Below are 115,343 nucleotides of genomic sequence, written 5' to 3' on the forward strand. Positions count from 1 at the left end.
GTGAAAAACTGTTTGCCACCGGTGGCAAATTGGCGGGCAAGCTGAATTTCCAGACGGGCGCACAGAAAGGTGAAGGTCTGACGCTCGATGTGTCGACACAAATTGGTGGCCTGATTGACAGTGTGACCAAAGAAGTGAAAGCCGACGCAGCAGGTACTGCACTGGAAAAAGCTTTAGACGCAGCGCAAAAAGACGTAACCACAAAAACCACGGAAGAAACAGCGAAAAAGACCGCTTATGATAACGCGGTAGCTGCCGCTGCCGCCCCTGGTGCAGCACCTACTACTGCTGCTGCTGTTACCAGCGCTAAAACTGATTGGGATTCGGCCATTGCCGCAACCAAAACAGCGAATGAAGCGCTGGACGCTGTTTTTGAGCGTGATGATTATGAAGCCGGTGTGGCCAATATGACTATTCGTAGCGCTAAAACGGCAATGAATTCGGTGACATTGCTAGAAAAAGCGGTGGCGACTTACGGTGAAATGCGCTCCACACTGGGGGCTAGCATCAACCGTCTGGATTCCAGTGCCGCTAACCTGTCGAACATGAAAGACAATACCGAACTGGCAATGAGTAGCATTATGGATACCGACTTTGCGGTAGAAATGACTAACTCTTCCCGTAACCAAATGCTGATGCAGACCAGCTCAATGATGCTCAAGCAGTCTAACGGCATGGTGAACATGATTGGCAATCTGTTGGGCTAATTCAAGTGTTCGCGGGAAGGACCGCTGATTAAAACCAGATACCGCTTTCGGGCGGTATTTTTTCCCCTATTGTTTTATTCCGCCCCTTTCCACGGAGAAGAGTTATTTCCCCTAGATAAAACATTCATTAAATATCAGTGGCTTAAAATTGGCATGGTAATTGCTATTTTAAATAGCTGAATAACGCAGATTATACCGGGAGTAATAGCATGCTTGATTTTGATCCCAGCCAGATGGCGCAAAGTGCAGCAAATAGTTTGTTCGGGGTGCGTGTAAATCGATTAAAAGGCCAACAGACACAATTTAAGAAAGAGCAAGATGCGTTAAGCAAAATACAAAGTGGCCTAAATGATTTTCGTACCGCCCTGAGTGGTATGAATAAAAAAGATGAAGGGGTCTTAAAGATTAAAACGACCTCCAGTGATGACGACATTGTCACTGTGACGGCGAATCACAAAGCAGTGAAAGGCAGCTACACCCTTTTTGTTAAACAGTTGGCAAGTTCTCATCAGTTGGCACTGGAAGATCTGAAAGACAGCGATGTGACGAGTGCTACGGGTACTTTTACGCTGGAGATTGCGGGTAAAACTTTAAGCATTGATACCCGCTCATTGAACAGTGTTACCGAGCTGGCTGAGGCGATTAATAAAAATAAAGATAACAAAGACAGTGATAACAAAGAGCTAGTGACGGCTTCACTTATCCGCAATGGCGGCAAGGTTGTACTGACCTTAAGCAGCAATAACAGTGGTGCCGCCAATGAAATCACGTTGCCGGGTATGGGAACGACGGTTTTTGCTGGGGTACAGCAGAAGACGCTGTCGGCCGCTGCCGATGCCGAGGTTTGGTTAGGGGAAGAGAATCGCGGCATTAAAATTAACCACGCGAGCAATGTGCTGGATTCCGTGGTGGAAGGCGTCACCATCAACCTGACGAAAGTGCAGAAAACGGGCGATGTGCCGTTGCATATCGGTGTTGAGATGGATACTTCCGCAACACAAGAGCAAGTTAAGAAATTTGTTGATGCATTTAATAGTGTTAAGAAACTGGTGATGCCAACACGGGATAAACCGGATGAGAGTAAAGATAAAGAGGTTTCACCAACCTATAGCAGTCACTCGAATAATGGCATTAGTGCCTTAAACAGTGTTCTTAATAGCCTGGTTCGTCAGCGTATTGATGGCAAAAGTATTCTCGATTTTGGGATTAAAACCAACCGTGATGGTGGGTTGGAGATCGACAGCAAAAAGTTTGAACAGGCCATAAAAGATGCTCCTAAAGCATTAGTAACTTTGCTCAATGACGACACGGGATTATTGAAAAAACTGGATAACGCTATCGAGCCTTATGTCAATAAAAACAACGGATTGCTTAAAGGACGAACGGAGTCGATTGAACGTAAGAGTGCTAGCACTCGCAAGCAGCTTGATATGTTGGAAGAACAATATAACAGAGCACTTGAGCGCTACCTGTTGCAGTTTAGCAAGATAAAAGATGCTTCAGCACAGATGGCATTGAACATGCAGGCTTGGGGTTTTAACCGATGATTGGGCAGGAATAGATAATGTATATCAATCAGGAGCGCAGCTCTTATCAGGGGGCTGATATTGCCATCCAGGCGGCGGCTGCGACACCACATCAATTAGTGCTGATGCTGTTTGATGGCCTGCAAGACGAGTTGGTTCGGGCCAAAAGCCATATTGTTGCTAAACGCTATGAACACAAGGCGCAGAGCATCAATAAGTGCATTGATATTTTAAATGCACTGACCAGCTCACTGAACTTTGAACGTGGTGGCGAATTAGTTGTTAATCTCGGCAAAATTTATGACTTCTGTGTTTATCGGCTGTACGACGCCAGTAATCAGTTATCCGTTGATTTAGTCACTGAAGTAGAACAAATATTGGCCACCTTACGCAGTGGCTGGGAAGCCATAAAGGATACTGAATGAATGGTTTAGTATTAATTGAGCAATTGCAGTCAGATTTGCTTGATGTGGTACAGCAAGATAATTGGGACCATATGCCACTGATAAATAAACGTATTGACCAACTCGTCACCATTTTGCGACAGCGGGATCCCATGTCGCAGGTTGTTGAGCAGGCAATGCAGCAATTGCAAAGCCGCTATCAGTGGGTTTATCAGCAGTCTTTGCTGTATCAGACACATTTAAAAAGCGGTATGGCGCAATTACGGCAAGCTCAACCCGGCATTACCGCCTACGCGGCGATGGCCATCACGGCATACCAAAATATGTCTACGGAAGAGGGCCTGCGGTGATGACATTAAGTGGCTTTACTCAGGTGAGTAGCCCGCTGACATCTGAGCTGGGGGCGGAAAACACACCGATCGCCGGTAATGCACAAGAAGCAGGGGCTAACAATTTGGCGGCATTTGATGAGGCGCTTTCACAAGCGTGGAAGCCGCATCAACCCATTTCGTTAAGACCTTCCGTGGTGATGGATTTGATAGCACAGGTGGAGGGGGAGGGAAGTGGAGAGAATGCGGCTCCCGCGGCACAAATGAATGAGCAGAATCAGCAATTGCTTGATGTGTTACTTCAGACTCCAGTGCAAAACAAACCAGTGTCAGGCTTATCGCCAGTTGAGACTTTCTCGCGCAGCAGTGTCGAGCCAATCCAGTTGAAAGAATCATCACCCTTGATAGGGTTGTTGGCCTCGATGGGGCCACGGCTGGATATCACACCACCGGTGGTTGCTGTCAGCGAGAGTGCTTCAGTGGGGCGCATGCTGCCAGAGGGTGTGAGTCCTTTAATGCCGTCAATCATCAATATTGTCACTCACGGACATGTCGCGAACAGTCAGTATGATGCCGCCACTCCGCGCATGGAAAACCCGTTAACACTGGCGAAAAATCAACCGGAATGGTCGCAGCAATTGCGGACTGTGTTGGGCGAGCGCCTGCAATTGCAGGTCGAAAATAAAGTACAGCATGCCACTATCCGCCTTGATCCCCCTGAGATGGGCAAAATTGATATCTCAGTGCATATGGAAGGAGGGAAACTACAAGTTCATATCAATGCGAGTCAGGGGGATGTCTATCGGGCATTGCAGCACAGTAGTGGTGAATTGCGACAGACATTAATCGGGCAAAACAGTGCTGCTGTCGATGTACAGATATCGGCAAATAGTCAGCAACAGCAACGACAACCGCAGCATCAGAAACCACATGACGATATTTTGGCTGCCCGTCATATTGAGACGCAAGTGGATATGAGTGCCGACGACGGTACACTCCTCATCACCGTATAAAGGACTATAAATGAATAGCAAGAAAAAAACATTTTCAATGAAAGTGTGGGTACTCCTATTGTTAATTATATTGGCCGCGGTCGCAGCCAATTATCATGATGCTATTTTGGCAAAGTTTAAGAGTACACCCGCTGCCATCAATCAGTCATTTGTGCGAGGAAATAAAGCGGTTCAGTTTGTTGAAATTAAGAACATTATTATTACGCTAAAAGACAATAAATCCGAACGCTACTTACAGCTTGAATTGGGTCTTGCAACGGGTGATGATAATGATGTTAAAAAAGTGATTGCAATGGTTCCAGCTATTCAATCCGCTACCGTAAATTTACTTTCTAATATGGATTATCAGGTTGTACGAAATACCTCTATTGTCGATTTACGTCGCCAATTAATGGGCGAATATAAAAAGGATTTTGAAAAATTAAATGCGCCAATGCCATTTGATGATGTGGTGATTAGCCGAATGGTCTTCCAGTAATCGCTATGTCAATAATGGAAATTAACGATAATTTAGCACTGACGCCTGTCGATGAGAGGAAATATCTGGAAGCGTATTTGCCGCTGGTAAAACGTATTGTCAGGCAACTTTCATTTCAGGCAGACAGTGTTATCGGCAAGGAGGATATGCAGCAAGTTGCACTGATGGGGTTATTAGAGGCATTGCGCCGCTATGGTCATCCTGACGGGCAATTTGCTGCCTATGCTGTTCATCGAATTCGTGGTGCGGTACTTGATCAATTGCGCGAGCATGACTGGCGTCCGCGCAGGTTAAGGCAAAAAACGCATAAAACCAATGAGGCAATTCGTAAAGTGGCGCGGCAATTGGGCCATGAACCCAGTTTTGAGGAAATTACCGCAGAGCTACAACTGACGATGGAGGAGTATCAAGAATATTTATTGCTAGAGAGTGCCGGAGCAATGGAAAGTCTGGATGATATTCTCTCATTGGAAACCCCCACCGATGCTTTACAAAGCAGGCAGTTGGAAGAGAGCATTATTATTGAAGACAATCTTCATCAGGCTATTGCTTCACTTGAAGAGCGAGAGCAAATGATTCTGCATCTTTATTACCAAAAAGAATTGAGTATGAAAGAGATTGCCCAAGTTTTAGATCTCACGGAAGCCAGAATCTGTCAGCTTAATAAGAAATTAGTGCAAAAAATTAAATCATTTTTTTAAAATGTCGAGGGTGTTATGCAGAAGTTATTTGGCCTGCTGGTCATTATGGTATGTGTGATTGGCGGCTATATTATGTCAGGCGGAATATTATCTTCCTTCTGGCAGCCCGGGGAAATAATTATTATTTTAGGTTCTGGTGTCGGGGCCATGATATTGGCAAATCCTGGCTATGTATTAAAAGAAATGTGGCACCAGATTCTAGCGGTGACACGTAAAAGTGAATATACCGCTGAATTCCAGCAGCAATTATTAATGCTGTTATATGAATTATTAGAGATGGTTGATGAAGGGGGATTAAAACGCTTGGATGAGCATATTGAAATTCCGGCGAATAGCCCGTTATTTCAACGCTATCCTCTGATTTTACAAGACCAGCATCTGGTGACATTTATCTCAGATAATTTCCGTTTAATGGCGATGGGGAAAATCAATCAGCATGAGCTGGAAGGGATACTGGAGCAGGAGTTATCCGCAGTCGAAGAAGAGCTTCTGGTTCCCTCTCGCTCTTTTCATCGCACTGCTGAAGCCATGCCCGGTTTTGGTATTTGTGCCGCTGTCTTGGGCATTATTATCACCATGCAATCTATTGACGGTTCGATAGCGCTTATCGGTGTTAAAGTTGCCGCCGCTTTGATCGGGACTTTCCTCGGGGTCTTTATCTGCTATTGCCTGATGGATCCGTTGGCGAACGCCATGGAACAAGCCATGAAGAAGAAACTGACGTTCTTTGAATGTGTGCGCATGGTGCTGGTTAATCATGTGGCAGGTAAACCTTCGCTGCTGGCGGTCGATGCCGGCCGCAAAATGCTGCCGTTGGACAGTAAACCCACGTTTGCCACATTGGACTCTTGGATTAACAAGTTGATGATGGTAGGCGCGTAATGAGAAGTCATGCCAGAGGCGGACAAACTACCATCATCAAACGGGCCGCCAGAAAAAAACATGAAGGGGGACATTCCGGCGCATGGAAAGTGGCTTTTGCCGATTTTACGCTCGCGATGATGGCGCTGTTCATGGTGTTGTGGATTGTGGGGGTGGTCCCAGAATATGAGCGACAAGAAATTGTCGCGCAACTGAATGGCAAGACCATTTTCTCACAGCAATCCTTTATTTCCATTCCCTCTCAAAGCCGGAGCGGCGGAGGGAAATTCTCTGACAGTATTGATGGTTTGGAACAAGCGAAAGAAACGAAAAGCAACTTGGCGGTGGAAGTGCCGGAACCGGAATTGTCTTTGGAAGAGGTGGTGGATAAGTCCCGTCAGGAGATGGAAGAGTTATCACGCATAATCATGCAAATAACGTCCGCTTATGACGCACAATCTAATCTACAAATGGAAGTGGTTCCTCAAGGGCTGCGTATTCTGATTCAAGATGATAAACAGCGAGATATGTTCCAGCGCAGTAGCGCGGTATTGACACCTTTTTTCAGTCGTTTACTGGCTGAGTTAGCTCCGGCGTTTAATGAAATGGACAATAAAATCATTATTACCGGGCACACCGATGCTTCCCGCTATCGTGACCAAGTACGTTACAACAACTGGAACTTATCGGGGGAAAGGGCGTTGATGGCGCATAAGGCGCTAGTCAAAGGGGGGCTAGGCAATGAGCGAGTATTGCAAATTAATGCGATGGCAGATCAGATGTTATTGGATTCCACTGACCCATTAGCGGCAAAAAATCGTCGAATTGAGATTATGGTGTTAACCAAAACAGCTTCTGACACCCTTTATCAATTCTTCGGTAATCACGGAGAGAATGTAGTGAAATCGGCAGCGAAGAAAGCCGAGTAATTACATTTATATTTTTCACCGCCCAACCTTCCCTCGAATACCCCGGGCTGGGCGGTGTTTTTTATTGATGACAACCACATATCCGCATCACGAATATGTGGCTGCCAAAATTAGCGTGGAGTGATGGTGACAGTATTGCCATGAGTGGCGATAGTGACGCGCTGACCAGCATGGAACTGTGTCACCCCTTGAGCCTGAACCACTAGGAAGGTGGTGCCATTATCCCGACGTACTTCCAGTTCAACACCGCTATTGCGGTTCATCATGCTCTGAACTTGTTGACCCACAACACCACCGGCTACGGCCCCAGCTGCAGTACCAAGACGACGTCCAGTCCCGCCACCGAGAGTATTACCCAAGAAACCCCCGACTACCGCACCGCCAATTGCGCCTGCAACATTATTTCCGTCGCCACCCTGTATTGTCACCGGGCGCACAGAAACCAGAGTACCGTAAGTTACCGCTTGGGCTTGACCCGCCTGAGAGCTGCTGAAAGTATCGCCCGAAAGGGTATTGTTATTGACGCAACCACTGAGTGTGGCGACGGCGATAGTAGCAATAATGAATGGTTTTATCATAGAGACCCTTCCTACTTGAAGTTGCAGCGTAAACGATGCCTAGCGCATAACCGGTTGAATATTGACCGGTGAATTTATAATAGCATGACTTATTTACCAATAAATTGATTCATATACAAAATATATAAATAGCGGTGATAAGGGCGGTTGCCATGTTGTGCGCCGGATGGAGCAGCGCAGCGTAAGTCAGGGAGGCGTAGCTTTGTACTGATTGTGCCAATGACCACCAAGAAGTACCTCCTATTTAGCACGGTTTAAAGTTCAATCCGCGATCAAATATACCTATAACGAGTTATGTCTGTGTTTGGTATTATCCAGCGACGTCCTACACCGATCCGTTTTGTAACAATAAGATTTATCATTAAAAAATAGCAAAATAGTACGTTGAAATCCTCAAAGCTAATCAAATTGCTAAGAATCCGAGTGCTTTTCTGATTTAACAATTCATATTTTGGATAGGGAATTAATTAATAATTAATCACGTCATGTGATTTATATTCTCCACTTTTTTCTGTTTTGTTTTTTTATAAAATGACAAAAAATGAGGGATATTGTTAACAGAGTTTAGAAAAAATTGGGGTTAAGTTAAATGTTAAAAGAATCAGTTTTGGTTAATCATCAGCACAATGAGAACGGATTCTTGCCGATTTTCTGCGCAGCATTTTGCGACTCATGGAGAAGAACGCTAAAAGTGCATTCTGACAAGGTGGCAGTGGTGTCTGTGAGGATTTTTAGAACGCAATATTTCAACGTTTTCAAGGTGAAAATATCTATTTTCTATTAATTAGATTAACTTCATTGAGTCAAGTTGTACATTTCATCTCTAGGTCCGATAGAATTTTCATTTTCAGTTAAATAACTAAAGTCAGTAATTTATAATTAAAGTCATTTCATTAATTAGCTATACTCAGTTAATGATATTCAATTCCATCTAACACCTCACCTGACAGATTTTCTATTCTCAGGCAAATGAAATATTTTGCTGAAACGGTTTTAGTTCACAGATATTCCCCTCGCCTTAACTCAATCAATTATCCATTGACAAAGATCAACTTATTTAAATTTCTAAGGTTACAAAATATTAACACAAAACCATGTTTAATCTAAGGGTATACTCGTCATCTTTCAAATCACAGGTGTGCTTGCTGTTTTCCTGAAATTTGAAATTTAGTGGGTATAAGTAGAATAATAAAAATAGGGGAAAAAACATGCTTTCCCAGCATGGCGTTAACCGTCGTGATTTTATGAAGCTTTGTGCAGCGTTAGCTGCCACCATGGGTCTCAGCAGCAAGGCCGCTGCTGAAATCGCCGCTACAGTGAGTTCACCTCAGCGCCCTCCGGTTATCTGGATTGGTGCGCAGGAGTGTACCGGTTGTACCGAAGCACTGTTACGTTCAACTCATCCAACCATTGAGAATTTGCTGCTAAGTGTTATCTCGATGGAGTATCACGAGGTGCTTTCGGCTGCCTTTGGTGACCAGGCCGAAGAGAATAAACACCACGCGATTGAAAAATACAAAGGGCAATATGTCCTTGTGGTGGATGGCTCTATCCCACTGAAAGACGGTGGGATTTATTGCATGGTCGCTGGAAAACCTATTGTCGAGCATATCCGTGAAGCTGCGGAACATGCGGCAGCGATTATTGCCATTGGCTCGTGTTCTGCTTGGGGCGGTGTACCTGCCACGGGGGGGAACCCGACAGGCGCAGTCAGCTTGCAAGAGGTGTTGCCGGGCAAAACCGTTATTAATATTCCCGGTTGTCCGCCAAATCCCCACAACTTTCTGGCGACAGTCGCCCATATCATCACTTTCCAACGACCACCGGCACTGGATACCAAGAACCGTCCAACTTTTGCGTATGGCCGCTTGATCCATGAAAACTGCGAACGGCGTCCACATTTTGATGCTGGTCGTTTTGCCCGCCAGTTTGGTGATGAAGGTCATCGGCAGGGCTGGTGTCTTTACCATCTTGGCTGTAAAGGGCCGGAAACCTACGGCAACTGCCCGACACTGGAGTTTTGCGATATCGGTGGCGGTATCTGGCCGGTTGGGATTGGGCATCCTTGCTACGGCTGTAATGAAGAGGGGATCGGTTTCACCAAAGGCATCGCACAGTTGTCCAGTGTGGAACTCCCGACACCACGTGCCGAGTTACCGCGGATCAATAACACCGAAGGCGGCAAGGTCTCGACGACGGCGACGGCATTGTTGGGTGGCGTTGTGGGATTGGTCGCCGGTGTCAGCCTGATGACGGTACGTGAACTGGGGCGGCAACAGAAACAGCGCCGTAAAGATGACGATCACTCATCGCGGGAGGAGTAGCCGTGAATCGACGTCACTTTTTCAAATTAGCCTCTGGCGGTGTGTTGTTGGCGGGATTGTCGCCCAGCACCAAGGCTGAGGTACAGAACCGGCCACCGATTCCCGGTGCGTTGGGGATGTTATACGACTCGACATTATGTGTTGGCTGCCAAGCATGCGTAAGCAAATGTCAGCAGGTCAATCATAGCGAAATATACGCCAGCGGTGACGCCCTTTGGTCAGAGAACGACAAACTTAGCCCCTTTACCAACAATATTATTCAAGTCTGGACCAGTGGCGCGGGAATTAATAAAGACCAATTGGAAGATGGCTACGCCTATATCAAAAAGCAATGTATGCATTGCGTTGATCCCAATTGTGTCTCTGTCTGTCCGGTTAGCGCCCTGCGTAAAGATGCCAAAACCGGCATCGTTCACTATGACCCTGATGTCTGTACCGGTTGCCGTTATTGCATGGTCGGTTGTCCGTTCAATGTGCCGAAATATGATTACGACAATCCCTTCGGCATGATTCATAAATGCGAATTGTGTAACCAAAAAGGGGTCGAGCGTCTGGATAACGGCGGCTTACCCGGCTGTGTTGAAGTGTGTCCGACCGGGGCGGTGATATTCGGTACTCGTGAAGAGCTGCTGTCAGAGGCCCAACGGCGACTGACATTGACGCCGGGTGAAAACTACCGTTTCCCACGCCAGACGTTGAGTGCCAATGACACCTATGAACATCCGGTCGCTCACTATGAGAAGCATATTTATGGTGAGAAAGAGGGCGGCGGTACGCAGGTTCTGGTGTTGACGGGGATACCGGCGGAGAAACTCGATTTGCCGCCACTGGCGGAACTGGCAACCGGCGCTCGCTCTGAGCACGTCCAGCACACTCTGTATAAAGGCATGATTTTGCCGCTGGCGGTATTGGCGGGTGTCACCGCGTTGGTGCACCGCAATACACGCGATGAGCGCAAAGACAACCATCATGAAGTCGATGATGATCATCATGACAAGCCGCAGACGCAGGATAAAAAGGAAGGTCGCGATGACGATGCATAAATCTAGCCCACTGGGTGGGCGGCTGGTCAGTTGGCCCGTCATGCTGTTAGCGCCTTTTGTGGTGCTATGTGCACTGTTGATTGTCAAACGTTTAGTGCTGGGGCTAGGGTCAGTCAGTGACTTGAATGGCGGTTTCCCATGGGGGATCTGGATTGCCTTTGACTTACTGGTCGGCACCGGTTTAGCGTGCGGTGGCTGGGCATTGGCTTGGGCCGTTTATGTATTTAACCGTGGCGAATATCACCCGCTGGTACGCCCGGCACTGCTTGCCAGTTTGTTTGGTTACGCACTCGGTGGTTTGTCGATAACCATTGATGTGGGCCGCTACTGGAATCTGCCTTACTTCTTTATCCCCGGTCACTTCAACGTGAACTCGGTGCTGTTTGAAACTGCGGTCTGTATGACGATTTACATCGGCGTCATGGCCGTGGAATTTGCTCCGGCGCTGTTTGAACGGCTTGGCTGGAAAGTGTCACTCAAGCGGCTCAACAAAATCATGTTTTTTGTCATTGCCCTCGGTGCGCTATTACCAACTATGCACCAATCTTCAATGGGGTCATTGATGATTGCTGCCGGTGCCAAGATTCATCCACTGTGGCAAAGCTATGAAATGTTGCCGTTGTTCTCTCTACTTACGGCGGTCATTCTTGGCTTCTCCATTGTTATCTTTGAAGGTTCATTGGTTCAGGCCGGATTGCGGGGGCGAGGGGCAAATGAAGCACCGTTGTTCACGCGGCTAACGACCATTATTGATGTCTTCCTACTGCTGTTTATTGTGCTACGCCTCGGTGAGATTATTGTGCGCGATAAGACCGATTATCTGTGGCACTTTGACCGCTATGCCATCGCCTTCTGGGCTGAAATCGTACTGATGGCCTTGCCATTACTGATCTTCCGCATTCCTAAAGCCAGACAAGACAGCCGCTTACTGTTTATCGGTGCGCTGTGCATGATTGGCGGTGGGGCACTTTGGCGGCTTAATTACTCGCTATTGGCCTTTAACCCCGGCGGCGGCTACAACTATTTCCCAACCACCAGTGAAATCCTGATCTCCATTGGCTTCGTTGCCATAGAGGTCTGTGCCTACATTTTATTGATTCGACTGTTGCCGGTGCTTCCTGCTCACGGGCAGTTACATAAGAATAATCAGACAGAGGTAAAGCATGAGCCAACGCATCACCATTGATCCCGTAACCCGAATTGAGGGACACCTGCGGATCGACTGCGAAATTGAGGACGGTAAGGTCATTAAAGCCTGGTCCTCCGGCACCATGTGGCGCGGCATGGAAGAAATCTTACAAGGCAATGATCCGCGTGATGCCTGGATGATTGTGCAGCGCATTTGTGGCGTGTGTACCACCATCCATGCCATTGCCTCGGTGCGAGCGGTAGAGAATGCATTGGGAATGGAAGTACCGGTTAACGCCCAACACATCCGTAACCTGATTCTGGCTGCGCACAGTATCCATGACCATATTGTTCATTTCTATCAGTTGTCAGCACTGGACTGGGTGGATGTGACCTCGGCGCTGCAAGCGTCTCCGCGAAAAGCGGCAGAAATGCTAAGAGGGTTGTCCAGTTGGCCGCTTAACAGTGAGCAAGAGTTCACCCGCGTACAGCAGAAAATCAAGGATTTGGTTGCCAGTGGGCAGCTCGGTATTTTCGCTAACGGTTATTGGGGTCATCCGGCAATGGCTCTGCCGCCAGAAGTCAATTTGATCGCCGTGGCGCATTACCTGCAAGCACTGGAATGCCAGCGTGACGCTAACCGCATCGTGGCAGTTCTGGGGGGGAAAACGCCACACATCCAGAATCTGGCGGTCGGTGGGGTGGCTAACCCGATCAATCTGGATATGCCGAGCGTGCTGAATCTGGAACGTTTGATGTTGGTGAAATCCTTCATCGATCGTTTGGGCAGCTTTATTGAGCAAGTTTACAAAGTGGATACCGCGGTGATCGCCGCTCATTACCCGGGCTGGCTCAATTTAGGCAAAGGGGCTGATTACTACCTGAGCGTGCCGGAGCTACCGGTTGATCGCAAAGGAGAAACCTTCCTGTTACCGGGGGGGTATTTGGAGAACGGCACCTTCCGTCCTATTGCCAATCATAACGATCCTTACTTGATCGGCGGCATTGCCGAAAGTGGCAAACATGCTTGGTATAAAGATGACGAACCGCTGGCACCGTGGGAGGGTAAAACCAACCCGAACTACACGGGTTGGCAGGAAGATGGCAAATATTCTTGGGTTAAAGCGCCAACATTCTATGGCAAAACTGTTGAAGTTGGGCCACTGGCTTGGCTGATGTGCGGTATGGCAGCAGGGCATGAGCCAACCAAGCAGCACTTTAACGACATTGGCGCGGCATACCAAACATTGAGTGGGCAGAGCATCACGCCTGAACAATTGCCTTCAACATTAGGTCGTATTATTGGCCGTGCGGTGCACTGCTGCGTGTTGCATGAAACGCTGGCCCAGCAATGGACTGCGCTGGTGACCAACATCGGTACTGGTGATGTCGAGACCTTTATTAAACCTGATATTCCGCTGACCGGTGAAATCCGTGGTGTGGGCTTTGAAGAAGCGCCGCGCGGCATGCTGTCGCACTGGGTGGTTATCAAAGATGGCAAGATTGCCAATTATCAGGCGGTGGTGCCCTCGACCTGGAATGCCGGGCCACGCAATTATAATGGTGAACCGGGGCCTTACGAACAAGCGCTGGTGGGGACACCCGTTGCTGATCCTGCCAAACCGCTGGAGGTGGTGCGGACCATTCACTCATTCGACCCTTGTATGTCTTGTGCTGTACATATTGTTGATACAACGGGCAACGAAGTGACCAAAGTCAAGGTGCTGTGATGGGGATTTTGGTATTAGGTATAGGTAACTTATTACTCAGTGATGAAGCTGTCGGTGTACGGATTGTCGAAGCGCTAGAGCAGCGCTTTCACATCCCGCCCGGGGTTGAGGTGCTTGATGGTGGCACTGCCGGTTTGGAGTTGATGGAAGCCATGGCGAATCGCGCGCATTTGATTATTGCCGATGCGGTGATAACCGGCCAGCCACCGGGAACGGTGGCTGTGCTGCGGGATAAAGAAATCCCAGCCATGTTTAGCCGCAAAGTGTCACCGCATCAGTTGGGGCTATGCGACGTGTTAATGGCATTGCAACTGACTGACGAATTCCCGGACAAACTCACCCTTGTGGGGGTGGTGCCCGAGTCTCTGGAACCGAAGATTGGCCTGACCCCTACGGTCTCACGGGCCATTGAACCGGCACTGGAACAGATTATTGCGGCATTGCACGTCAGCGGCATTACGCTTAAAGCACGGGAAGAAAGCCATGTCTGATGTCGTTGTGGGCCATCCAGCAAATCCTGCGCCATTATTGGAACAGGTGTTTAGTCAAATAGCCGCTGATGAAATGTGTCACTTACCTTTTTACCGTGACCACATTCCATTACGGGCCTGTGGATTTCAGTTATTTGAACAGCAATGGATTGGCGCGTTATTGACTCCATGGATGTTGAGTTTGGTGGTCTTACCGGGGCCGCAGCAACGTTGGGATCGCCGTATTGTGGGTGAGCGCCTGATGTTGGCACTGCCTTGTGGCAACATTGGTTTTACCGTCAGTGAGGTTGCCGGTTGTGGCCAATATCTAAGCCGCTCGCTGATGTCACCACTGGAAACGTCACTTGGTGCAGAACAAGCAGTGCAACTGGCTGAACAGAGTGCGCGGATGGCATTGTCACTGCCAGTAGTTGATGCTGATGCACCTGCAAATCCACGGCGACGAGCGCTGTTTAACAAAGTCAGTCAGATGAAAAATCAGCATGCATGAAATCAGCTTATGCCTCAGCACGCTGGAGCTTATTGAAAAACAGGCGCAGTCACACGGTGCTAAACGGATAACGGCAGTATGGCTGGAAATTGGCGCACTCTCTTGTATTGAAGAGAGTGCTTTGCGTTTTAGTTTTGACAGCGCCAGCCGCCAGACATTGGCCGCGGGTTGCCAATTACATTTGAGTTATTTACCGGCCAAAGCCTGGTGTTGGGAGTGTAGCGCCAGTGTTGCTATTGAACGGCATGATGCCGGGTGCCCGCATTGTGGCAGCCATGCTCTGCAAGTCGAGAGCGGCAGCAATTTGCAGGTAAAACAGATAGAAGTGGAATAATCTTGAAGGAGTGAATTCCTATGTGTACGACTTGTGGTTGCGCCAGCGGCGAGAAAAAGATCGAAGGCGACGATAATCATCGTCATGATGATCACCACCACCATGATGATCATCACGATCATCACCACGATAACGACCATCATCATGATCACCACGAAAGTGCTGCCTGTGCGCAAAAAACTCAGCATAAACATAAAAACAAATATGTCGCTAAAGGCACACAGCCCGTCATTGTTCATCACCACTATTATTATCATCAGGGCGATGTTCACCATCACTATCACGGAAAGGGGCCAGAGCCAGCCGTAGGGGGGGAACCGGAGGACTCTGACGCACCGGCGGCCGAACCTTTCGCTCCGCAGGTTCATGATGACCAACAAGGGCTGCATTATGGGCAGGGTGAGGCCGGTAGCCATGCGCCGGGGATGGGACAGCGCCGTTTACTGCAAATTGAGCAAGATGTTCTAAGCAAAAATAACCACTTAGCCAGTCACAACCGTGAGCATTTTGTTGAACAACATATTCTGGCACTGAATTTGGTCTCCAGCCCCGGTTCCGGTAAAACCACGTTGTTGACGACCACTTTGCAACTGTTGGCCGGGCAAGTACCTTGTGCCGTCATTGAGGGGGATCAGCAAACAACCCATGATGCCGAGCGTATCCGAGCCACTGGCGTACCTGCTATTCAGGTCAATACTGGCAAAGGTTGTCATCTGGATGCGCAGATGGTGCATGATGCCGCACATCGTTTAGGGCTGACCAATGGCAGCCTGCTGTTTATTGAAAACGTTGGTAATTTGGTCTGCCCGGCTAGTTTTGATCTGGGCGAGCGCCATAAAGTGGCGGTGCTCTCGGTTACCGAGGGTGAAGATAAACCGCTGAAATATCCCCATATGTTTGCCGCGTCCACCTTGATGATCATCAATAAAATCGATCTGTTGCCGTATCTGGATTTTGATGTTGAACAATGCATTGCCTATGCTCGTCAGGTGAACCCTGAGATTCAGGTAATTGCCCTGTCGGCCAGTAGCGGCGAAGGGATGGACTTGTGGCTGGAATGGCTGGAGGCGCAGCGATGTGCTTAGGCGTACCCGGTAAAATTGTGGCAGTAGGTGAAGATATCCACCAATTGGCTTGGGTGGAAGTCAATGGCGTGAAACGCGAAATCAATATTGCGTTGGTATGTGATGAGACACCGGCTGACTTGCTCGGCCAATGGGTCTTGGTGCATGTCGGGTTCGCCATGAGCTTACTTGATGAAGATGAAGCCCAACAGACACTGGCGGCGTTAGCGCACATGCAAGCAGTTGGGTTAGATCTAGATGATCACGCCAGCGAGGCCAATGATGCGCTACGTTGATGAATTCCGCTCTCCGGCATTAGTGGCGGCGTTACTGACGCGCATCGAAAACTTGCTGCCGCAGATCCCGGATCAACAGCGCTTACCGTTGCAGATCATGGAGGTCTGTGGCGGTCATACACACGCCATTTTTAAATTTGGTCTTGATCAATTGCTACCGGAGGGGTTGGAGTTTGTCCATGGGCCGGGTTGTCCGGTTTGTGTCCTACCGATGGGACGTATTGACAGTTGTCTGGAGATTGCCGCCCACCCAGAAGTGATTTTCTGCACTTACGGGGATGCCATGCGGGTGCCGGGGCGTCATGGTTCTATGCTGGATGCCAAGCGGCGCGGGGCAGATATTCGCGTTGTTTACTCGCCATTGGATGCCCTGACGCTGGCGCAGAATAACCCTTCACGCGAAGTGGTGTTTTTCGGCTTGGGTTTTGAAACGACCATGCCCGCCAGTGCCTTAACGCTACAACAAGCCAAGCGGCTTGGGCTGACCAATTTCAGTCTGTTCTGCCAGCACATCACCATCATTCCTACCCTGCGCAGTCTGCTGCAACAGCCGGATGTGCGGATCGACGGTTTTCTGGCTCCCGGCCATGTCAGCATGGTGATCGGCACCACGCCGTACAGCTTTATTTGTGATCAATTTCATAAACCGCTGGTAGTCACCGGTTTTGAGCCGTTGGATATTTTACAAGGGTTGGCGATGCTGTTGGAGCAGATGGTCAATGGCTGCTGCGCAGTAGAGAATCAATACCGGCGCATTGTGCCAGACCGCGGTAATGTATTAGCGCAGCAGGCGCTGGATGAAGTGTTTGCTGCTAAAGTCAGTAGTGAGTGGCGCGGATTGGGTGAGATAGCCGATTCTGGTGTACAACTTAGCCCAGCCTATCAAACTTTTGATGCTGAATTGCGTTTCAAACCGCAGCAGCAGCAAGTGGCAGACGATCCGCGATCCCGTTGCGGTGATGTGCTGACCGGGCGCTGTAAGCCAGATCAATGCCCGCTATTTGGTGGTGAATGTACACCAGACAATGCCTTTGGGGCGCTGATGGTTTCCTCTGAAGGGGCGTGTTCCGCCTACTATCAATATCGATAGTTATCAAACACGATAGCTATCAAAATCAATAATCAGGCCATAATCGAATGAACAACACAGAAATCACCCTAGCCCACGGCAGTGGTGGGCGGGCAATGCAAAGCTTGATTGAGTCACTGTTCTTGGCGGCATTTTCGAACCCGGCGCTAAATGAGCGTGAAGATCAGGCGCGTATTGCGCTGGCGGACTTGACCACCTTTGGCGATCGACTGGCAATATCGACAGACAGCTATGTCATTGATCCTATTTTTTTCCCCGGCGGTGATATTGGCAAGTTGGCTGTATGTGGTACGGCTAATGATGTGGCGGTCAGCGGGGCGACACCGCGTTATCTTTCGTGCGGTTTTATTCTGGAAGAAGGGTTGGCGATGGCTGATCTTGAACGCATTGTGCAGTCAATGGCGGCTACCGCACAACAGGCGGGGATTCAGATAGTCACTGGTGATACTAAAGTGGTGCAGCGCGGTGCGGCGGATAAGATCTTTATTAACACCACCGGTATCGGTGTGATCCCAGCGGATCTGCACTGGGGGACTGCGATGATCCGTGCCGGTGATCGAATTATTGTCAGCGGCACCTTAGGGGATCATGGCGCGACGATTTTGAATCTGCGTGAAGGATTGGGGTTGGAGGCAGAACTCAGCAGTGATTGTGCTTTGCTAGCACCGCTTATTGCCCCCCTACACCATATTGCAGGGGTGCGGGCATTGCGTGATGCTACGCGCGGCGGAGTCACCGCTATTTTGCATGAGTTCGCTGCCGCCAGTGGGTGCGGTATGGAAATCAACGAAGTGGATCTACCATTGAAACCAGCGGTGCGTGGTATTTGCGAATTATTGGGGCTGGATGCGCTCAACTTCGCTAACGAAGGTAAGTTGGTACTGGTGGTCTCCCCAGAGGCACAAGAGGCTGTTTTGGCAGAGTTGCATCGCCACCCACTAGGTCAGGATGCGGCGGTTATCGGGCATGTGACTGAACGCAAGCAAGTACGTTTGTGTGGTGCATTTGGTGTCTCGCGCCGGCTGGATTTGCCTCTTGATGAGCCGTTACCGCGAATTTGTTAACCCTCTCACGCATCCTTGACGCTGCCACGCAACGTCAAGGACTTGGGGATAGATACACTGCTGTAGTGCTCAAGGCTTGGGGCTAGGAGTTTTTTTGTGGATGACAACGGTCTTCGCCTGCGGGTAAAAGGCAAGGTACAAGGGGTGGGTTTTCGTCCCTATGTCTGGCAACTTGCCCATCGTTTTGGTCTGCGTGGCGATGTCAGTAACGACAGTGCCGGTGTGACGATTCATTTATGGCAATCACCCGCAGTAGACGATTTTTTACAGGCACTCCCACTCGATTGCCCACCACTGGCTCACATCGACAGCATCGTCAGTGCACCTTACCACTGGGGGCGGCCGCCGCAGGATTTTGTGATTCACCATAGCGGGGCCGGGCAGATGGACACTCAAATCGTGCCGGATGCTGCAACCTGTGATGCTTGCCTGCGTGAAATGAATGACTCCACCAATCGCCGCTATCATTATCCTTTTATCAACTGCACCCATTGTGGCCCGCGTTTTACTATTATCCACCGCATGCCTTATGACCGGCCCTACACGGCTATGGGCAAGTTCCCGCTGTGTACTGCCTGTCAGGCGGAATATGACCACCCGGCAGATCGCCGTTTTCATGCACAACCCAATGCTTGCGCCGATTGTGGCCCGCAATTGTGGCTGAGTGATGCCAGTGGTCAAACCGTCGCACAAGATTTCGCGGCGGTACAGCAGGCTGCCACGGCACTATTGGCCGGAGAGATTGTTGCCATCAAAGGGCTGGGCGGTTTTCATCTCGCCGTTGATGCGACCAATAGCCGTGCAGTGGCGCGCTTACGCACGCGTAAACATCGCCCATCGAAACCACTGGCGGTTATGTTGCCAGATGCACGTTGGCTGAAAACGTGTGTGCAAAATACCGATAGCGAGGCTTTGCTTCGGCTATTGCGCAGCCCCGCAGCCCCAATAGTGTTAGTCGCAAAGCCGCTGATTAGCCCACTCAGTACATTAGTTGCCCCCATGCTGCCAGAAATTGGTGTGATGTTACCCGCTAATCCACTACAACATTTGTTGCTGCAACAAGCCGCTCGTCCATTGGTCATGACCTCCGGCAATGGTAGCGGCAAACCCCCGGCACTCAGTAATGAGCAAGCTCTAAGTGCGTTAAGTGATATTGCCGACCATTGGTTGCTGCACGACAGAGAAATTGTGCAGCGTGCTGACGATTCGCTGGTGCGCTTCACACCCAGTGGCGCTGAAATGCTGCGCCGTGCCAGAGGTTTTGTGCCGGATGCTTTCGAGCTACCCCCAGGCTTTAGCCGGCAACCCGCTATTCTGGCGCTAGGCGCCGACATGAAAAATACTTTTTGCCTGCTGCGTGACCGCAATGCTGTGTTGAGTCAGCATTTGGGCGACTTGGCTGATAGTGATATCGCACAACAACAGCAGCAGTTATTAACGTTATTTTGCGACATTTATCATTTCACACCACAGGCGGTGGTGGTGGATGCACACCCCGGGTATGTCAGCCATCAATTGGGTAACGCGTTGGCCTCACAGCAGAATATTCCTTGCATGGAGGTGTTGCATCATCACGCACATTTGGTGACATGTCTGGCAGAGCATGGCTGGCCGCGCGAGGGGGGAGCAGTGATTGGTCTCGCACTGGATGGGTTGGGATATGGTGCAAATGGTCAATTGTGGGGTGGTGAATGTTTACGCGTAGATTATGTGAATTGTGAATATATTGGTGGTCTGCCTGCGGTGGCATTGCCCGGAGGAGATCTGGCTTCTCGTCAGCCGTGGCGCAATTTATTGGCGCAGTTACAGCGTTTTGTTCCGGCGGGGCAAAACGTACCCGAAGCCGCCGCTATTCCACAACCGCAGGGTGAGATCCTTGCGCGGGCCATTGAGCGAGGAATTAATACTCCACTGGCTTCTTCGGCCGGTCGACTCTTTGATGCAGTAGCGGCGGCACTGAATATTGTGCCACACACCATCAGTTGGGAGGGGGAGGCGGCTTGTCAGTTAGAGGCACTGGCATGGCAAAGTACCAGAAGCGTTCCTCCTGTCACACTGCCGCTGCACGGTAATCAACTGGATTTAGCCACGTTCTGGCAGCAATGGTTGGCTTACGATGCGGCACCGGCAGAGCGCGCTTATGCTTTCCACTTTGCCTTAGCACAGGGCTTTGCCTCCTTGGCTCGTCAGGCTGCGCAAGGCTCTGGTATTGATACCATTGCTTTCTCGGGGGGGGTATTACATAACCAACTACTGCGCGAATTATTATGTGAACAACTGCATGATTTCCAGCTCTTGATGCCACAGCGTTTACCTGCGGGTGATGGAGGGCTATCGCTAGGGCAGGCTCTGATTGCTGCCGCCCGTGGAATAACATAAGGTTGCTTATTATATTTGTCTCATTTATGGGCGGGAGACCACATGCATACCCTTCACTCTGACCATTCTCGTGCTCCGGCGTTATTCCCTGATGCGTTGGCGACGGCCTGTTTACAACAATTTCATACTACGCCGCCCTTGGTTCACTGCCTGACCAATGAAGTGGTGCAGTCTTTTACGGCCAATGTGCTGCTGGCGTTAGGGGCCTTTCCTGCGATGGTAGTGGAACCTGAAGAAGCAGGGCAATTCAGCACAATGGCCAATGCGTTGTTGATCAATATTGGTACTCTGCATCAATCGCGAGCAGAATCCATGTTGGCTGCTATTGCGGCGGCCAATCACGCAACCACGCCATGGGTGCTGGATCCGGTTGCCGTCGGTGGGCTGAGGTATCGTACCGATTTCGCCCGTCATTTATTGACGCTTAAACCGGCCGCCATACGCGGCAATGCATCCGAAATCATGGCATTGAGTGGCATGGCGACCATGGGGCGCGGCGTTGACAGTCTGGACACGTCATTGGCTGCTTTGCCCGCCGCTCGTCAGTTGGCGCAGCAGATTCAGACGGTGGTTGCGGTGACCGGAGAGGTGGATTACATCACCGATGGTCAACGAGATTTTGCCGTGGAGGGGGGCGATCAACTGATGACCCGCGTGGTTGGCACCGGTTGTGCTCTGTCTGCGGTAGTGGCGGCGTTTTGTGCTCTGGAGGGAGATCGATTGCATCATGTCGCGACAGCGTGCCGAATAATGTCTCATGTTGGTGGGCAGGTTTCTCAGCATGTCGCCGGGCCGGGGAGTTTTATTCCGGCATTTCTTGATGGTCTTTATCAATTGAAAACGATCGGTATTTAGTTTTTTCCTGATTTAATCCCCTTTCTGCTACGTTTTGACTCTCAGATTAAATTTAATTTATGGCCTCTGCGGAGGCTTAAATTATATCCAGCAAATAATTTGCCATGGTTTAGAATTGAAATGGAGAGCACTCTCATTCTTTGGTCTTCCCGGTCTTTTTCTGCATTCCTGTTTTTTAGGTCCCTAATAAACATAAAGGAAAAAAACAATGAATCTTCTGAAAGGTTATAAAATAGCGGTGCTTTTTGCCGTCGGGATATTAGTGGCAGGATGCGCCTCAAAAGTAACAACCAGTGCACAGTTTTCTGGTTTCTTAGCTGATTACAGTAAGTTACAAGAAACGGAATCCGCCAGTGGTCAAAAAGTACTGCGCTGGGTTGCACCTGATTTTAATGTGAATAACTATACTGGTGTTTATTATACACCGTTAGTCTATTACCCTCGTTCGACACCAACTCAGCGTGTAAGTCAGAAAACATTAGATCAAGTTTTAGCTTACGCGAATAAAAAACTTGAAGCGGCTTTTAGCCAACAATTACCTCTGGTTAATTCACCGAAAAGGCCGAATACATTAATTGTTCGTGCGGCAATTACGGCTGTTTCTGCTGAGACTAAAGATATTCAAGTGTATGAAGTGGTTCCTATCGCCGCTGTTATCGCTGGCACTATGGCGGCCACGGGGAATCGTACTCAGCATACTGCGCTCTATCTAGAAGTGCAGGTGATTGACTCGAATACGGGTAAACCGGTCATCGTGGTCGTGCGTAAAGCGTATGGTAAAGATATCAGTAACAGTAATACGCCAATTACAGCGGATGACGTGAAGAGTACCGTCGATGGATTGGTCTATGACATTGTTAACTTTAGAGCCAAGAGCTAATTAACTCGTCAATATCTTGCTACCGCTGCGCCTCTCACCGTTATTGTTCCAGAGGCGTGGCGGTATTTTGTTGTGTTATTCACCGTAATGGGCATTTCGGATAAGCACCGATAATTCATTTAATCTCATAGGTTTGCCTAAGAAATAACCTTGAACTTCATCACACATGAGCGTTTGCAACTGCCCAAGTTGTTCTGCGGTTTCTACCCCTTCGGCCGTGACCGTCATTGATAATGCATGGCCGAGGTTGATAATACCCTCCACAATCGATTGGCCCTCATGTGACTCTGCCAGTTCGTCAGTAAAACTCTTATCAATTTTCAGGCCATCGAACGGGAAGCGACGCAGATAATTCAGTGATGAATATCCCGTACCAAAATCATCCATCGACAAGCGCACTCCAAGGGTTTTCAATGCCATCATGGTTTTAAATGCGCCGTCAGCGTCTTCAATCATTATCCGTTCAGTGATTTCCAATTCCAGCCGATGGCTGGGTAACCCGGTAAGCAGCAGAACTTGTCGCACTCGCTCGATCAAACGCTGGCTGCGAAATTCAATGGCAGAAATATTGACAGAAACAATCAGCGACGGAGGCCATGTCGATGCATCTTGGCAGGCTTGTAACATGGTCCAGTCACTTATCGAGGTGATAAGCCCAGTTTCTTCAGCCAAGGCAATAAACTGATCGGGCATGAGTAACCCTAGAACGGGGTGATTCCAACGTACCAAAGCCTCGGCTCCAGTCAGTTGCGTCCCCTCGATACGATAACGCGGCTGATAATAAAGACTAAATTCATTATGTTTGACGGCTTGGCGTAAAAATCGCTCCAGTTCGCTGCGTTGCATCAAACGGTCATTCATTTCACTGGAGTAGAAGCTCCAGCGGTTGCGACCGCTATTTTTAGCGTCATACATCGCAATATCTGCGAAGCGGAGTAGCTCCTCGGCATGCATGGAATCTTGTGGTGCCAGAGCAATACCGATGCTGGCACCGATATAAATATCCTGACCATTAATAACATAAGGGCTTTCAATTCGGGCAATAACACGGGCGCAGAGCTGTTCAATTTCTTTGATTGAAGCCAGTCCGGTAATAATCAGAATGAATTCATCGCCCCCCTGACGGGCCACTAAGTCTTGGTCACGCAAGCAACTTCTCAAACGTTCAGAGACCTGATGTAGCACCAAATCGCCTGTAACATGCCCATAGGTATCATTGACTGGCTTAAACTTATCCAAGTCAACATTAAGAATAACCAATGGGTGTGGAGATGCGGCCAGATTGCGTAATTTACTTTCCAAAAACTCCTTCATTCGTAGGCGGTTAGGTAAACCTGTCAACACATCATGCAAAGAAAGATGCTGAATACGTTCCTGTGCTTCTATTTCTCGGGTGATGTCGGATGCCGTGCCGCGAAAACCAATAATTTTGTCATCTTTGATAATCGGTTTGGCATAGATACGGCAGATGTGTTTATCCCCCTTGGCGGAGAAATAAGTGCATTGCAGTTCATTGCGGGATTCGGTCTGATGGGTGTACTGCAACCAAGAACGCAGAGGAATAACGTCACAATTCAACAAAATATCCAGGTTGCGCCCTAACCACTGCTCCACGCTTAGCCCGGTGATGGTTAAAAATCGTTGGGATAAATAAGTAATACGCAGGTCAGCATCAGTTTCCCATAACCAGTCGGTTGCAGCTTCCGCAACATGGCGAAAGCGTTCTTCACTGGCAATTAATGCTGACCTGTTTTCATCGGCCACTCGAGCCCCAGACATGGCTCGCCGCAGTACTAACCAGCCACTTAATCCCAGAATCATGGCAACCAGTGCCAAGAGCGGGAGTAATATGTTGAGAAGCTGTGCCCCCGGCATATCTTGGCTCCAATGTAAGGTTAACTTACTGTTATCACTGGAAGATAAAGGGAATGAGGGACTGGAAGAAAAATCTTTTTTGTCTCGTGGGGTGCGTAGTTGATGAATACCGTAATCTTCACCCAGAGCATTCAGCTCGGCCTGTGTCAGAAGATCGACAAACACCAAGACTGACGGCGCGCCTGACACGGATTTAACGCGCGGATCACTTCCCGTCGTTAATGCTGCCGCTGCAATGATGGCTGGTCGCCCGGCAACTTCGATAGTTTCAGTGGCGATAAACTCTGTTGCGGCTTGAGTACGCGCGGTATCAATTAAGGGCGTAATATCCTCGCTAAGCCAATCGGGTAGTGTGGTTTGTGTCAGCCGCCCATTGATGACGGAATAACGGGTTTTGTTCTGCCCATCAACGACAAACACGCCTTCGTAATTAAAATCATTATAAAGTGATGGCCCCAGATTTTGGCTGACATAAGCCCACTCAGGGTCGACTTTTACATGCAAATGTTCATACGCATCGCCCCAAAAAGCATTGTCTTTTATTCTGCTCTTGATTGCGCTTTGGCGCATTTCCCATGCTTTCTCAACGAGAAAACGGCTTTGGGAGATTGCTCGTTCGTTGAGTTGTGAGGCGATGTAGATAATACCGACCGCCGCAATAATGATGGTCGCCCCAACTAACAGGGCCATGGCTTGCAAAGTTTGCTTTGCAAAGAAAACATTTTCCCCTCTTGTCCGCGATTCTTGCGGCTTGGAGTCTGTCATAGTGAATTCCCTTAGACCTTTTGCATTTGGGTCAACTTGCAACGCCAATCACATGGGGTGTCGTTCTTACAAAATTCGGGCTGATATTAAGTATTATAGAAATATTTATTTAATCAGCAGGAAGTGAAGACTCTGAGGCAATCTAAACTAACATAACTCCGTCAAATTATAATTTGAGCTTAGGATAATTTAATGTTTTGTTGCGATTTTTTCATCAAAACAAAAAGAATAGGAATAAATTTAGCCAATGCCTACCCTATTATTGCCAATATGTGATGGATCTATTCTTGTGGTGAAACAGAGATGAGAAGTTAAGCGGAGAAATGATCGTGGGGAATGATTACCTGCCATTGCTCTGATCGGGCAATGACAGGTGAGGTGTTAGATAACTAAAGGCATCCAAATTAATCCGGTTAATAGCAGCAATACCAAGAACAGCACGCCAAATATTGCGCCTAAACGCCAATAATCGGCAGTCGGCAAATAGCCACTACCATAATAGATAGGGCTAGGACCTGTTGCATATGGTGTGGTAATACTGCTCAACCCGATGGCAGCGCCAATCATAAGACTAAATGTCAATAACGGTATTTCGGGGATCACTAATGCAGCAGCCAACATCATGGGCGCTAATGCTGAAGTATAAGCTGTTGCACTGGCAAAGAAATAACGTAAACCATAAAAGATAGTGACCAGCAAAATCATAATGGCGGTGGGTGAGAACCCTGATAGGCTGCCAGCAATGTGATGTCCAAACCAAGAGATAAAGCCGGTTTGGTTTAACCCTGTAGCCAGAGCAATCAAGGATGCCAGCCAGAAGAAGACACTCCAGGCTGATTTATTGCTAATAATATCGTCCCAAGTAATCACTTTGGTCAGTAGCATCACCGCGACAACGGAATATCCCACCATGGCGGCATCAATAAAGTCAGAGCCGAAGATCCATAACACCAGTGCCGTAATCATCAGCCCCAGCATTATTTTTTCACGCCGACACAGTGGCCCCATGATTTCTAGTTCTTTTGTGGCCCATTCAGGTACTTGATTACCTTGCTTTATTTCCGGTGGATAAAGTACATAGGTGAGCCACGGCACGAGAATAACCAATAAGATGCTCAATGGCAGCATACCGATAAACCACGTCCCCCAAGATAGCGCCACATCTGACGAGGACTTGAGTAAACCGACTAATAGCAAGTTTGGGGCCATAGCCGTTAAAAATATGGAGCTGGTGACACAATCTGCACTGATCCCCATCCACATAATATACGACCCAATTTTTCGTATTCCGGGAGTATTGGGCTGTGAATCATAAAGTGGCGGTAAGTTACGGATAATCGGGTAGATTATCCCCGCACCTCGCGCCGAGTTAGACGGTGTAACGGGGGCCAAGAGTAGTTCTGAGAACATAATGGCATACCCTAGAAACAGGGTTTTATGTCCCATTTTCTTGACTAACAACAGAGCGATACGGCGGCCTAATCCTGTTTTTTCATAACCCGTTCCAAACATAAATGCCGCGAATATCAGCCAGATAACCGAGTTTGAAAAACCGGAAACCACCCAAGAGAGTGCTTTCGACGTATATTTGAAACCGGGTTCAGCTAGTTGTTCAGGGCTGTAAAGCAACCAAGGAGAGAGCACGCCGATAATAGCCAAGCCGGTCATTGCCACAACCGCACCCGGCACAGGTTCTAAAATTAAGCCAACAATAACACCAAAGAAAATAGCGAAATAAAGCCATGCGTGTTCAGGTAATCCACTGGGTGAAGGAAATAAAGCGATAATAATCGCCACTGCTATGGGCGTTAATAATCGCCATGACAAATTTAACTTTGCCATAGTCAGATCCTTTTATGAATAAAGGAGGGGTAGCCCCTCCGGTTATCATTATTATTTAATATAATGAACATGTTCACAGATTTCATCGACAATAGCGTCGCGTTTTTCAGCAAACAATTTTTTATTGGCTTCAATAAGATTATTACCATGGGTGTCGATAGACACGATTAGTGGCCCAAAATCTTTCACTCGGCAGACCCACAGTGATTCCGGCATACCTAATTCCGTCCAATGGACTTCTTCTATTTCCTCGACTTGTGTTGCAGCTAATACTGCACATCCTGCCGGGAAAATAGCATGCAACGCTTTATGTGTTTTACAGCCTTCTTCAGTATTTGGTCCCATGCCACCTTTACCGACAATTAATTTAACCCCCGTCTGCTCAATAAACTCTTTTTCAAAACTTTCCATTCGCATACTGGTGGTTGGGCCAATTGAGATCATTTCCCATTTATCACCATTCTTTTTGACAATTGGCCCAGCATGGAAAATAGCTTTACCTCGTAAATCAAATGGGATCTCACGTTTTAATTCGATAAGGCGGCGATGACAAACATCGCGACATGTCACCAATGTGCCATTGAGATAAATAACATCGCCGGCTTTAATATCCACCAGATCTTCATCTTTAATTGGTGTTGTTAATACTTTTTTCATAATTGGTCACCTCGGGTATGGGAGATGCTCTCGAACGTTAAATCTTGCTGAACCAACAGGGTTCCGCGGCGGTGTGCCCAGCAACCAGTGGAGACGGCAACACCAATTGTCGATGGGTGACGCGCTGCTGACTCAATATGAACCCCCATAACGGAGGCCTTCCCAGTTAATCCCTGTGGCCCAATACCAAGTTTATTCAGCCCTTCTTCCAGACGGCGCTCTAAATCAGCAGCAATAGGATTTGGATGATGGCTCCCAATTGGGCGTAATACAGCTTTACGTGATAATACGGCGGCGGTTTCTACCGAGGTGGCAATACCGACGCCAACCAGCACCGGCGGGCAGGCATTGACAGCCAGTGTTGAAATATTTTCAAAGACAAATTTCACCACTCCTTCGTATCCTTCGGATGGCATAAGCACTTTAGAGCGACCGGGTAAAGTGCAGCCTCCTCCAGCCATATACACTTCGATTTCTGCGTGGGTAGCATTGGGGAGAATATCCCAGGTCACCCAAGGAACACCGCTACCGGTATTATTACCGGTATTGATCTCATCAAATATTTCGACCGCATTATGTCGCAATGGCGCTTTTATTGTGGCTTGCTGTACAGCGGCCTTTAAAATATTTTGTAATTCACTCAATAATGGGAAGTTAGTACCAACTTTGACATAAAACATTATCTCGCCTGTGTCCTGACAGGCTGGGCGATTCAGTTTTATGGCCTTTTCCATATTATCGAACATGGTATGGTAAATAATCTTTGCCATGCCCTCATTTTCTAATTCTCGAAGCTGTTTTAATTTATCAACAACATCGTCTGGCATGCGAGTAGATATCATTGCGGTAAAATCGGCAATAATATCGGTAAGTTTGGTGACTGCATCGCTTTGCTCAATTATGCTCATGAATACTCTCCAGCATAAATAATGGCTGATACGCCATTAAATGATGACTAAATAAAGGTGTGCTTTATTTATTTTTTATCGCGCTACCGGCAGTGAAAATAAACTACCACAAAAATTGTGGATTATTTCGTTTTTGAAGTGTGATTGTTCAATTAACAAAACGTGAATTCTCTTTTTTTCTTTATAAAGCTGGGGTTAGCAAAATATGTCATTTCCGTCAAAAATAAATAAATGACATAATGGCATCGTTGAGCAACAAATAAATAACAGAAAAACAACCAAAAGTTGCCAATCACAATAATTACGGTTATAGACATCAAAACTTTGTTGTTATTCATTGGTTGCATCAGGTCAGAAAGCGTTAAAGTAGCAATATCAATATTTCAATTCAGGAATAGCGTAATGAGTCTCGATCACTATCCCTTACCTAAAGATTTGCAGGTATTAATCGCCGTGGTTAATAGTGGTAGTTTTCAGCTTGCGGCTGAAAGTTTGGGACAAACGCCGGCATTCGTGACCAAGCGTATTCAGCAGTTGGAATTACAGCTCGGCGTCAAGTTATTGCACCGCTCCTCTCGTGGAGTGGTACTGACAGAAACCGGTACACTGACCTACCAATCCGCTCTCGATATACTGGAGCGATTAACGGCACTGAAAAATGAAGTATCCCAGATAAAGGAGCAACCCTCCGGGAAAGTGCGCATTGGGTGTAGTTTTGGTTTTGGCCGTAACTATATTGCTCCCGCTATTATTGAGTTAATGGCCCGTTATCCTGACCTGCAAATTCATTTTGAGTTATTTGATAAACAGATCGATTTGATTAAAGACCAGATTGATCTCGATATTCGGATAAACGACGATATTTCGGAGAGTTATATCAGCCGGATGCTAACCAAAAATCAGCGAATTATTTGCGCATCACCTGAGTATTTAGCGCGGCAGGGTACTCCTACCACGCTTCATGAATTGCAGCAGCATGATTGTTTGTTTACTCAGGAGCGAGATCAGACAGTCGGCGTGTGGGAATTAGAAAGTAAGGAGGGCAAAAAGTCAGTCAAGATATCGGGACACCTCTCTTCTAACAGTGGCGAGATTGTTTTGCAGTGGGCGCTAAATGGCCGTGGCATTATGTTGCGCTCATTGTGGGATGTTGCTCCCCTATTACAGAATGGGACTTTGGTGCGAGTGATGCCTGAATATGCGCAAAGTGCCAATATCTGGGCGGTCTACCATACCCCCCTCTATTTCTCGGCCAAGCTGAGAGTTTGTGTTGAATTTTTTTCCAGTTACTTCCAGCGGGTATCATTTTAAATTAGCCATAATCTCTTGCTGTATCGACGACATTCAGTGCAATAGGAATTTTTGTCGCAAGACGTTAAAGTGACGCCAAAATATGACTAATCCCGCTAAACTTATTAATGCCATACCCAACTTATTACCCCGCCGAGAGTAAGGAACAAATGATCATGTCTACACTGAAATGGGTTCGCCGCCGGATAACCCTTAGTTTGCAGCGAATCTTAAGCACTCGGCGACCTTCTTTGACCGCCTATGCCATTATTTTATTACTGGGTATTGGGGCAAATAATGCAATGGCGGAAGCGCCACTGCCAGCGGTGACTGTAGCCGTTGTAACTTCGACGATACCAGACAGTGCGTTGCAATATCTTGGTCGGGTGGAAGCTATTCAGGCAGTGGATGTTACGACACGAACTGAGGGGTTTATTGCCGCTAGGCTATTTACCGAAGGGCAGATGGTCACACAGGGCGAGCTTTTGTATGAAATTGATCCCGCGTTACATCAGGCCTCAGTCACTCAGGCGCAGGCGCAGTTAGACAGCGCAACCGCCAGTGCTAACCATGCACAGGTGAATCTCACCCGTTTACAACGCTTGGGCAGTAACCGCTCAGTGAGCCAAGCGGAAGTCGATGAGGCACAAGCACAGCGGGATATCAACCGGGCTGCGGTGGCTCAGGCACAAGCAAACCTACAAATTCAGCAACTCCAACTCAGCTTTACGCGCATTACTGCGCCGATCTCCGGCCAGATTGGCCACAGCCGCTTTAATGTTGGTAGCTTGATTAACCCGGCCAGTGGCACGTTGGTGAGTATCGTGCAGCTCGATCCTATTCGGGTGGCAATCGCCGTTAATGAACGAGATTACATTACGGCTACCTATCAATTGTCAGCGAAAAATCCATCAACCAGCGATAATAGCGCACTGCCGTTTGGGCATTTCACTCCGCGCATCCAATTGGCAAATGGCAAGCAATACCCGGAAACTGGTGTTTTTGAATCTGTTGATAACCAAATTGATAAACAGACCGGCACAGTGATAATTCGCACCCGCTTTGCTAATCCACTGCATTTACTCTTACCCGGTGGGGTGGTGAATGTCTCGCTGGCAACAGAAACGGCAAAAGCGGTGACGGCTATACCGATCGCTGCGTTACAGCAAAATAAGCAGGGCCATTTTGTCTTGGTGGTGACGGATAACGATCAGGTTGAAGTGCGGCCAGTGACTCTTGGCGCGCAGTTTGAACAGCAATATGAAGTGAAAGAAGGTCTGAATGTCGGCGAGCGCGTTATTGTGTCTGGGCTGCAACATGTCCGGCCCGGCATGACAGTGAGCGCCAGTATTGCTGCGCCACTGACGGCGAACTAAGGGGAAGGCCAGATGCTACATTTCTTTATCCGTCGTCCCAAATTTGCCATTGTTATTGCGCTGGTGATAACCATCGTTGGCTGGGTGTCATTGCACGTTATTCCCGTGGAGCAATATCCTGATATCACACCGCCAGTGGTATCTGTCAGTGCGGTTTATCCGGGAGCGAGTGCTCGCGATGTGGCGCAAGCTATTGCCTCACCGCTAGAAGCACAGGTCAATGGCGTCAGCAATATGCTGTATATGGAGTCCACCAGCGGTAACAACGGCAGCTATCAGTTGAGCATCACGTTCGCCAGTGGGACTGATCCGGATATGGCCGCCGTTGAAGTACAAAACCGTATTTCTCAGGTGAGCGCTCAACTGCCTGCCGAGGTGAATGAAAACGGTATTTCAGTGCGCAAACGGGCATCGAACCTGTTGTTAGGGGTGAGTGTCTTTTCGCCGAAACAGACTCATAACGCGCTATTTGTCAGCAACTACACCAGCATTCAGTTGCGTGATGCTATCGCACGTATCAATGGTGTCGGTGATGTGCAGGTGTTTGGTGCGCGTGATTACAGTATGCGGGTGTGGCTGAATCCACAACGTATGGAGTCACTGAATGTCAGCGTGCAAGATATCATCGCAGCATTACAACAACAGAACGTGCAAGCCGCTGCCGGGCAGATTGGTTCGTCACCGTCGACGCCAGACCAGCAGCAAACCCTGACTATCAGTGGGCAAGGGCGGCTTGCCGATCCACAACAATTCGCCAATGTGATTATTCGCAGCAACCCGCAGGGCGGGATGATTCGGCTGGGTGATATTGCGCGTGTCGCGCTGGGGGCGCAGAACTATCAGGTTAGCGCAGCACAAAATCAAACTGAATCTGCATTCTTAGTGGTCTATCCGGTTCCGGGAGCCAATGCGTTAAATGTGGCTAATGGGGTGCGCGATGAGATGGCTCGTTTGTCGGCGGCTTTCCCACCGGATCTAACGTATGAAATCAACTACGACTCCACGTTACCTGTCACCGCAACCTTGCATGAAATTGCTCTCTCACTGACATTGACTCTCATTGTGGTATTGGCGGTGGTGTATCTGTTTTTACAAAGTATGCGGGCGACGTTTATTGTCGCGCTCACCATTCCAGTATCGCTGCTGGGCACGTTTGCAGTGCTTTATGTCTTTGGTTATTCGGCGAATACACTCAGTTTGTTCGCCATTATTCTGGCGCTGACTATTGTGGTGGATGATGCCATTGTGGTAGTCGAAAACGTTGAGCGCTTGTTATCCAATGATCCTAATCTGACACCCGCGCAAGCCACTAAGCAGGCGATGAGCCAGATTGCAGGGCCGATTATTGCCACCACGCTGGTGCTAATGGCGGTATTTGTTCCTATTGCCATTTTACCGGGCATTGTGGGCGAGCTATACCGTCAATTTGCCGTCACCCTTTCGGCGGCAGTGATCTTATCCAGTATTAATGCGTTGACTCTCAGTCCAGCGCTGTGTGCGGTCTTGCTAAAGCGGCGTACTTTGTCGAATACCGGCGTGTTTGGCGCTATTAACCGTGGATTAGACCGCGCACGTGATGGGTATGTGGGATTAACAGGCCGTATTAGTCGCCGTGCTGTGTTCAGTATTGCCGCTCTGTTACTGGTAGGGTTGGCAACTTGGTGGGGTTATACCCGTCTGCCAACTTCATTCCTGCCAGAGGAAGATCAGGGCTATTTCTTCGTCAGTTTGCAACTGCCGGATGGCGCTTCGTTGAATCGTACTCAGACGGTCATGGATCAGATGTATCAGCAGGTGACGGCCAATGACGCCGTTGAAGATGTGATAAAAATCACCGGCTTTAGTTTGCTCAGTGGTAATAACTCGCCCAATGCCGGTTTTGCCATTGTCATGCTGAAACCTTGGGGGCAACGACCTCATATTGATCAGGTGCTGGCCAATATTCAGGCCAATTTAGCCACTATTCCTTCGGCGACGATTATGGCGGTGAATCCGCCAGCCATTGCTGGGTTGGGGAATGCTTCAGGTTTTGATTTGCGTATTCAGGCTCTGTTGGGGCAATCACCACAGGAGCTGGCACAGGTGAGTCAGGGGATTATATTTGCCGCCAACCAAGACCCGAAACTCAGCCGAGTATTTACCACCTTCAGTGCCTCAGTACCTGAAGTCAATCTGAGCATTGATAGGGATCGCGCCGCATTATTACAAGTGCCTGTCAGCCGCATTTTCCAGACGTTGCAAACATCACTGGGTGGGATGAATGCGGGTGATTTCACACTGAATAACCGTATGTTCCGAGTGCAATTACAAAATGATATGGATTTCCGCCAGCGTACTGCGCAGATAAATAGTATGAATGTGCGCAGTGATAATGGAGCATTGGTCAGTTTGGCCAACTTGGTCACGCTAACACCTTCTGTTGGCGCTCCCTTTATCAGCCATTTTAACCAGTTCCCTTCGGTGACGGTTAACGGTTCTGCGGCTGATGGAGCCAGCTCCGGTCAGGCCATGGCGGCGATGGAGGCACTATTAGCACAGAATTTACCGCAGGGTTACAGCTACAGCTGGAGTGGCATGTCATGGCAAGAGCAGCAAACGGGCGGGCAGGTGGTCTTTATTTATCTGGCGGCGTTGGTGTTCGCCTACCTGTTCTTGGTGGCCCAATATGAAAGCTGGAGTATCCCGCTGGTGGTCATTCTCTCGGTCGTCTTTGCTGTGGGAGGGGCGGTTGCGGGGTTATCAGCCATGGGCTTTGCTAACGATGTCTATGCACAGATAGGCTTAGTGCTACTCATAGGGCTGGCGGCTAAGAATGCGATATTAATTGTCGAATTCGCCAAAGCACGGCGAGAAGAGGGCGCGACGATTGCACAAGCGGCCCAAGACGGCGCCAAGCAGCGTTTTCGTGCGGTAATGATGACGGCAATCTCCTTTATCCTCGGTGTGATGCCACTGGTCTTTGCCAGTGGTGCGGGGGCGATGAGCCGTCAGATCATTGGTATCACGGTGTTTGGTGGCATGTTAATGGCTACTGCCGTGGGGATTTTGTTTATTCCTGCGCTCTATTTACATGTTCAGCGGCTACGGGAATGGACCAAAACACGCAAGCCCCCTTCGGATGAAGGGCCGCAAGCGTAAATATTGGCCTACTGAGATGTCACCTCGTGATGGGGTGACATTGCTGCCGCATCTTCGTGCATTTGCCTCTAAAAAGGGCGTACTGTCAGTGCCTCCCTCTTACCACATGCTCATTTCTCATTACACAAAGTACGGCTATTACTGCCAATTTGTGGGTGCCTGCTATTTGGTACAAACCTTGCTTTAGCCATAGACCGTACTATTACTGGCAAATGGCAGGGATAAGGTATGTCACAGGCGAAACAGGCTCCGGAATTAAAACGTACATTAGGTAGTTTTCAGTTGTGGGGGATTGCTGTCGGATTGGTTATTTCCGGCGAGTATTTTGGCTGGAGTTATGGTTGGGCGCAGGCGGGAACTTTAGGATTCCTGTTTACGGCATTGGGTGTTGCGGCCATGTATACCGCGTTTATTTTTAGTTTTACCGAGTTAACCACTTCTATTCCCCATGCCGGGGGGCCATTTGCTTATGCCCACCGTGCTTTTGGCCCTACTGGTGGCTTTATTGCGGGCCTCGCAACATTGATTGAGTTTGTATTTGCACCGCCTGCTATTGCGATGGCTATTGGTGCCTATATTAATGTGCAATTCCCCGCCATTGATCCCAAATGGGTCGCTGTTGGGGCTTATCTGGTGTTTATGTCACTGAATATTTTGGGCGTCAGTATTGCCGCCACATTTGAACTCTTGGTCACAATATTAGCGATTTTTGAATTACTGGTATTTATGGGCGTGGTGGCGCCGGGATTTGAGGCCAGCCATTTTGTGAAAGGGGGCTGGGCTGGTGCGGATACCTTTAGTCTGGGGGCTATGTCGGGGATTTTTGCCGCAATTCCTTTTGCTATCTGGTTTTTCCTGGCAATTGAAGGTGCGTCGATGGCGGCTGAAGAAGCTAAAGACCCACAGCGCACGATCCCGCGTGCTTTTATCTGCGGTATTCTGACATTAGTGGTACTGGCTCTCGGTGTGATGGTTTTTGCCGGCGGCGTGGGGGACTGGACGAAGTTATCCAATATTAATGACCCTCTACCACAAGCGATGAAAATTATAGTGGGCAGTGACAGTGGTTGGCTGCATATGCTGGTATGGCTTGGGTTATTTGGCCTAATAGCCTCTTTCCACGGCATAATTATGGGATATTCACGTCAGATTTTTGCTTTGGCTCGTGCTGGATATTTACCTAAACCTCTGGCAACCGTTAATCGGCGTTTCCGTACCCCGCATCTGGCGATATTAGCCGGTGGAGTGGTGGGGATTGCGGCAATTTTCTCCGATTCGCTGATTGTCATTGGTGGCATGCCGCTGACAGCCAATATCGTGACAATGTCCGTTTTTGGTGCCATCGTGATGTATATCACCTCGATGTTGTCGTTATTTAAACTCAGGCAAACCGAACCTCGGCTCACTCGTCCATTCTCGGCTCCCTTCTATCCGTTTGCCCCTGCATTAGCATTGGTTCTGGCAGTCGTCTGCTTGGTGGCAATGATCTATTACAACCCATTGTTGGCGCTGATATTCGCCGGAATGATGTTGGTTGGTTATATTTACTTCCGTCTGACCCACCGTTCACGGGCGGCGGCTGCATTCGATCCGCAACTGAGTGGTGCTGAGTGATATTGCATTCGTAATGTAGACGTCATGATGATTATTCAGGCTGCTTCGGCGGCCTGCTAAGTTAAGGGACGCGTTATGTACCAGACAACGTTGAGCCATCGTCGCTATCATTTTGGTGATTTGCGCGATTTGATGGCGAAAGCTTCACCCGCACGTTCAGGGGATTATTTGGCGGGTGTTGCGGCGGAAACGGCTGAAGAGCGCATAGCGGCACGTATGGCATTGGCCGATGTGCCGTTAAAAAACTTTCTACAGCAAATGCTGATTCCTTATGAGCAGGATGAAGTCACGCGCTTGATCATTGATACGCACTCCCAGTTGGCTTTTGCCCCGATAGCACACCTGACGGTGGGGGATTTTCGTGATTGGTTGCTCAGTGAGCAAACAGACAGTGCGACGTTGGCACAAGTCAGTGCGGGTATTACCCCGGAAATGGCAGCCGCAGTGAGCAAAATCATGCGCAACCAAGATTTGATTCTGGTAGCGAAGAAATGCTGTGTTATCACTCGGTTTCGTAACACCATTGGCCTACCGGGCCATTTAAGTGTGCGACTACAACCTAATCACCCTACGGACAGCTTGCAGGGGATTGCGGCCAGCATGCTCGATGGCCTGCTGTATGGCAGTGGCGATGCCGTGATTGGCATTAATCCTGCCAGTGACAGTTTGCCGTTGCTGGAGAAACTGAATTATATGCTGGATGATGTGATCCACCGCTTTGAGATCCCAACCCAATCTTGCGTGTTAACCCATGTTACTAACACCCTTAAACTGATAGAGCGCGGCACGCCGGTTGATCTGGTTTTTCAGTCAATTGCAGGCAGTGAAGCCGCCAATGCCGGTTTTGGTATCAATCTCGCTTTAATTGAGGAAGCGCAACTGGCGGCCCTGAGCCTTAAGCGCGGCACGGTGGGCGAAAATGTGATGTATTTTGAGACCGGGCAGGGGAGTTGCTTGTCGGCAAATGCCCATTTTGGTGTAGATCAGCAAACCTGCGAAGCCCGCGCCTACGCCATTGCCCGCCGGTTCTCTCCATTGTTGACCAATACCGTGGTCGGTTTTATCGGGCCAGAATATCTCTATGATGGAAAGCAGATTATCCGTGCGGGCTTAGAAGACCATTTTTGCGGCAAGCTGCTGGGAGTCCCGCTTGGTTGTGATGTTTGCTACACCAATCATGCCGAAGCGGATCAGGATGATATGGATACCCTCTTGACCTTACTGGGGGCGGCGGGATTGACCTTTATGATGGGGATCCCGGGTGCTGATGACATTATGCTGAATTATCAAAGTACCTCCTTCCATGATGCGCTCTATATTCGCCAATTGCTCGGTTTAAAACATGCTCCTGAGTTTGGTTTATGGTTGGAAAAAATGAATATTATGGATGCACATGGGCAGTTGCGTGACACCGCGATGAATCATCCACTATTGGCTCAGTTGCCTCAATTGGAGGTCGCCCCATGAGTCCTAAGCATGATTTACTGCATCGTAACCCTTGGGCAGGTTTGCGGCAATTTACGGCAGCCCGTATCGCTCTAGGTCGCACCGGTGCCAGTTTACCGACCAGTGAGTTGCTCAAATTCGGTTTGGCGCATGCGCAAGCACGCGATGCGGTGCATCAGCCCTTTCTCAGCGAAGATCTTGCCAGTCAATTAGCTGGCTTAGGGTTAACCACCATTACCGTGAACAGTGCTGCACCAGAACGTTCCACTTATCTGTGTCGCCCGGATCTGGGGCGACAACTGTCGCAGCCAAGTCGTGAACAGTTGTGCGCATGGCCTGATAAGCAAGCGGATGTTTTGCTGGTAATTGGTGATGGCTTATCATCCAAGGCGGTACACCGACAGGCAATTCCTCTGGTTGAAGCCTTACTGCCTTATTTGCAGACACTTGGCTTATCACTAGCTCCGGTGGTATTGGCTCATCAATCCAGAGTGGCATTGGGCGATGATGCCGGGGAGTGTTTGCAGGCCAAAGCGGTGGTTATTTTGATTGGTGAAAGACCGGGTCTCTCTTCCCCTGATAGCTTAGGTGTCTATATGACTTGGGGGCCTAATACCCAACGGTTGGAATCGGAGCGTAACTGTATTTCGAATATTCGACCAGAGGGGCTGGATTATCCTCAAGCGGCATTTAGGTTGGCATGGTTGTTAGAGCAATCTTTCCAGCGGCGTCTATCTGGTGTGCAGCTTAAAGATGAAAGTGATAACCCTGCATTATACGGGGGCGTAAGGCCCGCTTATATAACGGGCGACTCAACTAGTATATCTAACTGATTAATCAAACTAAAATGGCGGAAAAATTCACTTTCGCCCTCTTTTGTCGCTTATCAAACATGCATTTTAGATAATATTACGTTAACATATCTAATGATTGCAGGTTGAACCATCCTACACATCTCCTCGTTTACAACTATTCTTATAAATACCTCACAAAATTTGAATTTTCATCAAAATGACTGCGCGTCACTCTTTTCATGCTTTATGCAGTGGAGTTATTGGGAACATAAAGGAAGAAAAAATGGGACTACGAAGAAAAAGCGTTAAACCGATGCAAATCAATGATATTACGATCATTGATGATGCCAAACTAAAGAAAGCTATCACTGCCGCGGCGTTGGGTAACGCCATGGAGTGGTTCGATTTTGGTGTGTATGGTTTTGTCGCATTCGCACTTGGACAAGTATTTTTCCCTGGTGCTGACCCTGGTATTCAAATGATCGCGGCATTGGCGACCTTTTCTGTGCCTTTCTTGGTGCGGCCTTTGGGCGGCATATTCTTTGGGGCGCTGGGCGATAAATATGGGCGGCAGAAAGTCCTGTCAGTTACCATTATTATTATGTCGGTCAGTACCTTCTGTATTGGTCTGATTCCCTCCTATGCCTCGATAGGGATATGGGCGCCGATATTGCTGTTACTGGCGAAATTGGCGCAGGGCTTCTCTGTTGGGGGGGAATATACCGGCGCCGCGATTTTTGTTGCTGAATATTCGCCGGACAGAAAACGGGGTTTTCTCGGCAGTTGGCTGGATTTTGGTTCCATCGCCGGTTTTGTGCTTGGCGCGGGGGTCGTGCTGCTGATTTCCAGTATTGTGGGAGAAGCCAGCTTCCTTGAATGGGGATGGCGTATTCCGTTCTTTGTTGCGGCTCCATTGGGGTTAATTGGTATTTACCTGCGTCATGCACTGGAAGAGACACCTACTTTCCAGCAGCACGTAGATAAAATGGACAATGACTCGCGACACAGCATTGCCCAGCCCCCGAAAGTCTCTTTTCGTGAAATTCTCACGAAGCAATGGAAGAATCTGGCTATTTGCGTGGGTATGGTGATGGCAACGAATGTCACTTATTACATGCTGTTGACCTATATGCCAAGCTACCTGTCGCACAGCCTGCATTATTCGGAAGATCACGGTGTATTGATCATTATTGCCATTATGTTGGGGATGCTATTTGTTCAGCCGGTAATGGGATTAATGAGCGACAGAATTGGTCGCAAACCTTTTGTTATTTTCGGCAGTATCGGGTTATTTATTCTTGCCATTCCTAGCTTTATTCTGATTAACAGCGGAATTATTGGCTTGATATTTTGTGGCTTGCTGATTCTGGCCATTTTACTTAACTGCTTTACCGGTGTGGCGGCGTCGACATTGCCAGCGATGTTCCCAACGCATATTCGCTATAGCGCATTAGCCATTGCTTTTAATATCTCCGTACTGGTTGCGGGCCTGACACCTACGGCTGCGGCTTGGTTGGTGGAAACGACGCAAAACCTGTTTATGCCTGCTTATTATTTGATGATTGTGGCCATTATTGGTTTGGTGACGGGGATCTTTATGAAAGAGACAGCGAATAAACCACTGAAAGGAGCGACTCCCGCTGCATCAGACAGGGCAGAGGCAAAAGAGATATTGCAGGAACACCATGACAATATCGAACAGAATATTGAAGACATTGACCAGCAAATTGCTGAACTTGAGAAAAAGAGAAAGAACCTGATTGCCCAGCACCCAGATATTAATTAAGGCGTACTGTGGGTTACATCACGGTTTCAATTTGACTCAGATCAATAAAAGTCAATTCTATACAGTGACTTACCTTTCTTTTCAAATCTGTCTTTGACCCTCCCCTTGGGGGAGGGTTTATCTTACTTGTCATTATTTCTACTTCTCTTTATACCCTTAAAGGAATCCATGACAGTGAAAAAGACATTTGCTTCAACTGCCCGACTGGCTATTGTTGCTCTAGCCGCAGTCACTTTCAGCCATTTCGCCTTGGCGCAGCCCGCATCCCCCGCAGAAACAGCGTTTTTGACTCAGCATGGTTTATCAGGAAAAACCACTGAGCAGATGATTGAAACAATTGACCAATCTAAGCAGGAGCGGCCTTTAGCCTATTCAGCTTCAGTTACCGGTACTGAATTAATGTTATCTGATGGGCAGCAACAGTATGTTTTCCCATTGGGTGATAAGTTTTACCTCTCTTTTGCACCTTATATAACCCAAACTCACCCCTGCTTTAATCACAGTTTATCGGGTTGTCGTGGGGAGCTGGCAAATACCCCGTTTGATGTGAAAATCACCGATAAAACAGGGAAAGTTATCCTGCAAGATAAACTCACCAGTTACCAAAATGGTTTTGTCGGTGTGTGGTTACCACGTAATACCGAAGGGACAATTGAAGTCAGTTATCAGGGGATGACGGCAATCTCACCGTTTACGACTCAAGCCGAAAGCCAAACTTGCATGACGACATTGCAACTGAAAAAATAAGCCGGAGATTTTGTGTTAATTTAAGCGGGGATTTTACATAAATAGCAGAGGTTGGCGTGGCCATAGAAAAGGTTGTTGTTGTCATTGATATGCAAAACGGCGTTTTTGCCCACCCCCGCTTTGATCGCCAAGGCCGTATCACGCGTATTAACCAGCTAATAGACCGGGCTGACCACGTTATTTTCATTCAGCATATTGAAAATGAAATGGCTGAAGGAAGTGAATTGTGGCAACTATTACCAGAATTGCACCGCCCGGAAAGTGCAATTTCGGTCAATAAAACCGCCTGTGACGCATTTTATCGTACTCAACTCGACAACGTGATTGCCGAGTTGAGTGCACCTCATCTAACAATCTGCGGCTGTGCCACAGATTATTGCGTTGATACCACTATCAAAATTGCTGCTAGCAAAGGTTATGCCCTAACCATCGCAGCAGATGCCCATACCACGGCAAATCGCCGACATGTGACTGCTGAACAGCTTATTGCGCATCATAATGAGGTTTGGGCTGATCTGACTGTTCCCGACAATCGCATCAGAGTAAAAACCACACAGCAAATCCTCGACGATTGGGCAAGATAAGCGGGCCACGAGCTGATTTTCTTGTCTATGGCGCAGCCCCTTTATCGGCTCAATCCAATGCTTCTTCTTGCACTTCCAACACATGATAAGCCGTTGAGCAAAATAGTGAGTTCAGGCGCTTCATATCACCCAATAGCCCCATATGCAGGCTGCTGGTTTCAATGCTCAGGACGTTTTGCTGGTGTAAGCGTTCAACGTGAGCATGAGAATAACGACGGTTCAGTAAGCGAAAGCGGTGCTTGGCGCGACGCAGGCGCTTGGCGTTATTGATATCCCGCGATAAAAACACCGACATGCCTAAATCCAGATTTGCCACTAGTCGGGCATGAAGAGTACTCAGTTCCTCAAATCCTTCAGCTGAAAACGGCTTACGTGCATTAAGCGACTTGGCGGCAACATCGGATGTCATGCGGCCAATAATATCGCCCGCCTGCTGGAGATTGACCGCCGTATCAATAATCTCAGCCCAGCGGCGCGAATCAATTTCACCTAATTCATCTTGCTGAATCTGCGCTAAATACAGTTTTATTGCGCTATAAAGCATGTCGACTTCATCTTCCAGCAAACTGACTTCATGCTTTTGCTGCTTATTACCCTCTAGCACTTCTTTAAAGCGCAAGAGCATTTGCTCCAACACATCCCCCATACGCAGGGTTTCTCGCACAGCGTTAGCCAACGCCAGTGATGGAGTATCAATCGCCGTAATATCAAGATAGCGTGGCGCGACAGGCTGTACGACACTTTGGTCATCACTGACTAACCGGCTACAGATCCGCGCCATCACGCCCACTAATGGCAGCATCAGTAAACAACGAAGTAGGTTATAGAAAACATGGAAATAAATGACCACTTCGGCTGCCGGTAAGTTATGCCCGTACAGCCACTTCCCTAGCATATTGACCCACGGGACGACCAAAATGCAGCCGATGACCTTGAACAGCAAGCTCCCCAGCACGACTTGCCGGGAAACGGCATTCTGCCCACGGCTGCTGATCAGCGCTAGCAGACCACTGCCCAGATTCGAGCCTATCACGATGCAAAGGGCGATATTCAGAGGCACCAAACCGGTAGCGGCCAGAGTTGCCGTCAACAGCACGGCAGCCAGACTGGAATAACTGATCATGGCGAACAGTGCACCAATCAAGAGTGCCAGAATGGTATCCCCAGTCAGGGAGGAGAAAATCGCTTGAACAGCGGTTGCCTGCGTAATTGGCTCGGCAGCAGTGACAATTAATTGCAGCGCCAAAATGATCAACCCAAGGCCAATACACACCCGCCCCATTTGGCCAATACGCGCTTTACGCTGCCCAAGGAAGACAATCACCCCGCCTAAAATCAGCATCGGTGACAGCCAAGAGAGATCAAAGGTGAGCACCCGTGCCATCAGCGCCGTCCCGACATCAGCACCCAGCATAATCACTAATGCGGGTGACAAGGAAATCAGCCCTTGCGACACAAACGAAATGACCAGTAGCGCCGTGGCATTACTGCTTTGTACCAGAGCTGTAACACCAATCCCGGCGATAAACGCCGTCGGTTTTTTCTGGATACTGGCACTCAGTACCCGGCGCAAATCGGCACCATAAACACGCATGATACCCGTGCGGACGATGTGTGTTCCCCACACCAGTAGGGCAACAGAGGAAAGCAGATGAAGCAGTGTCAACATATGAGTTTGGGGATCTCCTTATTATTTAAAGGTAAAAGTGGGGGGGGGTTGCCCTCCGATGTTTGACCTCATCGATAGCGGTGAGAAGAAACCGACTTAGCCAGCAACGCGTAACCAGGCAAACAAGACCGCCACTGCAATGACAATAATGGCGGTAGCAATCACCAGCCGTTCAGCAAATAAACGCCGCATCTGTGTCCTCCTCAGGCAAAACTGTAGCGCTCAGAATGGTATTTCGACATAGGAACACCAATTTCAGCCAATGCTTTCTCAATAGCATCCATCATGATATTCGGGCCACAGATAAAATACTCATGGCTGGCATAGGGGGGCGGCAAGTACCGCTTAAAAATCTCAGCATCAATGAAGCCTTTCTCTCCCGTCCAGTCTGGCGATGGGTTGGATAAGACATGCACCACTTGCAGATTTAGCCGTGATTGTAAGGCATCCAATTCTTCACGAAATGTAATGGACTCCCAATCTTTACTACCGTAAAGCAGAAGTGCAGGGCGCTGATCACCTTGGTCAGCCAATGTCCGTAGCATGCTCATCATCGGGGTTATTCCAACACCACCGGCGACCAAAACATGCATGTCAGCTGGATTGCCCAAGGTGAATGCGCCATAGGGGCCATCCAGATAAACGCGTTGTCCGACAGGGATGTTATCAATATTACGGGTGAAATCCCCTAAGTTACGGATCGACATTTCAACACGCCCATCACTCACTTCGGCACTGGAGGAGAAGGAAAAAGGGTGTCCAGTGATATTGAATGGGCTGCCCCAGACGGTGAGCCAACCAAATTGACCGGGGGTAAAACGAAAACCTTCGTGGCCTTGTGGTGCCATCACCAGTGTCGTGGTGTCTCCGCGCTCTTGGCGAACGTCCACCACCTGATAGGGGCGGCGTAAGATAAAGAGTGGTTTAACGATACGGACATACAGCAGCAAGCCAAACCAAAAAAGAATCAGTCCAATCCACAGCGCTTTTTTTAATGGATCGTCGAGGTAAAAGCCCCAACCCACCATATGCGCAATTCCCGCAATAACGGCAACTACAGCCAGAATGATATGAGATAAGTGCCAGATTTCATAACGGATTTTTAATTGCACTCGCCACAATGCGGTAATAACTAAAGCAATTAGCGAATAAGTAGAGAGTGCTGCAAAACGGGCGCGCCACGGAGCTTCAAAGGAGTTGAGCAAAGCCAGTAATTCCGGACGAACAACAAATAGGATAATGGGGTGCGCAATAACCAATCCAACGGCGATCAGCGAAATGCGTCGGTGGAAGTGGTAAATAATATCCTCGCCCCAAGGCTCAGTGACGTATCGAAAACGCGCCGTCAGGCCAAATTGCAACCCCATAATGGCTAAACCGGCATAACCGAGTGCGATAGAAAGTTCAGTCCAGAAATCTCGGGCTGGGGGCAATGTCCCTGTCAATAACGCCAACAGCGGAGCCAAAATAAAAAATAGGTATACCGCAATCCAAACGGTACTACGCCATGCATAGGTCGACATACTTTTCACGCCAGAATAATGAATTACATATCGATAAGTATACTAAGTGAAATCACAGATAACCATTCATTAACATATGATTAATAAATGACTTAACGCGGGTCATTCTTCACCAGAATAGCTTTTCCATCGCAAATGTCACTTCTCCATCGCGACTAAACCCATGATTGAGTTACTTAGCTTAACTATCGATTGCATTATGCAGTTTTTTAGTATGATTTTTTTGATCAACATATTCTATTTAATCATTTTTTTATTTTTACACTTTAATACTATTAGAATTTAAATGATATTCTATTTATTTAAATATATGTTTAATGTTATTTAAGATTACGCGAATTTACTGTCCGCTATTTTTAATGTGAAATGAATTCTATCACCAACAATATCAATGTCTTTAGTGTTTTTTTATGTAATCCAAAAAATAAATAATTTATTTTTTAAATAAAATCAAATAGATAAAAAGTGACATAATTATTTTTTTATTGGCGTAAATATTAATTCCCACATGTAAATAAAAAAACACATACGCTATTAAATATATTTAATACTAATGGGTAGCGCATTTGTTTTTTACAACCATTATATATCCGAGCTAACTCTCTACCTTAAATTAGATAGAAAGTTTGTTTAGTTGTCTCGATTATCAATCCTATTGAATATTATATTAGAGGCATTATAAGCATGAAAACTAATAAGACATTTACACCTGAAAGTGAAAAAGCGGCATTATTCTTAATAGATCAAATCATGAGCTATAGCTATCAGGCGGCACTTCGAGCCGCAGCACTTGTCGGGGTTGCCGACCATCTTTTAGACAAGCCAAAAACAACCAAAGAGCTTGCGCAAGAAATGGGGGTTGAGGAGCAACCTTTACATCGTGTGATGCGGTTACTGGCGACTCGTGATGTCTTTAAAGAAGTTGACGGACAACGATTTGAGTTGACTCCCGCAGCAGAGCTTCTCTGTAAATCTTCGCCTCATTCACTGCGTGGTGCTGTTTTAATGCTGACGGATGAAACCTTTTGGCGTCCTTTAGGCATCATTGCCGAAAGTGTTCAGGGTCATTCTGCCTTTAAGAAAATCTTCGGTACTTCTTTCTTCGAGTATTGGTCAAACCCAGAGAATCACACCCCTGACAGAGATTTCCACGCGGGTATGTCTTCGATGTCCTGGGTGGAAAACCCGTGTTTGGTGCGTAGTTACGATTTCCCGAAAAATGCGACGGTGGTGGATGTGGCTGGGGGGATGGGGGGCCTACTGTTGAGCGTGTTGCAAGCGAATCCCACTCTCCACGGTATTTTATTCGATCGCGAACCCGTTGTGGCAAGAACCCGTCTGGGTGAATTAGGGGATGACTCACGCTGGAAACTCCAATCGGGTAGTTTCTTCGAGTCATGCCCGCCAGCCGATATTTATATGCTGAAATATATCGTCCATGACTGGCCAGATGAAAAGTCAGCCGAGATATTGCACAACTGCCGCAAGGCCATGCAACCGAATGGCAAAGTGCTCATTATGGATACCATCATTCCAGAAGGTAACCGTCCACACTTCGGTAAAACTATGGATATTCTCATGTTGGCCAGTTTTGATGGTGGGAGAGAGCGCACTGAGACTGAATTAAAAGCGCTGCTTGCCAAGGCTGATCTGAAAATCAATCGCATCATAGAGACCGGGAGTTATCTGTCTATTATTGAAGCTGTTGCGCGTTAACGATATCACTCTCCTCGCCCCTAATAGAAAAAGGGGGCGGGGATTTAATACGGTGATGTTTTAGCCAGCACCATGATATGCCCCCCTCTTTACCGCTAACGGCGTCTTATTATTCTATTTTCCTACAGCTTGTGGGAAAAATCGTTATCTCTCCACAATAGCGCTGCCCGTGTTTTTTTTTGAAATGATTTTTTATTTATCAATGAAATACAATGAGTTAATTTTTTTGGGGGTCAATATAAAAATCTACTCAATGTGTCATGGCGGCGACTTACTCCACAGATTAATCAGAAGACTGACAATGTAATCTGTTCATCACAAGAATAGATCGGTATCATCCCATCACTAGTAATGCAAATCATTAGCGTTAGCACTCAAGGATATTTACATCCCCACTTTTCAGGAGAGAAAATGCGATTACGTTTAGCTTTATTTTCATCATTACTGGCAGTTACTGCTGTCATTACCGGATGTGATGATTCATCGAAGACCTCTGAAGAAACATCAAAAATAAGTATTGAACATGCGCAGGGAACCACTCAGGTTCCACTAAATCCGCAAAAAGTTATCATACTGAATCCATCAGTCTTGGATACCGCTGACGCTCTGCACATTAAAGTTGCTGGTGTCCCGCAGACGAGTACTCATCTCCCCGAATTCTTATCCAAGTACAGTGGCTCAGAGTATCTGAATGCCGGGACATTATTTGAACCGGATTATGAAGCATTGAGTCAGGCTAAACCTGATTTGATCATTGCTGGTGGTCGTGCTCAAGATGCTTATGACAAACTTAGCGCTATTGCACCGACTATCGCTCTTGATGTTGATACTCAGCATTTCACCCAAAGCTTGACGCATCGCACTGAGCAATTGGCGTCCATCTTTGGTAAAGAAGCAGAGGCAAAAACGCTGCTGGATAACTTCACCTCTCAGATAAATACCATCAAGCAAAAATCCGCCAACGCAGGTTCAGCTATGGTCTTAATGATCAGTGGTGGCAAGATGTCGGCTTACACGCCCGGCTCCCGTTTCGGTTTTGTTTTTGACGAATTAGGGTTTACGCCAGCGGCAACCTTCACTGAAACAGGCCGTCACGGGAATGTCGTGACCTCTGAATTTATCCTCAATGCTAACCCTGAATGGCTATTTGTTCTGGATCGCGATAATGCCATTGGACGTGCTGAAGGCCAATCTGCACAGCAGATTCTGGATAATCCGCTGATTCGTAAAACCAAAGCATGGCAAAACAATCACATTATTTATCTCGACTCAGCCTCGCTTTATATTGCCGGTGGTGTGCAGAGCTATACGCAACTGATGGATAAAATTAACACAGTGCTGGATAAACAAACCGCGGCGCAGTAATTCTCACTAATGAAAAATCTTAGCTTTATTACCGGCCTGGTTATTTTACTGGGCCTGATGGTATGCAGCCTGTTTATTGGTGCTGGGAATGTCACATTTTCCGAGGTTTGGTCTGACCCGGAGATGCGCGATATCTTTGTGATAAGCCGTGTACCGCGAACTCTGGCATTGGTTTTGGCGGGCAGCGCAATGAGTGTTGCCGGGCTTATCATGCAGATGCTGACTCAAAACCGTTTTGTCGAACCCTCTATCGCGGGGACAACGCAGTCCGCCAGCCTAGGTCTATTGTTGGTGATGGTGTTTAGCCCTGCGGCACCGGTGATGGTTAAGATGCTGGTGGCTACGGTATTTGCGATGGGTGGAACCGCACTTTTCATGCTGTTGCTCGCACGAATGAGAATGAAATCGGCGCTGATGGTACCGCTGACCGGCATTATGCTGGGCGCGGTATTCAGTGCCGTGACAACTTTCTTGGCAATGGAGTTTGATCTGCTGCAATCGCTGGGGAGTTGGGAATCGGGTGATTTCTCCGGAGTATTACAGGGTCGCTATGAACTGTTATGGATAGTCGGCGCATTAACCCTGATTGCCTGTCTCATTGCCGATCGCTTTACCGTTGCTGGGATGGGGCGTGACTTTTCTGTCAATGTTGGCCTTAACTATCAGCGCGTTATGCTCATGGGAATGTCCATTATTGCCATTATTAGTGGTGTGGTGGTGGTGGTCATAGGCGTGCTGCCTTTCTTGGGATTGATAGTGCCTAATATTGTCAGTATGGCAATGGGCGATAATCTACGCCGTACTATTCCTTGGGTGGCGTTGTGTGGCGGTGGTTTGGTGGTGTTGTGCGACATTATTGGTCGGTTAGTCAGCTATCCGTTTGAAATACCTGCCAGCGTTATTCTGGGCGCGATTGGTGCGTTCGTGTTCCTGTTATTAATTGTTAGGACAAAACGTCATGCAGGCTAATGAACATTCTTCAACAGGCGCTCTGGCCCACGAGAAAAATAAAACATTAAGCCTCCCAGCAAAGCGGCTCATGTTATTGAGTTTTATTGCTCTTGGTGCAATCGTTTTGTTTATGACAATTAATCTCAGGGGCAATATTCACTATGTACTGGTGCATCGCGGTCTTATTTTAGCCACGATGTTATTGGTCGCATTTGCTGCTGGTATTGCCACTGTCTTATTCCAAACCGTCACCAATAACCGTATTTTGACGCCCTCGGTTATGGGGCTTGAAGCACTCTTTATCCTGATACAAACCCTGTTGATATTTTTTGTCGATGCCAACGGGTTTAGGGTGTTAGGCATTACTGGTAAGTTTCTTTGCGAGTCGGCGTTGCTCCTGCTGTTCTCGGTATTTCTTTATCGTTGGTTACTGACAGGTGTTGGCATTAACCTGCATAAGGTGCTGCTGGTTGGGTTGGTGTGCGGTACGCTGTTTCGTAGTTTATCTAGCCTGATGCAGCGCCTGCTTTCCCCTGGCGAGTTTGCCATATTGCAGGGAAGGGTATTTGCGACTTTCACGCGAGCGGCACCAGAAATTATTGCCCTGTCTACTGGGATAATTATTATCGTGGGTATTGTTGTTTGGCGCATGCGCCATTGCCTCGATGTTATTGCGCTGGGCAGAAACACTGCGATTAATCTGGGCGTTGCTTACCAGAAAAAAATAACCGCAATTTTGCTGCTGGTTTCATTGCTGGTGGCTATCTCTACCGCACTTGTCGGGCCATTGACATTTTTAGGTCTACTGATCGCGAATCTGGCTTACCCCATTGTTGGCTCGTTCCGACATCAATATTTGCTACCGGGTGTTTTTTTACTGGGCGCGATTACGTTGGTTGGTGGGCAATTGATTCTCGAACGCTTACTGAATATGTCGGGAACACTGTCAGTGGTGATTGAGTTTGTGGGTGGTGCGCTATTTATTTATCTTTTAATAAAAAAGGCTCCGGTGTGATTGAAATAACTGACATATATAAAAAATACCAAGACACATTGGTACTCGATAATATAAATGAGAATATACCTTCGGGTGGAATTACCTCAATTATTGGGCCTAATGGTGCCGGAAAGTCTACATTGCTGTCGATTATGAGCCGTTTACTGACGCCAGATCTTGGCAGCGTAATGTTTAATGGGCTGGATGTGGCGAAAACCTCTGGGGATAAGCTGGCGACTATTTTGTCTGTTTTACGTCAAGAGAATCATTTTACCAGCCGGCTGACCGTTTCAGATTTAGTTGGTTTTGGTCGCTACCCCTATTCTAAAGGTCGGCTCAATGAAAACGATCGCCAACATATTGATGCAGCAATGGAATTCCTCAATCTGATGCCGCTAAAAGACCGCTATCTTGATGAGCTTTCCGGTGGGCAACGGCAGCGGGCTTATGTTGCCATGGTTCTTTGTCAGGATACGAAATATATCCTGTTGGATGAACCACTGAATAATTTGGATATGAAACATTGCGTCGCGATGATGAAACAATTACGTCGTGCGGCAGATGAGCTGAATAAAACCATCATACTGGTCATTCACGATATCAACTTCGCTTCTGCCTATTCTGACCATATTATTGCAATGAAAGACGGTGCGGTTATTTATCGTGGGGCGCCAGAAGAAATTATGAAACCTGATGTTCTTGAAGCGATCTTTGATATCAAAATCAGAATAGAAAAAGTGCAAGATCAGCACATTGCGATTTATTATCGTTAAGAGACTGAATGTGACTTTTCTGCTATTCGTGGCAAACGAATCCGCCACGAATAGCGGAGAACATTAGATTGGTGCGTATTCACCAGTGCCTTCTGGCCAAGGTGTCAGTAAATCATACCCTGTCTCTGTCACCGCAATGGTATGTTCCCACTGTGCTGAAAGAGAGCGGTCTTTGGTAACAACCGTCCAGCCATCGGAAAGGACGCTGGTTGCCGCTTTACCGGCATTAATCATCGGTTCAATGGTGAAAATCATTCCTGCCTTCAGCGGCATTCCTGCTCCCGGTGTACCGTAGTGCAGTATTTGCGGGTCGGTATGATATTCCTGCCCGACACCGTGACCACAATACTCCCTCACGACAGAAAATCCTGCGCTCTCAGCCACTTGTTGAATGGCCGCCCCGATATCTCCCAGCGTGGCTCCCGGACGTACGACCTTAATACCCGCAACCATGGATAAATAAGTAATATCGACCAATCGTTTAGCTCTGACGGATGGCTCGCCGACAAAGTACATTCTGCTAGTATCGCCATACCAGCCGTCTTTAATGATGGCGACATCAATATTAACAATATCGCCTTTTTTGAGTTTTTTATCCGATGGGATCCCGTGGCAAACCACGTGATTTACAGAAGTACAAACCGTGCGGGTATACCCGTGATAACCAATGTTGGCAGGGATAACCTTTAGCTCATCCACAATATAATCGTGACACAACTGGTCAATTTCATCCGTCGTGATGCCCGCGCGGACATATGGCGTGATCATTTCCAGTACTTTTGCTGCGGCCTGGCCTGCGGCACGGGCCATCTCAATCTCTGCTGGTGAGTGGATTTTGACATCTGTCATTGCGCGTTCTCTTCTTTATCAAACGTATGAGTTTCATTTTGGATGATTCTGGCAATGTCAGCTCCGCCTCGTAATTCAGCTTGAACCAATGCCCGCGCAAGCTCATGGTGGCTCAACTGTGGATATAGCTCGGCCAACATGCCCATTTTGAGCCAGTGTTCAGCCTGTGCATTAATTGACCGGCTCATAGCATTACTGGCAATGCGAAGGTTCTCATGCATTAGATCGGAGATTTTAACAATGCCCATAAAGCACCTATACGAAACATATATGTTATGTATATTGCCATAGAGGGAAATAAAATTCACCTATCAAAAACAAAAACGCGGCTGCCCGCTTTCTATCTCGCGAGGATAAGAGATCTATCACTATTTCTGGTTAGCTTTTGACATAAAAATAAGTTGTTACAAGAGAATATGATCTATGATCGAGTGCGCAGCCCTCTGATTATTCATTGGAGGAACAGTTCCTACAGGAGAATTCTATGTCTCATATGCCACTCATTAAGCTCCCCTCCACGCATTCTGAAGGTTGCCTCTGCCATAGCCCTGCATTTGTACGCATCAATACTGTTTTTTCCCAGAAAGCGGCTCAATCCGCCCCCATTACTGCGGCCACTGTGGCTGCTGCGGTGCCGGGCACAAAACGACAAAAAAGAGATGTGGCGGCTAATGCTGTGCGCGTGATGGCGTTTACGAATGTTCGTATTTTTGATGGTGTTTCAGACCATTTGCGGGATGGATTGCGGGTCGTGGTAGAAGGCAACAAGATCAAATCGGTAGAGCCAGTGGGTACAGCGCTACCGCCAGATGTTGAGCTGATTGATGGTGGTGGTGGTGTACTGATGCCAGGGCTGATTGATGCGCACTGGCACGCGATAATGGCTCGTCCATCCATGATGACTGCGATGACAGCCGATTTTAACTATATTCAGGCCCTGGCCATTGCCGAAGCTGACGCCACATTGATGCGTGGTTTTACCACAGTGCGTGATATGGGCGGGCCGGTTTTTGGACTAAAACGTGCGATTGATGAACATGTTGCCATCGGGCCGCGCATCTTCCCATCGGGGGCCTTTATCACCCAAACCGGTGGGCATGGCGATTTCCGCCTGATTGGTGAGTTGCCCCATACGCCATCGGACCCTCTTAGCTACGCCGAGCGCGTGGGAATGACGGCGATTGCTGACGGTGCCGATCAGGTGCTATTGCGTGCCAGAGAACAACTGATGCGAGGGGCATCGCAACTTAAATATATGGCAGGCGGGGGGGTGGCTTCCATGTATGACTCCATCAGCGTGACGGAAGGGTCGGTGCCAGAGATTCAGGCAGCAGTCACTGCCGCAGACAATTGGGGCACCTATGTCACGGTTCACGCCTATACTGCACGAGCTGTCACCATGGCTATCAAAGGCGGTGTTAAATGTATTGAGCACGGCCAATTGGTGGATGAAGAAACGGTGCAATTGATGGCTGAAAAGGGTATCTGGTGGAGTTTGCAGCCTTTCCTTGATGACGAGGATGCAGTGCCAATGGCAAGCCCGGCCTCACGTGCCAAGCAGCTCGAAATGGTTGCTGGCACTGATAATGCTTATATGCTGGCGAAAAAATATAACATCAAAACAGCGTGGGGCACCGATACGCTATTTGATGCGCGATTAGCCACAAGACAGGGTGCGCAATTGGCTAAACTGACTCGCTGGTATACACCGCTTGAAGTGCTCAAGATGGCGACCAGTGTTAATGCCGAACTTTGTGCCTTTTCTGGCCCAAGAAACCCCTATCCCGGTAAGTTGGGCGTGGTGGAGAATGGGGCGCTGGCTGACTTGATTTTGGTTGATGGTGATCCCCTCACTGATATTCAACTTCTTGCCCAACCAGAGACAGCATTCCGCGTAATAATGAAAGATGGGCAAATTTTCAAAAATACTCTGGGAGGCGGCAGTTGATTTCTTTCAAGCACTTAGGTTCCGATAATCAGCATCAATGGCGTAAGTCATGGTTGCTGTTATCGGCAATTGCCCTGAGTGGCTGCACCAGAGCAGAGGCTCCCTCTTTTGCGCTATTGGGTTCCTATTTCCCTTCTTGGCTGGCTTGCGCTTTTATTGGCATCATCGCGGCGGTGATTGCACGTGTCCTGTTTATTCGTATTGGTATTGACGAGGTGTTGCCATGGCGGTTGTTGGTCTATGTCTGTCTGGCGCTTGCCGTGGCATTCATGTGTTCCCTACTACTCTTTGCGCGATGAATGGTGAATATGAATAAGCTACAGGGGAGTGGGCGCAAGCGGCAACTGGCATTGATTGTTGCCGGGATTATCATTGTGGTGGCCGCCATCACTGGATGGCTTTCCGTGCGGCAAACCACGTTGAATCCGTTGTCTGAAGATGCGGAACTGGGGGCGAGTGTGGTGCATGTGGTCAGCTCGGTTCCTGGTCGAATTATCTCGATTAATGTCGAGGAAAATAGCAAAGTCCGGCGAGGTGACCTGCTGTTTACTATTGAGCAGGATATTTATCGTTTGCGTGTTGAACAGGCGCAAGCGGAGCTGAAAATGGCCGAGGCCGCTCGAGATACTCAACAAAGAACTGTGGTGGCTGAACAGTCCAATGCTGCGATTACGGATGAACAGATTGTCCGGGCGCGCGCCAATCTTAAATTGGCCACTCAGACACTGGCACGACTACAGCCACTGTTACCTAAAGGCTATGTAACGGCGCAGCAGGTTGATGATGCGGCGACGGCAAAACATGATGCCGAGGTCAGCCTGAAGCAAGCATTAAAACAGTCTTTTGCTGCTGAAGCTTTGGTGAGCACCACGGCTGCATCTGAGGCGCTCGTGGTTGCTCGTCGCGCGGCACTGGCTATGGCAGAGCGAGAACTGGCAAACACACAAGTTCGCGCACCTCATGATGGCCGCGTGGTGGGGTTGACGGTCTCTACCGGGGAGTTTGTCATCCCGGATCAGGCTATTTTTACCCTCATCAATACTGAGCATTGGCACGCGTCGGCATTTTTCCGTGAAACTGAGCTAAAGAATATCAAGGTCGGTGATTGTGCCACGGTGTATGTCATGGCAGACCGTCAACGGGCGATTCAGGGAAGGGTCGAGGGGATTGGATGGGGGGTCAGTTCTGAAGATTTGCTCAATATTCCTCGTGGGCTGCCTTATGTGCCGAAGTCACTGAATTGGGTTCGTGTTGTTCAACGCTTCCCTGTTCGTATCAGTCTGGATAATCCACCAGAAGATCTGATGCGTATTGGTGCGACAGCTGTGGTTATCGTGCGAAATGACGATGGTTGCTGACGGTACGCTTGGCGGCATGATCCGTCAGGCAAGAGCGGATCTGGCCTTTTTCCCCGGGCGAATTGCCATGGCTTGGCGTGTTGCGGCGCTATGTGCCCTGATGGCGATGGTCGCGATGGTTTATGGCATTCCAGAATCTGCGATTAGCTGCTATCTCATCATCTTCGTAATGAAACCGGATGGTGTTGAGAGCATGGTGATGGCTATTGCTATTACGGTGTTGGTCTCGCTGGTGGTCGGATTGGTGTTTCTGCTTATCCATTTCACGCTGGAAGCAGCACCTCTGCGTATGGCTGCTTTGATTGTTAGTTCGTTCTTATTCCTCTATCTGGGATCAGCGAGCAAACTTGGCCCTGCCGGTAGTATTATTGCGCTGGTTATCGCTTTTGTGATGACGTTACTGAGTGATATTCCTATGGGGGAAGTGGCGACGCGCGGGCTGCTCTATGCTTGGTTAATGGCGGTCGCCCCGATGTTGCTCATCATTGGATTTAATCTTTTTCTTGGCCGAGCGCCGCAGCGATTGTTACGCGCCAGTTTATCCGAGCGATTAATGACGGTGGCCGAAGCGTTGCGTGAACCCAATGCCATCAATATGTCCAAGGTGGCGGACCTACTAGAGGAAGGGCAAAATGAGCATCAGCAGCGGGCGCTCTTTGTGCGTATTTTTCATCTACGGCCCTCTGCTGAGGCGGCTTGGCTCGACAGCGCAGTAAAAAACAGTTATCGGCTGCTATTGGCGACATCTATTTTACCCGCCACCACACCTGAAAATGTACGTCTGGAGCTTGCCGCTTATTGCGCTCGCGCGGGTGAAGCGGTTGCGGGGGGGGCGTTGGGGGTTACCCCCACATTGACTACTGACGCGACAGGCGATGAAATCGCTGAAATCAGAAACGCGCTGATTGCGCTGGCTAACGGCGACAATCAACCCGATCCTGATGCACCGAAAGACACCTTCTTTGCAGCCGATGCGCTCACTAACCCTGTTCATCAACGTTTTGCACTAAAGACCACGGCAGCGGCCCTTATCTGTTATTTGGTTTACACCGCGTTGGATTGGCAGGACATCCATACTGCCATGATCACTTGTTATGTGGCTGCGCTAGGCACCACGGGTGAGACCGTACATAAGCTGGTATTGCGGATTATCGGTTGCTTGATTGGTGCATTGATGGGGGTACTGGCGATCATTTTCATCATTCCCTATATGAATGAGATTGGGCAATTGATGGCGCTTGTATTTGGTGGCGTGATTTTGGCGGCGTGGGTGTCGTGTGGTAACGAACGTATCGCTTATGCGGGGGTACAGGTCGGGTTGGCTTTTCTGCTTACGGTATTACAAGGCTTCGGGCCGAGCACTGATATGGGCGTGGCACTCGACAGGGTGATAGGTATCCTGCTGGGTAACTTAGTGGTGTATTTGATTTTCACCCGATTATGGCCGGTGGCGATTGCCGATGCGGTACGCGCTCGTATCAATAAAGCGCTAACAGGATTGACTCATTTGGCGGCTTTACCCTCCAATGCACGGCCAGCGCTGTTGCGAGAAGCCACTACAGTTGAAGCTGAGATAACCAGCGCACGAGAAGAGTTGGCTCTGGTTCCCTTTGAGCCAAGGCAATTGCGCCCCTCACGTGAAGAGTGCGCCCGTTTACAGGCAATATTGCTGGAAATAGGGAGATTATGCCCAACACTGTATCTCTCTACTGAAAAATCGTTGTCAGACGTTGAACAACTGCGCCGGCTCTCGGCAGGTGACGCCTCCTCCCCCTTAGTGAATGAACAAAAACAGAAAAGTGAATATTCACTGCAAGCGTTATCGCCAATTGAGCTGACTATTCAACAACGCATAAAGCGACTTGAGGAACTTCTGGGAAATTGATGACATGATGACGCACGCTGTACTGACGGCCCGGATAGCCAAAATAAGTCTGACTTGCACGGCAATGGGGTTGAGCATGTTAATGGCCGGTTGTGCCACTGATCGCTTGGATCTTGCTCCAACATCGTATTCTGAGCCTTGGACACCGGATGTGAATGCTGGAGCCTCAGTGGGGACCAGTAACTTCTCCGTACCCTCTAATCCGCAAGTGGCAGAGTTACCCCCCTCCCCAACCATAAAAAGTGAGCATATTTACTCACTACCCGAGCTTATCGATATTGCCCAGAATCAAAACCCGGATACGCGCATTGCCTGGCAGCAGGCGCGACAGGCGGCATTGGCAGTCGGGATGGGTGAGGCGATATTTTTACCGATGATTTCTGCGAGTGTCATTGGGGGTTATCAGAACACCACTACGCCGTTACCTTATGCCATCGGTGGCGAAAAGGATTTTAAAACCTCCGGGAGTGCAGTGGTTCCGGCGTTAGCACTCCAGTGGCTTATCTTTGATTTTGGGCAGCGTAGTGCATTGCTTGAGGCCGCCAAACACACCTCTTATGCTGCGAATGTGAGCTTTAATGGTATGCACCAGAAGCTTATTTACGACGTCACTCGCACCTATTTTCAATATGGTGCAGCACAAACCCAGACGCAAATTGCAGAGCAGACATTGAGCAACAGCCTCAAAATTCAGGATGCGGCAGAACAACGCAGGAAAAATGGCATTGCCACATCAGTAGAAGTCGCACTGGCTCGCCAGCAAGTCGCGCAATCTAAATTACGCAGTGTGGTTGCCAAGGGCACGGAACGCGATGCTTATCTGGCGCTGCTTGGTGCGATGGGGGTTTCACCATCGCTGGCTATTAAGGTCAGTTACGCTGAGGATCGTGCACTACCCGATGTTGCCAGCCCGCCGACAGAAAAGATGATTCGATTAGCTCTTTCTCAACGGCCAGATGTTCTTGCCAGTTATGCCGCAGCACAAGCGGCTAGCGCAGGAATCAAAGCGGCCGAGGCCGATTTCCTGCCGAAGGTCTATCTGGCAGGCGCTGTTGCTGGAGGGGATGGGCGCTTCGATATTCAAGGCCTGCCGGGTATCAGCCAGCAAACTTCATCGTCCAGCATTTTAGTCGGGGTGAGTGTACCTATTTACGATGGCGGGATACGCGCCGCCAGAGTCAAAGAGGCCGAATCTCGCGCAGCTGCCGCTGCTGAAGGGTTTAAGAAAACACAGGAGTTGGCAGTACGCGAAATTGTAGTTGCGGCTGATACATTGCGTTCTGCGCTTGAATCCAATCAGGCGGCATTAGAACTAGTGAAAACCTCGTTTATTGCTTATGACGCTGCGCTGGAGTCATACCGTAATGGTGTCGGCACAATCACGGTCGCAAATGAAGCGGCGAATGGTTTATTAAATGCTCAACAAATGAGTACGGATGCTCATGCCGCTTCTTTGGTAGCGGCAGCTAATCTGGCTTTCGTGATGGGGAAAATGACTCGCGCCTCAGAACCGCTATAGGCGCAGAATCAATAGGATTTCAGTGATGGGGGATGGAGAGCTATTTCTCGCTCTCCATCCCATCTTGTTATTTCACGAGCAGGTTTACACTTTGGGCGCAACTGACTCAAATTCAAACGGTTTTGCTGGTTGGAAATGAGATGAAACATCACCGGTATATTGCGCTGCTTGCGGAGTATTGACCTTTAGTTTTTTAACTTCACTGGATTTTGCAAAATCCATCTTATTAAAATCTACCCAAAAAGTATTTGGCATCAAGGTGGATTCAAAATAGTAAATTTTATTCTTCTGGTCGGAGAGGGTTCTCCAGCGGGTGGAAGAAATATTTGGCTCATCCGGTGTGCTGATACCATATGGGACGGATACCGAACGAATAACGCTCAGTACACTCGCTGTAGCAAGTTGCTTATCGGTATATTTTGGAATTGCGTTGATATAAAACTGTGCGCGAACAAAACGATCACTGGAACTATTGGTGCCCGGCAACATTGTTGTGCCGCCAATTCTCTGCCAATACGAATTGATGGCCAATTGTTTATCGTAGGTCGGTGAGTTAGTGACGACCTGATATTCTCGGCTGTGGTGGATATTGAGCTTACCATCAATATATTCAAAGACTGCGCTGTCACCGCTGGCATCAGACAAGGTGAGATGAATCGTACCGAGCCTCTCTTGCCCGGGGACTTTACTGGTTAATACTGTGATAGGATCATTTTTAAAATAATTAACGGCTTCATCGACGGTCGCAAAATTGTCCAGTACATACTGGCCCCATGCGGCCAGTGAGAGGTTGGGTTTGCTAGCGCTAGGTTCAGGGTATTGAGACTCTGCTAGCCACAGCATATTTGCCACTAAACCTTTCTCATTCATACCGTCAGTGGTTGCAATATTATAAGCTGCGGTGATCACGCTGCCATATTTTGAGGTCCAAACAAGGGAGTTAGGGCCAGCATTTCCGTTGCGTTCCATTCCTCGAGGAAATAACCATAAATCTGAATGAAGATCTTCTTTCCAATCCATTGAACGTGCGGTTATTACTAAATCTTCAGGCCCCAGATAAACGGCTCTAGTACAGGCGAGTGCAGTAGGAATCAGGGTAACCGTCCCGATAAAGGCTATTGCCACCGTAAAGAGTTTAGATATGCGGTTCCTATTCATGTGTGGCTTTTTCTCCTGATATTTATACTCGCCATGCTTCAAGCCGCTGGACGTGTATTGTTAGGGTGGATAACAACCTGCACATGCAATATTACAGCATATCTCACAGCAATCAATTTCCTCAGGGGCAGGGGAATCAACGCTTATATCTGTTGGTATTGATTCACTGGGGTTATTGACATCTTGATCCTGACTAAAAGTACAGAATGAGAATATCATTAATGTGAAAACTATTATGAGTTTTTTCATAAAACCTCCAAGCTATAATAATGAAAATATCATGTTAGGAATTTAATTTAAAAAGTATATTATCGATTTTTAATGCCAGTAATCGATAGCGAAAACTATAGCGGAACCGCCCTATATCTAGCGTAAGTACTCTTTTATCGATACCGTGATAATTAATTATTAAAAAATAAATAGTTTAATGACCACTAGAACATTATCGATTCACTAAAGCGCATACAATTCTAGACTGTATTTGTTGGCATGTTTAATAATTAACCCATGTTGTGTATGTAAAGAGTTATTGCCATATTGAAAGTGAAAGTTATTTGATAGCTATTTATTGTTATTGAAATGTATGCTTTTTACTAAGATGGATAAGGTGATTAAAAATACAGCTAGTCGCGATTGATGGTAAAAAAGATATATTCCTCTCCATTTTTTTTATCCTTCTTCATTTGTGCAAGTATAAATTTTAACGGGATTCACTATACATCGTAGAGGGTTATCGTGGGTGTCACCCTCCTCTGAGGGGGAGCTAATGACGGAATATTCCTTTCTAAGAATACCGCAATGATATAGCTCAATAATAAGGACGAATAAGATAAATCTCTATGATTGATCGTAAATATCGATCGATAGATCGAAAATGATAACTTTTAACTATTATGTTTTTTTCTTGTGGGCCGATTTATATAAGTACACAAGGAGAAAGGTAAAATGCTAAATAATTTTAAAATTGTTAATGTTTTAGTTGCGTTATTGATTGTATTTTGCTTACTACAAATGGGCACTGTCGCGGTATTTTTTCCGATATTGAGTAGCGATAGAGAAAATTTTTCTGATCAGCAAGATATCAGTAATCAACGGACTGAATTGACCGGAGCTTGGGCCTATTTATTACGAACCCGCCTTCAGTCTAATAGAGCCATACTCAGCTACCTTCTGGAGGATGGCAGTACAGCGGAAGGGCGTAAAGAGTTTAATGAACAATTAGCCGCAGCTAAAGAACGTTTTAATGATGCAAAAATGTATTGGGCTGCGTATGAAGCAATGCCTCATCATGATGAAAAAACTTTTCAGGAGTTAAAACAAAGTTACAGCATTTTGCATAATAGCCTTACCGACCTGATTGGGTTTGTCGATGCGGGGAATACTGACGCGGCATATCAATTAGAGGTCCAGAAAAGTCAAAATGATTTTGAAAGAGCATATAATGCCGTCATTGAGGGTATGAATACCTTTAATCAGAAAGCAATTAATGATAGCCAGAGTTCTTATAATATGGCTGTATGGGCGGTTATTTGTATTTTGGTGATTCTCCTATTGGTAATGATAGGCGTCTGGTTAGGAGTCCGTGTTACGTTACTCACTCCACTCAATAAGCTTGTTAATAGTATTCACCATATTTCTCGTGGTGACTTAATCCACAATATTGATGTTCATGGCTCCAACGAAATGGGTCAATTGGCAAAATCACTGCGCAGCATGCAGGCCGGTCTGGTAAATACGGTAGGTGAAATTCGTACCAGTGCCGATACTATTTTAGCCGGAGCCAGCGAAATATCGGTCAACAATAATAATCTCTCCTCACGTACAGAGCAGCAGGCGGCTGCACTGGAAGAGACTGCTGCGAGCATGGAGGAGCTGACGGCAACGGTTAAGCAGAATGCTGAAAATGCCTCTGAGGCGAGCCAATTGGCACTCAATACCTCTAAAACCGCCCAGCGTGGCGGAAAAGTGGTGAATGATGTTGTGCACACGATGAGCGAAATTGCGGATAGTTCGCGAAAAATTGCTCATATCACCAATGTTATCGATAACATTGCCTTCCAAACCAATATTCTGGCACTGAATGCCGCTGTGGAAGCGGCCCGCGCTGGAGAACAAGGGCGAGGATTCGCTGTTGTCGCCACCGAAGTACGTACCTTGGCTCAACGCAGTGCTGAAGCAGCAAAAGATATAAAAATGTTAATCGAAGACTCCGAGGAAAAAGTGAGTATGGGTTCAGGATTGGTGACCCATGCTGGTGAGACCATGTCTGAAATTGTAGATGCAGTTACTCACGTAACGAATATTATGAGTGAAATAGCTTCAGCATCTGACGAACAAAGCCGCGGTATTGTGCAGGTAGGGGTTGCTGTGACAGAAATGGATCAAGTTACCCAACAGAATGCTTCATTGGTCGAAGAATCTGCGTCAGCAGCAACGCTATTGGAAGCACAGGCCTGCCACTTGACTGAAGTTGTCGCTATGTTTCGTATTAAGCCCGATAGCGACACAGCAGTAAATTAGATAAAAGGACAACAACAAGATTTTCTTTGTCATGAACGTGAGTATGGCTATTTTCGCATTCAGATAAAAGACCTAATAAATACGTTGAGTATTAAACTCCTATTTAATACTCAATACGATCGATATTCACTCTTTAGTTCCTATGAGTAAAGTCGGTATAGAATAGAATGAGAATACATTATGAGTAACATCTCTTTATTAAACGCTGTCAAAATTATTATGGCATTACTGCTAGTCATGATCATTTCATTTGCGGTTCATGACATATACTCGTCAAGCCAAGGTTATGAGCAGACTCTATTTGCAGAAAAAACAAAAATGCAACGAGATGAGATCGATAATCTAAATTATAACATTGCGATAATACGAGGTATGTTCAATGAACAAGCACTCAACAGTGCACAAAAAAAACCAGTCAATGATGAATGGATTAGCTATATCAAAGAGCTTATTACGTCATCAAGAGGGTTGCTTATCTCTTATAATGAGAAGATAAAAAATGATAAAATTTACGACGAAATATCTATTGAATTTAAGAAGGATATTTCCTTTGCTCTCGATTATTATGATAATGCATTAAATGAGCTTGCCGATGGGCGATATAGTAACAGTCAAAACCAAAGTATTGGTGATCTTTTCAGAAAAATTGACCAAGATGTTAAAGCATTTTCAACAATTAACACTGATGCTTACATGCAAGTACTCGCGAATGCGAATAATGTAAAATCACAATCTTATGTTATTGCCATCATTCTTTTATCCCTTTATCTGGTCATTATGGTAGTTGCTGGAGTCTGGTTTAATAAAAATATAATCCTTAAAATCAGGCTGGCCTGTGATGTTTTTGACAAGATAAATAGAGGCGATTTAAGCTCTAAGATTTCATATAGAAGTAAAAACGAAATAGGTTTCCTGTTTTCTCGCTTAGAAGATATGCAGGTCTCTTTGAAAAAAACCATCTCTTCGGTCAAAGAGAGCACGGTTATTATTACACATGGCTCGGCAGAGATTGCTGATGCTAATTTCAATTTATCTTCCCGTATTGAACAACAAGCTAGCGCGTTACAGGAAACGGCAGCCAGTATGGAGGAGATTAAAACGACAGTTGCCAGTAATGCCCAGAACGCCCAGCAGACAAATACGCTGTCCCATACTGCAAGTCAGGCGGCCAGAAATGGTGCTGACATTATGCATAATGTTGTCTTAACAATGACCGATATCGAGGAAAGCGCTAGAAAAATTGCAGAAATTACTAGTGTTATTAACAGCATTGCCAGCCAAACTAATATTCTGGCGTTGAATGCTGCGGTTGAGGCTGCACGGGCCGGTGAACAAGGGCGTGGATTTGCAGTTGTTGCCGCTGAAGTCAGAAATTTAGCTTCACGCAGTAGTGATGCAGCCAGAGAAATACATGTGCTGATAAACGACGCTGTCGGTAATATTTCACATGGCTCTCAGCTTGTGACGAACGCAGGCAACACGATGAGTGGTATTGTTAATTCAATCACTGAGGTCAGCGATATCATGCAGGAAATTGCCATTGCTTCTGATGAGCAAAGCGCGGGTATTAATTTGATTACTGTCGCAATTAATCAGATAGATACCATGACACAGCAAAATATCTTACTGGTTGAGGAATCGGCTCAAAATACACGTACCTTGAGCAATCAAGCAAAAGAATTATCAGCGACGGTTGCTGTCTTTCACATTGATGACGATGAAGATGAACATAAAAATAAGATAATGACTTCTGCAGAATTATCCGTTTGAAAGCACGATAGAAAACAGTAAAGTTGTAGGTCCGTGATTGATACTTTTTAGGTTTTAATAGTCATTTTTATATTATGAATAAGCCAGGCCGTTTATATACCGGCTCTGGCTTATTTTTTAAGTTAGCTGAGATTGAAAGGACTAGAATTCAGCCCATTCATCATCAGTTGCTGTCGCGAGTGAATGTTTCTTTACCACTGATTCTTTAGCAATCATATTATGCGGCTTGGTTTTCTTACGCGTCACTTCTTTCTGGTTATTTTCGTTGGCCGTTTCAATCAGTTCAACTTTGAATACGGAAACGATATCAGCCAGTTGTTTGGCATTCTGATTCATATTTTGAGTGATAATAGAAGATTCCTCAACCATCGTCGCATTTTGCTGAGTAGCTAAGTCCATCTCATTCACAGCCATTGCTATTTGGCTAACACCGGTACTTTGTTCTTCAGAGGCTTGAGTGATCTCTTGCATAATATTACTCACGTGAGTCACAGAGGTCACAATTTCCTGCATTGCCTTACCTGCATCTTCGATTAATTTTGCCCCATCATCGACATTTTTTACCGATTCGTTAATCAGTTGATTGATCTCTTTAGCGGCATCAGCACTGCGTTTAGCCAGATTTCGGACTTCAGTTGCGACGACAGAGAAACCTCTACCCTGTTCGCCAGCGCGGGCCGCTTCCACGGCGGCATTCAGTGCCAGAATATTGGTTTGATTGGCAATACCATCGATCACTCGGTTAATTTCAGAAATTTTACGGGCACTTTGAGAAATTTTATCCATGGTATTAACCACATCGCTCATGACAGCAGAGCCACTGTTTGCCGCTGTTTTAGCCTGATGAGTCAGGGTATTGGCCTGTCTGGCGTTTTCTGCGTTATTCGACACCGTGGTTTTTATTTCTTCCATGCTCGCCGCAGTTTGTTGCAGAGCACTGGCTTGTTCTTCCGTTCGCGATGCCAGATTGTGGTTACTACTGTCAATTTCAGAAGCATCGTTTCTTATATTTTCAGCCGTGCTTCTCACCGAAGTAATGATTTTGCTGATCGATGTTTTCATCTTTTTCAGTGATTCAAACATGGTTCCTATTTCATTACGAGCTCCAATATCAAACTCATGGTAAAGTTCGCCAGTACCAATTTTTTCCAGCATAGAAGATGCAATTTGCAGGCGGCTGAACACATTTTTCTTAATAATGAAATATGAAACACACGAGATAATAATGGCCAGAGCGAGTAATAAAGCAGCAATTATCGTGAAAGAAGCACTGTCTGACTCAAACTTAGCGCTGATGTTATCTTGTAGTTCAGAAACATGGAGTTCATAAGCTAAAATCGCTTTATCTAAAGCCGTTTCGAGTGCGCCATTGTTAAAGCCGTGATTGTTATGTACAGCAATTGATTTCATGTTTGCTGTGTAGGCTTCAATTAATGCTAATGCGTTGTTATAAATATCTGCTGAAAGTTTATCGCCTTCATCATCCAATGCTTTTATATTATTATAAATATCAACATGTTTTCTGGCATTATCAAGAGCGCTTTTAATGACAATCTCTCTCCTATCTCACACCTCAGGTGCAATTGTTGTGTCATTATGAACAAAGTTAATATCACCGCGAACATTTGCCAGATAACTACTCATTTGTCGTAGTTCAGTAATATCTTTCATAAGGAAATCAATATTTCCAAATGAAATGTTGGCCTGATGCATAGATTTAAATGCAAAAGATGAAATGATAATTATTGTGAAACAGAGTGTGACTAATATTAATTTTACTAATGTGGATATTTTTAATGATTTCATATTTACCTCTATAATTGATTTGCTATATGTGTAGGTAATGGTTATTAATAATTAGATTTTTATATGGCTATTTATTAGCCATTGGTTTGAAAATGGTAAATAGCACGCATGCAAATCATGCGATACTGAATAGAAATAAGACTCAGGACAGAAGAATAATCATTTGCGATACATGCTCAAAAATCTCCTTCATCATATTTTCGAAAAATGGCGCTAACGTGTACATGATCATTGACATCGCAGCCATTCCGACGCTAAGCGTTAAAGGAAAGCCCACGACAAAAATGGATAACTGAGGGGTTAGGCGATTCAGCAGCCCCAGGGTTAGATTAAGACACAGTAATAATGTAATTATCGGCAAACCTAACATTAACCCGAATCTGAAAACCAACCCTGCTATATGAGGAAAATAAATAAAACCCTCTGGGTTCAATGTATTCGTACTAATAGGGAGTAAAATAAAACTGTCAGCTAAAATACTGAGCATCCATAAATGCCCATTGAAGGTCAAAAAGAGCAATGTCACCAGAAGGTTAAGTATTCTGGCAATGACCGGCATATTTCCGCCTGCGGCAGGATCAAAGAAAGTGGCAAAGGATAGCCCCATTTGCAAACCAATAATCTCACCTGCATTTCGTACTGCCACGAATATCAGTTGTATGACCAATCCTATTGATGCACCAATAATAAACTGTTGAGCACCAACCCATAATCCTGAAATAGAAAAAATCTCAATATGAGGGTTAGGAAGATTTTGGCCAATTAGTAATGCGATGATAGTCGCCAATCCAACTTTGGTTTTTTTACCAATTCCTTTTTCATTGAATATTGGGGCAGTACTGAACAACGCCAATACTCTCAACATTGGCCAAAAAAACTGATTAATAATTGAGTATAAACTGGCAATTGAGAGGGTTAGCATGACTATCCGACAACGTAGGGCAAATTGCTGAAGAGTGCGCGGGTGTAGTCAAGGAAAACACTCAACATCCATGGCCCTAGTGCCAAGCCAACGGCAATGATGGTCAGGATTTTAGGTATAAATGATAATGTCATTTCATTTATTTGTGTTGATGCCTGCAAAATACTCACAATAAGACCAGTAAATAGTGCGGCAAATAGCAGTGGTGCTGCAATCATCAGCCCGACCTTAATGGCCTGAAATCCCATTGCCATTACGCTTTCCGGTGTCATTTTTAAATCCTATTTAACTAAAAAAACTTTGTGCTAAAGAGCCCATTAATAATTGCCAACCATCAACCAGAACAAACAGCATCAATTTAAAGGGTAATGAAATTGTTGCGGGAGGAACCATCATCATACCCAAGGCCATTAATACGCTGGCAACCACCAAATCAATGATGAGGAAGGGAATAAATACGGTAAAACCAATCTGAAAACCGGTTTTAAGCTCACTGGTGACAAAGGCAGGCAGTAAAATTCTTAATGGGACTTCTTCTCGACTTTGGAAATTCTCTTCCTTCGCCATTCGGGTATAAAGTGCCAGATCTGTTTCTCGGGTCTGTGCGAGCATGAAAGTGCGCAACGGTTGTACGCCTCTTTCTAACGCGGTTTCCATCGAAATTTTATCTTCGGATAACGGTTGCCAAGCGTCTTTATATATTTCATTAAAAACGGGCGACATGACATAAAAGGTCAGAAATAGGGCCAGCCCCAGCAAGACTTGATTCGGCGGAGTTGAGGGAGTACCGAGTGCGTTACGCAGTAAACCCAGCACAATAATCACACGGGTAAAACCGGTCATCATGAGCAGAATAGCGGGCAAAAACGTTAATGAAGTGAGTAATACTAACGTTTGCACGGGCAGTGACCAATTCTCACCATCGACCGAGCGCGTGAGCATCACATTGCTTCCCGCAGCCCAAGCCCCCTGTGACGGTAGCAAAATACCGATAATCACTAAAATGAATACAATTCGAGGGAGCCAGACGCGAATGGATGGGCGCGAAACGGTATTCATGGCTTGGGTCCTACTTTTTGCTTTTTTAACATGCCGATCAGTGTCGATTGGAAATCCGTGGATAAGGGGGGATCTGTAAACCGGTCATCACCCTCTGGTTTATCAAATGTCGCAAGGCAACTTATTTGAGCCGACGTTACGCCGAGCAGCAGTCTTTTATTCTCCATTTCGACTACGATGAGGCGCTCGCGCTGCCCCAGTGTTTGGCTGGATACGACAGACAACACCTGATTTCCCTTGGGAAAACGTTGCGCAAATCCTGCGCGACGGGCAAGCCATGCCATGGCGGCAATAATCAGTAATATCAGCACGAGCGTACCGCCGACACTGGCTAATAATGAGCCTGGGGTGGTTGCATCAATTATCGAGGGTGTTGTCTGAATTTGGGGCTGGGTATCCATCATCGACTCAGGCGATACATTCTTTCTGAAGGTGTAATAATATCGGTAATGCGGATGCCGAATTTATCGGATACAACGACAACTTCACCTTGTGCAATTAAATAACCATTGATGAGAATATCCAAAGGTTCGCCGGCCAGGCCTTCCAGAGAAACGACAGATCCCTGACTTAGACGCAGCAGTTCCTTAATCGTCATTTTAGTGCGACCTAATTCGACCGTCATTTTTACTGGAATATCGAGAATTAAATCGAGATCTTCAGAAAAGTTCGGAACAAGATTATCTTTGGCTGGGATATTATCTGCGGCCTGTTGCTCGCTCATTGCCTCACCCCAAAGATTATCAATAGATTGCTTATCAGCACCAGACGTAGGTGTGGTGTCACTCATTGGGGAATTACTCCTTTTTTAAAGATAATAGCGAGGGGTTCATCATTTTCTCGACTTTGAGAGCGAATTGCTTATTTACACAACCGTATTTACCCGAAAATACCGGAACACCATCGACACAGGCTTCAATATTCTCTTGTTTATCGAAGGGAATAACATCGCCTTCTTTCATCTTCATGACTTGTGAAAGGCGGGTTGTGATATCAGCAAAATTTGCCACTAATTCAAGTTCAGTTTCTCTAACTTGAGAGGCGAGTGTATTTCGCCATTGTTTTTCTTCTTGTCTAGAGTTTTCCATTGGCGGGCTGGTAAGCAACTCGCGTAGCGGTTCAATAATGCTAAAGGGAATACAAATATCAAATTCGCCCCGGTGTGGGCCTATTTCGACATAGAAGGGAGTGGTTACCACAATATCATTCGGTGATGAGGTAATATTGGTAAACTTGACCTGTATCTCAGCACGCACGTATTCAGTATGAAGTTTAAAAATAGAACTCCATGCAAAGTCATAGGCCTCAAGGGCCATGGTGAGCATGCGTTTAATGACTCGCTGTTCTGTCGGCGTAAATTCACGCCCGTCTGCTTTGGTCGGAAAGCGCCCATCGCCGCCAAACAAATTGTCTACTGCCATGAAAACCAGATTCGGTGAGAAGACAAAAAGTGCTGTGCCTCTCAGGGGATTCATGTGCACCAAATTAAGGTTGGTTGGTACCGGGAGATTACGCGCAAATTCATGATATGGCTGAATTTTAATATTTCCAGCGGTGACGTCTGGGCTACGGCGTAAAAGATTAAACAGCCCCATTCGAAATTGACGAGCAAAACGCTCATTAATGATTTCGAGTGAGTGCAAACGCTCACGAACAACACGGCGTTGTGTCGTGGGATCGTAAGGTTTAATACCGAGGTCTGCTGCCGAATTATTGACTACATTTTCAGTTTCAGTATTACTGCCGCCATTTAATAGACGGTCTATTTCGGCCTGAGATAATATACTGTCAGACATCATGAATTACCGTAAGATAAACGCGTTAAATAATACATCGGTAGCCACTATGTTTTGATTTGGTGCAAGAGGCTTACTGACAACGCTTTTAATTTGTTCAATTAATTGGTTTTTCCCTTCCTCGGTCGATAATCTATCCGCGGATTGATGCGCTAAAAGGATAAATAATCGGCTGCGTATTTCCGGTAAGAACTGATCTGCCAATAATTTTGAACTATCATCTTTTACCCGTAACGTCAGACCAATATACAATACACGATCACTGTCGGCTGGCGTGGGTTTTAGGCTAACGGTAAAGGTATCTAATGGTACATATAATGGCGTTATAGGCTCTGGTGTTGGCGCTGCCTTTTTACCATTATCTGATACATTATCTTTAATGTTTTTCATTTCATAAAAAGTATAACCAGCCAAGGCACAAGCCACTATAGAAATTAACATCAATAATAAAACTACCGGGGAGAATTTTTTTCCTCCCCCGTTGGCTTTCTGGTTCTTTTTTGTCATTTTTTGAAAAACCCTATTATAAAATACCCCAAAGCTCGATAATCACCGACGCCCGGATGAGCCATGCATTCTATTACAGCTAGCCTCCGGGACAATTCATTGAAGAAATTGAATTATTGTCAGTAATTCATTTGATGGGTTATTTCATCAAACAAAGGTATTTATTCCATTGGAATAATTAACAATTTTAGTTGCCACTTCGTTATTTTCTTCCCCGCCAGCTTTCAGATTCTCACTTTCATCATTAAATTGAGGCTGTTTTGCTGATCCCTCTGGTTGAGAAAATGCATTCCACGATGATGATGAATCCGCACCGACGCTACTTTGTCCCAGATTAATACCTGATTCAGCCAAGGATGTACGCAAATGTGGCATTGCCGCTTCAAGCGCGGCGCGAACTTGATGACTTTCCGCGACAAAATGAACTTGGGCCTGATCGTTGCTCAGTCGTAGATTAATTTGTAACGATCCTAACTCTTCAGGATGCAAGCGTAATTCTGCATTATGGATGCCATTTCGTGAAAAATAGGCCAGTTGTTGGCTAACCGCTTGTTGCCATGCTGGCGTCCCCAAGGCTTGGTTTAGGACGGCAGGGGACGTGGCGGCTGCCGGTTGAGCGGCGGGTGCGTCATTAATAAGGGAAACATGTGGGCGAAGTGCCGTATCCGGTGTCAACGACAAACGGTTTTCGGGGGTTAATGGGAGCGGTGCATTCGGCTCTGATTTGACTGGAGCAGCCGGGTTTTCCTGTTGATTTTTGTCTGCATGGTTAATTTGTGCAAGGAAGGCTTCATGCTGTTCCGCTGCAACATTATCCGCTCCTTGCTTGCCATCCAATACCGGTAGAGAAATCTGAGGGGTATTTTTGGCTATATTCTGATTTGGCAATATGAGCGCATTATTTTGGCGTTCATTGTTTTGTGGCTCATTGGGATCATCAGCCAATGCCTCAACCATATCCGCAGTGATTGGCTCGTTTGCTGTTTCAATCGTGGGTGATGCAACGACGGAAACAGGGGGCAGGGTTGCACTTTGCGCTGCTTGGGTGATCAACTGTTGTAAGTGCTCGAGTTGTGGGTCTACCTGAAGAGAGGGCGGCGCGGGTTGTGGCATATCGGGTATTTCAACAGAAGCGTCCGCGAGCATATTATCGATAACTTCAGTATTTTCAGGTCGTTCAGCCTCTTTTCCTTGCCCGGTAAGTGGGTGCTTAGGTGAGGAAACGGCATGACTCGAGGTTGAGTTGGCCGTTTGCATCGAGAGTTTTTTTTCAAACGTGTTAGAAAAATCCAGCAAGTCGGTTGCAGGGGAGGCGCTATTTTTTGTTGTGGTATGGCTAACCGCGGGTATCGCCTTGACGATCATAAGGTTTTTCTTCCCATGCAGGCACGTTGTGCAAATTCATCCATCATTTTTTGTTCTTGACGGCTCTCTTTTAACATCCGCTTGCTATCAGCTCGGCTTTTAAGCGTCTCGAATGCGTTGAGGCGTTGTTTGTCGTGTTTCCATGTCAGTAATGTCTGATCGACAGACTGCTGGCACTGAGCAACATGTCCGGCATGTTGTTTAACGACACTCCCCAGCGAGTCAATAAAGGATTGGCGGTTGAGTAACTCAGCGACCGGCATACCTTTACTGGCAACATTGGTACGCAATTGTTGTTGGTATTCCAGTTCGAAACTTTCCAGTTGCTTAAGTTGAGTTGCCGCGTGGGCATAGGCTTGCTGTACTTTGCCTAGTTGAACCGTGGTATCACTTAACGTTTGTTCTGCAAGTTCGCGCAGGACATCCATCGGATTGGTGATGGCCATAATTAATTACTCTTATGAGGTTTTGCTGGGTCAGAAAATATTTCAGATAGCCTGGTGCTGGCTTCTTCATAACTGCTGCTTTCATGAATCGCTTGCTGCAAATAAGCCTCCATTTCAGGATAGAGGCGGATAGCGTTATCCAGCAGTGGGTCACTACCTGCGGCATAGGCCCCTACACTGATGAGGTCACGATTGCGTTGATAAGAAGAAAGCAACTGTTTGAAATTTTGTACTTTTCTATAATGTTGCTGCTCAATCAGTTCGGTCATTGCCCGGCTGATGGATGCTTCAATATCGATAGCCGGATAATGACCGGACTCTGCCAATCGCCGTGATAAAACGATATGCCCATCGAGAATAGCGCGGGCAGAGTCGGCAATAGGGTCTTGTTGGTCGTCGCCTTCAGTGAGGACGGTATAAAAGGCCGTAATCGACCCGCCTTCCTTAACGCCATTGCCCGCCCGTTCTACTAGTGCAGGTAATTTTGCAAACACGGAAGGGGGATAGCCTTTCGTTGCCGGTGGTTCACCAATGGCCAAGGCAATTTCACGTTGCGCCATGGCATAACGGGTCAGGGAGTCCATAATCAGCAGCACATCCATGCCCCGATCACGGAAATCCTCAGCAATACGGGTGGCGTACACCGCCCCCTGCATGCGCAAGATGGGGGACACATCGGCAGGCGCAGCTATCACCACTGAGCGGCTACGTCCTTCTTCTCCAAGAATATTCTCGATAAAGTCTTTGACTTCTCGACCACGCTCACCAATTAACCCCACAACAATGACATCGGCTTTGGTATAGCGAGCCATCATGCCAAGGAGGACACTTTTACCGACCCCGGAACCGGCAAATAGCCCCATACGTTGGCCTCGACCAACAGTTAACAGGCCATTAATCGCCCTGACCCCGACATCCAGTACATGCTTTATGGGGTCACGTAATAAGGGATTAACCGGTTGAGTAAATAAAGGGGCATATTTCGTGCAACCCGGCGGTGGTAGTCCATCAAGAGGGCGCGCACTCGCATCAAGTACGCGGCCTAACAGTTCCGGACCGAGAGGGAGTTGCTTACCTTTGGTAATCCCTGCGGCACTTTCCAGCGCGTAAACACGTGCGCCAGGTAAAATGCCATCGACATTTTCCAACGGCATGAGATAGAGAATTTCGCCATTAAAGCCAACAACTTCACTCTCGACCTTATCCGTACCTTGGCCAGTGTTACGCTCCACGATACATAACGTACCGATAGGCAATTTCAGGCCAACGGCTTCCATGACCAAACCAGTCGCTCGGGTTAACTTTCCATACTGTTGAAAAGGCGGGAGTGAGCTAATTTGTTTTTCTTTTCTATCAATGACTTCCAGCCAGTTCTTTAGGCGCATCGTCATGTGGGGTAATCCTCACGACTCAGTTCGCATAATGCTTGCCAGCGCGTATTCATGGTGGCATCGAACTCACCCTCGGCAGAGGTTATCCGGCACCCGCCCGGCAGAATGTGCGCATCTTCGCGCAGCTCCCATCCCATTGATTCAAGTGATTTACCGACATTTTGCTCAACGATGTCGATATCCGCAGGATTGACCCATAACTGTGCCTTTCCCTTGAATAACGTTTCTTGCTGTAATAATTGCTGAATTTTTTCCAGCAGAACTTCATTATCACAAACAATGTTTTTGCCCAAGATAGCGCGTGCCGCGGTGAGCGATAGCTGCACTAAACGAGACGGAATAACACTATCAAGGCTGTCTAGCGCAACATTAAATTCTTCAAGCAGGTGAGAGAAACGTTCACCGGTCTCGCGCTGTTGAGCACTGGCCTCCGTCAATCCTTGCTCAAAACCTTCTTTTTTCCCCTGACTAAATCCATCCTCATAACCCTGCTTCTTTCCTTCCTCCGCGCCCTTGAGCTGCCCTTGTGCAAATCCTTTTTTTTCTGCCTGCGCACGGATTCTGGATAGTTCGGCCTGAAGTAATTCATCGGACTGATAATCGCCTGGCACATGGATCACTTCATCTTCTGGCTGCTCATATTCATCCAGTAAATTCTGAGGCTGCCAACTCTGCCATTCGAGCTTGGGTTCGTGATCAGACATAGGCATCGTCGCTTCCTCCAATGATCACTTCACCGGACTCCGCCAAACGCCGGACAATCAGCAGAATACTTTTCTGTTCGGCTTCGACCTGAGACATACGTACCGGGCCACGGGAGCTGAGATCTTCCATCATAATATCGGCCTGACGTCGGGACATATTGCGGAAGAATTTATCGCGCAGCGGTGCATCAGCCCCTTTAAGTGCAATGATAAGTGATTCGTTATCAATATCTTGCAGAATGCGCTGAATGCTACGATCTTCAATCTCAACCAGATTTTCAAACAGGAACATTTCATCAATAATTTTCTGTGCCAGTTCTTGATCGAACTCGCGTACCGCTTCAATTGCCGCTTCTTCTTGCTGATTTTTCATCAAGTTGAGAATTTCTGCCGCAGGGCGTACACCACCCATTTTGCTGCGTTTTAGGTTCTGGCCATGCAGTAAGTTGCTAAGGACTTCAGTCAGTTCTTGTAGTGCAGCAGGTTGAACGCCACCAAACGTGGCGATACGTAGCATGATGTCGTTACGGGCGCGATCGTCAAATTTACTCAATACATCAGCGGCTTGCCCACGTTTTAGATGTACCAAAATGGTGGCGATAATTTGCGGATGTTCATCGCGGATCAAATCGAACGCGGCTTGAGGCTCCATAAAGTTCAATGTCTCAATACCATTGGTGCCTTGTTGTGTATCGAGCAAATCCTCGAGCAAACTTGACGCACGCTCTTCACCCAGAGCTTTAACCAGGACACTACGCAAATAGTCATTGGTATTTACGCTGAGTGCAGCAAAGTCACTGGAATCGCGCTGGAACTCTTTCAGGACGGTGCTCAGTTGTTCATGGGTAAAACCGCCCATGTTGACCATGGCGCTACTAATTTGTTTGACCTCGTGGGTATTGAGGTGTTTGAACACCTCTGCCGCCAGCCCATCACCGAGTGTCAGCATGACAATCGCACTTTTCTCAGAGGCATTCATTATGACTTCAGGTCCTTATTCATCCACTGGCGAATGACCAGAGCAATAACCCGTGGTTCTTGCTCTGCCATTTCTCGCAGATTTCGCGTATTAAGTTCAGCTTCAACGCGCTGTTCCGCTTTGGCTCTTGCGCCGCTTTCTGCTTTACGTTTATGTGCATCCAGCTCCGCCTGACGGGCTTCTTTCTCCAATTCCAGGCGTGCCAATAGCAGTTCCTGATTGCGCATCCAGGCCGGTTTGATTGCCTTGCGCCAAAGGAACCATGCCACTATCGCCACTAACAAGTAGCGGCCTGCACTCATCAACAGATTGATAAAGGCCGCTTGTTTCCAGAACGCAGGCGCAGCCTCATCTTCTTCGACATGGCTAAACGGTGAATTGACGATATTGACGGTGTCACCACGCGTAGCAGAAAATCCGACGGCTTCTTTCACTAACGCGGTAATTTGCTCAATTTGCGCTTTCGGGAGTGCCGCCGGTTTACCGTCTTCAGCAGGCAGATAGTTAACGACGACGGCGACGGAGAGCCGTTCAATGCTACCGGTGCTGCGCTTAATATGGGTCAGGGTGCGGTCGAGTTCGTAGTTGGTGGTGTTATCCCGGCGATTATTGAACGGAATAGGTGCCGCAGCCGTAGTTGTTGCCCCTTGAGCCGTTGGTGTAGTGGCTTGGTTGGCCGGTGCTGTCGCAGGCGGTTGAGTGATAGGGGCAGTTGCAGGAACCGGAGGCTGATTGCTGAGTGCTCCCGGTACACCCCCTACCGTATTTTTGCCGCCTTGTTCAGAATCACTGGATTGACGACTGCGGATAGCCATTCTGTCGGTAGCAGTATTGGGCTGGAATTGTTCAGCCGTTTGTTCGTGCGTGGTGAAATCAAGCTGCGCAGTGACCTGTGATTTGACATTATTGCGCCCAACAATCGGGGCTAAAATCGATTGAATGCGCTGTTGAAAATCGGCTTCTACTTCGCTTGCAAATTTAAGTTGCGACGTTTGAATCGCCTGACCGCCCCGTTGGGTTAATAGATGCCCATTCTGATCGACAATCGTGACACTATCTGCATTTAAGCCGGGTACGGAACTGGCGATAAGGTAGGTGATGGCGCTGACCTGTCCACTATCGAGCGAGCGCCCATGACTTAGATTAACGGTAATTGATGCTGACGCGGGTTTTTGCTCACGGACAAACATCGAGGGTTTGGGGATAGCCAAATGTACCCGAGCAGAGTTTACTGGGCCAAGGGTTTCAATGGTGCGTGATAGTTCGCCTTCCAGCGCGCGTTGGAAATTAACCTGTTCACTAAATTGGCTGATACCGAATTTATCCTGATCCAGTAATTCAAAGCCGACTGAGCCTCCCTTGGGTAATCCGAGTTGCGCTAACTTAAGACGAGCTTCATAGACTTTGTCGGCAGGAACCATAATGGCACCACCGCGATCGTCAAAACGATAAGGCACATTCATTTGCGCCAATTGCGCAACGATAGCCCCACCATCCTGATCAGATATATTGCTGTATAAAACTCGGTAATCAGGTGTTCTCGCCCAAAGTAATAGTGCAATAAGTAACGTTATTGCCGCTGAAGCACAAATGAGGAGAATAATTTTTGGACTAGCACGAATACGTTCTAATGCTGCCATTAAATTAGCTGTATTATTGTTTTTTATACCGTTTGTTGTGGCATTCATGCCGTAGTCCTGTAAAAAAATAAATGACGCAATGTAGTAGGCGTATTATTGCGAATCAGCACTCCGGTTACGGGGATAGGAAACGAAGCGGTAAATACACAGACAGAATTCCAGCTGCGTATTATCTGCTAATTATGTTTTTTTTAAGTACCAATAAGCGGAAACTTCTGTCAGCTTATTGAGTTATTTTATGTGTAGAGGCTTATGTTAGGCTGTCATTACTAAATGCGAATAGGAAAAACGGAAGAGTTTCATTGCGCCGTTTTAAAGGAAATAATAATGTCTATTCAATCGATAAGTGGTGTTTTGGAGCAAATTAATTTTCAGGCGCAACAAGCGTCTACGTTTCAAAAATCACCTTTAATTTCAGACCGTCAAAGTGTCGAGAAACCATTACAGTTTTCCGACATATTATTTAACAGTGTTAATAGCATTAATGCAATGCAATCCCAAGCTAAGACTCAGTCGCAAGATTATATGAGTGGCGCGACTGATATTGGTCTTAATGATGTTATGGTTTCTTTGCAAAAGTCATCTCTAGCGTTAAATCTTGGTGTTCAGGTACGCAATAAATTAGTCAGTGCGTATCAGGAAGTCATGAATATGTCGGTATAACTTTTAACTTAACACTCGTTTTACTCAACAAGATGACAATACGATTGATTGATGATTTTGGCTATTAATTTATTGAATATCTCTGGCTCTGACGTTTAGGAAACAACATCTTATATCGTCAGTAAATGAATACTACAGGTTTAAATATGGCAAAGTTTATCAATGTTATCTATCGCAAGGGTATTTTCAATCAGAAATATTAGCGAAGTTAAAAATTGAGCAATAAAAATTTTCGTATTCAAGAAGAACTTTCAGAGCAAGTTTTACAAAAAATCAGTGCACTGATTTATCACCGTGCAGGAATTGTGCTAACCAGCCAAAAACGTGACATGGTTTATAACCGCCTTTCACGACGATTACGTGATTTAAGACTGACGAGTTTCACTCATTACGTAAAAATGCTGGAGTCAGACCAACACAGTGATGAATGGCAACCCTTTATTAATGCGTTGACGACCAACCTAACATCATTTTTTAGGGAATCGTATCACTTCCCTCTTTTGGCGAAACATGCCCAGGCCAGAGCTGCGAATTATACCGTGTGGTGTACCGCTGCCTCTACCGGGGAAGAGGCTTGCTCTATTGCCATGACACTGGATGAGACATTGGGGCGCAGTATGGGGGGGCCGCGAGTGTTGGCCACCGATATCGATACTGAGGTTTTGCAGAAAGCAAATAATGGCGTTTATCGGTTATCTGATCTGGGAAACTTGTCTCCTGAGCAAAAAAAGAACTATTTTCTGCGCGGCACCGGAGCACAGGAAAATCTGGTGAAAGTCAGGCCAGAACTGCTCTCGAGCATTCAGTATCAGCAACTGAATCTGCTGGATTTGAATTGGGATGTGCCTGCGCCATTTGACGCTATTTTTTGTCGCAATGTCATGATCTATTTTGATCAAAAGACGCAAGAAAAGCTGATGTTACGTTTTGCCAAAATGCTAAAGCCGGGAGGGCTTTTATTTGCTGGCCATTCTGAGCATTTTAACAATATGAATGGGCCTTTCCGTCTGCGTGGTCAGTCAGTGTATTACCTAGCTCAAGAGAAATTATGAATAAGATAAGAGTACTTTGTGTTGACGATTCGGCGCTGATACGCAGCATCATGAGTGATATTGTTAATCAGCAACCTGATATGGAAATGGTCGCCACCGCGCCAGATCCAATCATTGCCCGAGATTTAATTAAACGATTTAACCCCGACGTATTGACTCTGGACGTAGAAATGCCGCGCATGGATGGTCTGGATTTTCTGGAACGTTTAATGCGTCTGCGTCCTATGCCGGTCATTATGGTCTCATCGTTAACGGGCAAGGGATCCGAAATAACACTGAGTGCTTTGGAAATAGGCGCTGTGGATTTTGTCACTAAGCCTCAAATGGGGCTTAAAGACGGAATGATGCAATACGTTGAAATTATTGCAGAAAAAATCCGTATGGCGTCAAAAGTGCAAGTTAAGCGCAGTGACCGACAAGCCCATGCCCCTAAAACCCTCTCTATTCCATTGGTGGGGAGTGAAAAAATCATTGCTATCGGCTCATCCACTGGTGGTACCGAAGCGTTACGGCAAGTATTAATCCCTATGCCTTTGACCTGCCCAGGTATTGTTATCGCCCAGCATATGCCACCCGGGTTTACCCGCTCTTTTGCCGCGCGCCTGAACACGTTGTGCCAAATTGCGGTGAAAGAAGGTGAAGATGGCGATCGCGTTTTACCGGGACATGCCTACATTGCGCCGGGGGATCTGCATATGGAACTCATCCGCAGTGGCGCGAATTACCATATCAAATTGAATAAGTTACCACCGGTTAACCGCCATCGGCCCTCTGTTGATGTGTTGTTCCGGTCGGTTGCAAAGTCTGCTGGGAAAAATGCAGTAGGGGCCATTTTGACCGGAATGGGCAGTGATGGCGCACAGGGTTTATTAGAGATGCGCAAAGCGGGAGCGCATACCTTGGCTCAAAGTGAAAAAAGCTGTGTGGTATTCGGTATGCCCCGTGAAGCGATTACTGCTGGAGCGGCGTGTGAAGTTGTCGATCTTGAAGATATAAGCCAACACATACTCAGTAATGTTGTCGGGCAGGCACGTCGAATTTAATTCATTCCCTTTTCATATCATTAAGCACCCTTCATTGGGTGCATTTTACTTTCATAGGATAAAAGTATGGCAGATAAAAATTTGCGTTTCTTGGTCATCGACGACTTCGCCACCATGCGCCGCATTGTCCGAAATCTTCTTCAGGATCTTGGTTTTAAGAATGTTGATGAAGCGGAAGATGGCCAAGATGCATTAAATAAATTACGTGAATCTAAATTTGATTTTGTGATTAGCGATTGGAATATGCCTAACCTTGATGGCCTGCAATTGCTCTCTGAAATCCGCAAAGATGAAAATCTGAACAAAATTCCGGTGTTGATGGTCACCGCTGAGGCGAAAAAGGAAAATATCATTGCGGCAGCGCAGGCTGGCGCGAATGGTTATGTTGTTAAGCCTTTCACTGCGGCCACGTTGGAAGAGAAGCTCAACAAAATATTTGAAAAACTTGGATGGTGAGCCATGAATACAACACCCAACAAGCAATCGAACGATAGCGTTAAGGATATTTTCTCCCGCATTGGTCATCTCACCCGGTTATTACGGGATAGCATGGCTAACTTCGGTTTGGATCGCGCCATTATGGATGTCGCGGAAGCTATTCCTGATGCACGTGACCGCTTAAGTTATGTGGTGGGGAAAACCTCACAGGCAGCGGATTGCGCATTGACGTGCGTGGAGATTGCCCGCCCTCTTCAGGATGAATTAGGTGAGAAAGCCACGGCACTGACCGCGCGGTGGGATGCCTGGTTTGAGGACCCGATTGAATTACCGATGGCCCGAGAGTTGGTGACTGATACCCGTAATTTTTTGCATGAAACACCGAAAATTACTCGTCAAACCAATGAGCAATTAATGGAAATCATGATGGCTCAGGACTTTCAGGACCTCACTGGTCAGGTGATTCAAAACATGATGAAGCTAATTGAAAGTGTTGAGAATGAGCTGATTCAAGTATTGGTCGAGAATATGCCAGAGGCGGCATCACCCCTTGATGACAAGAACGACAATTTGAAAAATGGCCCTCAGATTAATCAATCCGGTGCAGGAGTTGTTGCCACACAGGATCAGGTTGATGATTTGCTCGAAACGCTGGGGTTTTAATTTCTCCTATGATGTCAGTTAGCCCGTGCGGCAATATGTTTAGTAAAAGTCATGTCCGAAGAAAGTGATGTAGAAAAAACAGAGGAACCCACCCCCCATAAGCTATCGAAAGCCCGTGAGGAGGGGCAGATTCCGCGATCTAAGGAATTAACCTCACTGTTAATGCTATTGGTGGGATGGCTGCTTATTTTGCTGGGCGGTAGTCATGTTATCGGCATGCTGGCTCGGTTGCTGCACAACGGACTAATGTTTGACCGGTTATTGGTACTGGATAGCAAGACGATGCTTATCCGTAGCCATGGCATTTTTAAAGCCGCCATTTTCTCGGTGTTGCCCATTTTGCTTGGCTTATTTATTACCGGTATTTCATCGCCGATGTTATTAGGTGGATTGAATTTAAGTGGTAAGTCTTTAAAGGTGGATCTCAAGCGTTTGAATCCTTTATCAGGATTCAAACGCATGTTTTCGACACAAGTTGTGTCTGAGTTATTGAAGAGCGTATTAAAAGTGACGTTGGTGGGTTCTGCCTGCGCCATTTTTATTTTGAGTAACAAAGCCAAGATGATTCAGCTGATTCATCAACCGGTCGCTATTGCATTAAAGGATACCGGAGCCATTATTTCCGGCTGCTTGTTGACGGTTATTTTAGCGCTCATTCCATTGGTGGGTTATGACGTTTTCTATCAGATCATGAGTAATCTTAAAAAATTACGCATGAGCCGCCAGGAAATACGTGATGAATTTAAGCAGCAAGAAGGCGATCCCCACGTAAAAGGGCGAATAAAACAGCTCCAACGTTCTGCTGCACGTCAGCGCATGATGTCCGATATTCCTCATGCTGATGTGATAGTTAACAACCCCACACATTACTCCATCGCTCTTAGCTACAAAGAGGGGGGCATGGTGGCCCCGACGATGCTGGCTAAAGGTGCCGGAGATATTGCATTGCGTATCAGAGAAGAAGGGTTGAAGCACGGTATTCCTATGCTTGAAGCACCGCCGTTGGCACGTGCTCTGTATCGCCATTGTGAGATAGGTGAGCAGATTCCAACGGAGTTATACGGTGCCGTCGCAGAAGTACTGGCCTGGGTCTATAGCGTCAAACGCTGGCGAAAAGGCAGTGGTGTACTGCCGAAAAAACCAGAGAATCTTCCAGTGCCTGTCGCGCTGGACTTTGCACAAGAGAGTCAAGAATGATGGCAAATTTAGCCACCAAATTACGGTTACCCGATTTTAAGCAATCGCAATGGCAAATACTGGCAGGCCCGGTATTAATCATGACTATTCTGGCAATGATGATATTGCCGTTGCCCGCTTTTGTTCTGGATCTGTTATTTACTTTTAATATCGTACTTTCCCTAATGATATTAATGGTCGCCATGTTTACGCAGAATACGTTGGATTTCTCGGCATTTCCTACCGTGCTACTGTTTTCCACCTTATTACGTCTGGCACTAAATATTGCCTCGACACGTATTATTCTGATGAATGGTCATACTGGTGATGGGGCTGCCGGTCAGGTCATTGATGCTTTTGGACATTTTCTGGTTGGCGGCAATTTTGCCATCGGTATTGTCGTGTTTATCATTTTGGTCATTATCAACTTTATGGTGATAACCAAAGGGGCAGGGCGTATTGCTGAGGTGGGTGCCCGCTTTGTGCTTGATGGTATGCCGGGTAAACAGATGGCGATCGATGCTGATTTGAATGCCGGAATTATTGGCGAAGAAGAAGCCAAACGTCGCCGTAGTGAAGTTACCCAAGAAGCTGATTTCTATGGCTCAATGGACGGTGCCAGTAAGTTCGTGCGTGGTGACGCGATTGCCGGCTTAATGATTATGGCGATTAACGTCATCGGCGGTTTGATGATTGGCATCATGCAGCACGACATGTCGTTTGCAGAGGCCGGGGCAACTTATACCTTGCTGACCATTGGTGATGGTTTGGTATCACAGATTCCAGGGCTGGTTATTTCCACGGCTGCGGGGGTCATTGTGACTCGGGTTGCCACTGATCAGGACGTGGGCGAGCAGATGGTCAGCCAGCTGTTTAATAATCCGCGGGTAATGGTCTTGGCAGCCGGTGTAACCGGGCTATTCGGTATTATCCCGGGCATGCCCAACTTTGTTTTCCTGGTGTTTACCGCCGGGTTACTGGGACTGGCATGGTGGATTCGAGGTCATCAGTTAGCCAATCCTGCCGGAACCAAGCGTGCCGCGAACAAGGACGATAAAACCGCAACAAAAGCAGAGCCACAGGTTACCGAAGCCTCTTGGTCTGATGTTCAACATGAAGATGTACTGGGTTTAGAAGTGGGTTATCGGCTGATACCGATGGTTGATAGCGAGCAAAAAGGCCAGTTATTAACCCGTATCCGTGGTATCCGTAAGAAATTTGCTCAGGAGATGGGGTTTCTTCCTCCTCCTGTCCATATCCGCGACAATCTGGATATGGCCCCTACGGATTATCGTATCTTATTGAAAGGGGTCGAAATTGGTCGCGGAGAAACGCAGCCAGAACGCTGGATGGCGATTAACCCCGGCTGTGCCGAAGGCGAACTGGCGGGAGTGGCTTGCAAGGATCCGGCGTTTGGCTTACCGGCCGTGTGGATTGATGAAGTGCTGCGCGAACAGGCGCAGGCGCAAGGCTATACCGTGGTTGATCCCAGCTCGGTTATCGCCACACACCTGAATCATTTGATCTCACTGCACACCGATGAACTGTTTGGTCGTCAGGAAACTCAGCAATTGTTGGAGCGACTGACAAAAGACATGCCGAAATTAGTCGAAGATCTTATTCCGGGCACTATCTCGCTCACCACCTTCCATAAAGTGTTGCAAAACTTGCTGGCGGAAAGCATCTCCATTCGTGACATTAGAACCATCATCGATACGCTTGCCGAATATGCCGGTATCCAAAGTGATCCTGATGAATTAACGACACAAGTACGCATCCGATTGGGGCGGGCGATTACTCAGCAATGGTTCCCGGGTGATGATGAAATTCAAGTGATCGGCTTGGATCTTAATCTTGAACGGCTACTGATTCAGGCCACACAAAGTGGCAGCGCTATCGAACCCGGTATAGCACAGAACATCATGCAGCAAACCGAGAAGGCTATCTTGCAACAAAGCGCTATTGGCGCACCATTGGTGGTGCTGGTGAATCAACCTCTCCGATTCATGCTATCACGCTTCCTACGTCGAGCATTCCCGCAACTGGCGGTGCTGTCTAATCAGGAAATCAGCAATAACCGTACCGTGCGAATGTCTTATATCATTGGGGGTAAAGAATGAAATTGTCAGCATTAATATTTTTGTCTTTGACCCTCTTTCCGCTGGTAGCCGCGGCCATCAGTGGTTCATGGAGTGGTAGTAGCGCTGGGGGCGTTATTAGTGTCGGTGGGCAAATATTGGCCAGCCGCCCCCTGACACCGATGCTACCTGCTAATGCGAAATTACAGCAAATTTCCTGGCGTATTGAGTTACTCTCAGCGCCACCTCCGGGTTTACAGATAAAGTTGTGTAGTCAGCATAAATGTATTTTATTGGACTCATTATCTGGGCAAAAAAGAATTGATAGTGAGCTGACCTCTCGCGGGCCTTTTTATTTTATTTATTCCGTCAACAGTCAGGGACAGCTGTTACCGCCTCTTAATGTAGTAAGCAATCAACTGACGATTATTTATCGTTAGTCATCTGTCGATCAGGTTTGGATAAAAGAATAGATATTGTCGTGAGAGAGTGCGGTGAAAAGCATCGGTAGCGTTGGTGTCACCAACGCATCAGATGAGATTGAGGGCTATTTTCATGATTAAAATAGCCTGTCCTAGCATTAATGGAAAGCTGAGGTGTATTGTGACGAATATGCTCTACTGCATTTATTCCCACGATGCAGAGAGGACATATCTTTTCTCAATACGTCTAGGCGATTTTTAAGCACCCTGGTTATTTCCTCTTCATTCTCAATCAAGCTGGTTATAATCACACGTAGATTTTTTTTATCTTCTTGTATCATCTCAACAGGGCGTTTTTCGATGACATTTTGCAATGAGCTAATATAGACCTCTGCCAATTCGATAAACTCTTCCCATTTTCCTTGTTTGACCATATCGAGTAGGTTCAAATTTAGTTTATAAATATCTTCATAATCTACTGAGAGTGAATTAACCATTTTAAGTCTACTTTTCCTTAGGTTCGATTTCCTTCCATGTCGTGGTAAGATTTGTCAGTATTTCACTAACGCTTGCCAGTCCTGAAGGAGAGTTGCGTAAATTAGCTTGAAGAAGCGTACGTGACATATAGTCATATAAACTCTCAAGTTCTTGTGCGATATGTTCACCTTTTTCGTGATCCAATGATGTTCGCAAGCCATTATCAATAATATTGATAGCCTTAGAGATCATTTCACCACGCTTGGCGATATTCCCATTTTCAAAATGAATTTTTGCCCTTAATACGGCATTTAATGCGCTATCCAGCAGCATTGAAATTAATTGATGAGGTGATGCGCCTGCCAGTTGGCTCTCTAAGTCAATTCGGGCGTAGGCTTTACTTCCCGGATTTGAATACATATCGACTCCGTCATGAATGGGCTGGAGGTAAATACCTCCGGCCAGTAGTGAATAAATAAAAACTTAGATTGTTGCTAAAATGGATGCGAGCTGGTTACTCATGCTGTTTAGCTTTGACATGGTTGAGTCGAGGTTTTGAAACTGTACCCGATATCGTTCAACCTGGGCGTCAATTAACTTTTGTGTTTTTTCAATCTGGGCATCCATCAGTTTGACCTGTGAATCAAGGCCATCCGTTGATGTCTTAATGATCCCATCGGTTTTTTTATCTGTGTCACCGATATATTCGGTAATGATGCTGTTCAATGATGTTGCTAGCCCATCATTTTCGCCCCGGCCCATGAACATATCAGCGATGCTATCTGGGTTATCGGCAATGGCGGCATCCAACTTGGTACTATCGAGCGTCATTTGGCCGGTAGCGGCATCAATCTTGATACCTAAATCAGCCAGTGCGCTGTAATCCGACGCTGGGTCACCGTAAACACTGTTCACTGAAGAACGAATATCATTGACCATGCCACGTAAGGTGCTATCTCCCATCAGGGCGCCATTTTGCCCATTCTGTGTCGCGACATCAGAATCTGACAGTCCTGAGGTCTCATTGGGGACGTATTTACTGGCGGCTGATGTTATCTTGAGCAGCGCGTTGTACTTTTCAACGAAATCTTTAACACTGGATTTGATGGCTGATGTGTCTCTGGTCAGTGTCATCTGCTCTGATTTACTTTCTCCCGCGTCGTCTTTTTCCGACACTTCTTTCAGTACCAACGTCACCCCGGTAATAATATCGGAGATGTTATTGGTTGAGCGGGTATATTCGCTGCCATCAACTTTGAGTTTCGCATCTTGAGCTTCGGTCACTTCCTGCATGCCCTTACTCGAATCCAGTACGTCACTGAGGGCATCGTCGCCCTGAACACTGACGGTCATCTTGCCTTCGCTGCCCGTGCTTTTTGAGGTGAAGACCAGTTGATAGCCATCATCGGTACGCTGTACAGACGCCGCAACATTGCCATCTGACTTGTTAACTGCTTTAGCGATTTGGTTGAGTGAGGTTTCGTCATCTTTCAGCTCAACAGTGGTGCTCTTACCATCGCCAGTGCTGATGGTAATCGTACGTATGCCACCATTTTTATCACCTTGTAGCTCATCTGCACTCTCAAAACCTTCGGTCTTAATTTTATGTGCTGTGGCAAGTTGCGAAATGCTTACTGAATGACTATCAGCAGTGGCATCGCTAGTTGCCGTTGCGGTGAACGCTTTGTTGCTGCTGACCGTTAAGGTATTAAAAGCTTCAGAAGTCAGTTTTTTAACGCTGCTCTGCAATGCAGAGAGTGAACTGGATATTTGCCCCCATGCCGACACTTTTGCTTTATAGCTGGTTTGCATCAAGGTGTAGGGTTTCAGACGGGTCTGCTCACCGGCTTTGATCTGCTCAAGCATAGTGGCAGTATCCATTCCTGAACCGATACCTAATGATGATAAGGAAGCCATTTAATTCTCCTATATAGAATTTATGTAATTGTCATTACACTTCACTATTAAATATCGGTGTTAATAGTATTAAGTTTAATTTTTTGTCACTTGCTCATCAACTCCATCGCCACAAAAAAACAATCTCTACCTCTTTTCATCGAATAGGATTAAAAATAAATAGGAATATTTCTAAGATGAAATTTTCTAACCGTACAATTGACGACACTTATGGTGCCATTTCAATTGATGGCCATTTGGATGAATTGATGACGTTATGAAGAAATTAAAGTTAGTGCGTAAACGGTTTAAATATTTTGAAAAAAAATGCATTAAGCTATTTAGAGAATTTTTCCTATGCCGATGTATTTAATATGCGAACGAAATACGCATTATCTATTGCAAAGAAATTGCAGTAATACATTATCAATATATGAGGAAGAAATTTCATGGCACAAGTCATTAATACCAACTCACTGAGCTTAGTTGCACAAAATAATCTGAATAAATCTCAGTCCTCACTGGGAACTGCAATCGAGCGTTTATCTTCTGGTGTGCGTATTAACAGCGCGAAAGATGATGCTGCAGGTCAGGCGATCAGCAACCGTTTTACTGCCAACATCAACGGTTTGACACAGGCATCACGTAATGCCAATGACGGTATCTCTATCGCTCAGACCACTGAAGGCGCACTGAACGAAGTTAACGATAACTTGCAGAATATCCGTCGTTTGACTGCACAAGCACTGAACGGTACCAACTCTGAATCTGACCGTCAGTCAATCCAGGACGAAATCAATGAGCGTCTGGCTGAGATCAACCGTATCTCTGAACAGACTGAATTTAACGGTGTAAAAGTACTGAGCAAAGATCAGACTTTGAGCATTCAAGTCGGCTCTAACGATGGCCAAACCATTGATATCCAACTGTCTCAGATGAATGCAGAAACCTTAGGCATGGATGGTTTTGCGATCACTAATGATAGTGGTTTTACGGTGGGTAGTGTTAAAGCGGGTATGACCGTTAGTGGCCTAGATGGCGCTAATGAAGTTAGCGTCACTTTAGATGCAGCTGCTATTACTGCTATGGAAACTGAAGCTTTCGGTGCTGGTGGCAAAGGGACTATCTCTACACTGACCGACGAAGATGGCAAGGTTACTTACATCGCTATCGGTGAAGAAGCAGATGGTACTGCGGTTGCCATCCAACTGGATGCGGCCTTCACAGCTGAAGATGCAGGTCCACCAGTTGTACCTGCGAGTGTTGCATTTACTCAAGGCGCTGCGGCAACTGACGACCAAATCGCTGCGGCAACCAGCGCGCCATTAAAAACTATCGATGATGCATTGGCAAACGTAGATAAACTGCGCTCTAGTTTAGGTGCTGCTCAAAACCGTTTTGATTCTGTTATCAGTAACTTGAACAGCACAGTAAATAACCTGAGCGAGTCTCGCTCACGTATTTTGGATGCTGACTTTGCTTCTGAAGTCTCTAATATGAGCCGTGCAAATATCCTGCAATCAGCCGGTATCACCGTGTTGGCTCAGGCGAACCAGGTTCCACAAAACGTATTATCCCTGCTACGTTAATTGTCCTGAAGTCCCCTTAGCTCACCGTATTTTTTGGGCTTAAATCCCCCCAGCTTTTATAGGCTGGGGGGATTTTTTTATTATCTATAATATCCGTCTGATTATATATTGGAGCAATGATATTAATTATCTCTTGGATTCAGTGTTATTTTACTGTGTTGATTTGTTAGGGGGTAATTGATAAGTTTTAAATATATATCACGAAATCTATATTATTAAGGTGGTAATATATAAAGTAAAGAACACCCAATATTATTGACATGGCTTATTCTGGCTGGTCACTCAAGAGGATATGTAATGAAAGTCATTAATGATGAGAGCAATGTATTACTTGATGATGTGATGAATCAAATAAAACAAGAGATTAGAAGTGTCGTGGGTCACTATACGGGAGAAATACCCTGTATTGAATTGATAATGAACCAAGAGTCTGCGGAATTCTATTTCTCCCTCGATAATAAGATTGAAATGAAAGTGATTCTCTCCCCGACTCCCGTTATCTTACCCTTGAATCAATAGACCCATAATATTCGGTTTATGTTTATTCCACAAAATAATCCCAACGAACTCATTATCAGTTAAAGGCCAAATGTACCGTAGTGAAAAAACCATAAAAAAAGCGGCAGAAAATTCTGCCGCTTTTTTGGAACGATTGATTGATAAAAATTATGCGTGGTGCTGCTCACTTTCAACTTGGAAAACCGACACCATATCTTCTAGTATTGTGGTCTGTTCATTCATTAAACTAGTGATAGCGGCAGACTCTTCAACCAAGGCTGAGTTTTGCTGCGTTACAATATCCATTTCATTAATAGCGACTGCCACCTGACGGATACCCATCGCCTGTTCTTCAGATGCTTGGGTAATGTCCTGCATAATCTCACTGACTTTACTGACCATTGCCACCATTTCAGACATGGTATTTTTTGCACTGTCTACGCGCTTACTACCTGCTTGAGTATCCTGTACTGAGCGCTCGATTAAGCCGCGGATCTCTTTTGCGGCATCAGCACTACGTTGCGCCAAGTTGCGCACCTCGGTTGCCACGACGGCAAACCCACGACCCTGTTCACCGGCTCGAGCGGCTTCAACAGCGGCATTGAGTGCCAAAATATTGGTCTGGCTCGCGATACCGTCGATCACTTTAATTATATTGGAAATTTGATTGGCGTGGCTGGCAATGGTATCCATTGAATGCACCACATCAACCATAACAATGGAGCCACTATCAGCCATCTCTTTGGTATCTGTTGCCAGTTTATTTGCTTCATGGGCATGTGCGGTATTATTCTCAACCGTGGTTTTGATTTGTTCCATGCTGGCCGCAGTTTCTTGTAAGGCGCTGGCTTGCTCTTCGGTACGCGAAGATAAATCATTATTGCCTTCTGCAATTTCCACCGAGTTATGTTTGATATTAATGACAGCTTCTTTTACGCCACTCATTATTTTAGCCAGTGACTCGCGCATAGCTTCAATGTTGGCAAAGAGTTTACCAATCTCGTTAGTGCCACACTGGGGGACTTTCTTCGACAACACACCGATACTTATTTCAGCAAAAATCTGTGAGGCTTCAGAGAGACGATTAAGTATGTTTCGGGTGATGTATCTCAACAGAGAGAAATAGAGCACGACAAAGAATAGGCTAATTGTACCTAGCGTGATCAACAGCGTATTATGTAAATAATCGGCATAGATATCATATTCATTCATCACGCTGCCACTGAGATCTAAATATTCAGTGAGTAGTGGTTCAAGTTGTACCATCAGCGCATTAGTATCATTGATAATCGCGGCACTTATCTGCTGATTATTAATTTGTAGCATAAAATTGTCGAGAATCTTCAGAAAGAGTACACTGCTTTTCTCTGATAATTCTTGTGCATAAGGTGATGATTTTGGCTCACTTACCCATTGGCTAACAATTGTCCGCACTGCTTTGTTATTGTTTGTCACTACATTGATCAAGCGCTGATTCGGCCCTTCACCTGTCATATTCTCCATTTTCATCGTGAGAATATCGCCTCGCATATCCATCAGTTTATACATTGCCTGATCTAATAACTTCACCCGCCTATGTTGACTGAGGGTATTGTCAAAATTTTCTCGCGAGATATTCGATGATCTTACACTCAATACGGCAATGACAATAAAAAGAAAGGCAATGATATAAAGATAGAACCTCACCATCTTTTTAACGCTAATATTAGATAACACGATGACGATCCTTATTGATTTGTAATTCTGCTGTTAATAGTAATTATTTAATAATGACTCTAATACTCAATGAGTTATCGTTGATAATACAATGAAATAAAATAGGTTATTCTGTGCCGCTCTATTATTTAGGTTGCGACATTTTTAGAGTTCCGTAACAGGATAAGCGTCTCTGGCATTATTTTATGGGTAGCTGGCATCAGCAACTTGCTCAACGATTTCCATTTCCTCACTGTTAAGCAGTTTCTCTATATCAACCAAAATAAGCATGCGATCATCAAGTGCGCCTAAACCCAATAAATATTTTGTTGAGAGGGTGACAGAGAAGTCCGGTGCGGGCTTTACTTGTTCAGTATTTAATGCCAGAACATCAGAAACCCCATCGACTACAATACCGACAATGCGATTGGCCAAGTTTAAAACGATGATGACGGTGTTATCATTTACTTCTGCTGATTGCAGTTGAAATTTGATTCGTAGATCAATGATAGGAACGATAACGCCGCGAAGATTCATTACCCCAGTAATAAAATCAGGCGTATTAGCAATACGGGTAACACGATCAACCCCTCGAATCTCCTGAACCTTAAGGATTTCGATACCGTACTCTTCTTTTCCTAGGGCGAATATTAGATATTCGTGACCGGCATTTTGATCGCCAAAATGTTTTTCTGCTCCAGATAAATGCATTGAATTACCTCATTTAATCAATAAACGTTAATTTTATTTTTCTGTGACTGTTTTGTTTTTGCACAGTGTCGCCAAAGCCGCAACATCTAGAATTAATGCTACGCTGCCGTCACCCAAAATGGTTGCCGCAGATATTCCAGGGACTTTACGATAGTTAAGTTCAAGGTTTTTCACGACGACTTGATGTTGCCCAATGAGCTGATCGACCAACAATGCATAGCGGCAACCGGCACTTTGTAAAATCACCGCAATACCGTCATTAGGCAGTGTTGAATCACTCTCAATATCGAAAATTTGATGCAATTCGATCAGCGGTAAATATTCTCCTCGTACTTGCAGCATCATTTCATCGCCTGCCATACGGTACAGCGCATTTTCAGAGGGTTTGAGTGATTCCATCACCGTTCCCAGTGGCAAGACATAGATTTCAGCTCCGACGCGTACCGACATACCGTCCAGTATTGCCAATGTTAGCGGCAAAATAATCCGAATGGTGGTGCCTTTATTCTGAACTGAATGGATCTCGACATGTCCTCCCATGGCTAGGATATTTCTGCGTACCACATCCATGCCAACACCACGCCCTGAAACATCTGTGACTGTTTCGGCCGTAGAAAAACCGGCGGCAAAAATCAGCATCCAAATTTCTTCATCACTCCAGTTATCACTGATCGCTAATCCTTGCGATTGCGCGCGAGCCAAGATTTTTTCACGGTTAAGCCCCGCGCCGTCATCAATAACCTCAATGACGATGCTGCCACCATGATGCTCCGCAGAGAGTGTCAGGTTACCTTTGGCCGGCTTTCCTTTAGCTTGACGGATATCTACCGACTCAATGCCATGGTCTAGACTGTTACGGACTAAATGGGTTAGGGGATCAATAATCCGTTCAATCAGGCTCTTATCTAATTCAGCAGACCCCCCTCTTAAGGTCAGCTCAACTTCTTTACCCAGTTTTCCCCCTAGGTCATGGACCAGACGTGGGAAACGGCTGAAAACATATTCCATTGGCATCATGCGGATAGACATCACTGATTCTTGCAGGTCGCGGGCGTTACGCTCCATCTGACCAATGCTGCTAATCAACGTGTCATACAGGGCAGGGTCCAAAGAGCTTGAAAGCTGTGAAAGCATCGCCTGAGTAATAATCAGCTCACCAACCTGATTAATGATTTGGTCAACTTTTTCGACAGCGACTCGCAAACTTCCTGACTCTGTCGCCGGAGCTTTAGGTGTGGGTTTGGGCCGAGAAGCAGGCGAGTTAACGGGAGTCTCTGAAGCCTGTTCGTCTGACGTTGCTACACTATTTTCAGGCGAGGGGGTTGCCGCAATGATAGGTAACGCAGTGGCAGTATTTTGTTCTGGCTGGGACACCGTAATCGTAATTTGCTCGGGTTCGAGTACAAAACATAATACAGCGAGAATATCGTCAGCCGATGTTGTGGTCTGCAATTCAACCTGCAATACATCGCCTTGCTGCTGCTGACTAATAACTTCACCCAGATTGGCTAATTCCTCAAGCAAGACTGTTTTGTCTGCTTCAGGGATAGCACTGAGTAATACCGTCAGTGTATTACAGTCTAGCGCGGTAGGAAGGGGAGGGTGTTGTATCGGTGGTGGTGGTGCCTCCGCCGGAGTGCTATTTTGCTTATCTTCCATAGCGATTTGATGCAATGCAGTACAAATATAATGGAAACTGTCTTGGTCAGGTTCCTGCGAGGATTTATACGCATCAAGCTGATCTTGCATAATGTCTTTACTCTCCAGAAACAGATTAATGATGTCGCTGTTTAACCTCAGTTCACCACGTCGCGCATCGTCCAGCAGGTTTTCAAGTATGTGTGTCGTTTCTTGCAATACGGTAAAACCAAAGGTGCCGGCCCCTCCTTTTATTGAATGAGCTGCGCGAAATATGGCATTCAGCATTTCTTTATCAGGTGAAACGAAATCAAGCTCCAGAAGATGCATTTCCATATCGGCGAGCAATTCATCAGCTTCATCAAAAAAGGTTTGGTAAAAATCACTTATGTCCATCTTGCTCAACCTTTTCCTGTGTAGGATTAGCTAAAACTTCGGCTATCGGCGCGACTTTTGCCGGAGTGGCTTCGCCGGTAGACATCATTTTCAATTCATTTTTTATCTTTTCACTGCCTTGATTATCTGCCACGCTCTGCAATACGGTATCCTCTTCCAGAATGTCTTTTTCCTTACTTTTACTCAGAACTAAAATGCTGATCCGTCGGTTGATAGGATCATTTGGATTCATATTTTCCAAATTCATCATGTCGGCAGTACCAATGACCCGCAAAAACTTATTATCAGCTAATCCGCCGGACACCAGCGCGCGTCGCGAGGCATTGGCGCGGTCGGATGATAATTCCCAATTGCTATATCCCATTTCGCCACTGGCGTAAGGTAATGAGTCTGTGTGGCCTGTTACGCTAATTTTATTTGGCAGGTCATTCAGTACCGGAACTAATGCCAGCAGAATATCCCGCATATAAGGTTCCAGTTCTTTACTGCCAATTTTGAACATCGGACGTTCTTGACTATCAATGATCTGGATAAGCAGCCCGTCATCGGTCAGAGACAGTCGTAGATTTGATTGGAAATCACTTAGCCGCGGATCGTTATGAATTAAGTTTTCCAGTTTCTGATGTGCTCGCAGTAAATTCATTGCACTTTTTTGCTTATCAATTTTGTTTAACGTTTGCTTAAATACTTCACCATCTTGCTTAATTAAGTCATCTCCCCCACCGGGAATAGGGCTATCGCTTAAACTGGATCGATCCCCATTTGATATCGCGACCCTCAGCGGCATTCTAAAATAGTCAGCAATTTGTTCACGTTGCAAAGGGGTAGAAGAAGAGAGCAGCCACATAACCAAAAAGAAGGCCATCATGGCTGTCATAAAGTCGGCATAGGCAATTTTCCAGGTCCCACCGTGGTGGCCATGTTTTGCACGTTTGCGTTTACGGACAATAATGACTGGCTGTGACTGTTTGTTCATGATGCGCTATCCGGCGCGCTGCTATTTGCCGAGGATTTCACCTCGCGTACATGATCTTCCAGTTCAATAAACGTTGGACGTTCTGACGATAACAAGGTTTTACGGCCAAATTCGACAGCAATTTGTGGCGCATAGCCATTCATGCTGGAAAGCAACGTAACCCGAATGCATTGCAACATTTTGATTTGCTCGCTGCCCTTTTGACGTAACAGCGTGGCCAGAGGTAAAACAAAGCCATAAGCCAGCAAAATGCCTAAAAATGTGCCTACCATGGCATGCGCGATGAGTTCGCCCAATTCGGCAGCTGGCCTGTCTGCTGCGGCCAAGGCATTAACCACCCCCATAACAGCGGCTACGATACCGAAAGCAGGGAGAGCATCGCCGACGACATTGAGACTATTGGCAGGAACATCATGTTCATGTTCGCAAGTTTCGATTTCCTCATCCATTAATGCTTCTATTTCATGCGCATTCATACTGCCGCTGACCATCAGACGTAAATAATCGACGATGAAATTCATCAACATGGGATCAGCAAGTAAGCGTGGATAAGCCGAGAAAATAGCACTGTTCTGCGGATCTTCAATATCACTTTCCAGTGTCATCAACCCATTCTGCCGACCTTTGGTCAGCAGTAAGTACATCATAGCCATCAGATCCATATAAAGTGCTTTGGTATAATGTGAACCTTTGAATAAATGGGGGAAGGCTTTAATCGTCGCTTTTATCGATTTACCGTTATTACCGACAATAAAAGCCCCTACGGCCGCCCCGCCAATAATCAAAAGTTCTGTTGGCTGATAAAGCGCGCCTAATTCCCCCCCCGAGAGACTGAATCCGCCAAAAACAGTCAAAATGACTACCATATAACCAATAATGACTAGCACATATACTCCTTAATAATTTAATGCCTGATCTCACCTAAATATTTGGTTTTTATAAATTTCACGCACGGGGTGGCCGTATCATATTTAACCGATACTATTATTTACGATAAGAATATTTAACTGCCAAATTAGTTAGACTGTGGAAGTATTCTCCAATGGTAAGTCAGGTGTTTTACATTTCTTAATTGCACGAGAAGGTGGGCTACATAAACTGCACGTAAATGGGTTCTTTGAATGTTCACTTGTTACAACAAAACCACCACCACAAATACAGCATTCTGTATGTTCTATAATTCCACAATTAATGAACCGCAATAATGTCCATGCACGGGTTAATCCAAGAACTTGTTTTTCACCTGGTTGAGGTGGGCATTGTTCCAGATATAAACGATAAGCTTTTACAGTTGCTTCAATCGGCCGACAGGGTTCGGTTTTTTGCAAATAAAGGTGAATATTATAAAACATAGATGAATGAATATTTTGTTCCCATGCCATAAACCAGTCTTCCGAGAAAGGCAACATACCTTTAGGGGGAGGGCATCCTCTGAGTTCTTTATAAAGGCGTAATAATCTTCTGCGGCTGAGACTCGTTTCGCTTTCCAACATTTGCATACGAGCACCAAAAGAAATCAACTCCATGGCTATTTGTACTTCTTTGATTTCCTGCAATATACTTTTTTCACTCATAATCACAAATTCCTTTAAGTTGGTGTAAGATTTTGCTCAGAAAGCGAGTTCAGCAGATTGGTTGATAGAATGATGCCGGTATGAATTTGTTGTAATGCTTCAATACGGGAGTCTTTAGTCAAATTATCAATCACAATTTCATTATCAACACGAAGGCGACAAATGAGCTGGTTGGTTGATGCTAGTTTTATCAACTGAGGGAGGGAGAGTTCCTTTAAAGTATCAATGGTTGCTTCAGTCAATCCCAGGCGAAAACCTGCGGCAAACTTATCTTCTCTAATTAATTGTTGGGCGAGTAGCAAATAGGACAAGTTGATGTCATGAATCCGTTGCAGCTGTTCGTCAATATTTTTTTCAATCATATTTCGTTACCATATTCATCTCACTGACTACATGAGAGAATAAATTAATGTTAATTAATTTGTTGACATGTGATCATTATAATTAAAGCAATGATATTGAAGTGGTGAAAATTAGCACTTTTTCCATAGGGATATTTTTACCAACGTATTGGTTGTAACGTTATGAAAAATAGCTGATTAATCATACTTACTCAGCATAAATAAAATACTCCTTCACCAACCTCAGTCTCATTTGACACAATACAGTAGCAAGCGGAGACGACTTATCTTACCTAATATTTCAAAGTAATTGGAAGTGTGTGGAACATTTTCTATATACTAACTGCTTTATTCTGTAAGCTCAACTTTTAATCTCATTAACTATTAATAATCTGTGCTATTTTTTAATTAAGAATTACTAGTAACACTAAAGTTAATAAATATATTTATTTACATAAAATTTTCATTGTCTACTATAATTTTATTTATGCCGAGAATCTAATCTGGCACGCAGACGTTTAATGGCTTGACTATGTAACTGACTGACTCTTGTTTCCGTAATCTTCAGCAAGATGCCAACCTCTTTCATGTTGAGATCTTGCTGATAATAAAGATTCAATAATAGTTGATCCCTTTCCGGCAGTGCTTTTATTTCCTGACTGATATGCTTGGTTAAGTTTTCTTTCATCAATTCATGCAGAGGATTTAGCATTTCATGTTCAGTATCTGGCTGTTCAACACTGTCTGCCAACTCTTCTTGTAGCTCATCAAGAGAATAAAGTTGGCTGGTGTTGGTCTCGGCCAAAATTTGCTGATATTCACGTAATGTAATGCCCATCCCTGCTGCAACATCAGCTTCTATTGCGACTGTGCCACTTTCTTGCTCAATGCGTTGAATGACTAATGCCACTTCGCGTGCATTACTGCGAATTCTGCGCGGAACCCAGTCTCGCTCCCGTAGTTCATCTATCATTGCCCAGCGTACTTTCTGGGTAATATACATATTTAGTGCAATACCTTTCTTCGGTTCAAAATGTTCAATTGCGGTCAGTAGCCCTATTGCACCGGCCTGAATAAGATCGTCCAATTCCACGCTGGCAGGTAATCTGGCATGTAAACGCAGAGCCTCGTGCCGAACTATAAAGCCATATTTCGGCCATAGCTCATCTTTCTCTACTACGCCGTTATGGGTATAAATACCATTCACAATTACATTATCCAGCCGACAAAAAATTTACGACATTATTAAGGATTAATGCGAGATCAAATAGCCTGATAAGGCGATACAATAATGCGCAATCCGGAACTTCAATTTTATCCTTAGAACAAACCAATCACGGAAAAAAATTATAACCCAAGGTACTTGTTAGTGCCGTTAATGCTTTTTTGACCCCTTTTTAGAAGGTTTCCCACTGCGCCTCAACTGCATTTTTATTCACTTCTGAGTCTTTTTTATGCATCTCTTGGTTAGGGCGAACCGGCTTTAGAGTATTGCTTAGTTCGCTATTTTTATGCAGAGATGGATTGAGAACGAACTCAGAAATGATGTTATCCAGCGCTTCTGTTTGTGTTTCCAGGCTGCTGGCTGCGGTTGCTGCCTCTTCTACCATGACAGCATTTTGTTGAGTAACTTGATCCATTTCGTTAACGGCTTGCGCAATTTGATTGATGCCCGCGCTTTGTTCATCTGAAGCGGAGGTGATTTCCCCCATAATGTCTGTCACTTGGGTCACAGAATTAACAATATCCTTCATAACTGTTCCCGCTACATTAACCTGCTGAGAACCAGTATTCATATTTGCAACACAAGTGGTTATTAGCTGGCTAATCTCTTTAGCGGCATCAGCACTGCGCTTGGCCAGATTGCGGACTTCACCGGCAACAACGGCAAAGCCACGTCCTTGTTCGCCTGCTCGGGCCGCTTCTACTGCGGCATTCAGGGCTAAGATATTGGTCTGATTAGCGATACTGTCGATGACACCGTTGATATCAGCAATCTGGCGTGAGCTTTGCGTAATCTGTTGCATAATTTCTTCGAGATTACTCATCACATCGCCACCATTACGAGCATTAAGGCTGGCACTTTCTGCTAATTGGCGTGCGGTGTGGGCGTTATCCGCGTTCTGACGAACAGTGGTTTTTAGCTCTTCCATGCTAGCTGCGGTTTGCTGTAAGGCTGAAGCCTGTTCTTCGGTACGTGCAGAAAGGTCATTATTACCCAGTGATATTTCTTGAGCATTGCCATAAATATGGCTCACACCATCACGGATACCAGAGATAACCTCGGTTAGTGACGTGCGCATTTTTTCCAGCTCAATCAACATCAGGCCCAGTTCATTTTCATCCCCAGTTTGTATTTCTTCACTCAAATCGCCCGCAGCAATCTTTTTGATCGATTGAGATGTTTGCGCCATTCGTGATATCAAAACACGTTTTAGCCAGATACGAACCAAGAACATCATCACGATTGAACAGCCCAACACGATAGCGGCCATCGTAACCATCGAGTAATAATCGTTTTCGGCTTGTTGAATATATTCGTTATTAAGCTGGTCGATAATTTGACTGTAACGCTGTATTTGCTCTCTTAAGGACGCACGTTCTTGCATTTCATTGTCAATGTTATCGGGGGAACTTGCCGGGTCAAGGATGTAGTTAACTTTTGCTAGAGATAAATTCAGTACCCGATCAAACTGTTTACTCAAATCTATCGCGACTTGTTTTTCCTCTGGTGAGCTAAACGGCATTGACATAAAGGTTTTCATATCAATATTAGCTTGGGAGAGAATATCTTTGGCGCGATCAATAGATTCTTGCTTAACAGGGCGATTAAGACTTGTGCGTGACATCAGCCCATTAACATGCGCCAGCCCACTATTAAGGTTAAAGATGGCATCACTCATGACCTCTATATTTTTAGAGACGATGATAGCACGATTAAAGTTATCCTTATTCGCAATGGCATGTAACACACTGAACGCTGTTATCAGCATGAGGAACAGTGCAAAAATAGCAATCACGATAGATAAAGCTGTGGATATTTTTAATTTTTTAAACATGACGATCCTTAATCACCAACAGTGAACTGTTGTAGATGTACCTCAGAAATATAATGAGAATGATTATTAAATATTCAGGTTGATAATCCTGCTAATGCGAAATATTGCAATGTTGATACTACATATTAAATATCGACATTGTCTGCATACTCTGGAAAACCATCATTGAAGCGCTGAGTGCAAATTCCGACATTTTCGATTGAGATGTTAATGTAATAAATGTATCTATATCTGAGCCGACAGTTTGTTGTAACAGCGTCTGAATATTGATCTTTTGCACATCCGAGCGTAGCCCCAGCGATTCTATCTGCTGTAAGCTGGTTCCAACCTCAGCCTGTATTTTTCCGAGGTTATCAATGCCTTTCTTGATGGCAATATTGGTGCTATCGAGTGTTTTTTGCAGTGCTTCACGGTCAGCGTCATCGACAATAGGTTCATTTAGCGCTGCAATAGCGTTATCCAATGCAGCGAAAATATCGTTGCTGCTCCCACTTAAAAAGATATCGCTACCCAGATGGCTCACTTGAATTTCGGTGCTGTCTGCAACTAAATGGGTTATTGGCGTATCTCCGCCCACGTAGGTGCCATCTTTTTGGAAAGGTTCTGCTCCCGTTTTAAAACCACCGAAAATATAGCGGCCACTGCCATTAGTGGTGTTGCCTAAATTCAACAAGTTATCGCGGATACCTTGTAATTCAGTCGCCAACGCTTCTCTATCTGCATCTGAAAAGGCACCGTTGCCGCCAGCAACAATTTTCGCACTTAACTCTTTGGTTAAGATGTTACCAATGGAGGTGAGCGTGTTGTCTTCCTGTTGCAGTGCATCTTGGGCGTACAAGCGCGCAGTATCAAATTGCTGCATATTTGCCAGCGCATTTTGATAAATGATCGCTTGTGAAGCACCACCAGGATCATCAGAAGGTGTTAGCAAGGTTCTCTGGGCTGACATCCGGGTATAAATATCATTTCCAGCGGTCATGGCCTTCGACATGCTATTGATATTATTCTGATACATATACTGGGTACTGAGACGCATCGCTATTTCCTTAATCTTTTATCAAACTGCTGGTGGCACCGTAGAATGGGACGTTATCTAATACTGAGTAGTGCATCAAAGAGGGTGGTTGCTGTCTGAAGCACTTGTGCATTAGCTTGATAATATTGGGTATACATTTGTAGGTTCATGTACTCCTCATTCATATCAACCCCAGAAATACTCTGTTGTTGATATAGCGCTGCCTCAAGTACCTTTGTTGTGGTGGTCGCTTCGGCTTTTAGCGCTGTCATGGATGAACCGACAGAACTGACTAGGCTGGCATAAGCTTCCGTCAAGGTTGCATTACCGACCAACGTCATATTTTGAATGCCTAACATGGCTTCAAGATTTTCATTATTACTTTCATCGGACGGATCAGATGAACTTGAAGCTGCTATTTTATCGCCGTCAGTAATTGCAACGCTGAGCCCTGATGCAACCCCCGCTGTTGGGTTGAAGACAAAGCTGTCATTCGGTTGTGGCGTGCCCTGTGGTTGAATCGAAATACCATCAAATTCAAGTTCACCAGCGCTACCAATGGTGGGCGTAATCGTTCTGCCATCGCGAGTTTGTACTTCCCAGTCATTTTGACCAGGGCCTTTATAGGTGAGGGTATAATCTTCAGCTTTGACGCTACTAATATCTGAATAGCTAATATCCAGAGTGGCATCACTGGTATTATTGCGGTTAGCTAAGGCTACAGGATTCGCGATGTTGAATAGATCTCCCCCGGCATTGCCTTCTCGGTCATAACCGTTAGCGTTAACCTCATTAAACTTATTCGCCATTTGCAAAGCGAGTTGGTTTAACTGATTACGGGCATCGACTAAATCTTCGTTACGGAATTTAAATAACCCACCTAGTTTCCCACCGGTCATTTTCGATTCATCCAACGGCATTTTATTGCCTGCGGCATCGATGTAGGACACAACCGTCTTAGAAGGGTCTTCAGAAGAAACGGAGGCTTCCAGTTGGTAGGCGCGGTCCCCATTAACCAATGGCATACCATTCGCTAATGTGACATCGACTCGACCCGTCGTGGTGTTTTCATTGACCCGGATCCCCACTTGCTCACTAAGCGCACTGAGCAGTGAGTCGCGCTGATCAAGTAAATCAGCAGGCAGGTCACCCGTTTGACCATGAATTTTTTCAATCTCTTGATTCAGCTTTGCCAGTTGCTTGGCGCTGGCGTTGATGTCTGCAACACTCTGGGTAATTTGTGTATTGGTACTTTTTTCCAATCCATTGAGTGTGTTGCTGTTGCTATTAAATTGATTGGAAATAGCCTTGAACTGGCCTAATGCGCCTTGGCGAGCGGCTGCACTGACAGGATCACTACTCACTTTTTTGAGTGATTCGAAGATATTACCCATGGTGACTGAAATATTATCGGTATCGTCACCCAGCATATTATCTATCTGACTAAGTTGTTGGGCACGGCTGCTTAACCCCATAAACTCAGTCATTGAGCCACGCACTTGATTATTAATAAAGCCATCGTAAGCGCGCTGCACGCCATTAACTTGAACACCGTAGCCAAAGAAACCAACGTTCGTGGTTTTCCCCCCGGCTTGGCCTAACATAATATTTTGCCGGCTGTATCCTGGCGTCACGGCGTTATTTAAATTGTTACCAACGACGTTGAGTGCAGATTGTGCCGAACTCAGTCCACTCTGAGCCAAATTAATCAGATTCATAAATCACCGACATTGTATTATTCGTAAAATTTACTGACGAACCTCTTCAAGAAAATTCTGTAGGAAAATTCGCACCATATATAAACTATCGGTTGTCAAAAAATTAACTAAACAGTGATTGGCTAAAATAATGAAGAAAGATCCGTTTTATAGGCATTCACGCCCTGATGGATGTTCCCTTTGACCTGCTGAATGATGTTAATTAATTTTTTGGCGTAGCTCGGATCGGTAGCATAACCGCCGGACTGTAATGCATGTGCTGCACGCTCTGGTGAATTAGCTTTCGCAACATTCTGGTAACGCGGATTGTTTGTTAGCAACGCAGTATAATCTGACAGTGCATCTGAATATGATGGATAGACTTTAAATGCGGCTTTCACTTTTTGTGCCGTGCCATTGATATATTCAGTTGTCATTATTTCCGTTGTATCGCCTTTCCAATCTGACGTCGCCTTTATGCCAAATAAGTTATGGCTTGGTTTACCATTTGTTGTCGTGATTTCTTTATTTCCCCAACCCGATTCAAGTGCCGCTTGAGCAATAATCAGTTGATGTGGAATACCGCTTTTTTGCGCAGCAGTGATAGCGGGTTGCAGCATGCGGGAAATAAAATCAGCGCTTTTTTCTACACCCCCGCTAAAGCGCGACAATAGACTGGCTTCATTTGTCTGGGATACTTGTTGAGTCGTTGTTTCTCGCCGCTTTACGGCGTCCATATTCAAGCTATATGGGGCGGGGGCCACCCCCACAGTATTTTGTGTCATTGAGGGCTGCCCACCCATTTGTCTGACCATCAAGTCGGCAAATCCCATTTTGCTTTGCTCAGCAATATCCTGAGATATTTGCTGATCGTACATTGAGGTAAACATATCCGCTTCCTGACTGTGCAGCAGACCGTCTTTAAATGAAGCGTCACGCATACTCTTGAGCATCATTTGAATAAACATGCCCTCCATCTGCTTTGCCGCTTCTTTCACCCCTTCTTGAGAGTTACTTTTAACTTCACGTTTCAATGCATCGAGGCTGCGAACATCAAAGGCTGCGCCAGTAGAAAAGAGTGCGTTACTCATCAGTTGGTCTCCAACTTAGCGCGTAGGCAACCGGCACTTTTCATTGATTGCATTATCGACATCAGATCATTCGGTGTTGCCCCTAAACTGTTCAGTGCCCGCACCACGCTATTGAGATCAGCGCTAGTCTTCACCTGTTGCAAAGAGCCATTCTGATCGCGAATCGATATTTGTGTATTCGGCGTCACTACCGTTTGTCCACCTGCCAGCGGGGTGTCTGGTTGGCTCACTTCGTTGGTTTGCGTGACTTCAACGGTTAAATCGCCTTGCGCAATAGCACAAGCATCCAAGGCAACATAGCGGTTCATGACGACGGAGCCGGTTCGGGAGTTAACAATCACTTTGGCGTCCATGACACCAACGCGAATGGGAATATTTTGTACATCCGCTAGGAATCGCACTTTCCCCGCGCTGTCGGCAGGGGCGAAAAGCTTAATCGTGCGGGAATCTTCCGCCATGGCTGTTGCACCACCAAAGCGGCGATTTATCTCATCACTGACTTGTTGAGCCAGCGAGAAATCTTCGTCATTGAGTTGCAGCCGCAGGACATTTTGGTTTGCAAAGTTGAGCGGTACTTCGCGTTCAACCGTGGCCCCACCACTGATTCGCCCACCATTTAACTGATTGACTTGTACCCGGCTACCGCCACTTTGCGCACCCGCACCGGATACCAGCAAGTTGCCTTGTGCCAAGGCATAAACCTGATTATCGACACCTTTTAGCGGCGTCATCAGCAACGTGCCACCGCGCAGGCTTTTCGCATTGCCCAGAGAAGAAACCACCACATCTATCTTTTCGCCGGGTCGTGAAAAGGGAGGCAAATCAGCGGTCACCATCACGGCGGCCACATTTTTGAGCTGCATGTTCGTGCCCGCCGGAACGGTTATCCCTAGCTGAGATAGCATGTTATTAAGGCTTTGGGTGGTGAAGGGCGTTTGCATCGTTTGGTCCCCGGTGCCATCCAACCCGACAATCAACCCATACCCCATCAGGGAGTTACTGCGAATCCCCTGAATGGTGGTGAGATCACGAATTCGTTCGGCCTGAGCGCCTTTCGATGTAAAAAAAATCAAGCCAGTACAAAGTAGGCTCAGACACAACGTGAGAAATGAAGTTTTCATTGGCTGTTCATTACAAAGGAGAAAGATTAAGGAACAGACGCTGTAACCAGCCCATCTGCTGTGCTTCGTTGATATATCCGTTCCCGACATATTCAATACGTGCATCGGAAACTTGGGTAGATATCACTGAGTTGTTGCTACTGATCGTGCGTGGATTGACGACGCCGGAGAAACGAATAAATTCGGTACCCTGATTAATCGCGATCTGTTTTTCGCCGACGACCCTCAGGTTGCCGTTCTCTAACAATTGTTGAACCGTAACGGTAATCGTACCGCTGAACGTGTTTTTCGCCGCCGCGCCACCTTTGCCTGAAAAATCATTGGAGCCGCTGATGGAGGTATTCGCACGGTCGCCGCCTAACAATCCAGAGAGTGCGCTGGGGACAGTATCAAGGGATAACCCGGTTGAACCGCCTCGATTGGCATTAGCTGATGAGCTTTTGCTGGCGCTGACATTCTCTTGCAACACAATAGTTAAGGTGTCGCCGACGTTCCTTGGTCTGCGATCTTCAAACATCGGCTGATAGCCATAACTCATCGCCTGTCCGGTTTGAAAAATGGACCCATTTGCGACGGTCATTGCCGGTGACGCCGGGCTGGCCGTTGTTACACCATCGACTAAAGGCTTATGAGGGATATAGGCGCATCCAGTCAGAAACAACGCCAGTACCGCTGACACTGAAGACAACCGTATGATGCGTTGAGTCTTTGGGATTAAAGTCTTTGGGAATATCTGGCAAGCATTCATGTCGGATAGGGTGGAACAAGGCTGGTTTTTCATTTCATCCACTGCGGTCAAAAACAGCCATAAATCGGCCCCCATTTTTACAACAGAGGCCGGACTTATGGGTGCTATCAAAGTTGTGTCAGGCGTTGCAACATCTGGTCTGATGTTGATACGGCTTTGCTATTAATTTCATAGGCGCGCTGAGTCTGGATCATGTTGACCAGTTCCTCCGCAACGTTGACGTTGGAGGTCTCGATATACCCTTGTCGAAGGGATCCACCTCCATTCAGGCCCGGTGTCGTTTCATTGGGAGCACCGGAAGATTGCGTTTCCCGATAGAGATTCTCACCAATGCTTTCGAGGCCGGAATCATTAATGAAGGTGCTGAGTGTGAGCTGCCCTATCTGCTGTGGTGCGGTTTGCCCTGGCACAGTGACGCTGACAATGCCATCTTTCCCTACCGTTAAGGTATCCGCATCCTGCGGGATGGTAATAGCGGGCTGAACGGGATAACCACTGGAGGTCACCAATTGACCATTCTGATCAAACTGGAAAGAGCCATCGCGGGTATAAGCTGTTGTGCCGTCAGTCATCTGTATCTGAAAGAAGCCGTGGCCTTCAATCGCCAAGTCTTTGCTGTTATTCGTTTGAGTCAGGTTACCTTGGCTATGAATACGCTCGGTGGCTACAGGGCGCACACCTGTACCCAGTTGCAGCCCCGTAGGGATCGTGGTCTGCTCTGAAGATTGGGCGCCAGGTTGACGCAGCGTCTGGTAAAGCAAATCTTCAAACACCGCCCGCTGACGCTTAAAGCCATTGGTACTGACGTTTGCCAAGTTATTGGATATCACATCCATATTGGTTTGCTGCGCTTCAAGACCTGTTTTGGCAATCCATAAAGAACGGATCATACTGAAATTCCTCTTTGCCGGGGGTTACCCCATAGCCAGTAGCTGGTTGGCTTTCTTATCGTTATCATCCACAGCGCTGATGACTCTCATGTTCATATCGAAGCCGCGTGCGGTGGCAATCATGTCCACCATTGACTTCACTGGGCTGACATTGCTGCTTTCCAGTGCGCCGGGAACTAACTGTAAATCCTGATCCGCAGGCAACTGAGCCTGTCCGGCATTGGGTGACGTCGATGCGATATGAAACAGACCATCGTCGCCGTGGTACAGATCCTGAAGCTTGGCATTGACCAGTTTCAGTCTCCCAACCTGAGCCAGCGCGGAAGGTTCCTCTCCAGCACCGCGTGCAGTAATGGTGCCATCGGGGGCGATGGTCAACTCTGCCTGTGGCGGTGCATTGATTGGACCACCATCACCCAGCACTGGTAGTCCTCTGACTGTCAGGAGACCTTCACTGTCAATTTCGATGTTGCCAGCACGGGTGTATCCCTCTGCGCCATCTGGCAGTTCGACTGCCAACCAACCTTCTTGCGGTAGTGCAACATCCAGATTGCGGCCCGTTTGGTTGATGGTCCCCATCGAGTCATCGTGATAGGGCGTCGATTCCGTCACTAATGTGCGAGTTGCAACTGACGGCCCGTCAACTGGCACGGCACGAAAAGCAGAAAGTTGTGCACGAAATCCGGTCGTGGAGGCATTCGCCAGGTTGTTTGACACCACACCCTGACGATTAAGGGCGGCGTTAGCCGCACCCATTGCGGTATAGATTGCGCGATCCATAGAAGTCAGCCGTTAACCGAGGTTAGCCAGAATCTGAAGGAGTTCAGACTGGGTTTTAATGGTCTGTGAGTTGGACTGATAGTTGCGCTGATAAACGATCATGTTGACCATCTCTTTGCTCAGATCAACGTTGGATGCTTCGAGGCGATTGCCATATAAATTGCCTAAATTCCCAGTGCCAGCAATACCGGTGACGGGCTGCCCTGATTCTGGTGTTTCAGACCAGCAGTTATCGCCTTGAGAAGACAATCCACCAGGGTTGGTGAAGTTCGACAGTACCACCTGACCCAATAATTGCTTCTGACCGTTACTGTAGCTGGCAATAATCTGTCCATTGTCACCGACCACATAGCCATTCATCAGGCCGGGGGCATAACCGGTGGTGGTGGGGCTATCCATGGCCGTATCCGATGCTTGTTGGGTCATACCCGCCATATCCAAATCAAAATCCAGTGGCTCGCCGCCATTAAAGGCTGCACCTCTTACATTCAACTTTGCTGGATTCGTGGTCAGTTGCCCCGAAGTGTCAAAATTCAGCGCTAGCTCCTGATAAACCGGATCACCACTAGCATCTAGCTCTGGAGCGGTGACATTGCTGGAATAGGCTTTCCATTCGTTATCACCGGTTTTAACGTAGTAAATATTGATGGTGTGCTTATTCCCCAAGCTGTCGTAAGCATCTACCTGACTAATGGAGCTATAACTTTTATTGTCTGAAGGATCGAATGGATTGGCAGTTTGGTCTATTGCTTCAGTACCTGAGTTCAGATTACCGCTCAGTGTGCCGCCATCAGAGGCACGAGCAGGCATTTGTCCTGATGGAATCTGAATTTGACCGATGGCCGCTCCCGGCTGAATAGCAGGCGGGGTGCCGGTAGCTTGAAAACCGGTTAAAAACATACCTTGGTTATTGACAATATAGCCGTTTTCATCGGATTTAAATTGTCCATTTCGGCTATAAAATACGCGCCCGGCTTCATTGGTTAAACGGAAGAAACCATTCCCTTGAATACCCATATCAAGGCTGCTGCTGCCCGCACCTAAAACACCATCACTGAAGTTTTGATTAACCGACGATACCTGTACGCCCATACCGACTTGTGAACCGGCAAATACGTCGGCAAAGGCGATAGAACCCGATTTAAACCCGACAGTTTGGGAGTTCGCAATATTGTTACCAACCACATCAAGTGCTTGTGAAGCTGCACTCAGTCCACTAAGACCTTGTGAAAAACTCATAATTAATTTTCCTGAATACTAGAATGAAATATTGAAATCTGATTACTCAATGGAATAAACCTCACCTAATGTGGCGCTGCCATTTAAGCCCAACTGCAATACAGCACCCGTCGCTGAGAATGAAACACTCTCTACTTTGGCTTTCTTCAGGGACTCAATATTGGGAGTATTGCCATCACTATTTGATGCGGAGAACGAGACTTTATACCCACCACCGTCAGCAGGTGGTTCGGCAGGTTGGAAACCACTGAGATCATCAAGCGTAAATTTATTAACACCGGCTTTGATGTCTTTTAATTCGGCAGAATAAGCATTGCCTTGCGCGTCGGTTAGAGTGACAGTCACTTTGTCGGCGTCAGAATCCATATTGAAGCCAAATTCTTTATTGCCATTTTCTTCAAAGGAAACGGACGTATTACCTTCAACCCATACACTTCGACCGACCCAATCCGCAGCATTCATCTGTTGCATACTGGTGACAAGGGTGCCCACCTGACTCAGCGTCGAATTAAGCTGTTGAACGCCTGATGCTGTACTGAACTGTGCCAGTTGGGAAGTTAACTGATTATTATCCATCGGGTTGGTTGGATCTTGGTTTTGCATCTGCGCAACGAGGAGCGTCATAAAGTTATTGGTTAAATCCTCGGCAGTGTTTCCACTACTTGCCGCACTTGCGTTGCTTCCATTCATTACCGGTGAAACAGCCATTTTTCCGTTCCTTATTGACCCAGAGTCAATGTTTTTAACATCATAGATTTGGCCGTATTAATGACTTCAGCATTGGCCTGATAACTACGTGAAGCGGAAATGGTATTGACCATTTCATTCACAACATTGACGTTTGGCATACGCACATAGCCCTTATCGTCAGCGAGCGGATTGGCTGGCTCATAGAGCATGCGGTCTGGTTCAGTGCTTTCCACGACATCACTCACTTGGACGCCGCCAATTTCCTGCCCTGGTGCGCTATTGACTTGAAAAATAACTTGTCGGGCGCGGTATGGCTGGCCATCAGGCCCGGCAATGCTGTCTGCATTGGCCATGTTGCTGGCACTGACGTTAAGCCGTTTTGATTGCGCTGCCAGAGCCGAACCCGATATTTCAAAGATGCTGAATGTTGACATGGCGATAATTAACCTTGATTGATGACACTCATCATGCCTTTAATTTGTGAAGTGAGAATTGTTAGGCTGGATTGGTATTTCATGCTGTTATCAGCAAAGCTGACACGTTCACGATCCATATCCACCGTATTACCATCGGCACTAGGTTGATCTGGAATTCGATAAAGTAATTGGCTGTTATCAATGGCCGGAGCCACGCCAGCAATATGTGTTCCAGACGTTAATGCCAGAGTTAATGGGCCATGTTCAGGTGCATTTCTATCCACTGCATTTTTTAATTGCTGTGAGAAATCAATATCTCTGGCTAAATACCCTGGTGTATCGACATTAGCGATATTAGACGCCAATATGTCCTGACGTTGGGTTAATAAGCTTAGAGCGTCTTGCTGGAAGCGGAATGCATTATCGAGCTTATCAAGCATGAAAAAAATGACCTCTACCCTATGAATATTAATGCCGTGCATTCTAGGGTTGAATGATTCAATTTTATACTGCGAAGATAAGACAAAAATAACCTTATTTAAAAGGATGAATTTTTTTGTGGTAATTAAAATCATCTATGAATGGAATTGTCGTCATAAATTGCAGCATTTAGAACGTTAATAAACTTAATGACTGACATATACTGCTCACTGGCGAAAACGGATAATAAATAGTTTCATCCCAGATTGTATAATATTAAGGTTAGTGAACTTCATGTTTCTCTTGCGCGGTTTCTTCATTTTATCATTAGTATTTCTTTGCTGTTTCAAGGTACTCGCTGCCTCTGCGGAAAACGAGTCATTGACTGCAAAAATAACAGCATTAGTGAGTTCTCAAAATGGAATACCTGCGGATACGTCGGTTCTTCAGACCATAAAAATTCTTACACCTCCAGAGCAGTTGGACTCTCTTTGTCCGAATCCTGAACTTTCTCTTGCGGGTAATAATACGCGCCTGACAGGAAAGAGAAGCGTCATAGCCCAATGCGGGAACAAGCGTAAATTTGTTCAGATCTCTGTTCAGGCGCAAGGGACTTGGTGGTCTGCACGCCACGCGATAAAGCCCGGTGTCGTTATTCAATCTGAAGATATTGAATCCCGAACTGGCTCGCTAGAGCGTCTACCTGCAGGTCTGATTTTTAACAAAGAACATATTATTGGTCAGACAACGACTCGCTCTATCTCGCCGGGAAATCCCGTGCTTCAAAATCAGTTACGGGCGCGCTGGGCTATCATGTCAGGGCAGGCGGTCGAAGTTATCGCCACCGGGCCGGGGTTTCGTATCCGAGCGAAAGGCAAAGCATTGGACAATGCAGCACTAGGGGAATCTTTAAGAATAACAATGCGTTCAGGTAAAATAATGACGGGTGTCGTGTCTTCGGAAGGCAAAGTCGATATGAACCTTGAAGAATAAATTTTAGTTTTTTTGATAACCACCGATAGTATATTTATACCGCGAGGTCGCAATACAAACGAATTGTTGAGGATGATGATGAGTATAGACCGAACACAACCCCCACTATCAGTAACACCTGTTAATGTTCAGCAGGATTTTAAAATGCGCGCAAAAACAGGAGAGCTAAACTCACAGAATATTGAGAGTGGTGAAAGCTCCGGTACGCAAATTAAATTAAGTAAGCTGACCCAGCAGATACAACTCGATGACTCTCGTGATATCGACTACGATCGTTTAGCTAAAATTCAGGCATCGATGGACGCGGGTGAACTTGACCTCGACAGTGACCAAATTGCTCAGGCTTTGGTACAAGACATCTTTCAACTCTCATAAGCTGCAATAAACAAATGAAAATGGAAAACTTACGCTCCATTCTGCTCAAATTGGAGGGATCTCTCGAAGAACTAGAAGCTATTCTTATCGAGGAGGCGAATCAGTTAAGGCGGACACAAATAAACCCGGTGTCACTGCAAATTGTGTCTGATAGCAAAAGCCAATTATTGTCGACAATCAGTCATTACGATGAACTGCGTAAGCAGCAGGAAATAATACTACAACAGGCTGCACCTTATCATCAGAATACAAGATTGTCCTCTTACTGGAATCATATTATCCAGAAAGTTAAAGTGGCCAATGAGCTGAATGAGAAAATTTATATATTGCTCGATATGCATATGCAGAAAACAAATAACCTGAGCAAAGTGGTTGTTAAAGCCGGTTCGGATTCATCTTTGTATAGCCCAGAAGGACAGTCGAATGTTGCTTCTGCGGGAAAAGTTTATAATTTTAGCGTGTAGATTTCTTTCAGTCATTCCTTCCTATTTAAACTTCCTTTATTAAGGAAGTTTATTTCTGTCAATCAATCGCTTTATTACCTGACACTTTCGTTCACTCTTCGGGCGTTCTCTTTACCGTTTTTTTGCTGCTAAAGCCGTTAAAATAGACAACTCAGAATGAATGAGTGAATAAGTCTAAAAGGCAAGGTTGATGAAGTGGCAAAAATAATATTGCGCAGCGGTTATCTGGATGATTTTATCGCATTGGGTGAAAACGGGCAGACAATATTTGATGCGGCATTACAGATTCGCGAAACATTGCGTCTGCGCAATCAGCACATGCTTCTCGATTGCCTGGCAATACCGCAGAGCAATGATGCGGAAGATAAAGTGGACTGGTATACCCCCCGGGAAGGAACTATCACGCCGTGGGCATGTGCCAGTGAACAGCAATGTGAAGATGCACTGGTTTATCTGGAAAACTGTCTGGTGGCGGCTTATGAGATAAGCCAGCGCTGCCTACAAGCAGAGAAAATAGCTGTTCAGTTATTTGGTTCCTTAATGATAAAGGTTCTCCAATTTCCGGCCAGCCAACATGTATATCTAATTGATAATAAACCCGTTATCACTTTTTGGGGTTTTGTTAACCTGAATGCCTCAGCACGTGAAGATGTGTTTGATTGCCTGCGAGTTTGTCCTCAAGTAGACGATGAGATTCCACCCGTGTTAGAGCAACCTTCGTCAGAGCAACCTTTGGCTGTGGCAGAGGAGGATATCGTTGATCCCGAGGCGGTTATCGTCACGTTAAGTCAGCGGGAAGCGCCACTTTTACCGCCACCCGCGGCCAAGATAGTGGATGAATTACCACCATCCATCCCCCCACAGTCTAAAATACGCTCTATTTGGCAGCGTACCCTACTGAAAATCACGGTATTGATCATCGTGCTTGTGACTATTTTTCTGGCATCCTCTTATTTAACCAAAGAGACAATATTGCCAGAGTCCCCAGAGACAGTGAGTGAGGCGGTCATTCCCGTACCCACACAAGATATCGTCATTCCAGTTAATAAATTGCCATTGCAGTACGCTACAGTTGCCACTCCAGCCATCATCGCCCCGGTCAAAGTGGCAGAAACGGCCCAAGTTGAACCTGCCAACAATGCTCTTACCAATCATGTTCCCGCCAAAAATGCATTAGTGCTTCCAGCGAATGCCGTCAAAGCAGGGTCAACTAAATTTCTGACAGGGACGTGGCGAGCGACCATTGATATTAAAAGCCCGGTAACAGGCCGCCCGGCGAGTCTGCGTTATCAGATAAACAACAAGACCGGCACCGTGCGTACTGTTCATGGCGACAACGTGACCTGTAAATCAGACATTGAATTAGGGTTGATGCAATCCGGCAATTTGGTCATCAAAAGTCGGGGCCAAGCTAAATGCAGTGATGGGACACGTTACTCGTTCCCAGAGGTAACTTGTACACAGGGGCTTACCGGTGCGGCGCAATGCACCGCGCGCTACGCCGATGACACCCTTGTCCCCATCACGTTTATTAAAGTGAGTAAATAATCCCATGCTGGCAAACCTCATCGACTATAAATCGAGTGTCACTCTGGTCAAAAACAGCAGCATCCAGTTTTTGGACTTTGGCCTGACGCCGGTGGAAGTTCATCCCCACAGCGGACGTTTTGTCCGCCAAAGTGTCAATGGCCCACTGCTGCGCCTCGACTATGACCCGCAGTTAAGCCGATTTGTCCTACCCGGTGAAAATGGTGGCACACCTGAGATTGTTAAGCCTGAGAGCACTTTCCCACTTGAACACTCTCTTAAGGTGTTAAATAACCTCTGGTTGCCGCTGCCTTTTATGCGTTTTAGCCCTGGACATGCATTTAGCAATAGCCCGGCTAACTGGGCGCGAGTGCATATTCGGCGTTTGGTCGAACCGGATACGGCGGGAAATACCTTCCGGATCTGTATCGCTTTTGATACCAAAGTTCATACCGATGAAACGGCAAGCCAACTGATGCCCACCACCAGTGATGTTTGCAACGGCACCCGTTTTGCTCTCGCATGGCACGATAACGAAATCAGTGAATTTCTCGATCAAACATGGGTAGACGGTTGGTTGCGTGAAGTGTTTATTCACTATGCCACTGAGCAAGAGGGGCGCAATAAACACGAGCTTCTCAGCGCGATGAAAGCATTTGAGTATCAGGCCCATTTCCTTAATCTACTTGAGATGCTTGGCACTCAAGTCTCAGTGCCAGAAATTCAATTAGTGGGGCAGGCACTGACTGCACCAGCGGTGCCCGTTGACCTGATACTTGATGTCGGGAATACCCATACTTGTGGGGTATTACTGGAAGATCATGGTGAAAAGAATACCGGTTTGCAGCAGAGTGCGGCGCTACATATTCGTTCACTTAGCGAACCTCAATATCTCAGTGAGCCTCTGTTCAGCAGCCGGCTTGAATTCCATGAAGCAAAGTTTGGTAAACACTGTTTTTCAATGGAGGGAGGGCGTGATGACGCTTTTGTCTGGCCATCAATGGTGCGCGTGGGGGATGAAGCACAAAAGTTAGCCATGCAGCGCCAAGGAACTGATGGGGCCAGCGGGATTTCAAGCCCGCGACGTTATCTCTGGGATGATACACCCGCCCCTCAGGCATGGCGCTTCAGCCAATTTAACCACAAGAAACAGAGTGATCCTCGCGCTATTGCGCTGCCGCTAATGAATTTGATCAATGACGATGGGCAGCCGTTATCGGATCTGTCCCCGGAAGAGCGGCTGCCCGTCTTCTCATCAAATTATAGTCGTAGCTCTTTGATGACAATGTTGCTGTGTGAATTGCTGACGCAAGCCTTGGTGCAAATCAACAGCATCAGCCATCGGCAAAGTATGGGGCTGGCATCGGCTCCTCGTCAGTTGCGCAATCTCATCCTGACCTTGCCTTCGGCCATGCCGAAACAAGAGCGCGCCATTTTTCGGCATCGGATGCAAGAGGCGATAAAGTTAGTCTGGGAGGCTCTAGGGTGGGTATCAAAATATGATGACCTACCTTCTTTATCTTCAGAAATCAATGTATTGCCACTTCCCGATGTGCATATGGAATGGGATGAGGCCATCTGCGGTCAACTGGTGTGGTTATATAATGAAGCGATGAACAATTATGCGGGGCATTCCCGTGTATTTTTCCAGAATTTGATTCGTCCCGAACGCCTACAGGACAAGGATACTTCTGCTGGCAGCACTCTGCGCGTCGCCTCTATTGATATTGGTGGGGGCACGACTGACATGGCAATTGCTCAATATCAGTTGGATGATGGCATTGGCAGCAATGTGAAAATCACGCCACAATTGCTGTTCAGAGAAGGATTTAAAGTGGCGGGTGATGACATTCTGTTGGATGTAATTCAGCAGAGTGTTTTGCCTGCATTGCAACAGGCTTTGCATCTGGCGGGTGTGAATGATCCCGAAGGGATTATGGCCAAATTGTTTGGCACATCGCCGCTTGATGGTGCGCGCGCTACACTGCGTCAGCAAACAACGTTACAGTTATTTATTCCGCTGGCTAACGCTCTTTTGACACACTGGGAGAACAGCGATCCCCATGACCATTTTGCCCAATTCGACGGGCAATTTGGCGAGCTATTAAGTCAGCGACCGACAGACAATGTGATGAATTACATTCATCAGGCCATTCAGCCTCTATTGCCCGCTGGCGCGCCACATTTTGATGTGTTGGAAACCCCGCTATTGGTGGAGTTGGCAACCCTGAAAGAGGCTTTGTTGGCGGGGCGATTTAGCCTCACTGCGCCCTTGCAGTCGCTGTGTGAAGTTATTAGCCATTATTGCTGTGATGTTTTGTTGGTGACAGGGCGTCCGTCATGCTTACCGGGAATTCAGGCATTATTAAGTGACCTGCAAGCGGTCCCGGTCAATCGTATTGTTTGGTTAGATAGCTATCCTATTCACCAGCAGTTTCCTTTTGGCCGCCAAGGGCGTGTTGATAACCCTAAATCAACGGCAGCACTCGGTGCCATGATCTGTAGTTTAGCGATGGATTTGCGTCTGCCGGGGTTCAATTTTAAAGCAGCAGATATCCAGGCTTATTCCACCATTAGCCACCTCGGCACACTTGATGGCCGTCATGTTTTACATCAGGAGAATGTCTGGTATTCCGACATTGATCTAGACAATCCGGACTCGCGCTTAGATGAAACGAGCTATTTTCCGATGAGGGGAGAGACGTGTCTGGGCTTTCGCCAACTCGCTGATGCACGTTGGCCCGCAACGCCGCTGTATTTGCTGAAAATTAACTCCTCAGAACTGGCCAAACGTATTGCCGGTGATGGTGTGTTATTCGTCCGCCTGCAATACGATGCGAAAAATGAAGGATTTTCACTGGCGCAAGCCAAAATGCAAGATGGCACTCCAGTGGCGCTCGATGGGTTGAAACTAAAACTGAATACCCTGACTCACAGTTATAACGGTGTTGATCACTACTGGATCGACAGCGGGAGTGTCTACCCGAAATGAATCAGTCTAATACCATGCTAAATCAATTGATGAATTGGGTGCAGAGCACCCGGGAACACTCTCCGTTACTGCACCTTGAAGCCGACGGACTGTTGGCACGTTTAACGCATCTGCATTATCGTCAGCAGCAAATTGATGCACTGAATACCTTGCCGATGACACTTGGGTTGTATGGCGAATCCGTAGAGGGAAAACATCATTTACTGAAAATGCTCGCGGCAAAGGGCAGGGATGAGGTTTATGTCCAGTTAGGGGCTACGGTGATCAACTATCTGACGCTGATCAACCACAGCAATACCGCGGCATCCATAGCAGTTCGCTTCACAAACACGCCACCATCCGTGGTGGATGAGGCTTATCCACTGTTG

At 46.5% G+C, this 115,343-nt stretch carries 107 protein-coding genes (2 of these 107 only partly in view); 60 read left to right on the forward strand and 47 right to left on the reverse strand.

What is annotated here, in order from left to right:
* The 9 genes from ACIOG0_RS03095 to lafU all read left to right on the forward strand — a co-directional run.
* Positions 1 to 707: the 3' portion of a flagellin gene (locus tag ACIOG0_RS03095; RefSeq protein ID WP_145579841.1), read on the forward strand. 400 nt of this gene lie to the left of the window's left edge; 707 of the gene's 1,107 nt are visible here — the last part of the coding sequence; its start codon lies off the left edge, out of view; the stop codon is at positions 705 to 707.
* A 209-nt stretch (positions 708 to 916) separates the two neighbouring features.
* Complete coding sequence (gene fliD, locus ACIOG0_RS03100) at positions 917 to 2,254, forward strand: flagellar filament capping protein FliD (RefSeq protein WP_128451759.1); 1,338 nt, start codon at positions 917 to 919, stop codon at positions 2,252 to 2,254.
* A gap of 17 nt (positions 2,255 to 2,271) precedes the next feature.
* On the forward strand, positions 2,272 to 2,658 hold the full coding sequence (gene fliS, locus ACIOG0_RS03105; protein ID WP_050097858.1) for a flagellar export chaperone FliS: 387 nt from the start codon (positions 2,272 to 2,274) through the stop codon (positions 2,656 to 2,658).
* Positions 2,655 to 2,987, forward strand: a complete 333-nt coding sequence (locus ACIOG0_RS03110; RefSeq protein WP_128451760.1) for a hypothetical protein — start codon at positions 2,655 to 2,657, stop codon at positions 2,985 to 2,987. The genes fliS (ACIOG0_RS03105) and ACIOG0_RS03110 overlap by 4 nt, the downstream gene beginning before the upstream one ends.
* Positions 2,984 to 3,979, forward strand: a complete 996-nt coding sequence (locus tag ACIOG0_RS03115) for a flagellar hook-length control protein FliK (RefSeq protein WP_128451761.1) — start codon at positions 2,984 to 2,986, stop codon at positions 3,977 to 3,979. Before ACIOG0_RS03110 ends, ACIOG0_RS03115 begins: the two co-directional genes overlap by 4 nt.
* Positions 3,980 to 3,989: 10 nt before the next feature.
* The gene (gene fliL, locus ACIOG0_RS03120) at positions 3,990 to 4,457 is read left to right on the forward strand and encodes a flagellar basal body-associated protein FliL (protein WP_050097861.1); all 468 of its coding nucleotides are present in this window, start codon (positions 3,990 to 3,992) and stop codon (positions 4,455 to 4,457) included.
* Positions 4,458 to 4,471: 14 nt separating this feature from the next.
* The gene (locus tag ACIOG0_RS03125) at positions 4,472 to 5,158 is read left to right on the forward strand and encodes a FliA/WhiG family RNA polymerase sigma factor (protein WP_080990645.1); all 687 of its coding nucleotides are present in this window, start codon (positions 4,472 to 4,474) and stop codon (positions 5,156 to 5,158) included.
* Between the two features lie 15 nt (positions 5,159 to 5,173).
* Positions 5,174 to 6,040 (forward strand): flagellar motor stator protein MotA, encoded by an 867-nt coding sequence (motA, locus tag ACIOG0_RS03130; RefSeq protein ID WP_050097863.1) that lies wholly within the window; start codon positions 5,174 to 5,176, stop codon positions 6,038 to 6,040.
* Entirely contained in the window at positions 6,040 to 6,948 is a 909-nt protein-coding gene (lafU, locus tag ACIOG0_RS03135) for a putative lateral flagellar export/assembly protein LafU (protein WP_050097864.1), read from the forward strand. The genes motA (ACIOG0_RS03130) and lafU overlap by 1 nt, the downstream gene beginning before the upstream one ends.
* 110 nt (positions 6,949 to 7,058) lie before the next feature.
* On the opposite strand, the gene ACIOG0_RS03140 is transcribed toward lafU, so the two are convergent.
* Positions 7,059 to 7,526, reverse strand: coding sequence for a glycine zipper 2TM domain-containing protein (locus ACIOG0_RS03140; protein WP_050140153.1), 468 nt, complete (start codon positions 7,524 to 7,526; stop codon positions 7,059 to 7,061).
* 1,208 nt (positions 7,527 to 8,734) lie between these two features.
* Between ACIOG0_RS03140 and hybO the strand changes: the two genes are divergently transcribed.
* The 14 genes from hybO to ACIOG0_RS03210 all read left to right on the forward strand — a co-directional run bounded on the left by hybO (position 8,735) and on the right by ACIOG0_RS03210 (position 22,694).
* Entirely contained in the window at positions 8,735 to 9,850 is a 1,116-nt protein-coding gene (gene hybO, locus ACIOG0_RS03145; protein ID WP_050097866.1) for a hydrogenase 2 small subunit, read from the forward strand.
* A 2-nt stretch (positions 9,851 to 9,852) separates the two neighbouring features.
* On the forward strand, positions 9,853 to 10,893 hold the full coding sequence (hybA, locus tag ACIOG0_RS03150; protein WP_050097867.1) for a hydrogenase 2 operon protein HybA: 1,041 nt from the start codon (positions 9,853 to 9,855) through the stop codon (positions 10,891 to 10,893).
* On the forward strand, positions 10,880 to 12,079 hold the full coding sequence (gene hybB, locus ACIOG0_RS03155; protein ID WP_050097868.1) for a Ni/Fe-hydrogenase cytochrome b subunit: 1,200 nt from the start codon (positions 10,880 to 10,882) through the stop codon (positions 12,077 to 12,079). The genes hybA and hybB overlap by 14 nt, the downstream gene beginning before the upstream one ends.
* On the forward strand, positions 12,057 to 13,751 hold the full coding sequence (hybC, locus tag ACIOG0_RS03160) for a hydrogenase 2 large subunit (RefSeq protein WP_050097869.1): 1,695 nt from the start codon (positions 12,057 to 12,059) through the stop codon (positions 13,749 to 13,751). The genes hybB and hybC overlap by 23 nt, the downstream gene beginning before the upstream one ends.
* Positions 13,751 to 14,242 (forward strand): HyaD/HybD family hydrogenase maturation endopeptidase, encoded by a 492-nt coding sequence (locus tag ACIOG0_RS03165; RefSeq protein ID WP_050097870.1) that lies wholly within the window; start codon positions 13,751 to 13,753, stop codon positions 14,240 to 14,242. Before hybC ends, ACIOG0_RS03165 begins: the two co-directional genes overlap by 1 nt.
* Positions 14,235 to 14,732: a hydrogenase-2 assembly chaperone gene (gene hybE, locus ACIOG0_RS03170; RefSeq protein WP_050097871.1), complete on the forward strand. Its 498-nt coding sequence runs from the start codon at positions 14,235 to 14,237 to the stop codon at positions 14,730 to 14,732. The genes ACIOG0_RS03165 and hybE overlap by 8 nt, the downstream gene beginning before the upstream one ends.
* The gene (gene hypA / locus ACIOG0_RS03175; RefSeq protein ID WP_050097872.1) at positions 14,725 to 15,066 is read left to right on the forward strand and encodes a hydrogenase maturation nickel metallochaperone HypA; all 342 of its coding nucleotides are present in this window, start codon (positions 14,725 to 14,727) and stop codon (positions 15,064 to 15,066) included. Before hybE ends, hypA begins: the two co-directional genes overlap by 8 nt.
* A 20-nt stretch (positions 15,067 to 15,086) precedes the next feature.
* On the forward strand, positions 15,087 to 16,151 hold the full coding sequence (gene hypB / locus ACIOG0_RS03180) for a hydrogenase nickel incorporation protein HypB (protein WP_128451762.1): 1,065 nt from the start codon (positions 15,087 to 15,089) through the stop codon (positions 16,149 to 16,151).
* Positions 16,142 to 16,426 carry a hydrogenase maturation factor HybG gene (gene hybG, locus ACIOG0_RS03185; protein WP_050097874.1) on the forward strand — a complete coding sequence of 95 codons (285 nt, stop codon included), beginning with the start codon at positions 16,142 to 16,144 and terminating at the stop codon, positions 16,424 to 16,426. The genes hypB and hybG overlap by 10 nt, the downstream gene beginning before the upstream one ends.
* Entirely contained in the window at positions 16,413 to 17,516 is a 1,104-nt protein-coding gene (gene hypD, locus ACIOG0_RS03190) for a hydrogenase formation protein HypD (RefSeq protein WP_128451763.1), read from the forward strand. Before hybG ends, hypD begins: the two co-directional genes overlap by 14 nt.
* 47 nt (positions 17,517 to 17,563) lie before the next feature.
* The gene (gene hypE, locus ACIOG0_RS03195; protein ID WP_050097875.1) at positions 17,564 to 18,580 is read left to right on the forward strand and encodes a hydrogenase expression/formation protein HypE; all 1,017 of its coding nucleotides are present in this window, start codon (positions 17,564 to 17,566) and stop codon (positions 18,578 to 18,580) included.
* Between the two features lie 96 nt (positions 18,581 to 18,676).
* On the forward strand, positions 18,677 to 20,959 hold the full coding sequence (gene hypF, locus ACIOG0_RS03200) for a carbamoyltransferase HypF (RefSeq protein ID WP_128451764.1): 2,283 nt from the start codon (positions 18,677 to 18,679) through the stop codon (positions 20,957 to 20,959).
* Between the two features lie 42 nt (positions 20,960 to 21,001).
* Entirely contained in the window at positions 21,002 to 21,814 is an 813-nt protein-coding gene (gene thiM, locus ACIOG0_RS03205; RefSeq protein ID WP_050097877.1) for a hydroxyethylthiazole kinase, read from the forward strand.
* 208 nt (positions 21,815 to 22,022) lie between these two features.
* On the forward strand, positions 22,023 to 22,694 hold the full coding sequence (locus ACIOG0_RS03210) for a DUF3313 domain-containing protein (RefSeq protein WP_050097878.1): 672 nt from the start codon (positions 22,023 to 22,025) through the stop codon (positions 22,692 to 22,694).
* Between the two features lie 75 nt (positions 22,695 to 22,769).
* On the opposite strand, the gene ACIOG0_RS03215 is transcribed toward ACIOG0_RS03210, so the two are convergent.
* From ACIOG0_RS03215 to ttdA, 4 genes are all read right to left on the reverse strand, one after another.
* Positions 22,770 to 25,334, reverse strand: coding sequence for an EAL domain-containing protein (locus ACIOG0_RS03215; RefSeq protein ID WP_164908400.1), 2,565 nt, complete (start codon positions 25,332 to 25,334; stop codon positions 22,770 to 22,772).
* A gap of 381 nt (positions 25,335 to 25,715) precedes the next feature.
* Positions 25,716 to 27,176 carry an anion permease gene (locus ACIOG0_RS03220; protein ID WP_128451767.1) on the reverse strand — a complete coding sequence of 487 codons (1,461 nt, stop codon included), beginning with the start codon at positions 27,174 to 27,176 and terminating at the stop codon, positions 25,716 to 25,718.
* 51 nt (positions 27,177 to 27,227) lie between these two features.
* Entirely contained in the window at positions 27,228 to 27,833 is a 606-nt protein-coding gene (gene ttdB / locus ACIOG0_RS03225; RefSeq protein WP_050097881.1) for a L(+)-tartrate dehydratase subunit beta, read from the reverse strand.
* On the reverse strand, positions 27,830 to 28,741 hold the full coding sequence (gene ttdA / locus ACIOG0_RS03230) for a L(+)-tartrate dehydratase subunit alpha (RefSeq protein WP_050140147.1): 912 nt from the start codon (positions 28,739 to 28,741) through the stop codon (positions 27,830 to 27,832). The genes ttdB and ttdA overlap by 4 nt, the downstream gene beginning before the upstream one ends.
* Positions 28,742 to 29,143: 402 nt before the next feature.
* Between ttdA and ACIOG0_RS03235 the strand changes: the two genes are divergently transcribed.
* From ACIOG0_RS03235 to ACIOG0_RS03275, 9 genes are all read left to right on the forward strand, one after another.
* The gene (locus tag ACIOG0_RS03235) at positions 29,144 to 30,052 is read left to right on the forward strand and encodes a LysR family transcriptional regulator (RefSeq protein WP_128451768.1); all 909 of its coding nucleotides are present in this window, start codon (positions 29,144 to 29,146) and stop codon (positions 30,050 to 30,052) included.
* 155 nt (positions 30,053 to 30,207) lie between these two features.
* Positions 30,208 to 31,407 carry an efflux RND transporter periplasmic adaptor subunit gene (locus ACIOG0_RS03240; protein ID WP_072086517.1) on the forward strand — a complete coding sequence of 400 codons (1,200 nt, stop codon included), beginning with the start codon at positions 30,208 to 30,210 and terminating at the stop codon, positions 31,405 to 31,407.
* A 12-nt stretch (positions 31,408 to 31,419) separates the two neighbouring features.
* Positions 31,420 to 34,545: an efflux RND transporter permease subunit gene (locus ACIOG0_RS03245; protein WP_050097884.1), complete on the forward strand. Its 3,126-nt coding sequence runs from the start codon at positions 31,420 to 31,422 to the stop codon at positions 34,543 to 34,545.
* A 228-nt stretch (positions 34,546 to 34,773) separates the two neighbouring features.
* Complete coding sequence (gene eat / locus ACIOG0_RS03250) at positions 34,774 to 36,159, forward strand: ethanolamine permease (RefSeq protein ID WP_050140146.1); 1,386 nt, start codon at positions 34,774 to 34,776, stop codon at positions 36,157 to 36,159.
* Positions 36,160 to 36,234: 75 nt separating this feature from the next.
* On the forward strand, positions 36,235 to 37,626 hold the full coding sequence (locus ACIOG0_RS03255) for an ethanolamine ammonia-lyase subunit EutB (protein WP_050295974.1): 1,392 nt from the start codon (positions 36,235 to 36,237) through the stop codon (positions 37,624 to 37,626).
* Positions 37,623 to 38,438, forward strand: coding sequence for an ethanolamine ammonia-lyase subunit EutC (gene eutC, locus ACIOG0_RS03260; protein ID WP_128451769.1), 816 nt, complete (start codon positions 37,623 to 37,625; stop codon positions 38,436 to 38,438). The genes ACIOG0_RS03255 and eutC overlap by 4 nt, the downstream gene beginning before the upstream one ends.
* Positions 38,439 to 38,682: 244 nt before the next feature.
* On the forward strand, positions 38,683 to 40,185 hold the full coding sequence (gene proP / locus ACIOG0_RS03265) for a glycine betaine/L-proline transporter ProP (protein ID WP_050140143.1): 1,503 nt from the start codon (positions 38,683 to 38,685) through the stop codon (positions 40,183 to 40,185).
* Between the two features lie 174 nt (positions 40,186 to 40,359).
* Complete coding sequence (cueP, locus tag ACIOG0_RS03270; protein WP_050098152.1) at positions 40,360 to 40,932, forward strand: copper-binding periplasmic metallochaperone CueP; 573 nt, start codon at positions 40,360 to 40,362, stop codon at positions 40,930 to 40,932.
* An 89-nt stretch (positions 40,933 to 41,021) separates the two neighbouring features.
* The gene (locus ACIOG0_RS03275; RefSeq protein ID WP_404705042.1) at positions 41,022 to 41,516 is read left to right on the forward strand and encodes an isochorismatase family protein; all 495 of its coding nucleotides are present in this window, start codon (positions 41,022 to 41,024) and stop codon (positions 41,514 to 41,516) included.
* A 49-nt stretch (positions 41,517 to 41,565) separates the two neighbouring features.
* Here ACIOG0_RS03275 and ACIOG0_RS03280 read toward each other — a convergent pair whose 3' ends face one another.
* Entirely contained in the window at positions 41,566 to 43,185 is a 1,620-nt protein-coding gene (locus ACIOG0_RS03280; protein ID WP_050097890.1) for a Na/Pi cotransporter family protein, read from the reverse strand.
* A gap of 203 nt (positions 43,186 to 43,388) precedes the next feature.
* Complete coding sequence (locus ACIOG0_RS03285) at positions 43,389 to 44,708, reverse strand: ferric reductase-like transmembrane domain-containing protein (RefSeq protein ID WP_128451771.1); 1,320 nt, start codon at positions 44,706 to 44,708, stop codon at positions 43,389 to 43,391.
* A gap of 684 nt (positions 44,709 to 45,392) precedes the next feature.
* Here ACIOG0_RS03285 and ACIOG0_RS03290 point away from each other — a divergent pair.
* The 5 genes from ACIOG0_RS03290 (at position 45,393) to ACIOG0_RS03310 (ending at position 50,510) form a co-directional block, all read left to right on the forward strand.
* Positions 45,393 to 46,424 (forward strand): methyltransferase, encoded by a 1,032-nt coding sequence (locus ACIOG0_RS03290; RefSeq protein ID WP_050097892.1) that lies wholly within the window; start codon positions 45,393 to 45,395, stop codon positions 46,422 to 46,424.
* 411 nt (positions 46,425 to 46,835) lie between these two features.
* Positions 46,836 to 47,789, forward strand: coding sequence for a siderophore ABC transporter substrate-binding protein (locus tag ACIOG0_RS03295; RefSeq protein ID WP_050097893.1), 954 nt, complete (start codon positions 46,836 to 46,838; stop codon positions 47,787 to 47,789).
* Positions 47,790 to 47,798: 9 nt separating this feature from the next.
* Complete coding sequence (locus tag ACIOG0_RS03300; protein WP_050097894.1) at positions 47,799 to 48,758, forward strand: ABC transporter permease; 960 nt, start codon at positions 47,799 to 47,801, stop codon at positions 48,756 to 48,758.
* On the forward strand, positions 48,748 to 49,755 hold the full coding sequence (locus tag ACIOG0_RS03305) for an iron chelate uptake ABC transporter family permease subunit (RefSeq protein WP_050097895.1): 1,008 nt from the start codon (positions 48,748 to 48,750) through the stop codon (positions 49,753 to 49,755). Before ACIOG0_RS03300 ends, ACIOG0_RS03305 begins: the two co-directional genes overlap by 11 nt.
* A complete protein-coding gene (locus ACIOG0_RS03310) occupies positions 49,752 to 50,510 on the forward strand; it encodes an ABC transporter ATP-binding protein (RefSeq protein ID WP_050097896.1) in 759 nt (252 codons plus the stop codon). Before ACIOG0_RS03305 ends, ACIOG0_RS03310 begins: the two co-directional genes overlap by 4 nt.
* 63 nt (positions 50,511 to 50,573) lie before the next feature.
* Here ACIOG0_RS03310 and map read toward each other — a convergent pair whose 3' ends face one another.
* The gene (gene map / locus ACIOG0_RS03315; protein WP_128451773.1) at positions 50,574 to 51,359 is read right to left on the reverse strand and encodes a type I methionyl aminopeptidase; all 786 of its coding nucleotides are present in this window, start codon (positions 51,357 to 51,359) and stop codon (positions 50,574 to 50,576) included.
* Entirely contained in the window at positions 51,356 to 51,607 is a 252-nt protein-coding gene (locus ACIOG0_RS03320; protein ID WP_050097898.1) for a ParD-like family protein, read from the reverse strand. The genes map and ACIOG0_RS03320 overlap by 4 nt, the downstream gene beginning before the upstream one ends.
* 236 nt (positions 51,608 to 51,843) lie before the next feature.
* On the opposite strand from ACIOG0_RS03320, the gene ACIOG0_RS03325 reads away from it, so the two are divergent.
* Genes ACIOG0_RS03325 through ACIOG0_RS03345 form a run of 5 tightly spaced genes read left to right on the forward strand, consistent with a single transcriptional unit; the run spans position 51,844 to position 58,069 of the window.
* Entirely contained in the window at positions 51,844 to 53,307 is a 1,464-nt protein-coding gene (locus ACIOG0_RS03325) for an amidohydrolase family protein (protein ID WP_050295977.1), read from the forward strand.
* A complete protein-coding gene (locus ACIOG0_RS03330; protein ID WP_230678365.1) occupies positions 53,304 to 53,606 on the forward strand; it encodes a YtcA family lipoprotein in 303 nt (100 codons plus the stop codon). Before ACIOG0_RS03325 ends, ACIOG0_RS03330 begins: the two co-directional genes overlap by 4 nt.
* Positions 53,607 to 53,615: 9 nt before the next feature.
* Positions 53,616 to 54,665, forward strand: a complete 1,050-nt coding sequence (gene mdtN, locus ACIOG0_RS03335; RefSeq protein ID WP_050140227.1) for a multidrug transporter subunit MdtN — start codon at positions 53,616 to 53,618, stop codon at positions 54,663 to 54,665.
* On the forward strand, positions 54,649 to 56,550 hold the full coding sequence (locus ACIOG0_RS03340) for an FUSC family protein (RefSeq protein WP_164908401.1): 1,902 nt from the start codon (positions 54,649 to 54,651) through the stop codon (positions 56,548 to 56,550). The genes mdtN and ACIOG0_RS03340 overlap by 17 nt, the downstream gene beginning before the upstream one ends.
* Before the next feature lie 4 nt (positions 56,551 to 56,554).
* Positions 56,555 to 58,069 (forward strand): TolC family protein, encoded by a 1,515-nt coding sequence (locus ACIOG0_RS03345; protein ID WP_128451774.1) that lies wholly within the window; start codon positions 56,555 to 56,557, stop codon positions 58,067 to 58,069.
* An 84-nt stretch (positions 58,070 to 58,153) separates the two neighbouring features.
* Here ACIOG0_RS03345 and ACIOG0_RS03350 read toward each other — a convergent pair whose 3' ends face one another.
* On the reverse strand, positions 58,154 to 59,227 hold the full coding sequence (locus ACIOG0_RS03350; protein ID WP_050097902.1) for a linear amide C-N hydrolase: 1,074 nt from the start codon (positions 59,225 to 59,227) through the stop codon (positions 58,154 to 58,156).
* A gap of 945 nt (positions 59,228 to 60,172) precedes the next feature.
* Between ACIOG0_RS03350 and ACIOG0_RS03355 the strand changes: the two genes are divergently transcribed.
* Together ACIOG0_RS03355 and ACIOG0_RS03360 are read left to right on the forward strand one after the other, a co-directional pair.
* Entirely contained in the window at positions 60,173 to 61,747 is a 1,575-nt protein-coding gene (locus ACIOG0_RS03355) for a methyl-accepting chemotaxis protein (protein WP_050097903.1), read from the forward strand.
* A gap of 180 nt (positions 61,748 to 61,927) precedes the next feature.
* Entirely contained in the window at positions 61,928 to 63,517 is a 1,590-nt protein-coding gene (locus ACIOG0_RS03360; RefSeq protein ID WP_050097904.1) for a methyl-accepting chemotaxis protein, read from the forward strand.
* A 141-nt stretch (positions 63,518 to 63,658) separates the two neighbouring features.
* Here ACIOG0_RS03360 and ACIOG0_RS03365 read toward each other — a convergent pair whose 3' ends face one another.
* The 14 genes from ACIOG0_RS03365 to fliF all read right to left on the reverse strand — a co-directional run bounded on the left by ACIOG0_RS03365 (position 63,659) and on the right by fliF (position 76,180).
* A complete protein-coding gene (locus ACIOG0_RS03365; protein ID WP_404704929.1) occupies positions 63,659 to 64,927 on the reverse strand; it encodes a methyl-accepting chemotaxis protein in 1,269 nt (422 codons plus the stop codon).
* Positions 64,928 to 65,465: 538 nt separating this feature from the next.
* Entirely contained in the window at positions 65,466 to 66,245 is a 780-nt protein-coding gene (gene fliR, locus ACIOG0_RS03370) for a flagellar biosynthetic protein FliR (RefSeq protein ID WP_050097906.1), read from the reverse strand.
* A 2-nt stretch (positions 66,246 to 66,247) separates the two neighbouring features.
* Positions 66,248 to 66,517, reverse strand: coding sequence for a flagellar biosynthesis protein FliQ (fliQ, locus tag ACIOG0_RS03375; protein WP_050097907.1), 270 nt, complete (start codon positions 66,515 to 66,517; stop codon positions 66,248 to 66,250).
* Positions 66,518 to 66,530: 13 nt separating this feature from the next.
* Positions 66,531 to 67,187: a flagellar type III secretion system pore protein FliP gene (gene fliP, locus ACIOG0_RS03380; RefSeq protein ID WP_072086536.1), complete on the reverse strand. Its 657-nt coding sequence runs from the start codon at positions 67,185 to 67,187 to the stop codon at positions 66,531 to 66,533.
* 113 nt (positions 67,188 to 67,300) lie between these two features.
* Entirely contained in the window at positions 67,301 to 67,705 is a 405-nt protein-coding gene (gene fliO, locus ACIOG0_RS03385) for a flagellar biosynthetic protein FliO (protein ID WP_050097909.1), read from the reverse strand.
* On the reverse strand, positions 67,705 to 68,094 hold the full coding sequence (gene fliN / locus ACIOG0_RS03390; RefSeq protein WP_050097910.1) for a flagellar motor switch protein FliN: 390 nt from the start codon (positions 68,092 to 68,094) through the stop codon (positions 67,705 to 67,707). Before fliN ends, fliO begins: the two co-directional genes overlap by 1 nt.
* Positions 68,095 to 68,101: 7 nt before the next feature.
* Entirely contained in the window at positions 68,102 to 69,100 is a 999-nt protein-coding gene (gene fliM, locus ACIOG0_RS03395) for a flagellar motor switch protein FliM (RefSeq protein WP_050097911.1), read from the reverse strand.
* 6 nt (positions 69,101 to 69,106) lie between these two features.
* Positions 69,107 to 69,607 carry a flagellar basal body-associated protein FliL gene (gene fliL / locus ACIOG0_RS03400; protein WP_050097912.1) on the reverse strand — a complete coding sequence of 167 codons (501 nt, stop codon included), beginning with the start codon at positions 69,605 to 69,607 and terminating at the stop codon, positions 69,107 to 69,109.
* Positions 69,608 to 69,754: 147 nt separating this feature from the next.
* Positions 69,755 to 70,972, reverse strand: a complete 1,218-nt coding sequence (locus ACIOG0_RS03405) for a flagellar hook-length control protein FliK (RefSeq protein WP_050295981.1) — start codon at positions 70,970 to 70,972, stop codon at positions 69,755 to 69,757.
* Positions 70,969 to 71,418: a flagellar export protein FliJ gene (gene fliJ / locus ACIOG0_RS03410; protein ID WP_050097914.1), complete on the reverse strand. Its 450-nt coding sequence runs from the start codon at positions 71,416 to 71,418 to the stop codon at positions 70,969 to 70,971. The genes ACIOG0_RS03405 and fliJ overlap by 4 nt, the downstream gene beginning before the upstream one ends.
* Positions 71,419 to 71,420: 2 nt before the next feature.
* Positions 71,421 to 72,809, reverse strand: a complete 1,389-nt coding sequence (gene fliI, locus ACIOG0_RS03415; protein WP_050097915.1) for a flagellar protein export ATPase FliI — start codon at positions 72,807 to 72,809, stop codon at positions 71,421 to 71,423.
* Positions 72,806 to 73,519 (reverse strand): flagellar assembly protein FliH, encoded by a 714-nt coding sequence (locus ACIOG0_RS03420; RefSeq protein WP_072086519.1) that lies wholly within the window; start codon positions 73,517 to 73,519, stop codon positions 72,806 to 72,808. The genes fliI and ACIOG0_RS03420 overlap by 4 nt, the downstream gene beginning before the upstream one ends.
* The gene (fliG, locus tag ACIOG0_RS03425; protein ID WP_050097916.1) at positions 73,506 to 74,492 is read right to left on the reverse strand and encodes a flagellar motor switch protein FliG; all 987 of its coding nucleotides are present in this window, start codon (positions 74,490 to 74,492) and stop codon (positions 73,506 to 73,508) included. Before fliG ends, ACIOG0_RS03420 begins: the two co-directional genes overlap by 14 nt.
* Entirely contained in the window at positions 74,492 to 76,180 is a 1,689-nt protein-coding gene (gene fliF, locus ACIOG0_RS03430; RefSeq protein WP_050097917.1) for a flagellar basal-body MS-ring/collar protein FliF, read from the reverse strand. The genes fliG and fliF overlap by 1 nt, the downstream gene beginning before the upstream one ends.
* 279 nt (positions 76,181 to 76,459) lie before the next feature.
* Between fliF and fliE the strand changes: the two genes are divergently transcribed.
* The 8 genes from fliE (at position 76,460) to ACIOG0_RS03470 (ending at position 83,685) form a co-directional block, all read left to right on the forward strand.
* Positions 76,460 to 76,795 (forward strand): flagellar hook-basal body complex protein FliE, encoded by a 336-nt coding sequence (gene fliE / locus ACIOG0_RS03435; protein WP_050097918.1) that lies wholly within the window; start codon positions 76,460 to 76,462, stop codon positions 76,793 to 76,795.
* A 215-nt stretch (positions 76,796 to 77,010) separates the two neighbouring features.
* Positions 77,011 to 77,847: a CheR family methyltransferase gene (locus ACIOG0_RS03440; RefSeq protein WP_050097919.1), complete on the forward strand. Its 837-nt coding sequence runs from the start codon at positions 77,011 to 77,013 to the stop codon at positions 77,845 to 77,847.
* Positions 77,844 to 78,890 (forward strand): chemotaxis response regulator protein-glutamate methylesterase, encoded by a 1,047-nt coding sequence (locus ACIOG0_RS03445; RefSeq protein WP_050097920.1) that lies wholly within the window; start codon positions 77,844 to 77,846, stop codon positions 78,888 to 78,890. The genes ACIOG0_RS03440 and ACIOG0_RS03445 overlap by 4 nt, the downstream gene beginning before the upstream one ends.
* Before the next feature lie 66 nt (positions 78,891 to 78,956).
* Positions 78,957 to 79,346, forward strand: coding sequence for a chemotaxis response regulator CheY (cheY, locus tag ACIOG0_RS03450; RefSeq protein WP_050097921.1), 390 nt, complete (start codon positions 78,957 to 78,959; stop codon positions 79,344 to 79,346).
* A 3-nt stretch (positions 79,347 to 79,349) separates the two neighbouring features.
* Entirely contained in the window at positions 79,350 to 79,991 is a 642-nt protein-coding gene (gene cheZ / locus ACIOG0_RS03455; RefSeq protein WP_050097922.1) for a protein phosphatase CheZ, read from the forward strand.
* A gap of 51 nt (positions 79,992 to 80,042) precedes the next feature.
* Positions 80,043 to 81,188: a flagellar biosynthesis protein FlhB gene (gene flhB, locus ACIOG0_RS03460; protein ID WP_050097923.1), complete on the forward strand. Its 1,146-nt coding sequence runs from the start codon at positions 80,043 to 80,045 to the stop codon at positions 81,186 to 81,188.
* Complete coding sequence (gene flhA / locus ACIOG0_RS03465) at positions 81,188 to 83,287, forward strand: flagellar biosynthesis protein FlhA (protein WP_050098156.1); 2,100 nt, start codon at positions 81,188 to 81,190, stop codon at positions 83,285 to 83,287. Before flhB ends, flhA begins: the two co-directional genes overlap by 1 nt.
* Entirely contained in the window at positions 83,284 to 83,685 is a 402-nt protein-coding gene (locus ACIOG0_RS03470) for a flagellar protein FlhE (RefSeq protein ID WP_050097924.1), read from the forward strand. Before flhA ends, ACIOG0_RS03470 begins: the two co-directional genes overlap by 4 nt.
* A 140-nt stretch (positions 83,686 to 83,825) precedes the next feature.
* Here the strand turns inward: ACIOG0_RS03470 and fliT are convergent, their stop codons facing one another.
* The 3 genes from fliT to fliD (ACIOG0_RS03485) all read right to left on the reverse strand — a co-directional run bounded on the left by fliT (position 83,826) and on the right by fliD (ACIOG0_RS03485) (position 86,061).
* Positions 83,826 to 84,164 (reverse strand): flagellar protein FliT, encoded by a 339-nt coding sequence (gene fliT / locus ACIOG0_RS03475; RefSeq protein ID WP_230678367.1) that lies wholly within the window; start codon positions 84,162 to 84,164, stop codon positions 83,826 to 83,828.
* 7 nt (positions 84,165 to 84,171) lie between these two features.
* Positions 84,172 to 84,564: a flagellar export chaperone FliS gene (gene fliS / locus ACIOG0_RS03480; RefSeq protein ID WP_050097925.1), complete on the reverse strand. Its 393-nt coding sequence runs from the start codon at positions 84,562 to 84,564 to the stop codon at positions 84,172 to 84,174.
* Between the two features lie 63 nt (positions 84,565 to 84,627).
* A complete protein-coding gene (gene fliD / locus ACIOG0_RS03485) occupies positions 84,628 to 86,061 on the reverse strand; it encodes a flagellar filament capping protein FliD (protein ID WP_050097926.1) in 1,434 nt (477 codons plus the stop codon).
* Between the two features lie 428 nt (positions 86,062 to 86,489).
* Here fliD (ACIOG0_RS03485) and ACIOG0_RS03490 point away from each other — a divergent pair, with 428 nt between their 5' ends.
* Together ACIOG0_RS03490 and ACIOG0_RS03495 are read left to right on the forward strand one after the other, a co-directional pair.
* The gene (locus ACIOG0_RS03490) at positions 86,490 to 87,629 is read left to right on the forward strand and encodes a FliC/FljB family flagellin (RefSeq protein ID WP_050097927.1); all 1,140 of its coding nucleotides are present in this window, start codon (positions 86,490 to 86,492) and stop codon (positions 87,627 to 87,629) included.
* A gap of 297 nt (positions 87,630 to 87,926) precedes the next feature.
* Positions 87,927 to 88,148 (forward strand): hypothetical protein, encoded by a 222-nt coding sequence (locus ACIOG0_RS03495; protein WP_050097928.1) that lies wholly within the window; start codon positions 87,927 to 87,929, stop codon positions 88,146 to 88,148.
* 147 nt (positions 88,149 to 88,295) lie between these two features.
* On the opposite strand, the gene ACIOG0_RS03500 is transcribed toward ACIOG0_RS03495, so the two are convergent.
* The 20 genes from ACIOG0_RS03500 to flgB all read right to left on the reverse strand — a co-directional run bounded on the left by ACIOG0_RS03500 (position 88,296) and on the right by flgB (position 108,644).
* Positions 88,296 to 89,675: a methyl-accepting chemotaxis protein gene (locus ACIOG0_RS03500; RefSeq protein WP_235895316.1), complete on the reverse strand. Its 1,380-nt coding sequence runs from the start codon at positions 89,673 to 89,675 to the stop codon at positions 88,296 to 88,298.
* Positions 89,676 to 90,026: 351 nt separating this feature from the next.
* Positions 90,027 to 90,533, reverse strand: a complete 507-nt coding sequence (gene cheW / locus ACIOG0_RS03505) for a chemotaxis protein CheW (protein WP_050097930.1) — start codon at positions 90,531 to 90,533, stop codon at positions 90,027 to 90,029.
* 33 nt (positions 90,534 to 90,566) lie between these two features.
* Positions 90,567 to 92,567, reverse strand: coding sequence for a chemotaxis protein CheA (gene cheA, locus ACIOG0_RS03510; protein ID WP_050097931.1), 2,001 nt, complete (start codon positions 92,565 to 92,567; stop codon positions 90,567 to 90,569).
* On the reverse strand, positions 92,554 to 93,543 hold the full coding sequence (gene motB, locus ACIOG0_RS03515; RefSeq protein ID WP_072086520.1) for a flagellar motor protein MotB: 990 nt from the start codon (positions 93,541 to 93,543) through the stop codon (positions 92,554 to 92,556). The genes cheA and motB overlap by 14 nt, the downstream gene beginning before the upstream one ends.
* A complete protein-coding gene (gene motA, locus ACIOG0_RS03520) occupies positions 93,540 to 94,430 on the reverse strand; it encodes a flagellar motor stator protein MotA (protein ID WP_050097932.1) in 891 nt (296 codons plus the stop codon). The genes motB and motA (ACIOG0_RS03520) overlap by 4 nt, the downstream gene beginning before the upstream one ends.
* A gap of 132 nt (positions 94,431 to 94,562) precedes the next feature.
* On the reverse strand, positions 94,563 to 95,117 hold the full coding sequence (gene flhC / locus ACIOG0_RS03525) for a flagellar transcriptional regulator FlhC (protein WP_050097933.1): 555 nt from the start codon (positions 95,115 to 95,117) through the stop codon (positions 94,563 to 94,565).
* A 14-nt stretch (positions 95,118 to 95,131) separates the two neighbouring features.
* Positions 95,132 to 95,479, reverse strand: coding sequence for a flagellar transcriptional regulator FlhD (gene flhD / locus ACIOG0_RS03530; protein ID WP_050097934.1), 348 nt, complete (start codon positions 95,477 to 95,479; stop codon positions 95,132 to 95,134).
* A 460-nt stretch (positions 95,480 to 95,939) separates the two neighbouring features.
* Entirely contained in the window at positions 95,940 to 96,665 is a 726-nt protein-coding gene (locus ACIOG0_RS03535; RefSeq protein ID WP_050097935.1) for an RNA polymerase sigma factor FliA, read from the reverse strand.
* Positions 96,666 to 96,855: 190 nt separating this feature from the next.
* Positions 96,856 to 98,517 (reverse strand): methyl-accepting chemotaxis protein, encoded by a 1,662-nt coding sequence (locus ACIOG0_RS03540; protein ID WP_145581867.1) that lies wholly within the window; start codon positions 98,515 to 98,517, stop codon positions 96,856 to 96,858.
* 118 nt (positions 98,518 to 98,635) lie between these two features.
* Positions 98,636 to 99,553 carry a flagellar hook-associated protein FlgL gene (gene flgL, locus ACIOG0_RS03545; protein WP_050295985.1) on the reverse strand — a complete coding sequence of 306 codons (918 nt, stop codon included), beginning with the start codon at positions 99,551 to 99,553 and terminating at the stop codon, positions 98,636 to 98,638.
* Between the two features lie 53 nt (positions 99,554 to 99,606).
* On the reverse strand, positions 99,607 to 101,250 hold the full coding sequence (gene flgK, locus ACIOG0_RS03550) for a flagellar hook-associated protein FlgK (RefSeq protein WP_050097938.1): 1,644 nt from the start codon (positions 101,248 to 101,250) through the stop codon (positions 99,607 to 99,609).
* A 122-nt stretch (positions 101,251 to 101,372) separates the two neighbouring features.
* Positions 101,373 to 102,320, reverse strand: a complete 948-nt coding sequence (gene flgJ / locus ACIOG0_RS03555) for a flagellar assembly peptidoglycan hydrolase FlgJ (RefSeq protein ID WP_072087736.1) — start codon at positions 102,318 to 102,320, stop codon at positions 101,373 to 101,375.
* On the reverse strand, positions 102,320 to 103,441 hold the full coding sequence (locus tag ACIOG0_RS03560) for a flagellar basal body P-ring protein FlgI (protein WP_050097940.1): 1,122 nt from the start codon (positions 103,439 to 103,441) through the stop codon (positions 102,320 to 102,322). The genes flgJ and ACIOG0_RS03560 overlap by 1 nt, the downstream gene beginning before the upstream one ends.
* Positions 103,442 to 103,451: 10 nt before the next feature.
* A complete protein-coding gene (locus ACIOG0_RS03565) occupies positions 103,452 to 104,189 on the reverse strand; it encodes a flagellar basal body L-ring protein FlgH (protein WP_080985766.1) in 738 nt (245 codons plus the stop codon).
* A 107-nt stretch (positions 104,190 to 104,296) separates the two neighbouring features.
* Positions 104,297 to 105,079 carry a flagellar basal-body rod protein FlgG gene (gene flgG / locus ACIOG0_RS03570; protein WP_050097941.1) on the reverse strand — a complete coding sequence of 261 codons (783 nt, stop codon included), beginning with the start codon at positions 105,077 to 105,079 and terminating at the stop codon, positions 104,297 to 104,299.
* 24 nt (positions 105,080 to 105,103) lie between these two features.
* On the reverse strand, positions 105,104 to 105,859 hold the full coding sequence (locus ACIOG0_RS03575; protein ID WP_050097942.1) for a flagellar basal body rod protein FlgF: 756 nt from the start codon (positions 105,857 to 105,859) through the stop codon (positions 105,104 to 105,106).
* A gap of 12 nt (positions 105,860 to 105,871) precedes the next feature.
* Positions 105,872 to 107,098 (reverse strand): flagellar hook protein FlgE, encoded by a 1,227-nt coding sequence (flgE, locus tag ACIOG0_RS03580; RefSeq protein WP_050097943.1) that lies wholly within the window; start codon positions 107,096 to 107,098, stop codon positions 105,872 to 105,874.
* Between the two features lie 42 nt (positions 107,099 to 107,140).
* The gene (locus ACIOG0_RS03585) at positions 107,141 to 107,806 is read right to left on the reverse strand and encodes a flagellar hook assembly protein FlgD (protein WP_050097944.1); all 666 of its coding nucleotides are present in this window, start codon (positions 107,804 to 107,806) and stop codon (positions 107,141 to 107,143) included.
* 11 nt (positions 107,807 to 107,817) lie between these two features.
* A complete protein-coding gene (gene flgC / locus ACIOG0_RS03590; RefSeq protein WP_050097945.1) occupies positions 107,818 to 108,222 on the reverse strand; it encodes a flagellar basal body rod protein FlgC in 405 nt (134 codons plus the stop codon).
* A gap of 8 nt (positions 108,223 to 108,230) precedes the next feature.
* Positions 108,231 to 108,644: a flagellar basal body rod protein FlgB gene (gene flgB / locus ACIOG0_RS03595; RefSeq protein ID WP_050097946.1), complete on the reverse strand. Its 414-nt coding sequence runs from the start codon at positions 108,642 to 108,644 to the stop codon at positions 108,231 to 108,233.
* Between the two features lie 361 nt (positions 108,645 to 109,005).
* On the opposite strand from flgB, the gene flgA reads away from it, so the two are divergent.
* The 6 genes from flgA to ACIOG0_RS03625 form a co-directional block, all read left to right on the forward strand.
* Positions 109,006 to 109,617, forward strand: coding sequence for a flagellar basal body P-ring formation chaperone FlgA (flgA, locus tag ACIOG0_RS03600; protein WP_230678369.1), 612 nt, complete (start codon positions 109,006 to 109,008; stop codon positions 109,615 to 109,617).
* A 144-nt stretch (positions 109,618 to 109,761) separates the two neighbouring features.
* Positions 109,762 to 109,992 carry a flagellar biosynthesis anti-sigma factor FlgM gene (locus ACIOG0_RS03605; protein WP_087770135.1) on the forward strand — a complete coding sequence of 77 codons (231 nt, stop codon included), beginning with the start codon at positions 109,762 to 109,764 and terminating at the stop codon, positions 109,990 to 109,992.
* A gap of 14 nt (positions 109,993 to 110,006) precedes the next feature.
* On the forward strand, positions 110,007 to 110,456 hold the full coding sequence (locus ACIOG0_RS03610) for a flagella synthesis protein FlgN (RefSeq protein ID WP_050097948.1): 450 nt from the start codon (positions 110,007 to 110,009) through the stop codon (positions 110,454 to 110,456).
* 195 nt (positions 110,457 to 110,651) lie between these two features.
* Entirely contained in the window at positions 110,652 to 112,004 is a 1,353-nt protein-coding gene (locus tag ACIOG0_RS03615) for an SrfA family protein (protein WP_050140112.1), read from the forward strand.
* A 4-nt stretch (positions 112,005 to 112,008) separates the two neighbouring features.
* Positions 112,009 to 114,975: a virulence factor SrfB gene (locus ACIOG0_RS03620; protein ID WP_050295988.1), complete on the forward strand. Its 2,967-nt coding sequence runs from the start codon at positions 112,009 to 112,011 to the stop codon at positions 114,973 to 114,975.
* Positions 114,972 to 115,343 carry the 5' end (the start) of a virulence factor SrfC family protein gene (locus tag ACIOG0_RS03625; protein ID WP_128451781.1) on the forward strand. Its footprint extends 1,794 nt past the window's final position, so only the first 372 of its 2,166 coding nucleotides appear in the window; it begins with the start codon at positions 114,972 to 114,974; its stop codon lies off the right edge, out of view. The genes ACIOG0_RS03620 and ACIOG0_RS03625 overlap by 4 nt, the downstream gene beginning before the upstream one ends.

This window comes from Yersinia vastinensis, from assembly GCF_044905075.1.
In the GTDB taxonomy this organism is placed as follows: domain Bacteria; phylum Pseudomonadota; class Gammaproteobacteria; order Enterobacterales; family Enterobacteriaceae; genus Yersinia; species Yersinia vastinensis.

Coding starts and splice junctions, on each gene's coding strand:
- fliD (WP_128451759.1), top strand. CDS start 917: ATGCTTGATTTTGATCCCAGCCAGATGGCGCAAAGTGCAGCAAATAGT.
- fliS (WP_050097858.1), top strand. CDS start 2,272: ATGTATATCAATCAGGAGCGCAGCTCTTATCAGGGGGCTGATATTGCC.
- ACIOG0_RS03110 (WP_128451760.1), top strand. CDS start 2,655: ATGAATGGTTTAGTATTAATTGAGCAATTGCAGTCAGATTTGCTTGAT.
- fliL (WP_050097861.1), top strand. CDS start 3,990: ATGAATAGCAAGAAAAAAACATTTTCAATGAAAGTGTGGGTACTCCTA.
- ACIOG0_RS03125 (WP_080990645.1), top strand. CDS start 4,472: ATGGAAATTAACGATAATTTAGCACTGACGCCTGTCGATGAGAGGAAA.
- motA (WP_050097863.1), top strand. CDS start 5,174: ATGCAGAAGTTATTTGGCCTGCTGGTCATTATGGTATGTGTGATTGGC.
- lafU (WP_050097864.1), top strand. CDS start 6,040: ATGAGAAGTCATGCCAGAGGCGGACAAACTACCATCATCAAACGGGCC.
- ACIOG0_RS03140 (WP_050140153.1), bottom strand. CDS start 7,526: ATGATAAAACCATTCATTATTGCTACTATCGCCGTCGCCACACTCAGT.
- hybO (WP_050097866.1), top strand. CDS start 8,735: ATGCTTTCCCAGCATGGCGTTAACCGTCGTGATTTTATGAAGCTTTGT.
- hybB (WP_050097868.1), top strand. CDS start 10,880: ATGACGATGCATAAATCTAGCCCACTGGGTGGGCGGCTGGTCAGTTGG.
- hybC (WP_050097869.1), top strand. CDS start 12,057: ATGAGCCAACGCATCACCATTGATCCCGTAACCCGAATTGAGGGACAC.
- ACIOG0_RS03165 (WP_050097870.1), top strand. CDS start 13,751: ATGGGGATTTTGGTATTAGGTATAGGTAACTTATTACTCAGTGATGAA.
- hybE (WP_050097871.1), top strand. CDS start 14,235: ATGTCTGATGTCGTTGTGGGCCATCCAGCAAATCCTGCGCCATTATTG.
- hypA (WP_050097872.1), top strand. CDS start 14,725: ATGCATGAAATCAGCTTATGCCTCAGCACGCTGGAGCTTATTGAAAAA.
- hypB (WP_128451762.1), top strand. CDS start 15,087: ATGTGTACGACTTGTGGTTGCGCCAGCGGCGAGAAAAAGATCGAAGGC.
- hybG (WP_050097874.1), top strand. CDS start 16,142: ATGTGCTTAGGCGTACCCGGTAAAATTGTGGCAGTAGGTGAAGATATC.
- hypD (WP_128451763.1), top strand. CDS start 16,413: ATGCGCTACGTTGATGAATTCCGCTCTCCGGCATTAGTGGCGGCGTTA.
- hypE (WP_050097875.1), top strand. CDS start 17,564: ATGAACAACACAGAAATCACCCTAGCCCACGGCAGTGGTGGGCGGGCA.
- thiM (WP_050097877.1), top strand. CDS start 21,002: ATGCATACCCTTCACTCTGACCATTCTCGTGCTCCGGCGTTATTCCCT.
- ACIOG0_RS03210 (WP_050097878.1), top strand. CDS start 22,023: ATGAATCTTCTGAAAGGTTATAAAATAGCGGTGCTTTTTGCCGTCGGG.
- ACIOG0_RS03215 (WP_164908400.1), bottom strand. CDS start 25,334: ATGACAGACTCCAAGCCGCAAGAATCGCGGACAAGAGGGGAAAATGTT.
- ACIOG0_RS03220 (WP_128451767.1), bottom strand. CDS start 27,176: ATGGCAAAGTTAAATTTGTCATGGCGATTATTAACGCCCATAGCAGTG.
- ttdB (WP_050097881.1), bottom strand. CDS start 27,833: ATGAAAAAAGTATTAACAACACCAATTAAAGATGAAGATCTGGTGGAT.
- ttdA (WP_050140147.1), bottom strand. CDS start 28,741: ATGAGCATAATTGAGCAAAGCGATGCAGTCACCAAACTTACCGATATT.
- ACIOG0_RS03235 (WP_128451768.1), top strand. CDS start 29,144: ATGAGTCTCGATCACTATCCCTTACCTAAAGATTTGCAGGTATTAATC.
- ACIOG0_RS03240 (WP_072086517.1), top strand. CDS start 30,208: ATGTCTACACTGAAATGGGTTCGCCGCCGGATAACCCTTAGTTTGCAG.
- ACIOG0_RS03245 (WP_050097884.1), top strand. CDS start 31,420: ATGCTACATTTCTTTATCCGTCGTCCCAAATTTGCCATTGTTATTGCG.
- eat (WP_050140146.1), top strand. CDS start 34,774: ATGTCACAGGCGAAACAGGCTCCGGAATTAAAACGTACATTAGGTAGT.
- ACIOG0_RS03255 (WP_050295974.1), top strand. CDS start 36,235: ATGTACCAGACAACGTTGAGCCATCGTCGCTATCATTTTGGTGATTTG.
- eutC (WP_128451769.1), top strand. CDS start 37,623: ATGAGTCCTAAGCATGATTTACTGCATCGTAACCCTTGGGCAGGTTTG.
- proP (WP_050140143.1), top strand. CDS start 38,683: ATGGGACTACGAAGAAAAAGCGTTAAACCGATGCAAATCAATGATATT.
- ACIOG0_RS03275 (WP_404705042.1), top strand. CDS start 41,022: ATGCAAAACGGCGTTTTTGCCCACCCCCGCTTTGATCGCCAAGGCCGT.
- ACIOG0_RS03280 (WP_050097890.1), bottom strand. CDS start 43,185: ATGTTGACACTGCTTCATCTGCTTTCCTCTGTTGCCCTACTGGTGTGG.
- ACIOG0_RS03285 (WP_128451771.1), bottom strand. CDS start 44,708: ATGTCGACCTATGCATGGCGTAGTACCGTTTGGATTGCGGTATACCTA.
- ACIOG0_RS03290 (WP_050097892.1), top strand. CDS start 45,393: ATGAAAACTAATAAGACATTTACACCTGAAAGTGAAAAAGCGGCATTA.
- ACIOG0_RS03295 (WP_050097893.1), top strand. CDS start 46,836: ATGCGATTACGTTTAGCTTTATTTTCATCATTACTGGCAGTTACTGCT.
- ACIOG0_RS03300 (WP_050097894.1), top strand. CDS start 47,799: ATGAAAAATCTTAGCTTTATTACCGGCCTGGTTATTTTACTGGGCCTG.
- ACIOG0_RS03305 (WP_050097895.1), top strand. CDS start 48,748: ATGCAGGCTAATGAACATTCTTCAACAGGCGCTCTGGCCCACGAGAAA.
- map (WP_128451773.1), bottom strand. CDS start 51,359: ATGACAGATGTCAAAATCCACTCACCAGCAGAGATTGAGATGGCCCGT.
- ACIOG0_RS03320 (WP_050097898.1), bottom strand. CDS start 51,607: ATGGGCATTGTTAAAATCTCCGATCTAATGCATGAGAACCTTCGCATT.
- ACIOG0_RS03325 (WP_050295977.1), top strand. CDS start 51,844: ATGTCTCATATGCCACTCATTAAGCTCCCCTCCACGCATTCTGAAGGT.
- mdtN (WP_050140227.1), top strand. CDS start 53,616: ATGAATAAGCTACAGGGGAGTGGGCGCAAGCGGCAACTGGCATTGATT.
- ACIOG0_RS03340 (WP_164908401.1), top strand. CDS start 54,649: ATGACGATGGTTGCTGACGGTACGCTTGGCGGCATGATCCGTCAGGCA.
- ACIOG0_RS03345 (WP_128451774.1), top strand. CDS start 56,555: ATGATGACGCACGCTGTACTGACGGCCCGGATAGCCAAAATAAGTCTG.
- ACIOG0_RS03350 (WP_050097902.1), bottom strand. CDS start 59,227: ATGAATAGGAACCGCATATCTAAACTCTTTACGGTGGCAATAGCCTTT.
- ACIOG0_RS03355 (WP_050097903.1), top strand. CDS start 60,173: ATGCTAAATAATTTTAAAATTGTTAATGTTTTAGTTGCGTTATTGATT.
- ACIOG0_RS03360 (WP_050097904.1), top strand. CDS start 61,928: ATGAGTAACATCTCTTTATTAAACGCTGTCAAAATTATTATGGCATTA.
- ACIOG0_RS03365 (WP_404704929.1), bottom strand. CDS start 64,927: ATGAAATCAATTGCTGTACATAACAATCACGGCTTTAACAATGGCGCA.
- fliR (WP_050097906.1), bottom strand. CDS start 66,245: ATGCTAACCCTCTCAATTGCCAGTTTATACTCAATTATTAATCAGTTT.
- fliQ (WP_050097907.1), bottom strand. CDS start 66,517: ATGACACCGGAAAGCGTAATGGCAATGGGATTTCAGGCCATTAAGGTC.
- fliP (WP_072086536.1), bottom strand. CDS start 67,187: ATGCTCACGCGCTCGGTCGATGGTGAGAATTGGTCACTGCCCGTGCAA.
- fliO (WP_050097909.1), bottom strand. CDS start 67,705: ATGGATACCCAGCCCCAAATTCAGACAACACCCTCGATAATTGATGCA.
- fliN (WP_050097910.1), bottom strand. CDS start 68,094: ATGAGTGACACCACACCTACGTCTGGTGCTGATAAGCAATCTATTGAT.
- fliM (WP_050097911.1), bottom strand. CDS start 69,100: ATGTCTGACAGTATATTATCTCAGGCCGAAATAGACCGTCTATTAAAT.
- fliL (WP_050097912.1), bottom strand. CDS start 69,607: ATGACAAAAAAGAACCAGAAAGCCAACGGGGGAGGAAAAAAATTCTCC.
- ACIOG0_RS03405 (WP_050295981.1), bottom strand. CDS start 70,972: ATGATCGTCAAGGCGATACCCGCGGTTAGCCATACCACAACAAAAAAT.
- fliJ (WP_050097914.1), bottom strand. CDS start 71,418: ATGGCCATCACCAATCCGATGGATGTCCTGCGCGAACTTGCAGAACAA.
- fliI (WP_050097915.1), bottom strand. CDS start 72,809: ATGACGATGCGCCTAAAGAACTGGCTGGAAGTCATTGATAGAAAAGAA.
- ACIOG0_RS03420 (WP_072086519.1), bottom strand. CDS start 73,519: ATGCCTATGTCTGATCACGAACCCAAGCTCGAATGGCAGAGTTGGCAG.
- fliG (WP_050097916.1), bottom strand. CDS start 74,492: ATGAATGCCTCTGAGAAAAGTGCGATTGTCATGCTGACACTCGGTGAT.
- fliF (WP_050097917.1), bottom strand. CDS start 76,180: ATGAATGCCACAACAAACGGTATAAAAAACAATAATACAGCTAATTTA.
- fliE (WP_050097918.1), top strand. CDS start 76,460: ATGTCTATTCAATCGATAAGTGGTGTTTTGGAGCAAATTAATTTTCAG.
- ACIOG0_RS03445 (WP_050097920.1), top strand. CDS start 77,844: ATGAATAAGATAAGAGTACTTTGTGTTGACGATTCGGCGCTGATACGC.
- cheY (WP_050097921.1), top strand. CDS start 78,957: ATGGCAGATAAAAATTTGCGTTTCTTGGTCATCGACGACTTCGCCACC.
- cheZ (WP_050097922.1), top strand. CDS start 79,350: ATGAATACAACACCCAACAAGCAATCGAACGATAGCGTTAAGGATATT.
- flhB (WP_050097923.1), top strand. CDS start 80,043: ATGTCCGAAGAAAGTGATGTAGAAAAAACAGAGGAACCCACCCCCCAT.
- flhA (WP_050098156.1), top strand. CDS start 81,188: ATGGCAAATTTAGCCACCAAATTACGGTTACCCGATTTTAAGCAATCG.
- ACIOG0_RS03470 (WP_050097924.1), top strand. CDS start 83,284: ATGAAATTGTCAGCATTAATATTTTTGTCTTTGACCCTCTTTCCGCTG.
- fliT (WP_230678367.1), bottom strand. CDS start 84,164: ATGGTTAATTCACTCTCAGTAGATTATGAAGATATTTATAAACTAAAT.
- fliS (WP_050097925.1), bottom strand. CDS start 84,564: ATGTATTCAAATCCGGGAAGTAAAGCCTACGCCCGAATTGACTTAGAG.
- fliD (WP_050097926.1), bottom strand. CDS start 86,061: ATGGCTTCCTTATCATCATTAGGTATCGGTTCAGGAATGGATACTGCC.
- ACIOG0_RS03490 (WP_050097927.1), top strand. CDS start 86,490: ATGGCACAAGTCATTAATACCAACTCACTGAGCTTAGTTGCACAAAAT.
- ACIOG0_RS03495 (WP_050097928.1), top strand. CDS start 87,927: ATGAAAGTCATTAATGATGAGAGCAATGTATTACTTGATGATGTGATG.
- ACIOG0_RS03500 (WP_235895316.1), bottom strand. CDS start 89,675: ATGTATAAACTGATGGATATGCGAGGCGATATTCTCACGATGAAAATG.
- cheW (WP_050097930.1), bottom strand. CDS start 90,533: ATGCATTTATCTGGAGCAGAAAAACATTTTGGCGATCAAAATGCCGGT.
- cheA (WP_050097931.1), bottom strand. CDS start 92,567: ATGGACATAAGTGATTTTTACCAAACCTTTTTTGATGAAGCTGATGAA.
- motB (WP_072086520.1), bottom strand. CDS start 93,543: ATGAACAAACAGTCACAGCCAGTCATTATTGTCCGTAAACGCAAACGT.
- flhC (WP_050097933.1), bottom strand. CDS start 95,117: ATGAGTGAAAAAAGTATATTGCAGGAAATCAAAGAAGTACAAATAGCC.
- flhD (WP_050097934.1), bottom strand. CDS start 95,479: ATGATTGAAAAAAATATTGACGAACAGCTGCAACGGATTCATGACATC.
- ACIOG0_RS03540 (WP_145581867.1), bottom strand. CDS start 98,517: ATGTTTAAAAAATTAAAAATATCCACAGCTTTATCTATCGTGATTGCT.
- flgL (WP_050295985.1), bottom strand. CDS start 99,553: ATGCGTCTCAGTACCCAGTATATGTATCAGAATAATATCAATAGCATG.
- flgK (WP_050097938.1), bottom strand. CDS start 101,250: ATGAATCTGATTAATTTGGCTCAGAGTGGACTGAGTTCGGCACAATCT.
- flgJ (WP_072087736.1), bottom strand. CDS start 102,320: ATGAGTAACGCACTCTTTTCTACTGGCGCAGCCTTTGATGTTCGCAGC.
- ACIOG0_RS03560 (WP_050097940.1), bottom strand. CDS start 103,441: ATGAAAACTTCATTTCTCACGTTGTGTCTGAGCCTACTTTGTACTGGC.
- ACIOG0_RS03565 (WP_080985766.1), bottom strand. CDS start 104,189: ATGAATGCTTGCCAGATATTCCCAAAGACTTTAATCCCAAAGACTCAA.
- flgG (WP_050097941.1), bottom strand. CDS start 105,079: ATGATCCGTTCTTTATGGATTGCCAAAACAGGTCTTGAAGCGCAGCAA.
- ACIOG0_RS03575 (WP_050097942.1), bottom strand. CDS start 105,859: ATGGATCGCGCAATCTATACCGCAATGGGTGCGGCTAACGCCGCCCTT.
- flgE (WP_050097943.1), bottom strand. CDS start 107,098: ATGAGTTTTTCACAAGGTCTTAGTGGACTGAGTGCAGCTTCACAAGCA.
- ACIOG0_RS03585 (WP_050097944.1), bottom strand. CDS start 107,806: ATGGCTGTTTCACCGGTAATGAATGGAAGCAACGCAAGTGCGGCAAGT.
- flgC (WP_050097945.1), bottom strand. CDS start 108,222: ATGTCAACATTCAGCATCTTTGAAATATCGGGTTCGGCTCTGGCAGCG.
- flgB (WP_050097946.1), bottom strand. CDS start 108,644: ATGCTTGATAAGCTCGATAATGCATTCCGCTTCCAGCAAGACGCTCTA.
- ACIOG0_RS03605 (WP_087770135.1), top strand. CDS start 109,762: ATGCGCGCAAAAACAGGAGAGCTAAACTCACAGAATATTGAGAGTGGT.
- ACIOG0_RS03610 (WP_050097948.1), top strand. CDS start 110,007: ATGAAAATGGAAAACTTACGCTCCATTCTGCTCAAATTGGAGGGATCT.
- ACIOG0_RS03620 (WP_050295988.1), top strand. CDS start 112,009: ATGCTGGCAAACCTCATCGACTATAAATCGAGTGTCACTCTGGTCAAA.